The following is a 115,343-nucleotide window of genomic DNA, read 5'->3' on the forward strand; positions in this document are numbered from 1 at the left end:
GGAGACCGCCCAAGCGCTGCTGTTTCGCTCAATCTTGGTCTCGCCATGGATGCTGGGGATCGTCGCCGGTCTGCTGCCGGGTATCGCGTTCCTCCGTGGGGGATGGGCTTTGCTGTGGGCCGGGCTCGCAGCACTGGTGCTGGCCGCCCTCTGGCAGATCGTCTCCCACAGCATCCGCGGTCAGTCGCCTTGGGCGGCTGTCGGATGGTCGACTGCGCTGATCGTCTATATCGCGATGAGTCTTTCGACCGTCGCACTCCTGATCACTCATCAAGGCGGCGTGGAGTGGCTGATCTGCGCCCTCATCGTGGTCGTATGCAATGACACCGGCGCCTATGCGAGCGGCGTGCTTTTCGGACGTCACCCCATGGCACCGCGGATCAGTCCCAAGAAGACTTGGGAGGGGCAGGCCGGTGCGTTGGTGAGTTCAACCGTGGCCGGCATGCTCTCAGTCTGGGCGATCGCGGGTATGCCGTGGTGGGTGGGACTGATCGTCGGACCGCTGCTGATGGTCACCGCGACGGTCGGCGACCTCCTCGAATCGTCGCTGAAACGCTGGCTGGGCATCAAAGACATGAGTCGGTGGATCCCCGGTCACGGCGGGTTCATGGACCGCCTGGACGCCATCATTCCGTCTATGCCGATGGCCTTTCTGCTCTTTCTGCTCTTCGCCACGCTTGCCGCCTGAACGCACTTTTGCGTGGTCTTTGGCAGAATGGGGCTGTGACGACTGTTTTCGAGCGAGTACCCAAAGGCAAGCGCGGCTATGACATCGACCAGGTTGACGATCTGCTCGAACGGGCCCGAGCGGCATACGATTCAGGCACCGCAGATGTGACCTCTGACACGGTTCGAGCCACCGCCTTCGACGTGGTCAAAGATGGCTATGAGCCGGCTCAGGTCGACGCGGCTCTCGACAGACTCGAAGACGCGTTCGCTCAGCGAGAGCGCGACGAGGCACACGCTGCGATGGGCGACGAGGCATGGCAGGAGCAGGCGCGGGAGCAGGCCCGAGTCGTCGTAGACAGGATGCTGCGGCCCGAAGGCCATCGGTTCCGTCGCGTCGGTGTTTTCGGCGTCGGATACTCGCGCAAGCAGGTTGATCAGCTCGCCGACCGCATCGTGGCCTATTTTCGGATCGGCACACCTCTCGAGGTCTCGGAGGTGAGAGACGCGGTCTTCGCGCGACAGGGCAACGGCTATGACGAACGCCAAGTCGATGCCGTGCTCGATCGCACGGTCGAGATCATGCTGGCCATTCTCTGAGCTGCCGCTGAGACAGAGCTGTGGGCAGAACGCTGACGTTGGACGGCACGGAACAGACACGCTAGGGTGGAAATGTATGGTTTCTTTGAAGACTTCCTCAACGCTCATCGCCGGTGCCGTGGCTTTCGCCTTAGTGAGCTCCGGCGCACACAGCGCAGTCACCGATTCCGCGTATGCCTCGACCGCTAACGTCGAGGCGCACAGCGTGGCAGGTCAGCAGAGTGTCGTCCAGGCGAATCTGCCGCAGATCGCCGGTAACCTGCAGCGCCAGGCGTTCGCCGATTCCGTTCCTGCAGCGCAGGTGACAACGGTGAGCATCGATACGCCCCAGCAGGTCGTTACGGCCGAGACCCGTGTGGTCACACCGCCCCCTGCCGCACAGCCTGAGGGCGACACCGCTGATAACAGCTCGGACGCAAACGCTGCGAAGAAGCAGCGTGACGCGCAGCCGAAGAGCACACCCGCAGCGGCGACACCGAGCGACGGCAGCGTCTGGGATCGCATGGCACAGTGCGAGTCAGGCGGTCGCTGGAACATCAACACCGGCAACGGCTACTACGGCGGTTTGCAGTTCTCCAAGCAGACGTGGCAGGCCTCGGGAGGCACAAAGTACGCACCGACGGCAGATGGCGCCACTCGAGAGCAGCAGATCGAGATCGCTTCCGGCCTACAGGCGCGCGCTGGTTGGGGCCAGTGGGGCTGCAGCTCGAAGATTGGGGCACGCTGATGGCGGCCGTGAGCGCATTCATCCGCACCGCATCCGTCGGGGCAGCGGGAGCACTGATGTTCGTCGCAGCGGGTGGAGTCAACACTGCATATGCCGATGAGGTGTCCTCGATCACTGAGACCGCATCGCAGGAGTCCAACACTGCCATCGACACCCAGAGCGTCCAGGCTGCGGTTGCGGTCATCTCGATGCAGTCTGACTTGGTGAAGGCCGAGACACCAGCACCGCCGCCGGCACCAGTAGCAGAACCCGCTGACGACGCTGCTGCCGCGGCAGGCAGTGCTCCGGCAGCTGCAGCAGTCCCGAATCCCACTGGCGCCCAGGCTGAGGCTTGGGCTCAGGTTCAGGCGCGTGGCTGGGGAGCCGACCAGTTCGTCTGCCTCGTGAGCCTCTGGCAGAAAGAGTCGGGATGGCGTGTCAACGCCACGAACAGCAGTTCGGGAGCCTACGGCATCCCCCAGTCGCTGCCGGGCAGCAAGATGGCGTCCGCCGGGGCCGACTGGCAGACCAACCCTGCCACACAGATCAAGTGGGGCCTGGGCTACATCGCTGGTCGCTACAGCACGCCGTGCGGTGCTTGGGGTCATTCGCAGTCGGTCGGCTGGTACTGATACCCGATTCGCCGTTTGTCGGTCGGCTGGCTGATCAGAACGAGGTGCGCCCATGAGCGACATGCAGAAGATCCGTGCGAATACCGAGCTGCCGCGACGCGCCGAAGAGATCACGCTGCAGACAGACGATGGTCTCACCCTGGTCGGTGAGCTCTCACTCCCGGCCCATCGGGAGCCAGCTGCGACGCTGGTGACATTTCACCCTCTGCCCACCCAGGGTGGGTTCATGGACTCGCACATCCTGCGCAAGGCCGCTTGGCGACTGCCTGCAATGGCTGACATCGCCGTGCTGCGATTCAACACCCGCGGAACGTCGAGCCCTCGTGGAACCAGCGAGGGCACGTTCGGCGATGGAATCACCGAGCGGTTCGACGTCGAAGCCGCCATGCGATTCGCCGAGCAGCGAGGGCTCCCGCACATCTGGCAGCTGGGGTGGTCGTTCGGCACCGAACTGCTGCTCAAGTACGGTTTGGACTATCCCGCAGACGGCACCATCCTGCTCTCGCCGCCGCTGCACCGCACGACTGCACCCGAACTCGCTCGCTGGCACGGCGCCGGCCGACGGCTCATCGCGGTCATCCCAGAGAACGACGACTTCCTGCGCCCGCCCGAGGCGCGAGAGCGGTTCAGCGTCGTGCCCGAGGCCGAACTCATCGTGATCCCGGACGGCCGTCATCTCTGGATCGGTGAGAAACAGACCCGTGAGGTGCTGACCGTGATCGTGCGTGCGATGCGCCCGAGCGCGCTCCCGCTGCCGACCGAATGGCCGACGCCCAGCGAGTGAGCGACGCGGTCAGCGTTTGTTCTGCCGCGGCACCCAGAGCTCCTGCACCAGCAGGATGACCGATGCAGCCACCGGAATCGACAGCAGCGCTCCGAACACGCCGAGCAGCGTGCCGCCGAGCAGCGCGGCGATCACCACGATCACCCCCGGAATCGGTACGGCTCGATTCACGATGTGCGGTGTGAGCACATATGCCTCGAACTGCATGTAGATCAGGTAGTAGATCATGATGAAGAGCGCCGGCCAGAGGTTCACGTTCTCCGGATTCGCCAATACCTGAGTCACGACCGTCATCAGCGTGGTCAGCGTCGCCGCAGTCAGCGAGCCCACCAGCGGCAGCAGTGCGAACAGGAAGATCACGACGGCGAGCACCTCGCGGAAGCGCACCTGCAGTATCGACATCGCGATGTACGCGCAGACCGCGTTGATCAGCGCGATGATCGTCTGCGACATCACATACTTACCGACGTTGTCGAAGATGCGGTCGCTGAGACGAGTGAAGCGGCTGCGACGAGAAGCCGGCAGCAGTGAGATGAGCCCCCGTTTGAGACCCTGCAGAGACACCATGAAATAGAGCGTGAGCACGACGATGATGACCGTCGCCGCGATGAAGTTGGCCAAGCCGGTTCCCACCGTCACGAGACCACCGGCCACCTGCAGCATGTTCTGCGGGTCTGAGGCGAAGCGCTGCGCGGCGTCGAGCCATCCCGCGGCAGCACCGTCGACCTGTTGGTTGATGCTCTGAAACCACTCCTGCTGAGTGAGCACGTGCACGAGCACCGGCGTGTTCTGGATCGCCTCGTCGACCTGTGTGTTGATCGCAGGGATCAGCAGCAGCACGACACCGACCACGGCCAGCACGAAGAACAGAAAGACGACCAATACTGCGACGCCTCGTGGCATCCCGGTGCGACACAGCAGCCGAACGACAGGGTCGAGCCCGAGCGCGAGAAACAGTGCGGCGCCGATGTAGGTGATGACCATGCCGCTGGTCGCGACCATGCCCCCCAGCACCAGGGCGACGAGCACGCCGAGGGTGCCGAGAAAGGCGATGCCGAACACGTTGTCGGTGCTGAGACGCATGGTGCGGATGCGATGGTGGCTCGAGCCGATGACGTCTGTCTCGTGCGTGGTCGGCGGAGTCGTCGGCTCCGGCTTCGGTGCCTCAGTGGTCTGCGCGGCGTCCTCTGGTGTCGAAGCGCTCATCAGCCGTTCCTCTGTTCCTCGTGTTCGTGTGCCGACGCACGTCTGTGCTGAAGGTCGCACAGCTCTCTGCCAAGGGTACCCGCGGTTCTCGACCGTGCGTGATCGCTGGCGAAACCCGACCTGCGACGAGGGAACTTCGCTCTCAGCGCAGGCATAGATGATTTTCAAAGAGGAACGCTATGATCTAGGGTCTTATGGGAAGAACTGGAAGGGTCTGAACTTTGCGCTTTTATACCGCCGTCGTGCTTTTCGCCATCGCGGCCCTGGCACTGATCGTCGGCTTCGGCCAGCAGACCATCTGGCGCCCGCCGGCTGAGATCGTCGAATCAGTAGACACCGCCACACAGGGCACCGCGTCTGCACCGGTCGCCGTCATCGACGGCTCCGCCCTCGCACAGCACGACGGCAAGGCCACTGTGGTCGTCACCGGCCCGCAGCGAGTCTTCGCAGCAGCCGGACCCTCCTCCGACGTGGATGCGTGGGTCGCCGACGCATCGGTCAACCGCATCACTGCAGCGGATCGCGACCTCGGCGTGACCACTGGGGGAACAGAGCAGACTGTGCCGAACCCGGCAGGCTCCGATCTCTGGACGACCGAGCAGAGCGCAGACGGCCAGCTTCGCCTCGAGGTCGACTCGGTGCAGACGTCCTCGCTGCTGATCGCCTCAGACGGCGAGCATCCGGCACCGACCGAGATCAGCATCAGCTGGCCGAACGTGAACCCGACGCCATGGGTGCGGCCACTGCAGATCATAGGCTATGTGCTGCTGCTCGGCGGGTTCGTGCTGCTGCTGATCGATCGCATCGCGAACCGCCGGGGCCCTCGTCGCCGCACGCACCGCGGCAAACGTCTCGCTTCGGAAGACACGAAGTCGTTGAAGAGCGGCGTCGTGCCGGGCGATGACTATGAGACCGAGGCGGGCAAGGCTCCCGTGGTGCCGGCCAAGCCGTCGAGCGACGAGCCTTCCGCCACGAAACCCGCAGACGGGAGCCGACCTGACGCTGAGGCGTCCAAACCGGGATCCGCCTCCGGAGCTGCGAAAGACGCCACGACGAAAGAGACCGACACGGCAGAGAAAGGCGCCAACAGCCGATCCAGCTTGGGACGTTCCAGCCTGGGCAAGAGGCCGCTGCGTGGACTCTTCGTCTTCGGCGTCGCCGGGGTGCTGGCGCTGACCGGCTGTACCCAGCCAGATCAGGCATCGCCGAGCTCCGCGAGCTCCGAAGCACCAGCAGACAGCGACCAGTCCGCGACTCCCGTGCTCAAGGCGCACTTCCAGACCATCCTCGACCAGGTTGCGACGACCGCCAGCCAGGCCGATGCCGCCCTCGACCCGAACATGCTGAACGGCAGGTTCACGGGTGAGGCTCTCGCCGCACGACAGGGGTATTACGCGATCAAGTCGAAGTTCGCCGACGAACCGGCGATCGATCCGATCGTCTCGTCGCCCATGAACGTGTTCCTGCCGCAGTCTGGCAAAGACTTCCCTCGCACGGTGCTGGTCGGTGTTCAGGACGATCAGGCAGAGGGGCAGCCCAAGCGGCTGCTGCTGCTGCAGCAGGAGACGGCCCGAGACAACTACAAGCTGAAGACGGTGATCAACAATCCGATCCCGCCGATTCCTGACCTGCCCAGCGAGTTGGTCGGTTCGCAGGTGATTCCGAACGACAGCAGCGACCTCGCGATCGCCCCCGGAGTCGTCGGCGAGCACTATGCAGATCTGCTGGCCAATGGCGACTCCAGCCAGTTCGCAGCACAGTTCGACATCGCCAACGATCAGTATCTGCAGCGTCGTCGTGAGAAAGTCACGCAGCAGCGCGAGAACCTCGGCCAGGACGGTCAGCTGAACGTGACCTACCCGCCGGGTGCTTCGGCCCCCGTGGCGCTGACCACCGCCGACGGCGACGGTCTCGTGTTCGTCAGCGTCAATGAGACGTGGGAGGTCAAGCCCGCCAAAGAGAACGGCGTGATCAAAGACCTCACGGCAGCAGACAGCGCCGTGATCGGCTCGAACGAGACGAGCAAAGGCCTCCAGCGCGTGTACAGCACGATGCTGGTCTTCCGAGTGCCGAAAGACGCCACGCAGAAGGCGACACTGGTCGGCTACACGTGGCAGCAGGAATCAATCAAGGAGCTGTGACATGAGCGCACATGATGTGCCGAACGCTTCAACGGGTGTGACGGGAGTTCCCGACGTACACGGAGCCATCGATCTGGGGGCGGCATCGGCCCTGAACGCGACGAATGGTCCCGCTTCGAGCAGCACAGCCGGATCAGCACGTGCTGTGCTGGTGACCAGGCTCGACGAGCAGACCTTCGGCGAGAGCGTTCAGCGTTCGACGCGCACACCGCTGCTGCTCGCACTTGTCTCCGGAACGCCGCAGGACCAGCCGCTGGTCGATACGCTCACCGACCTGGTCGTCGCCCAGCAGGGGCGGCTGCTGCTCGGCATCGTCGACGCACAGCAGCATCCGCAGATCGCTCAGGCTCTGCGCGTGCGCACCCTGCCGACCACACTCGCTCTGATCGCCGGCCAGCCGGTGCCGCTCTTCGAAGGTCTTGCCGATCGCGCCCAGATCGAGCCCGTCATCTCGCAGGTGCTGCAGGTTGCCGAGCAGCAGGGTGTGACCGAGGTCGTCGAAGTTCCGAGCGACGACGACGCAGAGCCTGAGGAGCCGAAGCTGACCCCGCAGCAGGTCGCCGCCCAGCAGGCACTCGACGAGGGCCGCCTTGCCGATGCCTCGCATGCGTTCCAGCGCATTCTCGACGAGTCGCCGAAAGACGAGTTCGCTCGCCATGGCCTGCTGCTGTCTCACCTTCGCACACGTCTCGAACAGGTCGATCAGGGCACCCCTGAAGCGCAGAGCGTCGACGATGCCGAGCTCAGCAGCGCACTTGAGCAGGCAGACCGAGCCTGGCTGGCCGGAGATCCCGAGAAGGCCTTCGACGTGCTGCTGCAGCCAGCCCTCTGGGCGAACCCCGACGATCGCACGCCGCTGCAGCAACGGCTGATCGGGCTGTTCGAGCTGACCGGCAACACCGATCCTCGGGTCAACGCCGCACGCACCAGGCTCGCCAGCCTGCTGTTCTGAACGTGACCGACTCGCACGCCTCGTACCTCGACAACGCAGCAACCGCCCCGATGCTGCCCGCGGCACTCGACGCCTACGTGCATGCGGCGCAGGTGGTGGGCAACGCCTCTGCTGTGCACACCGCCGGCCAGCATTCGCGCGCTCTCGTCGAACAGGGGCGTGCTCGGGTCGCGGCGTCGCTCGGCGCCGACCCCGCCGAGATCGTCTTCACCGCCGGCGGCACCGAGTCGATCAACCAGGCGGTGAAAGGCATCTACTGGTGGCGTGTGGCAGACGGGCGCCGTCCGCTCGTGGTCATCGCCGAGGCCGAACACCATGCGACTGAGGCCTCTGCACGCTGGCTTGAGCAGACGCAGGGCGCGCAGGTCAGACGCATCCCGGTCGACCGAGAGGCACGTATCGACCTGACCGTTCTGCGAGAGCTGGTCGACGCTGAGGGTGCACGCGTCGCTCTGATCAGCGTCATCGCCGCGAACAACGAGGTCGGCACGCTGCAGCCGCTGGGTGAGATCGCTGAGATCGCCCGTGCACACGACATTCCGGTGCACGTCGATGCGGTGGCCGCCTACGGGCAGGTGCCTCTCGACTTCCACGAACTCGGCATCGCGGCCATGAGCGTTTCGGCGCACAAGATCGGCGGGCCCCTAGGCACTGGAGCGCTCGTGCTGCGTCGCGATGTGACGCCGGTGCCGCTGCTGCACGGGGGCGGTCAGGAACGCCGTCTGCGCAGCGGAACACTGGACACCCCGTCGATCGCCGCCTTCGGAGTCGCCGCCGAGCACGTCGTCGGCCGGCTCTCCGCCCATGCCAGCCGGCTCGCCGAGCTGCGCGACCGACTGATCCTCGGCATCCGCCGCGCAGTGCCCGAGGCGATCGTGACCGGCGCCCGTGGCGATCAGCGGCTGCCCGGCAACGTGCATGCGGTGTTTCCCGGCTGCGAAGGAGACTCGCTGCTGTTTCTGCTCGATGCGGCCGGAGTGCGCGCGTCGACGGGATCGGCGTGCACCGCGGGCATTCCGCAGCCGAGCCACGTGCTCGAGGCTATGGGGTTCGACGAGCAGGACTCCCGCTCGGCCCTGCGGTTCACCTTGGGCGAAGACACCGGCGAAGATGATGTGGACGCCGTGCTCGAGGTGCTGCCCGAGGTCTATCGACGAGCGCGTCAGGCCGGCATGAGTGCGCACGCGCCCACAATCTACTGACCTCGCGAAGGCCGAGAGTGCGCGTCTCCAGGCGGATGCGATGTCGGCGCTCGCGGCTACACTGGAACGACGTCAGAGGCCTGCCGACGACACGGAACGATGTCGATTGCACGAGACCCGTGCCGGCAGGCGAATCCCAGACAACGAAGGAGCGAACATGCGGGTACTAGCGGCGATGAGCGGTGGGGTAGATTCCTCGGTCGCGGCCGCGCGCATGGTCGAAGCCGGCCACGACGTGGTCGGCGTGCATCTGGCTCTCTCACGCATGCCGGGCACGCTGCGCACCGGCTCTCGGGGGTGCTGCACCGTCGAAGACGCCACCGATGCGCAGCGGGTGTGCGCACGGCTGGGCATCCCGTTCTACGTGTGGGATTTCTCCGAGAGGTTCAAAGAAGACGTCGTCGACGACTTCATCAGCGAGTACTCGGCAGGGCGCACCCCCAACCCCTGCCTGCGCTGCAACGAGCGCATCAAGTTCGCGGCGCTGCTCGAGAAGGCGCTCGCCCTCGGCTTCGATGCGGTGTGCACGGGGCACTATGCCAAGATCGTGACAGCGGCCGACGGCCACCGAGAGCTGCACCGTGCGGCCGCCTGGGCCAAAGACCAGTCGTATGTGCTCGGCGTGCTGACCGGAGCCCAGCTCGAGCACGCGCTGTTCCCACTCGGCGACACCCCGTCCAAAGACCTGGTGCGTGCCGAGGCGGCCCGTCGCGGGCTCGAGACGGCGAGCAAACCCGACAGCTATGACATCTGCTTCATCTCAGACGGTGACACCGCCGGCTGGCTCGAAGACAAGGTCGGAACCGCCCCCGGCGACATCGTCGACCGCTCTGGTGAGGTGCTGGGACATCACGAAGGTGCGCACACCTTCACGGTGGGGCAGCGTCGCGGTCTGCACATCGGCCGTCCGGCTCCCGACGGTCGCCCACGGTATGTGCTCGAGGTGCGCCCCGTCACACATGAGGTCGTCGTGGGGCCGCATGAGGCGCTCGCCGTCTGCGAGATCGCCGGACGCCGTCAGTCGTGGGCCGGGGAGCCTCCGGCCGAGGTGCACTCTGGTCTTGACATCATGGTGCAGGTTCGTGCGCACGGCGACCCAGTTCCGGCGCGAGTGCGCATCGTCGACGGCGAGACCGTCGTCACGCTGCGCGACCCGCTGATGGGTGTCGCCCCCGGACAGTCGGCGGTGCTGTATCTGGGCGAGCGCGTGCTGGGTCAGTTCACCATCGACCGCTCCGTCGCGGCCGACACCCTCTCGTCTGACGGCGCTCAGCTCTCCGACCAGGCACTTGCCTCATGAGCGCTCCGCTCGACGACGCGCAGATCGCCCGGCTGACTCACGAAGACGCAGCACAGCTGGTGCGCGAGCTCACTGATCGCATCCTCGAACTGCGCGACGCCTACTACGAACGCAACACCTCGCTGGTCAGCGACGAAGAGTACGACCAGCTGCAGATCGAGCTGGCGGCTGTCGAACAGCAGTTTCCCGATCTGCAGAGTCAGGATTCCCCGACGCTGACTGTGGGCGGTCGCCCCGACGGGTCGAGCTTCGCCCCGGTCACGCACGCCGAACGCATGCTGAGTCTCGACGACGTGTTCAGCATCGGCGAGCTCGACGAATGGATCATGCGCACCGAGAGGCGTCTGGCCGGGCGCGCCTTTCACTACCTGACCGAGCTGAAGATCGACGGTCTCGCCATCAATCTGCGTTACGAGCACGGTCGACTGGTCAGCGCTGCCACGCGCGGCGACGGTGTCGTCGGCGAAGACGTCACCGAGAACGTACGCACGATTGATGCGGTGCCGTTCCAGCTCGCAGGCACCGGGCATCCGCCGCTGGTCGAGGTGCGCGGCGAGGTGTTCTTCCGCGTCGCCGACTTCCATGCGCTCAACGCCAGCCTGGCCGATGCAGGTAAGAAGACTTTCGCGAACCCGCGCAATGCAGCGAGCGGCTCGTTGCGGCAGAAAGACCCACGAGTCACGGCGGCCCGCCCGCTGACCGTGCTCGTGCACGGCCTCGGCGCCTGGCCCGACCCGCCTGTGGCCAGCCAGTCCGAGATCTACGACCTGTTTCGCTCGTGGGGTCTGCCAGTCTCGACGCACAACCGACTGCTCACCTCGATCGACCAGGTGCACGAGTTCATCGCGTTCAATGGGCAGCACCGTGCCGAGATCGAGCACGAGATCGACGGCGTCGTGGTCAAGGTCGACGAGCTCGCGCTGCACGACGAACTCGGAGCGACCAGTCGGGCACCGCGCTGGGCGATCGCCTACAAGTATCCACCCGAGCAGGTGAACACGAAGCTTGTCGACATTCGTGTGGGCGTCGGACGCACCGGCCGGGTGACGCCCTATGCGGTGGTCGAAGCCGTCCACGTCGCGGGTTCGACGGTGCGTCAGGCGACGCTGCACAACCAAGAGATCGTCAAGGCCAAGGGTGTGCTGATCGGTGACACCGTGGTGCTGCGCAAGGCCGGCGATGTGATTCCCGAGATTCTCGGGCCGGTGGTGGAGCTGCGCACCGGAGACGAACGGGCCTTTGTGATGCCTGAGCACTGTCCGGAGTGCGGTGCGGTGCTGGCCCCGTCGAAGCCGGGCGAGATCGACGTACGCTGCCCGAACACGCAGTCGTGCCCGGCGCAGGTGGCGGGTCGCCTCGAGTATCTCGCATCGCGTGCCGCACTCGACATCGAAGGCCTCGGCGAGGTCGCCTCAATCGCTCTGACGCATCCGCTGGCGCCCACTGCGCCGCCGCTGACGACCGAGGCGAGACTGTTCGATCTGACGCTGGCCGATATCTTTCCGGTGCGTGTCGAGGTGACCGACCCCGAGACGGGACTGCCGAAGCAGACCGACGAAGGCGAGCCCGACATCCGAGCGCCGTTCAGACGTCAGCGTCGCAAGAGCGACGGCGAATGGGCGGGGCCCGACGAGGCGGCGTTCAGCGGCGACGAGCATTCGGTGCCCAGCGAACTCGCGCACAAGATGCTCGCGAACATCGAAGAGGCCAAGACCCGGCCACTGTGGAGACTTCTCGTGGCCCTGAACATCCGCCACGTCGGGCCCGTCGCTGCCCGTGCGGTCGCGGGGCACTTCGGGTCGCTTGACGCGATCTGCGCCGCCGAGACCGACGAGCTGGCCGCAGTCGACGGCGTGGGTCCGATCATCGCCGAGGCGATTCGCGACTGGTTCACGATCGACTGGCACATCGACATCGTCGAGCGGTGGCGGGCGGCTGGCGTGCAGTGGGCGACCCCCGGGCATCCTGGGCCGCATGGGGATGCCGACGTCGACTCCGAGACGCCGCTGGCCGGTCGCAGCGTGGTCGTCACCGGAACCGTCCCGGGATACACCCGCGAAGAGGCCGAAGAAGCCGTGATCGCGCTCGGCGCCCGCGCGGCATCCAGCGTGTCGAAGAAGACCTACGCAGTCGTGTTCGGCAGCGGCGCGGGCAGCAAGCTCGCCAAGGCCGAGAAGCTGGGCATCCCGATGATTCCGGCTGAACGGTTCGGTGACTTTCTGCATGATCCTGCGACGGTGGTCGGCGAGATCGAGTCGGGCGGCGACACTCTGGCCACTGACACCAGCGCGCAGCAAGGGGCTGATGGGCAGGGAACCCATCGCTCCGGTGAGCGTGAGCTGACGATCCCCGCTGACAATGAGAAGAGCTGACAATGAGCGATCAAGACTCCGCACGAACCGCGTTCGCTGACGGGTTTCGCACCTTTCTGGCGCACAGCCCGACCTCGTATCACGCGGCTGAGACCGTCGCCGCACGGCTGACGGCTGCAGGATTCACCCGACTCGACGAGCGCGACCAGTGGCCGAGCGAAGCCGGACGCTACGTGGTGGTGCGCGACGGTGCGGTGATCGCGTGGGTCGTGCCCGAAGGAGCTACCGCGACGACGCCGCTGCGTGTGATCGGCGCGCATACCGACTCACCGGGGTTCCGGCTGAAGCCGACGCCAGACTTCGTCACGCACGGGTGGCAGCAGGCAGGCGTCGAGATCTACGGTGGGCCGCTGCTCAGCACCTGGTTCGACCGTGATCTGGCGGTCGCAGGCAGGGTCTTCGACCGATCGGGGAGAGCCCATCTGGTGCGCACCGGGGCCATTGCGCGCATCCCCAATCTGGCGATTCACCTCGACCGAGGCGCGAACAGCGATCATACGATCGGGCGACAGCGAGAGACCGCGCCGGTGATCGGGGCCGTTGATGCCGTCGACGGCAGCGATGGCAGCGACACTAATCTGATCGGGTACGTCGCGGCTCGTGCGGGCTTGGAACCAGCCGACGTCACGGGCGCCGATCTGTTCCTCACCGACACGCAGCCTGCAGCGCTGCTCGGCAGGCATGAAGAGTTCCTCGCCGCCGGTCGGCTCGACAACCTGACGTCGGTCTACGCGGCTCTGGCAGCGCTTGCCGCTGTGGCCGGAGGCAGCAGGGGCGAGCGTCTGGTTGCGACCAGTGAACACATCAGCGTCTTCGCCGCGTTCGATCATGAAGAGGTCGGATCGGCCACGCGCTCTGGTGCCGCGGGGCCGTTTCTCGAAGAAGTGCTGCTGCGCATCGCCGAAGGCCGCGGAGCGAGCACCGGTCAGCGGCTGCAGTCTTGGGCCGACTCCTGGATGCTGTCGAGCGATGCCGGGCACCTCGTGCACCCGAACCATGTGGGCAAGCACGATCCAGAGCACCTGCCGAGGCCCGGCCGGGGCCCGCTGCTCAAAGTCAACGCTCAGCAGCGGTATGCCACTGACGGCGCCGGCGAGGCGTTGTGGCACGGCCTGGCCGAGGCCGCCGGAGTCGCGGTGCAGACCTTCGTCTCGAACAACGACGTGCCATGCGGCAGCACGATCGGGCCCATCACGGCGACGCGTCTGGGCCTGCGCACGGTCGACGTCGGTGTGGGGCTGCTCTCGATGCACTCTGTACGCGAGCAGGTGCATCTCGGCGACCTCCGGGCGCTGTCGCAGCTGATCGCGACCTTCATGCTGGCGGCTGAGGAGCGAAACGCATGAGCGACAAGACCATTCCCGCCACCGACCCTGCGCGCGCTCTGACCAGACCGCGTCTCTGGACGGCCGTCGACACCGCCGTGACCTATCGCTGGCCGCATGCGAACGATCACAAGTACTCTCGTGGCGTGCTCGGGCTGATGACCGGTTCGCCGCAGTTTCCGGGCGCGGCCGTGCTGAGCACCGCCGGCGCGCTGCACACCGGTTTGGGGATGCTCCGCTGGCTGGGCGATGACAGCGTGCGCGACCGAGTGCTCGACTTCGCGCCTGAGGTGGTGACGACGGAGGGGCGGACCGATGCCTTCGCCGTCGGCAGCGGTCTGCCCGAGGTGAGCGCCGAGGCTGGCGACCCGGAGCTCTTTCGTCGAGTGCACGATCTGCTGATCAGCGGTGTGCCGACCGTGGTCGATGCGGGTGCGCTCGCCGCTATCGACGAGGCGGCCCTCGACCATGAGCACCGGTGGATTCTGACGCCGCATCTGGGGGAGTTCCGTCGTCTGGCGAAGCGTCTCGGTGTCGACGTCGCGCTCGACGAGCTTGCTGATGCGGAGCAGTCTGACAGCGGGATGAGTCAGCGTGATGCCTCTTTGGATCGTTCCGGCTCTGCCTTGGACCATTCTCAGGATGTCGCCTCGGGTGGCTCAGCGGATGCAGTGGAGCGTCACGCCGAAGCGGCTGCCGCGCTGGCCGAGCGGACGGGTTCAGTCGTCCTGCTCAAAGGCGCGCACACTGTGGTCTCCGACGGCACTCAGACTGCGCTGGTGACGACCGGCACGCCGTGGCACGCGACCGCAGGCACCGGCGACGTTCTGACCGGTGTCGTGGGAGCGCTGCTGGCTGCCCGCGCCGAGGCTCCGACATTGGACGCTCTCGTCAGCGTTGCAGCCTCCGGTGCGTGGCTGCACGGCCGTGCAGGTCAGCTGGCGCAGGGGCCGTTCACAGCTCTGCAGCTTGCGGCAGCACTGCCCGATGCCGTGCGGTCGATCACACCGAATCCCGTTGTGTCGCACTGACCTGTCTGGCCAGGGTCTGTCAGACCACGGCCTTGTCTGACCCATAGGTCATCGCGACATGGCCTGCCTGGCCAAGCCCTGTCTCAGTGCAGCCTGCCTGAGCCTCTGCCTCGTGTGCCACACCCTTCCCAGGGGCAGCCTCCTCTTCTTTCTGATCGAGGTATCGCAAATGATGCTCTCGACCATCGAGACATGGAACTTGGCATGTCTCGATGAAGGAGAGGGACATTTCCCATGTCTCGATGGTGGGGAAGGACATTTCCCATGTCTCGATGGTGGATCTCGATGGGGCAGCGTCAGATCTCCGCGGGTCGGTGGGGAAGGCCGTGTGGCAGCTGAGGTATGCCGGGTGATGTGACGGTGGCGCGGTGCCAACGGTGTGTGGGCGGATACTGCTGGGGCAAGCTGAGCGAAGCCGGTCCGGGCTGGACCAAGCAGGAGCAGGTCGGGCCAATGGGTGGGCCAGGCATGGCGGTAGGCCCGGCGAGAGCTGCGCCCTTACACGGCTGACTCTGCAGTCGAGTTCTGCTCAACGAGCCAGGTCGGCGCGCCGAATCCGCAGCAGAGGTCGGCGAAGACACCGGCCAAGCCATGGTCAGGGTCATGGTCGAGCACTTGCACGAGCAGCCGCTCGGCCACACTGCCGATGCCGATCGCCCACCAGAGCCATGCAATCATTGCAGCGAGATCTGCACGCACTTCGGGATCGGCCGCTGCGCAGCACCGCTGCAGCACATGCACAGCAGACCGCATTCGCTCGCGGTCGGGTGGGGCCGCAGGGACACCGCGCAGCACGAGTTCGGTCAGGGTGTTCTTCAGCCGATACGCGACGGAGGCCAGGTTCGTGTGACGAACACGCGTGTGCTGTGATTCCTGAGCGGCCAGCCTCAGCGCCTCGGGGCCGAACGCCAGGCCCACCAAGAAGATCTCACGCACGATGTCGAGGCGGGCGACGGTGCAGAAATCGAGCAGTCGGTCGACCGGTTCGGTGCGATCAGAACCTGGTGGCGGGACGCCGAGCGAGGCGTGCCGAATGAGAGCTTCGAGATCGAGGTCGAGGGTCTGAATCGTCTCGTGCAGCCGGAAGCTCTCGGGCAGCCTGTCGAGGCGTTCGGCGAGTGCGCTCGACGTCTCTGCAACGAGTGCTGCGTCACAGGGAGGCAGTTCGGACATCGCTTCGAGATCGACGATCTCGCGGTCGACAGCCATCATGGCGTCGAGGCGCATCGGGTTCTGCTCGATCTCAGCGAGGTCTCTGCCACCGACCGGCAGATCGGCATCGAGATAGCTGCCCCAACCGTCGCTAGCGACACAGCAGGCGTCAAGCACGTCGAGCTCGGAATCAGACAGACACTCTTCAAGCAGCGACCACAGCAGCGAATAGGGCAGCTTGGCGCTGTCGCCGACGGCGCTGTCGCAGTAGATCACGGGAACCGCCCCGGTGCAGCCGGGTACCCGGCAGAGGGTGTCGACCACCAGATCGGCGAACTCCCGAGCTCTGAGCAGATCTCCGTCGTCGGGCAGGTCGAGGCGAAACGAGCCGATGCTGCGTTTGCCAGAGAAGAACACGGCGACGAGACTCTCATGGGCGATGAAGCCGGTGAGCGCCGGAAGCGTGGCGAGAAACTGTGCGGAACCCTGCGGTTTGAGTGTGACGTTCATGCCCTCAGCGTCGCCGCAGACGCATACACAGGCGACCCGATCCTGACAGATGTGAGCAGGCATCGAGGTGCCTGGCATCTGTGCAGAGAAGGCATCGGCGCGTCTGCACCAGGCAGCCAGGCAGGGGCGGGGGCAGGGGGGCAGCTCAGATCAGCGCGGGTTCAGCACACTCAGAGCCTCGTCATGCACACGACCGTTGGTGGCGAGCGCAGCTCCCTCCCAAATGCCAGGAACGCCCGCGGTCGAGGTGAACCGCCCCCCGGCCTCGGTGATGATCGGAACCAGCGCCGCCATGTCGTACGGCTTCAGATCGGGCTCGGCCACGACATCCACCGAACCGTCTGCGACCAGCATGTACGGCAGAAAGTCGCCGAACATCCGATGCCGGTGCGACGCGTCGAGCAGAGCGATCGCCTCGGCGCGCTGGTCGACCAGATCCCACTGATCGAGGCTGCCGATGTTCACGAAGCCGTCGCTCAGCCGATCGACCGCAGACACCTGCAGCCGCTCGGTCTCGCCGTCTGCGAAGACGCCGAACGCTCCAGAACCCTGCGCCGCCCACCAACGCCGCGCCAGCAGCGGAGCGCTCACCACGCCCACGACCGGCTCGCCGTCGACGACCAGGGCGATCAGCGTCGCCCACACCGGCACACCGCGAAAGTAGTTGCCAGTGCCGTCGATCGGGTCGATGATCCACTGACGGCCGGGTTGGCGCTCGCCGCCGTACTCCTCGCCGTAGACGGTGTCATCGGGGCGTTCCTCGGCGACCAGCTCGCGCAGCCGGCGCTCGGTCGCCAGATCGGCATCGGTGACCTCTGAGTCGTCGGCCTTGGTCTGCACGTCGAGATCGGTGACGCGAAAACGGGAGGTGGTCACCTGATCGGCGGCATCAGCCAGAGTGAGAGCGAACGAGAGATCCTGCGCGAGCGTGAACGACATGCCTCAAGGGTACCTGCGCCCACTCAGTCGCACTGCGGTCGGCACGCCGACAGCTCTCGACTGCCCGTCGAAGGGCTCGCGGTCAGTACTTCGGGCGGTCGTGCAGATTGCGCAGCACCCGCACCAGCGAATGCACGCGCTGATGCAGCTCTGGGGGCAGCCCCGCTGCGAGTTCGTCTGCGTCGAGCTGCTCGATGGGAGTCTGTGCGACGACCGGCACCAGCGACTCGAGATCTGGGAATGCCTGGAACACTCGATCGGCCTGCACATGGCCGAGCCCGAATGATCGCACTCCCGGTGTGTCGATGAGCCACCCGTGGCGCGCGTCGACCGCGACGTGATCGTCGTCGTGGGATGCCATGGCGACCGCCGAGTCGCGCTCGCCAGCCGAGTCGCTCGAGCCGCCGCGATTCGAGCGGCCTGGGGCAGCGGCTTCACCGGCTCCGGCATCCGCGGCATCCGCGGCATCTGGGGCGACCGCCTCGACTCGGCAGGCCAGCGCAGACGACGACGTGTGCCGGCCGCGACCGGTCACCGCGTTGACGTGCCCGGTCGCGCGATCGGCCTCGGGCACCACCGCGTTCAGCAGCGTGGACTTGCCAACGCCCGAGTGCCCGATCAGCACCGCGATGTGCCCGAGGGCGACGTCGATCACAGCATCGCTCGCGAAGCGGTCGGCACGGCTCTCAAGCACTTCGATGTCGAGACCCGCGAGATGCTCGTGCACCGGTGCGGCGCTCGCCAGGTCGGTCTTCGTGACGGCCACGATGGGAACGATGCCGGCGTCGAGCGCGGCGACGATGCACCGATCGATGAATCCGAGGCTTGGATCCGGCTGTGCGGCGGCCACCACGATGATCAGCCGGTCTGCGTTGGCCACCACCACACGTTCGACTGAGTCGATGTCGTCGGCGCTGCGCCGCAGCACCGTCGTGCGCGGCTCGACACGCACGATGCGGGCGAGCGTGCCGTCGTCTCCGCTGAGGTCGCCGACCACGGCCACACGATCGCCGACCACGATCTGTTTGCGGCGCAGCTCGCGTGCCCGGGCGGCAGTGACCGGCTGGCCGGTGGATGCCACCTCGAGCTGGTAGCGACCGCGATCGACCGCGATGACGAAGGCCTGCTGTGCGTCGTCGTGCGCAGGCCGTCTCTTGCTGCGCGGCCGGTTGGCCTTGGGGTTCGGCCGCACCCGCACGTCCGACTCGTCATAGTCGTCCCAAAGCCCGCGCTCTTCTGCGCCGCCCTCTGTCCAGGTCATCTCAGATGCCCAGACTCAGCAGGTCGGTCTTCGGCGGTTCGACCAGTGCTGACCACATGCCTGCGAAGTCTGGCAGGGTCTTGCCGGTCGAGTTGATGTCGTCGACTTCGACGTCGGTCACCAGCAGCCCGATCACTGCGCCGGCCGTGGCCATGCGATGATCGGCATAGGCCTGCCACGACCCCCCGTGCAGCTCGGCAGGCTCGATGATCAGCCCGTCGTCGGTCTGTCTCGCCCGGCCGCCCAGTCCGTTGATGTCGTTCTCGAGTGCCGCGAGACGATCGGTCTCGTGCCCGCGCAGATGCGCGATGCCGCGCAGCCGACTCGGAGTGTCGGCCAGTGCCGCGACCGCGGCGATGGTCGGAGCCAGCTCGCCGGCTGCTGAGAGATCGAGATCGGCGCCATGCAGTTCGCCGCTGCCGCTGAGCGTCAGAACACCCTCTGCGAGTTCGGAACGACCGCCGAACGCGGCGAAGAGCTCGGGCAGCAGCGCCCCGACCTGTGTGGTGCGGGCGGGCCAGCCGTCGACCGAGACCTGACCGCCGGTCACCAGGGCCGCGGCCAGGAAAGGAGCGGCGTTCGAGAGATCCGGTTCGAGTCGCACATCGGCTCCGGCGATCGGCTGCTCGGCCACCCGCCAACAGGTGGGCCCCAGCCGCTCGACCGTGACCCCGTGCTCGGCGAGCGTCGCGATCGTCATCTCGATGTGCGGCAGGCTGGGCACGCGATCACCCACATGCTCGATCGTCGTGACACCCTGATACCGGGGCGCCGCAAGCAGCAGAGCCGAGACGAACTGACTCGAAGCAGAGGCGTCGATGCGAATGTGCGAACCGCTCACCGATCCGGTGCCGTGCACGGTGAACGGCATGCCGCCGCGACCGTCGTCGGCCACGTCGACGCCGAGCTGTCGCAGCGCCTCGATGATCGCCCGCATGGGCCGCTGCCGGGCGTGCGGGTCACCGTCGAAGCCGACCGGCCCCATCGCCATCGCTGCGATCGGCGGCACGAAGCGCATGACCGTGCCCGCCAGGCCGCAGTCGATCGAGACGCTGCCGTGCACGTCGGCGATCGGGGTGACGCGCAGGTCGCCGCTGCGATCCGCCGAGGCGGCAGCGGATGCCGTGGTCGGCAGACCAGTGAGGAAGGCGGACGCAGCGGGGGAGGCGGGGTCGCGCGGGGCATCCGCCACCGGCTCGATGCGGGCGCCGAGCTGTCGCAGCGCCTCGATCATCAGGGCGCTGTCGCGGGAGTGCAACGGCGCTCGCAGCACGGAGGGGGCGTCGGCCAGAGCGGCCAGCACCAGCTCGCGGTTCGTCAGCGACTTCGAACCGGGAATGCGCACCGTTCCGGTCACAGGGCCAGCCGGGGTGGGGGCCACCCACGGTCGTGTGGGAGGGACATCGGTCGCGGCGCGCTCGCCGTCTCTGGAATAGCCACGTATCTGCATCGTTGTTAAGTGTATCGGCAGCAGTGACTGCACAGGCGAGGCGAGAGGACGCATCCGTTGACAGCGACATGTCTCGCAGAGAGACCGGTAGACTTGGGCAGGATGACATCCCCGACCACCGATCACGAAAGTTCGCAGAGCTCAACTCCTGAGCCGCTGCCCGAGGAGTCGACGCAGGCTCCGCTCGACGTCACACGGCTGTCGGCCGACGAACGTCGCGAGCTGTTCCAGCAGCAGGCCATGCCGTTCATCGACCAGCTCTACGGTGTGGCGATGCGCATGACTCGAAACCCGTCTGACGCCCAAGACCTCGTGCAAGAGACATATGCCAAGGCGTTCCAGGCGTTCGGATCGTTTCGGCAGGGCACCAATCTCAAAGCGTGGCTCTACCGCATTCTGACCAACACGTACATCAACACGTATCGCAAGAAGCAGCGCACCAAAGGCACCGAGAGCATCGACGCTCTGGAAGAGTGGCAGATGGGCGGAGCCGAGTCGGCGACTGCGACGTCTTCGCGGTCGGCCGAGATCGAGGCCCTCGACCGTATGCCGGAGTCGCAGGTGAAAGAGGCGCTGCAGAACCTTCCCGAAGACTTTCGGCTGGCAGTGCTGCTGGCCGACGTCGAAGGCTTCTCATACCAGGAGATCGCAGACGTGATGAAGACGCCGATCGGCACCGTGATGTCGCGGCTGCATCGTGGTCGAAAGCTGCTGCGCACTGAGCTTGCCGACTATGCGAAGCAGCTCGGGCTCAGCGACAAGTCGGCGGCGAACAAACGGTCGACACGTGCGAAGAGCACGACGGCGAAGAAGAAGGCGGTGAACGACAAATGATTCGCAAAAGCGAGAACGATGCGGCGGTCACCGAATGCGAGCATGTGCGTGAACAGCTCGAAGAGTACGTGCATGCCGAACTCACGACCGATGAGGCGAGGGTCTTCGACGAACATATGCGCACCTGCCCGGAGTGCACCAGTGAGCACCAGGTGAGCATGGTGCTCACCGAGGTGATCCTACGAGGGTGTCGTGAAGAGGCTCCCGAGGCGTTGAAGCGCCGGGTGGTCGCACGTCTGCGCACCCTGCACGCCGAACACTGATCCTGTACGCCGAGCACTGACTCTCTGCGTCGCTCAGATCATCGACGACTGCGTCGACTGCATTGATGGCTCGCCGCGCCGATCGAAGAATGTGAAGAAGCTCGGCCGGAGAATCTCCGGCCGAGCTTCTTCACGTCTGCGGCGACGATCAGCCGAAGGCGCGCGCGATCAGGTCTGCTTCCTGCTGCTTGTGCCTGAACTGCGAGCCGGTCGCAGGCGAAGCCGCAGCCTCACGCGAGACGACGTGCACCTCTCGGTCGCCCACGGCTTTCGGCATGTGCAGTGCGAGGAACGGCCAGGCACCCTGGTTTTCGGGCTCGTCCTGCGCGAAGACCAGTTCGGCGTTCGGATACTGTGCGAGCACCCGCCGCAGCTCCGCCTCAGGCAGCGGGTAGTACTGCTCAAGACGAACCAGTGCGACCGTGGTGTCACCTGACTTCTGCAGCGCGGCCAGCATCTCCCAGTAGAGACGGCCGCTGACCACGACGACTCGACGAACCGCATTCTTGTCGATTGAACGGGTCTCGTCGAGCACCGGCTCGAACTGGCCGTGCGTGAAGTCTTCGACTGGGCTCACCGCCGTCTTCAGACGCAGCATCGACTTCGGGGTGATCACGATCAGCGGATGCTGTGGCCGGCTGAACGCCTGACGGCGCAGCAGATGGAAGTGCGAGGCCGGCGTCGAAGGCTGGGCCACGATCAAGTTCTCCTGCGCGGCAAGCGACAGGTACCGTTCGATACGTGCCGACGAATGATCAGGGCCCTGACCCTCGTAACCGTGCGGCAGCAGCAGTACGAGCCCTGAACGCTGACCCCACTTCTGCTCGGCCGAGCTGATGAACTCGTCGATGACGGTCTGAGCGCCGTTGGCGAAGTCGCCGAACTGGCCCTCCCACAGCGTCAGCGCCTTGGTGTTCTCGACCGAGTAGCCGTACTCGAACGCCATGACTGCGAACTCGCTGAGCAGTGAGTCGTAGATCCAGAAGCCGGCCTGCTCGTTGGCGAGATTCAGCAGAGGGAACCACTCCTGGCCGTTCTTCTGATCGTGCAGCACCGCGTGGCGCTGCACGAACGTGCCGCGACGGGAGTCCTGACCGGTGAAGCGCACCGGCACACCCTGTACGAGCAGCGAACCGAAGGCGAGCAGCTCGCCGAACGCCCAGTCGATATGGCCATGGCGCGACATCTCGAAGCGCTTCTCGAGCACCTTCTTGAGCTTGCGATGCACGGTGAAACCCTCAGGCACCGCCACGTGGGCGTCACCGATGCGCTCGACGAGGGCCTGCGGAATGCTGGTGGCCCGTTCGAAGGTGCCGCCTGCCGCTGCAGCCTCGTGCTGCTGTGCCTCGGGCAGCTGGATGTCGTTGATCGCACGGGCAGTGTGGCCGCCGGCGCCGAGCGACTCCTCGTACGACTCCTTCTGGGCGGCGTGCGTCTCGTTGAACGCGCGCTCGAGCTCCGCGTGGAAGTCGGCGTCGGCCTTGTCGTACTCCTCTTGCGTGATGTCGCCACGACCGATCAGCGCCGAGGTGTAGAGCGCACGCACCGAGCGCTTCGACTCGATGATGCCGTACATCAGAGGCTGGGTCATCGACGGATCGTCGCCCTCGTTGTGGCCGCGACGACGGTAGCTGACCATGTCGATGAGCACGTCGCCGTGGAAGCGCTGCCGGTACTGGAAGGCCAGTTCGGCCACGCGCACGACGGACTCCGGGTCATCGCCGTTCACATGGAAGATCGGCGCCTGGATCGTACGGCCGACATCGGTCGGGTAGACCGACGAACGACCGTCGTACGGCTTGGTCGTGAAACCGATCTGGTTGTTGACGATCACGTGGATGGTGCCGCCGGTGCGGTATCCGCGCAGCTGCGACATCTGCAGCGCCTCGTAGACCGAGCCCTGGCCGGCGAAGGCCGCGTCGCCGTGCACCAGAATCGGCAGCACATTGAACGTCTTGTGCGGCTGTGCGTCCTGCTTGGCGCGCACGATGCCTTCGAGCACCGTGTTGACCACCTCGAGGTGCGAGGGGTTCGCGGCCAAGTACACCTTGACCTGACGCTCCTGCTCACTCGTGAACACGCCTTCGGTGCCGAGGTGGTACTTCACATCGCCCGAACCGGTCTGCTGCGGCTGGGTGCCTTCGAACTCGCGGAACACCTGCGCATAGGTCTTGCCGGCGATGTTCGTCAGCACGTTCAGACGGCCGCGGTGGGCCATGCCGATGCCGACCTCGTCGAGCTCTTCGTCGGCCGCGCGCTGCAGCACCTCGTCGAGCAGGGCGATGAGCGATTCGCTGCCTTCGAGCGAGAAGCGCTTCTGCCCGACGAACTTCGTCTGCAGGAAGGTCTCGAAAGCCTCGGCCTCGTTGAGCTTCTTCAGGATGTGCAGCTGTGTGTCGTGCCCGGGCTTGGAGTACGGGCGTTCGAGCTGATCCTGCAGCCACTCACGCTGCTCGGGGTCTTGAATATGCATGTACTCGACGCCCACATTGCGGCAGTAGCTGTCTCGCAGCTGACCCAAGATCTCGCGCAGCTTGGCCGTGGGAGCGCCGGTGATGCCTCCGGTCACGAACGACCGGTCGAGATCCCAGTGCGTCAGTCCGTGCGTCAGGATGTCCAGGTCGGGGTGGCGGCGCTGGTGGTACTCCAGCGGGTCGATGTTGGCGATCAGGTGACCTCGCACCCGGTACGCGTGGATCAGCTGCTGCACGCGGGCGGCACGGCCGACCTCGTCAGACGAGTTGATGGCCACATCGGGCACCCACCGCACCGGCTCGTAGGGCAGACGCAGCGACTCGAAGATGTCGTCATAGAAGCCGTGGTCGCCGAGCAGCAGCTCGTGCACGATCTTGAGGAACTGGCCGGAGCCGGCACCCTGGATGACACGGTGGTCGTAGGTCGAGGTCAGCGTGACGACCTTCGAGATGCCCAGCTTGGCGATCGTCTCGGCGCTCACGCCGGAGTACTCAGCGGGGTAGTTGAGCGCGCCGGCGCCGATGATCGTGCCCTGCCCCTTCATCAGGCGCGGCACGGAGTGCACCGTTCCGATGCCTCCGGGGTTGGTGAGCGAGATGGTGACGCCGCTGAAGTCGTCGGCGGTCAGCTTGTTGTGACGGGCTTTGTCGACCACTTGGTCGTAGGCGGTGATGAACTGCTCGAAGTCCATCTCTTCGGTCTGCTTGATGCCGGGCACCAGCAGCGCTCGAGTGCCGTCTTTCTTCGGCACATCGACGGCGATGCCGAGGTTGATGTGCGCGGGCTGCACGACCGACGGCTTGCCGTCGACCACGTCGTAGTAGACGTTCTGGCTGGGGAAGCTCTTCAGCGCCTGGACGAGCGCCCAGCCGATGATCTGTGTGAACGACACCTTGCCGCCGAGCGAACGCTTGAGATGGTTGTTGATCACGATGCGGTTGTCGATGAGGATCTTCGCCGGGATCGTGCGCACGCTGGTCGCGGTGGGAACGGTCAGCGACTCGTCCATGTTGCGGGCAAGCGCCTTGGGCATGCCACGCAGCGGGGTGACCACGGGTTCGCGAGCGTCGGGCTCTGCGGGAGTCTCACCGACGGGCTTGGCCAGCTGCGTGTTGCGATCAGCGGGAATCGGCTTCGGCGCGGGGGCGAAGTTCGTGGTGCGAGCCACCGGCAGGTCGCCGACGATCGGAATCGAGGCGGTCGGGAACGGAGACGCCGTCGGCAGCGTCGATCGCACCGGGGGCACAGGCCCGGGGTGCGGCGTGCTGTGCAGGTCTTCTTCGGCCTGCTGAGCCAGCTGCGCCTGCCGATCGAGGCGTGCGTCGGTCGTGCCGTCGGAGAGACGCGCACCGCCGGATGGCGCGTGCTCGACTCCGGTGCTGGCGGGCGCCGGCTGGTCTGCGGCGGGTTTCACCGCGCTGTCGGGGCGATAGTTCTGCAGAATGGGCAACCATTCCTTATCGACGCTAGCCGGGTCTTTCTGAAACTGCTCGTAGACCTGCTCGACGAGCCATTGGTTGGCCCCGAATTCCTGGGGGTCGAAGCTGCCTGATCCGCTGGTGGCCAAGACAATCGCCTCTCTTCATCGAAATGCTGACGAGACAACCCTACCGGCATTCCCTGAACGGCCGAATTCGACGTCGATGATTCTCCGACAGATGTTGGAACCGATCGGCGGGTCGCGGAACCAGCGCCCGCAGGTCGCCAGCAACAGAAAGCGATGCACTAGCGTTGACTGCATGCGCTTCTATGATTCGCGGCCCCAATACGATCTGACCTATTCAGATGTCTTCCTGATTCCCTCGCGCAGCGAGGTCGGGTCACGTCTGCGCGTCGATCTGGCCAGCGACGACGTCACCGGAATGACCACGCCGATCGTCGCCGCGAACATGAACGCCGTCACCGGTCCGCGGCTTGCCGCCTCCCTGGCGCGCCGCGGCGGTCTCGGCGTGCTGCCCCAAGACATGGACGAACAGTCTCTGCTCGATGCGGTCGCCTGGGTCAAAGAGCGCTCGTCTCGGTTCGCCTCGCCTTTCCTGGTCGACGCCGACCTGCAGGTCGCCCAGGCGAAGCGGATGCTCCCTCCGGCAGAGGGACACGGCTTCGTCGTGCAGGATGCTCAAGGCGGGTTCGTCGGCGTTCTGTCTGCCACGGTGCTCTCTCGTGCGCTCGACGACGCTCGGCTCGGCGACCTCGTCCATGGCGACCAGCCGGTGCTGCAGCAGAGCGAAGTGCCCGACGCCGAAACGCTTTTCAACACCCTGCACGATCGCGGTCACCAGCTCGCGGCCGTCTTCGACGGTGACCGTCTGCTCGGCACGGTCAACCAGAAACAGGCGATGCGCTCGACGGTGTACCGCCCCAACGTCGATGCGCAGGGCCGCCTTCGGGTGGCCGCGGCGATCGGCATCAACGGCGACGTCGCGGGTCGGGCCGAGGCGTTCATCGCCGCCGGTGTCGACGTGCTCGTGGTCGACACCGCACACGGCCATCAGAAGCAGATGCTCAACGCGCTCGAAGCGGTGCGCAGCGTCTCGAAGACCCACGCCGTGGTCGCCGGCAACGTGGTCACCGCGCAGGGGGTCGAAGACCTCGTCGCCGCCGGTGCCGACATCGTCAAAGTCGGGGTCGGGCCGGGGGCCATGTGCACCACCCGTATGATGACCTCGGTCGGTCGGCCACAGTTCTCAGCCGTGCTCGAGGCCGCCACGACCGCTCGCTCGATCGGTGCCGGAGTCTGGGCCGACGGGGGAGTGCGGTACCCGCGCGACGTCGCGCTGGCGCTCGCCGCCGGAGCCAACGCCGTGATGATCGGCTCCTGGCTGGCCGGCACCATCGAGTCTCCGGGCGTCGTCGAGCGTGACGAGGCCGGGCGCCTCTTCAAACGCAACTACGGCATGGCCTCTTCGAAGGCGGTCGCGGGACGATTCGCGAAGCTCACTCCGCTGGAGCAGGCTCGCAAGTCGATCTTCTCTGAGGGCATCAGCGACTCGAAGCTCTACATCGATCCGCTCACTCCGTCGACCGAAGACATCCTCGACCAGATCACCGCAGGCGTTCGCTCAGCGGCGACGTATGCCGGTGCCGCCGATCTCGCCCAGTTCCGCGAGCGCGCGACCATCGGCATCCAGTCGGCTGCCGGATACGAAGAGGGCCGTGCCCTCCCCGAGAGCTGGTGAGCGATCCGTTGAACGACCTCATCCTGTTCCTGATCGGCATTCTGCTGACCTTGGGAACCGGCATGTTCGTGGCCGCCGAGTTCACCCTGGTGAACATCGACCGTGCTGACCTCGAGGCACGTCGCGATCGCGGTGAAAAGGGACTCGAGCGCATCATCGGTGCGCTGCGCCAGACTGCCACGCATCTCTCCAGCGCGCAGCTGGGAATCACCCTGACCACGCTGCTCGCCGGCTATACGCTCGAACCGGCGCTGTCATCCTTCATGGCGCCGCTCTTCGACCTGATGCGTCTGCCCGAGCCCTGGGCGGGCACGATCAGCTCGATTCTCGCGGTCATCGTGGCGACCGTGCTCTCCATGCTCTTCGGCGAACTGGTGCCCAAGAACTTCGCACTGGCCCGACCGATGGTGGTGGCCAGGATCGTGGTGCCCTTTCAGCTGGTGTTCACCACCATCTTCAAACCGGCGGTCATCCTGCTCAACGACACCAGCAACCTGGTGCTGCACGGCTTCGGCATCGAGCCGCAGGAGGAGCTCTCGTCGGCACGCAGCGCCGAGGAGCTCTCGTCACTGGTCAAACGCGCCGCGCTTGCCGGCAGCCTCGACTCGCAGACGGCGACGCTGCTGACCAAGACGCTCGACTTCTCAGAGCTGACGGCCGGTGACGTGATGACCCCGCGGCCGAGCGTGCAGCACGTGGAGGCCGTCGACACCGCGCAGGACGTCATCGACCTGACCCGCAGAACGGGCTTCTCACGGTTTCCTGTGATCGGTCGCGACGGCGATGACGTGCTCGGCCTCGTGCATGTGAAACAGGCCGTGGGCATCGAACGCGACCAGCGCAGTCAGGTGAAGGTCAAAGCGCTCATGGTGCCGATCGCCCGTGTGCCAGAGACGATGTCGCTCGACACGCTGTTGGGCGAACTGCGCGGCCGCAGTCTGCAGATGGCCGTCGTGGTCGACGAATACGGCGGCACCGCCGGAGTCGTGACACTCGAAGACCTGGTCGAAGAGCTGGTGGGCGAGGTGGCGGACGAACACGACCGGCTGAGTCTGGGAGCGGTGCGCACTCGCAGCGGCAACTGGCTGCTGCCCGGCCTGCTGCGCGCAGACGAGATGGCCGAACAGGTGCAGGTGAGCTTTCCCGAAGGCAGTGCATATGACACGTTGGGCGGATTCGTGATGGAACGCCTGGGGCGCATCCCACAACCGGGCGACGCCGTCGAAGAGCCCGGAGTCGGCACGTTCGTCGTCACGGTGATGGACGGCCGCCGCGTCGACCGGGTGCGTTTCGCGCCGGCGCCGCTGGTCGAGATCGCCGCTGCGCACGAGCGCGCGCAGGAAGGCGGTGACGCACGATGAATGACTGGGCAGGAATTCTCTGGTTGGTCGTGCTGCTCTTCGGCAATGCCTTCTTCGTCGGCGCAGAGTTCGCCGTCGTGACCGCTCGCCGTTCGCAGATCGAACCGCTGGCCGAGGCAGGCAACCGCCGAGCCAAGACCGCGTTGTGGGCCATGGAGCACGCCACCCTCATGCTGGCGGCGACTCAGCTCGGCATCACCATCTGCTCGCTGCTGATTCTGAACGTCTCAGAGCCGGCCATTCACCACCTGCTCGAGGTGCCGCTCGGCTGGCTCGGGCTCAACGATGCGGTCACGGGCACCGTGGCCTTCGTGATCACACTGGTGCTGGTGTCGTTCCTGCACGTGGTCTTCGGCGAAATGGTGCCGAAGAACATCGCGTTCTCGGTTCCGGATCGCGCGGTGCTGCTGCTGGCGACGCCGCTGGTCGGCTTCGACAAGATCTTCAAACCGGTGATCTGGGCGCTCAACAAGGGCGCCGACCTGGTGTTGATCGTGTTCGGGGTCAAACCACAGCACGCCGCGAGCACCGCATTCACCCTCGACCAAGTCGCCACGATCGTCGCCGAGTCGACGAAGGAGGGCACGCTCGACGACCGTGCGGGCACGCTCGGCAACACCTTCGAGTTCACCGAGAAGCGTGCGGTGGATGTCGCGGTGCCGACCGCCCAGCTGCGCACCCTGTCGCAGAGCGCGACGCCCGACGACGTCGAGGACGCCGTCGCGGAGGACGGCTTCTCCCGCTTTCTCATTCGCGGGCCGCAGGGTGCGCTCGTCGGCTACGTGCATCTGAAAGACGTGCTCGACCTGCCGGCCGACCGCTACCGTTCGCCGATTCCGGTCGATCGCATCCGGCCGCTGATCACGATCAGCGCTGGCACCGAACTCGAAGACGCACTGACGATCATGCAGCGGCAGGGCGCGCACGTCGCCCGGGTCTCCGACGGCAGCGGCCATGTGACCGGGGTGCTGTTCTTCGAAGACATCATCGAAGTGCTCGTCGGCGAGGTGCACGACGGCACCCAGCATGAAACGGCCGAATGACGCCGCAGCGCATCACTCGGTGCGCTGTAGATCCTGTTCGATCTGCTCGAGCGAGCGGCCGTAGGTCTCGGGCACGACGGTCAGCACGAAGATCAGGCTGAGTACGTTGACGGCGGCGAAGATGAAGAACGTCGTGCCACCGATCGCGTCGAGCAGACTCGGAAAGAGCAGCGCGACGGCACCGTTGAACACCCACTGCATGCAGATGGCGATGCCGGCGGCGAAGCCGCGGATGCGCAGGGGGAACAGTTCGCTCATCATCAGCCAGTAGACCACGGCGACCATCGACTGGATGAAGAAGAGGAACACCATCATCAGGGCCAGGATCAGCATGCTGCGGGCGAAGCTCGTGGGCAGCAGGAAGGCCAGCCCCAGCAGCACATGTGCTGAGACGATGCCGCTCAGACCGATGACGAGCATGCGTCGGCGAGGCAGCTTTGCGAGCGACTTGATGCCGACCAGCGTGGCGAGCACGGCGATGACTCCGTTGCCGATGGTGGCGACCAGCGAGGCCTGCGTGCCCAGCCCGCTCTCACGCAGAATCGTGGGAGCGAAGTACATCACCGAGTTCACTCCGGAGAGCTGCAGCACGGCGCCGAGGCCGACGCCGATCAGCACGACCCGGCGAATCCATCGAACTCTCAGATCGCGCCATGATGCCTTCGGCTCGTCTTTGACGATCTCGATCGAGGCGGTGATGGCCTTCACCTCTTTGGCCGCCTGCGGCCGCGGGCGCAGCAGCCGGAGCACACGCCAGGCGCGCTTCTGCTGCCCGTTGGCAGCGAGCCAGCGCGGCGACTCGGGCGCGAAGAGCATGCCGGCGAAGAGCAGCACAGGAGGGATCGCGCAGATCATCAGCATGATGCGCCAGGTGCCGTGCGAGTCGCTGACCGCGGCGATGATCGCGTTGAACGTGTAGGCCAGCAGCTGACCGGTCACGATCATCAGCTCGTTCTGCGAGACGAGACGGTCGCGTTTGTCCGGAGGCGCGACCTCGCCGATGAAGATGGGCACGACCGTGGAGGCGCCGCCGACGGCGAGACCCAGCACGATGCGGAATATCACCATGACCGTCACTGTGGGCGCCAGAGCGGTGCCCACGGACCCGATCACGAAGATCGCTGCGAGCAGCAGCAGCGAGCGGCGTCGGCCGATGCCGTCGGCGAGTCTGCCGCCGACGACGGCGCCGAGAGCGGCGCCGAACACCAGTGACGAGGTGACGATGCCTTCGAGCAGAGGTGTGAGCGCGAGGCCGCCCTCGCTCTGCGGCAGCGTGAGGAACGGCAGCGCACCGCTGATGACGCCGGTGTCGTAGCCGAAGCCGATCGCACCCATCGTGGCGATGAAGACGATCAGGCGCACCCTCTTCTCGGGCGAGCCGCCGGGCATCGCGGCGGCTCTGTCGGAGTCTGCCGGCTGAGAGGCGGGCGTTCGCACCGTGGAAGCCGACGAGGGCTCCGAGGGCGAGACATGGTGATCGGATGCGGGAGGAAGATTATCGGGGGACATTGGTGCGTCATTGTACGATCGCCCCCGCTGTGAGGCAATTCGACGGAGCGCTCCGTCGAGCTGCCGGCACATCTTCCTGCGGCGCGCTGATCGCAGGCGGGCGAACTGGCTACACTGGTATGCATGGCTGAAATCTCCCGCGACGAAGTCGCTCATCTCGCGAGCCTCTCTCGCATCGCACTCTCTGAAGCAGAACTCGACGAACTGACGCCGCAGCTCGAGCAGATTCTCGAGGCCGTCGCGTCGGTCAACGAGGTCGCCACTCCCGACGTGCCGGCGACGAGTCACCCGATTCCGCTGACCAACGTCTTTCGCCCCGATGTGGTCGGCGAGACGCTCAGCCCTGACGAAGCCTTGTCCGATGCCCCCGATCGCGACGGCAACTCTTTCCGCGTGCCGTCGATCCTCGGCGCCTGACCCATTCCGGACGAGGCCGCGTCGCGACCCGGCCGACCCCAGCTCTTCGCCGCACGGACGAGACGTCAGAACGCATCGTCGCATGTGCGCGCATCACCAGCCCGCAGAGAAACGGATGAAATGACCGACCTGACCAGACTTCCAGCCTCAGAGCTCGCCGCGCAGCTTGCTGCCGGCGAGATCTCTTCCGTCGAGGCGACACAGGCGCACCTGGACCGCATCCAGGGCGTCGACGCAGACGTGCACGCCTTCCTTCACGTCAACACCGAAGAGGCGCTTGCCACCGCAGCCGACGTCGATCGGCGACGAGCAGCCGGCGAGCAGCTGGGCCAGCTCGCGGGCGTGCCGGTGGCCGTCAAAGACGTGCTCACCACGAAGGGGCAGCCCACCACATCGGGCTCACGCATTCTCGAGGGCTGGAACCCGCCATACGACGCCACGGCCGTCGAACACCTTCGTCAGCATGACACCGTGATCATCGGCAAGACCAACATGGACGAGTTCGCCATGGGGTCGACCACAGAGCACTCCGCATACGGGCCGACGCGCAACCCGTGGTCGCTCGATCGCATCCCCGGCGGGTCGGGCGGCGGCTCGGCTGCGGCCGTGGCCGCGTTCGAGGCTCCGCTGGCGCTCGGCAGCGACACCGGCGGCTCGATCCGCCAGCCTGCCGCACTCACCGGCACCGTGGGTGTGAAGCCCACCTACGGCGGCGTCTCGCGATGGGGAGCGATCGCTCTGGCATCCTCGCTCGACCAGATCGGCCCGGTCGCGCGCAACGTGCTCGACACCGCTCTCATCCACGACGTCATCAAGGGGCACGACCCCAAAGACTCCACCAGCCTGACCACCGAATGGCCTTCGTTCGCCGCAGCCGCACGTCGCGGGCAGACCGGCGAATCGCTCAAGGGCCTGCGGGTGGGCATCATCCGCGAGCTGAATCAGCCCGGCTTCCAGACCGGCGTGCGCAGCCGCTTCGACGAGACCGTCGCCCTGCTCACCGCACAGGGTGCCGAGGTCGTCGAGGTCTCGGCACCGCACTTCGAGTACGCAGTCTCGGCCTATTACCTCGTGCTGCCGGCCGAGGCCTCGAGCAACCTCGCCAAGTTCGACGGCGTGCGCTACGGTCTGCGTGTGCTGCCCGAGGGCGTCAAGCCCACTGTTGAGAACATGATGGCCGCCACTCGTGAGGCCGGCTTCGGCCCCGAGGTCAAGCGCCGCATCGTGCTCGGCACCTACGCGCTGAGCGCCGGGTACTACGACCAGTTCTACGGCAAGGCGCAGAAGGTGCGCACGCTGATCCAGCGTGACTTCGAAGCGGCCTTCAACGAGGCAGACGTGCTCATCTCGCCGACCTCGCCGACGACCGCCTACCCGCTGGGCGACAAGCTGTCGGATCCACTCGCGATGTACCTCGCCGACATCACCACGATCCCCGCGAACCTCGCAGGCATCCCGGCGATCAGCCAGCCCATCGGGCTCGCCGCCGAAGACGGTCTGCCGGTCGGTCTGCAGACCTTCGCTCCGGCGTTCGAAGACGCTCGTCTCTACGAGTTCGCCGGTGCGGTCGAGACGCTGCTCGAGCAGCGGTGGGGCGGCCCGATCATCGATCAGGCTCCGCAGCTGGCAGTGCGTTCAGGAGCCCAAGGCGGCGCCGCGACGGATGCCACGGCTCACGATTCAGAAGGAGCGGCACGATGAGCGACGAACTGCTCGACTACGACGAGGCCATCAAACTCTACGAGCCCGTGCTCGGCTTCGAGGTGCACGTCGAACTCAACACAAAGACCAAGATGTTCAGCTGGGCTCCCAACGAGTTCGGCGACGGCCCCAACACCAACGTCACGCCCCTGTGCCTTGGCCTGCCCGGCACGCTGCCGACGGTCAACGAGCAGGCCATCACCGACAGCATCCGTCTGGGGCTCGCGCTGGGCTGCAGCATCGCCGAGGTCTGCCGCTTCTCGCGCAAGCAGTATTTCTACCCCGACCTGCCCAAGGCCTATCAGATCTCGCAGTTCGACGAACCCATCGCCTACGAGGGGTCGGTCGAGGTCGAGCTCGAAGACGGCACTGTGGTGCACATTCCGATCGAGCGTGCGCACATGGAAGAAGACGCCGGCAAGCTGACCCATCAGGGCGGCTCGGGGCGCATCCAGGGCGCGACCTCGTCGCTGGTCGACTACAACCGCGCGGGCGTGCCGCTGGTCGAGATCGTGACGATGCCGATCATGGGCACCGAAGAGCGCGCCCCTGAGATCGGCCGTGACTACGTCGCCGCCATCCGGGACATGGTCAAGGCGCTCGGAATCTCTGACGCACGCATGGACCAAGGCTCGATCCGCTGTGACGCGAACGTCAGCATCCGGCCCCGTGGGCAGGAGAAGCTGGGCACTCGCACCGAGACGAAGAACATCAACTCGCTGCGCTCGGTCGAGCGGGCGGTGCGCTATGAGATTCAGCGTCAGGCCGCCGTGCTCAGCGCCGGAGGCACCATCACGCAGGAGACCCGACACTGGCAGGAGGCCAGCGGCATCACGATCTCGGGTCGAATCAAGAGCGACGCCGACGACTACCGCTACATGCCCGAGCCCGACCTGCTGCCGGTGGTGACGCCTGCCGAACGGGTCGAAGAGCTGCGCGCCACGCTGCCCGAGCAGCCGGTGATCCGTCGTCGTCGCCTCAAAGAGCAGTGGGGCCTCGGAGCTCGCGAGTTCCAGGACATCATCAACGCCGGTCTGCTCGACCAGGTCGAGGCGACGGTCGAGGCGGGCGCCACTGCGGCATCCGCACGCAAATGGTGGACGGGCGAGATCAGCCGCATCGCCAACGCACTCGAGCAGCAGGTGGCCGACCTGAGCGTCACGCCTGAGGACGTCGCCGAGATCGACGCCCTGATCAACGAGGGAACCCTGACCGACCGCTTGGCGCGCCAGGTGCTGGAGGGCGTGCTGGCCGGCGAGGGCACCCCCCGCGAGGTCGTGGACAAGCGCGGCCTGGCGGTCGTCTCAGACGACTCGGCGCTCACCACTGCGATCGACGAAGCTCTCGCGGCTCAGCCCGATGTGCTCGCCAAGATCAAAGACGGCAAGGTGCAGGCAGCCGGTGCGATCATCGGGGCGGTCATGAAGGCCATGCACGGCCAGGCAGACGCCAAGCGTGTGCGCGAGCTGATCCTGGAGCGTGCACAGCAGTGACCGAACGCTGGCTGCCGCAGAGCGCCCACCTGATTCCGCAGCAGGCCGAGCTCGTCTTTCGCGGAGTGATCTTCGACACCTATCAGTGGCCGCAGACGCTCTTCGACGGGTCGACGGCCACTTTCGAGATGCTGCGCCGCGCTGACACCGTCGTGGTCATCGGCATCGACGATGACGACAACGTGATCACCGAGAACGAGCACCAGCCCAACGGCGTGGTGCGCATGGGCGGCGTCGCGGCCGGCGGCGTCGAGCCCGAGGATGCCTCGGTGCTGGATGCGGCCAAGCGGGAGATGCGAGAAGAGACCGGATACGCGTTTCGCAACTGGCGTCTGCTCGAGGTGCGGCAGCCCGAGATGAAGATCGAGTGGTTCGTGCACGTCTTCGTGGCGACCGGCGTGATCGACGTCGTCGAGCAGAACCTCGATGCGGGGGAGCAGATCGAGGTGCAGCTCGAACCGTACGCCGACTACTTCGCACACACGCCGTATGGGCACCGGAAAGCGCTGTCGCGCTTCGACGGCGTCGACGAACTGCGTGCCTGGGTCGGCGAGGGCGAGCACGTCACCGGCGAGTGAGCGCGGCAGATGCCGCGGTAAGATGAGTGGCCGTGCACAGCACGGATCCCGAGAGCAGGAATGAAGGCGAGATGAGCAACGAGACCAAGACCATCCACTGGAACGGCGGCGTGCAGCAGGAGGGGCTTGACATCCTTCTCGGCGACGGCGGCATGATCGTGAGCCCGACCAAGGTCGGCTACATCATCATGACCTCTGACGGCAAAGGGCTCGAGCGCAAGTTCGAGGCCAAGCAGCGCAACCGCAACAAGCCGGGTGTCGTGCTCTGCGGGTCGATGGAGCAGCTGAAGCGTCTCGCACAGCTCACCCCTGAGATCGAGGCCTACTACCAGCAGCACTGGGACGAAGACATCCTGATGGGCTGCATCCTGCCGTGGCGCGAAGACGCTCTCGAGTTCATCCCCGACGAGCACGCTCGTGAGCTGGCACGCGACGTGCGCGGCACCAGCTGCTTCGTCATCCGCTTCGGCACGCCGGGCGAGAACCTCGCGGCCGCGCTGTGGGAGCAGGGCAAGCTCGCCTTCGCCAGCTCGGCGAACCCGTCTGGCAAGGGCAACCGCGGCAAGGTCGACGGCATCGGCGATCGCATTCACGACAGCGCCGACCTCATCATCGAGGCCAACGACTACGTGAAGTCGATTCAGCCGAACGAGACCGAAGAGACCCGCTACGAACAGGGCGTCATGGTGTCGATGGTCGACGCAGACGGCAAAATCGTGCCCGAGCAGCACGGCGACCGCTCGATCACCCCCTGCCCGACGCTGATTCGCAAGGGCCTCTATCTCGACCGCATTCTGTCGATTCTGTCGAAGCACTTCAACAGCTGGAACTTCCGTCAGGGCGAGTACTACTGATTCGCTGACGCCCAGCCGCCGAAGGCCCGCCGATCAACGTGTCGGCGGGCCTTCTTCGTCCCTGTGGCGAGACCCATCCGTCACGCAGCTGCTGCCCGACCGAGGCGTGCGTGCGGTTTACACGATCGGGCAGCGGCTGGCCGCTGTCAGCGGGCGCGTGACTCGGTGACGGTGAACTTGCGGTTGCGGTCGAGCTGCCGCGTGGGCCCGACGATGCGCTGCAGGTCGGATGCGTAGTGCAGGTGCGAGTTGAACACGGTCAGCAGTCGGCCGCCTGGTCGCAGCACTCGTGCGGCCTCTTCGAACATTTCGAGCGCCACGCCGGTATGGACGGCCGCCCCGACGTGGAACGGCGGGTTGCAGGCGACGAGATCGACGCTGTCGTCTTCCGCCTCGCACAGCAGCACGTCACGGCGAACCTCGATGCGATCTGCGAGACCGTTCGCAGCGGCGGTGATCCGTGCGGATGCGACGGCACTGCTCAGCTGGTCGGTCGCGATCACACGGAGCCGGGCATCGGCCCGGGCGAGAACGGTGGCGATGATGCCGGTTCCGCACCCGAGGTCGACGGCCACCGGTCTCTGGTCGCTCGAGCCGCTCTCGGCTTGCTGCTGCTCGAAGAACCGGACCACTGCATCCTGCGCTGCCTGTGACAGATAGGGCAGCAGCGCGCGTGTGCCGATGTCGAGCGAAGCTCCGGCGAAGGCCCCGGGCACTGCACATACAGTGATCGGTGCGATGCCGTGGCTCGGATCGACCTCGGCTTCCGAGAAGGGCAGTGGGGCGGCGCTCGCCGTGTTGGCACTGTGAGCGCTGCGGGCAGTGTCTGCCGTGCTGTCTTCGGCGAGGGGCTCGCTGGCGAGCAGCAGACGCGACTTCTGGTGCGCGAGCGAGGCGCGCACCTGCCCGAAACGCGACTTGAGCACGTCGCTCATGCTCAGCGACATGTGCTTGACTCGCCCGCCGCAGTAGACCTGTACGTCTTCGGCCGGGTGTGCTGCGACGAGGTCGACCAGCAGCCGCAGCTGATCGAGGCTGCGCGGCAGCTGTGCCAGCACGATGCGAGCACCGCCGAACTCCTCGGGATCGAGTGCGATCGTGCGCCATCCCTCTGTGAGGCCCAGCCGCATGGCATTAGCCTGGATGGCCTGCTCGGCGACCAGCGCGTCAGTCCACACGCGCACGTCGACTGCACCGAGCATCCGCGCACCCAGCGTCAGAGCGCCGTGCGTGTCACCGAGCACGACCACCTCGCCCGGTGCGCTCGCGGCGATCTGCTCAGCGGCTTCGGCGAGCAGCAGCCGGTCGGTCGCGTCCGAGGCCTGCAGATTGTCGGCTTCGACATCGGGCCAGCGGCGCAGCTGGTCGAACCATTCGGCGGGCAGGGCAGAGGGAGTGGAAGACATGTCTCAAGGGTAGTCGCCGGGGTTGAGCGGTATCGAGGCATGGCAAATGTCGTCTCAGCCCTTCGAGACATGCCAAGTTCCATGTCTGGATGCTGTGGGCGCGCATTTGCCATGTCCCGATGAGGGGCCGGATGAGGGGCCGGGGGCCGGGTGATGAGCCGGGGCATATGGAGTAGGTATGAGGTCGTGGAATCAGGAGAGATGTCACGGAGGCCCCGTCGGCTGGCTGGACAGATCAGGCTGCTCACAGCTGGCTGGTAACCTGAGAGGCATCATGCCCACTTCGTCGCACACCACTCAGCCAGCATCCCGCCCCAACTCGAAAGGTGGGCGAAAGCCCGCCGAGCTGCTGATCGACGACTTGAACCGCCGCCTGCGCCGAGCGCACATCGCCAATGCGATTCTGGCCATCGTGCTCGCGATCGCGCTGGTAGCCGTCGTCGCCCTCGCCTTCAAGCAGTCGAACGGGCAGTCTGAGCCGACCGCGACCCAGACGACGCAGGCAGATCGCGCAGCCCGTCACCAGCAGAACGATTCCATGGCAGTCGGAGACATCGACGCACCTGTGACCATCGTCGAGTGGATCGACCTGCGCTGCCCCTTCTGCGCGGCTTACGCGAACCAGACGCTGCCGACGATTCTGCAGAACTATGTCGACACCGGCAAGGTGCGCTATGAGTTTCACGATGTGGCCTTCTTCGGGGATCAGTCGGTCGACGCCGCGGTCGCCGCACGGGCCGCCGGCGAGCAGGGCCGCTACGTCGAGTACCTCGAAGCCCTGTACGCAGCGGCTCCGGAGAGCGGGCACCCCGACATGCCCCGCGACCACCTGATCGCCTTCGCTCAGACGGCCAAGGTGCCAGACATGGATCGATTCACGGCAGACCTCGATCGCACCGACCTGCGCCAGGCCGTGCAGCAGAGCACCACCGACGCGCAGCAGCAGGGCATCGACGGTGTCCCGGGATTCCTGATCGGAGACAAGAGCGTCTCAGGCGCCCAGCCAGTCGCGGCGTTCAGCAAGATCATCGACCAGCAGCTGCAGGCCGCCGGGCACTGAGGCTTCCCTGCAGTGGGACGTCAGGCGTGACGCCGCTGCCGGTTGACCCTGCAGTGACGAGTGATGTCAGAGGGTCGCTCTAAGCTCATGACGACGCAGCCTCGCCTGCGCCATGGCCGTCAAGAGTGAGGAAGCGACAAGAATGAACGTGCTGATGCTGGCTCTGCTGGTACTGATCGCCGTGCTGTGCCTGATCGTCATCGTCCTGCTGTTGCGCGGGGGTCGTGGGGATGCTTCGGCGGTCGACTCGCGTGCGCTCGGCCGCGAGGTGCGTGCGGCCGTGGGCGAACTCAAACCTGATCTCTACGCCCAGCAGCACGCGCTCGGGCAGCAGCTCGTGCAGAACTCGCAGGTGGTCGAACAGCGTCTGCAGGCCTTTGAGCATGCTCAGTCGCAGGCAGCTGCTCTGCAGCGTGAGGACGCCGCCCGCGCACGACACGAGATGGGGGCGGCGGTCGATACGCGGCTGGCTTCCTTCGCCGAGCGCATGCAGACGCTGAATGAGACGCTGGCGACAGAGCTCGCGCGTCTGCGGGCCGACAACGAACGCAAGCTCGAACAGATGCGCGCCACCGTCGACGAGAAGCTGCAGGGCACGCTCGAACGGCGCCTGGGCGAGTCATTCCGACTGGTCAGCGATCGGCTCGAACAGGTGCAGAAAGGCCTCGGCGAGATGCAGACGCTCGCCTCTGACGTCGGCGGTCTGAAGCGTGTGCTGACCAACGTGAAGAATCGCGGCAGTTGGGGAGAGGTACAGCTCGGACGTCAGCTCGAAGACCTGCTGGCGCCCGATCAGTACGAGAGCAACGTGATCATTCGCCCCGGCAGCACCGAGAACGTCGAATACGCCGTGCGGCTGCCAGGGCGTGATGAGACGTCGGTGGTCTACCTGCCGATCGACTCGAAGTTTCCACAAGAAGACTACGAGCGTCTGCTGCAGGCGCAGGAGGCCGCCGACACCAGCGGCATCGAGGCTGCCGGCCGCAGCCTCGAGAAGGCAGTTCGCCTGCAGGCGAAGACCATTGCGAGCAAGTACATCGATCCGCCGCACAGCACCGACTTCGCAATCATGTACCTGCCCACCGAAGGTCTCTTCGCCGAAGTGATTCGCCGCCCGGGGCTGGCCAGCGACCTGCAGACGCAGTTCCACGTCATGGTGACCGGGCCGACGACGCTGATGTCGCTGCTCAACAGTCTGCAGCTGGGCTTCAAGACTCTGGCCATCGAACAGCGCACGTCAGAGGTGTGGAAGATCCTGAGTGCTGCGAAAACCGAGTTCGGCAAGTACGGGCAGGTGTGGGAGAAGCTCAGCAAGCAGCTGCAGACGGCCCAGCGCACTGTCGACGAGGCCGGTCGGCGCACGCGCGCGGTCGAGCGCAGGCTGCGCGACGTCGAATCGCTCGATGCCGGCGCACCCGAATCGGCTCAGCTGATGACCGACCTGTTCGAGGCAGACGCGAACCAGGACTGATGCTCGAAGGCCGCGCCCGATCGTGAGAGAGCGCAGCCTTGGGCGGTTCGATACATCTGCGGCCTGCGCGTCGTCTCCCGTGGTCTACGCTTCGTCGCCTGAGATCTGTGCGGCCTGCGCGCTCGGCGCGCCCTGAGAATCTTCTTCCGCCGCCTGCTGTGACGCCTGCTGCTGTGCGATCTCGGCACGAACCTCGTTCATGTCGAGCTGGCCGACCTTCTCGATGATCTCGGTGAGCTGAGCGATGTTCATCGCACCGGGCTGAGCAAAGATCGGAATCTGCTCGCGGAAGATCACGAGCGTCGGAATCGAGCTGATCTGGAAGGCCTGCGCCAGCTCCTGCTGGGCGTCGGTGTCGACCTTGCCGAACACGATCTCGGGGTTCTTCTCTGAGACGTTCTCGAAGACGGGCGCGAATGCTCGGCACGGGCCGCACCACGACGCCCAGAAGTCGAGCAGCACGATGTCATTGCCGGTGATTGTCTCGTTGATGTTCTCGACTGTGATCTCTTGAGTAGCCATCGTCTATGTATATCCGTTCAGTGTGAGTGGGTCAACGGCGAAGCGGGCCAGCGTGCGAGGCGGCACGACTCGATCGCCGGGCAAGACATGGCGACTCCGGCAGCCGTATGCGCCCGCAGAGGGCCTGCTCACCGAAAGATCTTGGCGAACCAGCCTGCGTGCCGCTGCTCTTGCTCATGCCCGGGGCAGCGCTGGTCTTTCGGCACGCCGTGCATGACTTGGTCGACATGCTGGCCGCAGCCGCGCCAGGTGATCTTGCCGCAGGTCTTGCATCGAGTCTGTTGGCACATCGTGGTCTCCTTTGTATGTGGTCGTCGTCGTGGATGCTCAGGCGAGCATCAGGAAGAGCTTCTCGAGCTCCGCGGTGGTCAGCTTGGCATCGCCGGTTCGTGTGAGGCTCTCTTGGGCAGAGGAAGCGTCACTCGAGGCCTCGGCGACCTCGGCACCAGACGACTCTTCATCCGACGGCTTTGCGTCTTCGGACAGACACTCGCGCATCGCGGTCGAGATGATTGCGAAGCCCGCCCGGTCCAGGGCGCTGGTCACAGCCGAGAGCTGCGTCACCACGTCACGGCAGGGAGCCTCGTTCTCGATGGCGTTGATGACACCGTCGAGCTGGCCACGTGCACGGCGCAGCCGGTTGACGATGCGGCGAACAGCCTGAGGGTCGTCACTGATCATGACTGGGTTCCTTTCGATGCGAACTCCGGAGTCGGTGCGGCGAACGCACTCGAAGTGGTGATGAGCTCTTCGCGGCCCTCGGCGCGCAAGGCCGCGCGCAGCGTCTGCATGCCGCCCGAGAGCATCGCCGCATCGAGCCCATGCTGCAGCAGCACGCGCGTCGCGATGTGCGAGCGCACGCCGGCCGCGCAGAGCGTGCGCACCGTCCGACCTCCGGCAGCGAGCTCGATGTCGGCCAGATGCTCGCGCACCACTGTGTGCGGAACGTTGATCGAGCCGGCAAGGTGTCCGTCGGCGAACTCCTGCGGCGAACGGGTGTCGACGACGAGCGACTCGCGCATCACCGAATCGAGATCAGCTGCGTGCCACAGCCGCTGCTGCCCGTTCAGCACGTTCTCGCCGACCATGCCTGCCAGGTTGACAGCGTCTTTCGCCTGCCCGAACGGGGGAGCGTAGGCCAGATCGAGATCGATCAGGTCGACCATGCGCATCTGCGCGCGAATCGCGGTGGCGAGCACGTCGATGCGACGGTCGACCCCGTCGGCGCCCACGATCTGCGCACCGAGCACGAGCCCGTCGGGTCGCCTGAAGTGCACGATCATGTGCATCGCCTGCGCGCCGGGAAAGTAGCCTGCGTGCTGCAGCGGATGCAGATGCACGGTCTCGAAGTCGATCTCGGCATCGCGCAGCGCGTCGGCATTGGCCCCGGTGAACGCGGCCGTGAGCCCGCCGATGCGCAGCACCGCGGTGCCGACCGGCTTCGGCAGCGGATGCGGGTCGCCATCGCGCAGGATGCTGTCGGCCACGAGCCGCCCGGCCCGGTTCGCAGGCCCAGCCAGCGCGACGGGTCGGCGCACGCCAGTCACCGCATCCACGCTGGCGGTCGCGTCACCCACCGCCCAGACCGAGGGCGCGCTGGTTCGGCCGGCGGCGTCCACCAGAATCGCGCCGCGTTCGCAGGTGATGCCCGCCTGCTCGAACACCTCGGTGTCGGGTCGCACGCCTGCCGACAGCACGATCAGATCGGCGGGCACCTCGGTGCCGTCGCTGAGTGAGACGACGTCGTGATCGACGCCCGTCTGGATGCTCACGGCTGTGGTGCGCTCGCGAACGTCGACGCCGATGAACTCGAGCTCGTCGCGCACGAGCACCGCAAGCTCGGGCTCGAGTGGCGTGAGCACGTGCGACGCCGCCTGCACGAGGGTGGTCTCGAGGCCGGCGCTGGCGAGGTTCTCGGCAGCTTCGATGCCGATGAAGCCGCCGCCGAGCACGACGGCGCGGCGGGCTCCCGAGGTGACCTGCTCGCGCAGCGCGAGGGCGTCATGCACCGAACGCAGCGTGTGCAGTCGCGGCGAGTCGATGCCTTCGATCTGCGGATGCCGTGCGCGCCCGCCGGGAGAGAGGATCAGCGCGTCGTACGACAGCGTCTCGTCACCGTCATCGTTGCGCACGGTCACCTCGCAAGCGTCGATGTCGACGGCCGTCACCTCGTTGCGCACGCGCACGTCGAGGTTCAGCGCAGCGCGCAGCGATTCTGGGGTCTGGACGAGCAGCTTCGACTCGTCTGCGATCTCGCCGCCGACATAGTAGGGCAGCCCGCAGTTGGCGAACGAGACGTGCTCGCCGCGCTCGAGCACGATGATCTCGGCCGATTCGTCGAGTCGTCGGGCGCGTGCGGCGGCGCTCATGCCACCTGCGACGCCTCCCACGATGATGATGCGCATGGTGTTCCCCTCGTTTCGTGCGATCTGTCACAGATACCGTGTCGACGGCTCAGCCGTGAGACGTCCAGGTCATTCTGCGGTCAGGTGATCTGAATACCCTGGTGGGTATACGTAAGAGTGTAGCACAACATACCCCTGGGGGTACTTTTGTCGCTCAGTGCGTGGGCGAGGTGATTACCGAGTTCTCTCCGGCGAAGTGGCGCACCAACTCGAGCACGAAGGTCAGCTTGTCAGCGACCTGATCGGTGATCGTGAACGGGTAGAGGTCGTGCTTGCCCATCGAGCGGTTCACCCGGTTGAGCGCGGTCGCCAGCGGATTCCAGATCGACAAGAGGTCTGCTGCGTCTGCCGTCGGTGCACCGGCGAGCGTGGGAATCGACGTCTGCTCGACCCTCACTTTGTCTGGCCAGGAATCAGGAAAACGCAGCTGCAAGCCGTGTGCTGCAGCGGTCTGCAGTGTGTCGGCGATGTGCAGAAAATGCGCGAACGTCTCGGCGAAGTCCTCCCAAGGATGCGTCATCGCGTACTGCGAGATGTAATTCTCGCTGCGTGTGGCGCGATCCTGCCGCCGCTCGTCGTCGTCATCACCGTAGTGGGCGTTGAGCGCTGCGCCGTAATCCTGCCGCTCGTCGCCGAAGAGATCGCGAAAGCGCTTCAGCCAGTCATCGTGCTGAGCAACCAGTGCCTGCCAGTAGTAGTGACCGATCTCGTGTCGAAAGTGCCCGAGCATGGTTCGGTACGGCTCGTCGAGCAGCGCGCGCAGCGCCTCACGGTGCGAATCCTGCGCCTCGGTGATGTCGATGGTGATGACGCCGTTCATGTGGCCGATCATCACCTTCTTGTCATCGGTCGAAGCATCGAGGTCGAATGCGAGCCCGCCGTCAGGCTGCTGGCAGTGGCTGACGATGGGCAGATCCAGGTCGTCGAGCTGAAAGACCAGCCGCCGCTTCGCGTCGGCGGTCTCGGCGAGCAGCCGGATCACTCGTTCGTCGAGGTCGTCGGGAACGCTGCGCGTGAGCGCACATGAGAAGCACAGAGTGTCGGCTGATGCGGCCAGCCAGTTGCAGCCGATGCGCTCGTTCTCGCAGTGATGCCAGCGGTCTCCGCTGTCGTCGATCCATGCCCCGTCCGTCAGCGGCACCATGGTGCGGTCTGCCCTTGAGAAACCCACCTCCGTTCCGCACTCCGTGCAGGCGCGCTGCTCGAAATAGACGATTGAACCGCAGGCCGGGCAGGGGAAGATGCGCATGTGGGCTAAGACTCCTTTGAGATTGTGGCAGCCTGATCTGACAGACTGCAGCTCGGGCCGCGCCCGTCGGCGACTCGACGATAGAGGCGCTCCTGCAGACGGGCGACACCGGGCAGATGATAGATCGTGCGAAGCACACGCCCGCCCAACGCGATGTCCAATGCGCTGTCGACGGCCGCGGCGCCTGAGCATCGCATCCATCGGCCAGAGGGCAGCCTCACGTACAGCCAGACCGATTCGGCGGCCTCGTCGGCCGAGAGACGCAGCGCCTCGCGCACCGGCAGGTTCTGCGAGGGCACGGAGTAAACGCGATCATGTCGATCGAGGCTCTGCAAGATGTCGACGCAGCGCCGGCAGAACTCGCACTCGCCGTCGAACACGAGAATCGTGTCGGCGTGGGCGAGCGGCTCCAGCGCGGGAATCGAAGCCAGGTCGGGGAGTGCGGCAGGGGCGACGTTCATAGCCTCAGGCTACGCCTGTGCAGGACGTGCGAGACCGACGAACTCTCTGATCGCGTCGACTTCGCTGCGAAACTGTGCCGCACCCTCGGCATACGACTGCGCGAGCTTCGCCACGTCGCGCTCCTGGTTGCTGACGGTGAGCCCGGTCGGTGCGAACACGTAGGCCCTGCCGGCCCTTTCGAGTTCGAACAGCTCGGCGCGGGTGCGGTTGTAGTGCTCGGGTCGGGCAGCCAGCGCAGCCGGCACCGCGGGAAAGCGCCGGAACGCCAGCCGGGCCGCAGCGCCCGCCCGAAACCGCGGTTTCACATAGTCGCGCGGACGACTCAGCACCACGATGAACTTGTCGAACCCGGCTGCTCGGGCAGCATCCAACGCGATGCCGCCGGTCGGGCCGAGAGCCCCGTCAACGTAGGTGCGCCCGTCGTGGTGCACGGGAGGCATGAAGATCGGCATCGTCGACGAGGCCTGCACACGGTCGAGCAGACCGTCGAAGCTCGCGATGTCGTCGCGGCCCCAGTAGACGGTGTCGCCGGTGTCGGCGCAGAAGGCGCCGATCGCGAACTGCGCAGGGTTGCGTCGGTACATCTGCCAGTCGAGCGGCAGCGCCTCGCCGGGGTTCGAAGTGTGGTGATAGATGTAGTCGGAGTTGAAGGCTCCCTTGCCGCGCAGCCAGGTGCCGAGGCTGCCGAGGTTCGGGTCGGCGCCGAAGTCGACGAACGACTTGCGTGCCCGCAGCGGGTCGCGACTCAGGTAGTTCACGGTGTGCGATGAGCCTGCCGAGACCCCGCCGACCCAGCCGAAGTTGATGTTCTCGCGCACGAGGCCGGCCACCACTGGTGCGGTGCATGCGGCGCGCATGCCTCCTCCCTCGAAGATGAGGGCGGTGTCGGTGACGTTGATCTCGGGTGCTGAGATGGCGGGGCTCGAATCTGTTGCGACGCGTGGTTCTGACGCGGTGCTGGTGAGGTTTTGGCCTGGTGCGGTCTGTGCGGGGGTTGGCCTAGGTGTGGCCTGAACGGCGGATGCCATGGTGCGGTCTGTCTCGGTGCTCACCATCCCATTGTCTCGCGTTCGGTACGGCGCGTGCGACGGAACTGGCAGGGCGGTGTGCTTCTCTGCCGACACGGATCGCTCCGCACCTGCGCCGATTGCGCGGAAACCTGCCAATCTGGAGCGATCGGTGGCAGTGCCGGCCAATCGGCGCAGGTTCGGAGCGATTTCACTGGGCAGAACCGGTTGCATGGGGCTGTTGTGCGGCCGTCAAATGTGCAAAACCTGCGGTTTTGGTCTGCCTCGGGTTCTCGAGTGTGCAGAACCGTTGCGCTTTCGGCACGTCGAGTGTTCAGAACCTGTTTGATTTCGTCGAGAGCTTAGAAGTCGTGACCTTCACACGGTTTTGTTAGCGTCTTCTGTGCTTTCGTGCTCGACTTCGCAGGAAGTACGCACTCGGTACGTTGCCGCTCGCGTCGCTGCGCAAAACGTGTGGGAAAGAGTTGGTTTCGCCACAAATTCTGTCTATCAGAGAGTGAGGCCTTTCGCGAAGCGTATGGCACATCCTGACCCACATGGCGACGCCAACACGGATCGCTCCGCACCTGCGCCGATTGCGCGGAAACCTGCCAGTCTGGAGCGATCGGTGGCGGTGCCGGCCAATCGGTGCAGGCCGAACCCTTGTCACATCCGCAGGCCGGCGCAGGGGCAGCTTGGCACCACCTGTCAACCTGTCACGACTGCAGCAACGTCACAGCTGCAGCAACCCGTCACAGCCGCAGACCGGCCCCGTTCGGCAGCAACCGTCGCAGCACATCAGACATCGTCACCACACCGACGAACGCACCATCTCTCGTGGCGACGGCGAACTGGCGGCCCGTCTTTCGCATCCGCGCGAGCGCCGCATGCGCAGGCAGGTCGACGGCGAACTCCAACGGCTCTCGCACCAGATCGTCGATGCGATCGTCGTCATCGTGCAGCAGCAGGTCACGCACATGCACCACACCGGGAGTGCCTGGGCGTTCGACGAGCACCCGCAGGTGACCCGAGGCGGCGGCGACGTCGCGCACGTCTGCCGCGGTCGCATCCTGCGTGACGGCGGCAGGATGCGATGGTGCGGCAGGCAGCAGATCGGCGACCGTCAGCCGCTCGAGATCGAGCACCTGCGCCAGCTGGGCACGGAACGCGTCGTCGAGGGTGCCCACGGCGGCCGAATGCTCGACCAGATGGCGAATCGCCTCGACGTTCTGACCCCCGGTGCTGCGCGACTCGGCGGGGGAGTAGCCGCTGGCGGCGACGAGACGGTTGGCGATGCGGTTGATCCAGACGAGCAGCGGGCGCAGCAGCCAGGCCAGACCGCGGGCAGGCAGACTGACGGCGCTCGCAGCTGCCTCGGGGTGTGCGATCGCCCACGACTTCGGAGCCATCTCGCCGATCACCAGATGCAGGAAGGTGACGAACAGCAGGGCGAGCACGAAGGCTCCGCTGTCTGCCAGCCAGTCTGGCGCGCCCCAAGCGGCAAGGACCGGACTGAGCCACGCGTCGACCGCGGGCTTGGTGATCGCACCCAGCGCGAACGTGCAGATCGTGATGCCGAACTGGGCCACGGCGAGCATGATCGTCAGCTCGTTCATGCCGCGCAGCGCGGCTCGTGCGCGCAGGCTCGTCGCTGCGTCTGCCTCCAGCCTGGGGCGGCGAGCGGCCAGCAGCGCGAACTCGATGATGACGAAGAATGCGCTGAGCACGATGAGCACGGTGGTCGCGATCACGACGAAGAGCGGTGACTGTGTCATCGGTGGCCTCCCTCGGTGTCTGGGGTGGCCGGGTGCGTGTCCATCGCATCCGCATCTCGCTCGATCAGATGCAGCCGCAGCCGGCTCGGCACGAGCCGCTCGACCTCAAGCGCCGTGATCTCGAGCTCTCGCTGCACCGGTTCGCCCTCGGCGAGGTCTGCCGGGTCGGCGGGCAGCGCGACGGTCACAGTGTCACCAGGTTCGAGGAACGCGCCGCTCGCGCTGATCGCAAGGCCGGCGACGGTCTCGACGTCGTCTTCGGGCAGCTGTCTGCCGATGATGCGGGACGCCTCGTCGATATGGGTGTCGCCGCCGACCTCCCAGCTCTGCGAGGGCTGATCGACGTGGATGCGGTGGAGCGCGTTCTCGCGGCCTCCGTCGTGTTCGTCGGTGATCTCGCCGACGAGCTCTTCGGCGACGTCTTCGGTGGTGATGATGCCGGCGAAGCCTCCGTATTCGTCGATGGCGCAGGCCAGCTGTGCACCGGCTTCGCGCATCTCGTCGAGCGCGGCGGGCAGCGGCATGAGGGTGGGCACGAGCACCGGGGTGCGCATGATCACCGAGACGGGGTCTGTCTCGGCACCGGTGTGTCGCAGCAGATCAATCAGCTGCACCACGCCGCAGGGGTCGGCACGGTCGTCGAGCACCGGAAAACGACTGTGCCCGTGGGCCATCTCGCGCCGCAGGTCTGCGATAGTGGTCTCTGATGTCACGGTCGCAACCCGTGATGCCGGGATCATCGCGTGTTCGACGTCGTCGTTGGGAAAGTCGAGCACACGATCGATGAGCACGGCCAGATCAGCCGGCAGGTGCCCGCTCTCGCGAGAGTCGGCGACAGCCCGCCGCAGCTCTTGCGGCGAGGCGCTGGAGTCGACATCGTGCACCGGTGTGACGCCGATGAGGCGCACGAAGAGATTGGCCGCGACGTCGAAGACGGCGATCAGCCAGCCGAAGACGGCCAGGTAGATCTGGGTCGAGCGGGCCAGCCGCAGGGCCAGTGGCTCAGGCGCCGAGATCGCCAGATTCTTGGGGTAGAGCTCGCCGAAGATCATCTGCACGATCGTCGCGATGACGAGCACGCCGATGGTGCTCACCGGAATCGTGACGGCGGCGGGTACCCCGAGGCCTCCGAAGACCTGGGCGAGGGAATCGCCGATCAGTGGCTCGGCGATGTATCCGACGAGCAGGCCGGTGACGGTGATGCCCAACTGCGCGCCGGAGAGCATGAACGAGGTGCGCTTGGTGACGGAGAGTGCTCGCTGGGCGCGCCTGTCACCGGTCTCGGCTCGGGCGGCCAGGCCGGCTCGGTCGACCGACATGTAGGCGAACTCCTGCGCCACGAAGTAGCCGTTGACGACGATGATGACCAGAATCAGCACCACGCCGAGCAGTAGAGAGAGCAGCAGCCCGGTCATGAGGTGCTCGTCTCAGTGGCGATCAAACCGGCCAGCGGTGTGGCGGGCTGATCGGCGATCGGCCTGTGGCGGCGAGGTGCGGCCCCGCCAGGGTCGTCAGCGCGCGGATGCGAGCGCGCGTGACGGCGGATCGAACGGTGTCGTGGTGCTCGGCGTGCGGTAGGCGTTGAACCCAATTGGCGAGTCGCTCCTTCATTCGCGGCTGGTCGCATGAGTGTAGCAGGAGTGGTGGGTGTGGGCACCGCGAGCAAGGCCAGTAGGCTCGCTGCAAGACCCACTGACGGGAACAACGAAGGGTGTCTCATGGACGAGAAGCTGACCGCAATGCTCCAGAAGCTTCATTCGCAAGGTGTCGCTTACGACGCTGGCCAGCCGGACCGGCTGGATCGGTTGCGCAATCTGGAACCAGAGTCAGCAGCGCTGTTATCCCTGCTCGTTCGCGCGACGGGCGCGCGCAACGTGTTGGAGCTCGGCACGTCGAACGGGTACTCGACGCTCTGGTTGGCCGACGCCGTCCGTCTGGCGAACGGGCGGCTGGTCAGTGTGGAACTCGATGCGGACCGAAGCGCGCAGGCTGCACAGAACCTTGACCGGGCGGGTCTGCGTGACCGAGTCGAGCTGCGCAATGAGGATGCCAGACAAGCTCTGCGTGAATCTCGCGATGCCGAATGGGATCTGATCTTCCTTGATGCCGAACGGCCGGAGTACCCCGCATATTGGCCAGATCTTGTGCGCACGCTTCGTCCGCAGGGCCTGCTCGTGGTCGATAATGTGCTTTCGCATGCGGATCAGGTCGTCGAGTTTCGGGAACTGATTCAGGCAGACGACAGAGCGACTGAAGCTCTTGTGCCGATTGGAGCCGGGCTTCTCCTGGTCGTCGTCGGCGGTGCTGACATCCAGTAAGAGCAGGGGCTTCGACCGGAGAGAACGCACAGAACCCAAGCTGAGGCTCGAGCCCTGTGCAGTGAAGCAGATTACGCTGCGAATCAGTCGTAGAAGTGCGCGGTGGCTCTCAGCTGGTCGGCGAACTTATAGATCTCGTCAAGGGTGTCGATCGTTTCACGAGTCTCGTTCTTCTCGGTGTCGAAGAGTCCGATGTACTTCTGCCCGGTGTTGAAATGGAGACGTGCGATCGGCTTGCGATTGTTGTCGTCGAGCAGAATTCCGAAGTAAGACTTGGTGTCGCGCTGGGCGATGCGTGCTGGTGAGACTTCGCTGCAGACGATGGCTCGCACGATCTGATAGGCCTCGATCTCTTCCAAAGTGGTCTCGATGCCTTTGTCCGACTTCTCGTCAGGATGATCCACGCTGGCCTGTGCCACGTTGGCGCTGGCCGCGGGGCCGGAGACCGATGCGTCATCGGATTCGGTCTGGTAGGCCTGGCTGCCCAAGGCCGCCTTGAGCCGGTCGTTGACTTGGTCTGCCAAGAACTGTTTCATGGCTTTCGGTACCAGACTTGAGAACAGGTCGCGAACCTTCTGCGTGAAGGATCCGTCGTACACGCGCGAAGCGACCATCTTGATCCAATCGTCATCAGGTGCTTTGAACTGAGTGGCCAGGGCACGTTTGAGCTCACCGACGTACTTGAGCTCCTCAGCGGCGTTCAAGACGGAGTCGAGGTCGAAGACCTCTTTTGTGAGCTTGTTGAGCTCGGGGATGACGACGGGATCCAGATCAGACACCTGGAATCGGAGGAACGGCTTCTCGTCCATTCGATTGGGCTTCTCAAGATCGGTGAAGAACTTGTACTCATCACCGTTAGTCAGGATGGCGATGCGTGCATTCGTGACGGCGAAGTATCGAAACAGCTGTGAGGCATGGTTGATATTGAGATCTTCGCCGATCTTCTTGCACTCGACGAGAATCTGCACGACATCGTCTTTGATGATCGCGTAGTCGATCTTCTCGCCCTTCTTCGTGCCGATGTCTGCGGTGTACTCGGGCACCACTTCGTTCGGGTTGAAGACGTCGTACCCTAACACGAGCGAGATGAAGGGCATCACAAATGCGTTTTTTGTGGCTTCTTCGGTTTCGATCGCGTCGCGCTGCTTATCGATCTTTGTGGCCAGGCTGTTCAGACGCTCGGTGATCTCGGGCACGTTTCCCCCTTATTGGATTGTGGCAAGCTCGTTTAGCCTATGAGGCAGGACCAAGACCCAACGGTACTGACGCGCAGTCGCAGGGGAGTTCCTCAGAACTTTCCCTTGTCTGCATTCTGAGGTGATCCAGCGCGTACCCGAGGGTCGCATATGAGCAGAGACGAGTGAGGTCAGAGTGACTGAGTCGCGTGTTGGGGCGGGGCAGCAGCATCTGCGCATCGCACCGAGCGATGCCGAAGTGCCAATTCGAAAAGACGAATCGGCTGCGTCGCATTGCAGCCGCAGATGTAGCCGTGCGACAACCAAAGAGGTGAAGAACCTACTGCATATATGGGGTGGCTAACGGGACTTGAACCCGCGACATCCGGCACCACAAGCCGGCGCTCTACCAACTGAGCTATAGCCACCATGTGCACTCGATCGCTCGAACGCAGCGCGTTTTATCTTACTGGTTTTGCAGCAGCGACGCGAATCGGGTTTCCGAGGCTTCGCATGCGGCCGTCGCCTCGGTGCTCGTCGGGCCGGGCTCGGCCACGATGAAGGTGCGCCGGTAGTAGTCGAGCTCGCGAATCGACTCGATGATGTCGGCCATCGCGCGGTGCCCGCCATGCTTTTCAGGGGAGTGGTAGTACGCTCGCGGAAACCACCGTCGAGCGAGCTCTTTGAGGCTCGATACGTCGATGTTGCGATAGCTGAGGTGCTCGTCGAGCTCGGGCAGGTCACGGGCGAGAAAGCCGCGGTCGGTGCCGATCGAGTTGCCGGCCAGTGGGTTCGCCTGTGGCCGCGGTGCGTGCTTCTTCACGTACGCCATCACCTGATCGTTGGCCTCGGCCAGCGAGATCCCGTCATCGAGTTCGTCGAGCAGGCCCGACTCGGTGTGCATGTTCCGCACGAAGTCATTCATGCCGGCCAGAGCATCCGCCGACGGTTTGATGATCAGATCGATGCCCGCGTCGCACACGTTGAGATTCTCGTCAGTCGCGATCACTGCGATCTCGATCAGGGCGTCTCGATGCAGGTCGAGCCCGGTCATCTCGCAGTCGATCCAGATGATGTTCTTGCCGTGTGGCACGAGGCCTCCAAGTGATTCTGAGTCTCCCCGGCAGGATTTGAACCCGCGACACAAGGGGTAGAAACCCTCTGCTCTGTCCACTGAGCTACGGGGAGAGGCGCCGCACTCGGCACCCAACGATGATACACCGAGCGCGGCGGCGGTGCACGGTGGTCGCCGCTGCCCTCGAGTCGCGACTCGAGCTGCGACGCGGCTCGAGAACCGAGACGCTGACGCAGTTCGTCAGAGACCGCTGCTCGCCAGCACTGACGCCATAGAATGCAAGGCATGTCGAGAATCTTCCATGACCTGACCGAGACGGTCGGTCGCAGTCCGCTCGTGCAGCTGAACCGACTGACAGCCGCCGCGCAGCCGGGCGCGCGCGTGCTGGTCAAGCTTGAGTCGTTCAACCCCGGGTCGAGCATCAAAGACCGCACGGCTCTCTCGATCGTGCGCGCCGCCGAAGCCGACGGCAGCCTCGGCCGGGGCAGGGGCATTCTCGAGGCGACGAGCGGCAACACCGGCATCGCCCTGGCCTGGATCGGTGCTGTGCGCGGCTACCGCGTGGTCATCGTCATGCCCGACGACGTCTCACTCGAGCGTCGCACATTGATCAGGGCGCTCGGTGCCGAGCTGGTGCTCACGCCGGGTGACGAGGGTATGGCCGGCGCGAATCAGCGTGCGGGAGAGATACTCGAAGGCGACCCGAGCCTAGTGCTCACGGGGCAGGGCGGCAACGAGGCCAATCCGAGAGCGCACTTCGGCAGCACAGGTCCCGAAATCTGGGATGACACCGATGGTGAGGTGGATGTTCTGGTTGCGACGACCGGAACCGGCGGAACGATCAGCGGTACCGGGCGGTTTCTGAAACAGGTGAAGGCCGATATCGAGGTGATCGGGGTCGAGCCAGCCGAGGCGCCGGTGCTGAGCGGCGGTGAGTGGCGACCGCACAAGGTTCAGGGCATCACGGGCGGCGACGGCACCCCGCCGGTGACCGACGTCGAGGTGATCGACCGCATGGTGACCGTTGAGCAGGATCAGGCCATCGAAGCCTCGCGGCAGGCCGCACGTCTGGAAGGGCTGATCGTCGGCATCTCGTCGGGCGCAGCACTGCTGGCCGCGACTCGACTTGCGAGCGAGCCAGAATACGCGGGCAAGACGATTGTCGCGGTGCTGCCTGATACGGGGGAGCGGTACATCACGAGTGAGCTGTACGATCACGTGCGGTGAGCAGAACGGCGGCCATCCGACCCTCCGGAGAGAGCAGATGACCGCCGTTGACGACTCTGGTCGGGTCAGCCCATGATGCGCAGGCGAATGGTCTCATCCATGTCGCGCAGCACATCGAGCACCGATTCCTCAACCCAGGCGTTCACGTCGGTCACCGCATAGCCGATCTGGCCGCGGGTGGCCAGCACCTGGCTGTCGATGTTCACGCCGAGATCGCTGAGCGTGTTGTTCACCTTCGCGAGCACGCCCGGAATGTTGCGGTGAATGTGGGCGATGCGGTGGATGCCGTCGGTCCAGGGCAGCGTCAGCACCGGCAGGTTGACGCTCAGGCTGGTGTCGCCGTGCTTGATGTAGTCGATGAGCTTGCCCGAGACGAAGCGGCCGATGTTGCGCTGGGCCTCTTCGGTCGAACCGCCGATGTGTGGAGTGAGGATGACGTTGTCGAACTCGGCGAGCTTGGTCTCGAAGGCGTCGCCGCGCTTCTTGGGCTCGGCGGGGTAGACGTCGATCGCCGCGCCGCCGACGTGACCGCTCTTGACCGCGTCGTAGAGGGCCTCGATGTCGACGACGTGGCCGCGTGAGTTGTTGATGAACATCGCGCCGTCTTTCAAGGCGGCGAACTGTTCGGTGCCGAAGAAGTTGGTGTTCGACTTGCGGCCGTCAACGTGCAGGGTCACGACGTCGCTCTCTTCGAGCAGCTCGTTGAGCGTATGCCGGCGTTCGGCGTTGCCCATCGCGAGCTTCTCTTCGAGGTCGTAGAAGACGACCTTCATGCCGAGGGCCTCGGCGACGACCGAGAGCTGGGCGCCGATGTTTCCGTAGCCGATGATGCCGAGCGTGCGGTGACGCACCTCGTGCGAGCCGGTCGCAGCTTTGTCCCAGATGCCGCGGTGAGCCATCCGGTCTTTCTCGGGAATGTGACGCACGAGCATGATCAGCTCGCCGATGACCAGCTCGACGACCGAGCGGGTGTTCGAGTATGGCGCGTTGAAGACTGCGATGCCACGCTCTGCGGCTGCAGGCAGGTCGATCTGGTTGGTGCCGATGCTGAACGCGCCGACTGCCTCGAGCTGCGGGGCGTTGGCGAGCACGCGATCGGTGACGTGAGTCTTCGATCGAATGCCGAGCACCGAGACGTCGGCGAGCTTCGAGATGAGCTCGTCTTCGTCGAGCGCACCACCGACGGTGGCGACCTCGAAACCTCGGGCCTTCAGATTTGAGATGGCAAGCGGATGGATGTTCTCGAGAAGTAGGGCTTTGTGCACCTCTTAATGCTAACCCCGGTGGAGTCTCAGCGAAACCGCGGGTTCGCCACGCCGTGTCATGCGGCCCGGGTGACGAACGTTGCGCCATGTGTCAGCCGAGAGGCTGTGGGCGGGTGAAGCGACATAGGCTGCCACCACAATGTCACCACTCACCGCCGTCTTCGTTCTGTCGGGCCTCTGCCTCATCGCGACAGCGCTCGGTCTGTTCTGGCGCTTGCGGCAGGGGCGACTCGTGCGCAACCGATCTCAGCAGACGCCACCATGGCATCCTGCGACGACCACTGCCGACCCGGTGCTGGGGCGGCTCGGCCGGCGAGCGACGATCGTGCAGATGTCGACCGAAGTCTGCGCCCACTGCCCATCAGTGCGCCGGTCGCTCACCGCGATCAGCGCGGCCGACCCAGACATCGCCTTCGTCGAGATCGACGTCGGCAGTGATCTCGACACCGCTCGACGTTATGGCATTCGACGCACACCCACGGTGTTGTTCTTCGATGCACACGGTTCTCAGGCCGGCCGGGTCGAGGGGCCGGCGACGCACAGCCGCTACCGCGAGCTGATCGACGACCTGCTGCACACGGCAGGCATCGAGGTATCCAGAGGAGGCTCACATGAGTGATAAGACGTATACGCTGCAGGCCCAGCCAAACGGGCCGGGCATCGACCCCAGGGCACCGCGCTTTGGGGCGAACACCACTTGGGTGCTGCTGCTCGTCGTGTTGTTTCTCAACCTGGTCGAAGGCCCCGGGGTCCGAACTGGTGAGCCGGGCGGGCCGCAGACTCGCGCCAGCTTCTGGCTCTTGCTGGTGGTGACGCTGCTCTTCGCCTGGGGTGCGTTTCTGGGGTCGAAGACGCATCCGTACTCCGTACTGTTTCGCACTGTGGTTCGCCCGAGACTGGCACCACCAGAACAGCTCGAAAACCCGAGGCCGCCGCGATTCGCCCAGCTCGTGGGGTTCGTCTTCACTGCCGTCGCCCTGGTGCTGGCGCTGCTGGGCGTGCCGTGGGGACTCTTCGTGCCCACCGCCGTCGCGTTCGTCGCGGCCTTTCTCAACGGAGTCTTCGGCTACTGCCTCGGCTGCGAGGTCTATCTGCTGCTGGCGCGCGCTAAACTGGTGAAGCTCTGACGCACGATAGTCGAAGCAGATCCCCGTTCGCTCTCGCAGCAGACACGTGATCCTTCGGCGTTCGCTCAGAGCGAGCAGCGTGACACCAGACGCCACGTCAAGATCTCATGAGCGAGAGAGGAAGCCCTTGTCCGGCTCCACAGACATGACCGACCAGTCGCACACGACTCCGCAGTCGACGCAACCCAGCCATCCTGCGTGGATCGAACGCGTCTTTCACGTCGCCAAGCGCGGCTCGACCGTCGGCACCGAGGTGCGCGGCGGGCTGGTCAGCTTCGTGGCGATGGCCTACATCGTCATTCTGAACCCCTTGATCATCGGCGGGTTCTCGCCCGACCAGGCGGCGGTGGATGTCGCAGGCGGCTTCCTGCCCAACAACCAGGTCGCAGCGGTGACGGCACTGACCGCCGGCGTGATGACCATCCTTTTCGGCTTCGTCGCGAACCTGCCGTTCGGGCTCGCCGCAGGTCTCGGCGTGAACTCGTTCCTGGCCGTGAGCGTGGTCGGCGAGGTCACCTGGCCTGAGGCGATGGGCCTGGTCGTGATCAACGGCATCGTCATCACGATTCTGTCGCTCACCGGTCTGCGCACGATGATCTTCGAGTCGATTCCGCAGCAGCTGAAGACGGCCATCACGGTCGGCATCGGTCTGTTCATCGCATTCATCGGCTTCGTCGACTCGGGGCTGGTGCGGTCGACGGGCTTCAACTCGCCTCCGGTGCAGCTCGGCGAGGGCGGCTCGGTGCACACCTGGCCGGTCGTCATGTTCGTGGTGTCGCTGATCATCATCGCCGTGCTCATGGCGCGAAAGATCAAGGGCGCACTGCTGATCGGCATCGTCGCATCGACCATCGTGGCAATGATCCTCGAGGCGGTGCTGCACCTCGGCAGCTCGGTCGACAACCCCGGTGGCTGGGGCCTCAGCGTGCCGCAGCTGCCCAGCAGCCTGTTCTCGCTGCCCGATCTCAGCCTGGTCGGCAACTTCGACTTCGGCGCCTTCGGTCGCATCGGCTACCTGTCGTCGATCATGCTGATCTTCACCCTGTTCTTCACCAGCTTCTTCGACGCGATGGGCACGATGACCGGCCTTGCGAAGGCGGGCGGCCTGGCCGACGAGAAGGGCAACTTTCCTCGACTCAAGTCGGCGATGGTCATGGAGGGCGTCGCCGTCGCAGCCGGCGGTGCGACTTCGGGTTCGGCCAATACGGTGTTCGTCGATTCGGCGGCCGGCGTCGGCGAGGGCGCGCGAACCGGTCTGGCCTCGGTGGTCACCGGCGCGCTGTTCCTGCTGGCGATGTTCTTCAGCCCGCTGACCACGATCGTGCCGGCTGAGGTCGCCTCGGCCGCCCTGGTCGCCGTCGGTTCGCTGATGGTGTCGCAGATCAAAGACATCGACTGGAGCGAATACTCGGCCGCGCTGCCGGTCTTCCTGACGATCACAGTGATGCCGCTGACCTACTCGATCGCCAACGGCATCGGCGTCGGGTTCATCAGCTGGGTGCTGGTGCGGTCGATCTCGGGCAAGGCACGTCACATCTCGCCGCTGCTCTGGATCGTCTCGATCGGTTTCGCGGTGTACTTCGCACGCGGTCCGCTGCAGGCACTGATCGGAGGCTGATCGCATGGATGAGATCGTCGTCGCCGGCGGATGCTTCTGGTGTCTCGACTCCGTCTTTCGTCACCTGCGTGGTGTCGAAGAGGTCATCAGCGGATACGTCGGAGGCAGCGTCGAGCATCCGACCTATGAACAGGTGTGCACTGGGACGACCGGGCACGCCGAGGCGGTCAAAGTGGTGTTCGACGAGCAGCAGCTGCCCGTCGACACGCTGCTCGACGTGTTCTTCACGCTGCACGACCCGACGACGCTGAACCGGCAGGGCAACGACGTGGGCACGCAGTACCGCTCGGCGATGTTCCCGACGGATGCCGCCCAGCGTGAGACCTTCGAGCGTGCGATTCAGCGTGCCCAGGAATGGTGGGACGCGCCGATCGTGACGACGATCGAGCCGCTCGGTGCGTTCTGGCCGGCGGAGGACTATCACCAGGACTTCTTCGCCAAGAACCCGGGGCAGGGGTACTGCCAGGCGGTGATACCTGCGAAGGTGGCCAAGGTGCGGCGGCGTTTCGCCGACCTCTTCGTCGACTGACTGATTGCTGAGCGGTGCTAGACCTCGGCCGCAGCATCTCTTGCATCCGTGTGAGCGGCTCTGCATCGACCTCAGCTTGGAACCTGCCAGAGGTTGAGGCCTTGCACCCATGTGAGCGGGTCTGCATCTGTGAGGCGATCGCAGGTGCGTGGGGGCAGATGACTGGCAGATGCAGTCCGCACAGCCGGATGCAGTGGTCGAAGTTGTGCACACTGGCGTGCGCAGAGCTGCGATGGTGATGACGACTGGCGATGCTGGCAACAGGAACTCGGCCACCGGGTCGGGTCGCATCCTGAAGGAGCCCGCCATGAGCATCGACACCATCGCAGTCAACGGCCTGGTCGCCACTGAGCCGCAGACGAACTTCACTCGAGACGGCAAGCCCATCACTTCGTTTCGGCTCGCATCGAACCAGCGACGCTTCGACCAGAAAGAGGGGCGATGGGTCGACGGCGATACGAATTGGTTCACAGTGACCGCATTTCGGCAGCTGGCCACGCATGCTCAGCAGAGCCTCTTCAAAGGTCAGCGGGTCTTGGTGCAGGGCAGGCTTCGCGTCAAGCAGTGGCAGAACGAAGAACGCTCGGGCACCACTGTTGAGATCGTCGCAGACAATATGGGGCACGATCTGGTCTGGGGCATCAGTGCGCTGACCAAACCCGAACGTCAGCCTCCAGCTCACCTGCAGCCGGAGGGCGCGCCTGGCGAGGTCTCTGGTCCAGAAGACTCCTTTCACTCGGCGGATGCAGATGCATCCACTGGTGCGCCTGAGGATGGCGCAGGTGCGTCTGGGTTTGGCACAGGTGCGTCTGACGCTGGCACAGCGTCTGCGACCGGTCGGGTGCACGTCGATGCCGCAGCGTTGACGTCCGAATCTGATGTGCAGACAGTGGAAGGCAACGGTTCCACGACGGGTGCGCTCGATGACGCTGCGTCACACGGCGGGCTCGAAGATCACGGCGACAACTGGACCGACGCATCCGTACAGCCCCGAGGCTGGAATGAGCCCGGCATGCAAAGCGGCCGGGCGGCGGCTACGCTAGGCGGGTGACCATTCGAACCGCCAGCTCTCGTCGTCAGCCGTCTTCTCGCCGAGAATCGGTCGGTATCTTCCGCGTGCGTTCGACCGTTGCAGGAGCTTTCGCGGGCGTGCTGACGGTCGTCGCACTTGCTGGCTGTGCTCAGACGAACAATGCCTCAGCGCCGTCGACTCCGGCACCCGCTCCGAGCGCTGCGGTTTGGGCGCCCGGCGGCACCGCGAAGCAGAACCTGCCGGCGTTTCAGTCACTGCTGCAGCCGCTGACCAATGACGACAAAGTGCCGACGACACAGTCTGTCGTCGACGCCGTGCACTCGGTCGGGGTCACCAACGACCAGATACAGGTCACCCCTGACCGCACACCGAAAGACCTGGATGCCGACAACCTGTCGGTCTCGGTCAAGATCGACGATCAGTGCCTGGTGGGGCAGTACCATCGCGGGCGATTCGATGCTGTGGTGGCTGCGCCGATCAATGGGGCCTGCCTCGTCGGCAACACTGTGCCGCTGCAGTAGCGTCGCTGGGGTGCCCCTACAGTAGCGGTGTTGGGGTGGTCTGCGGCAGTGTCACTGTGTATGAGTGCAGCTGGAGTGCCCCTGCGCGAGTGTCTCTGCATGAGTCCTCGGCAGTGCTGACTGTGCCCCTGCACGAGTGCCGCTTCACAAGCCCCGGCAGTGTCGCTGAATGTGCCCTTGCGCCAGTGTCGCCACACGAGCCGTCCAACAAAGATGCGGTCGCGACGAAGCGGCGCGCGGGGCGGCTTCGCCCGCAGCGGAACCTCTTGTCGGGTCGCGCGGCAGCTCCATGAACGGGCTCCCAACCCATAGAATGGTGCGCATGGCTGAATACATTTACCAGATGGTGCGCGCCCGAAAGGCGCATGGCGACAAGGTCATCCTCGACGACGTCACCCTGGCATTCCTGCCGGGCGCGAAGATCGGCGTGGTCGGACCGAACGGCGCCGGCAAGTCGAGCGTGCTCAAGATCATGGCCGGGCTCGACACGCCGAGCAACGGTGAGGCGCGGCTCACGCCAGGCTTCTCTGTCGGCATCCTGCAGCAGGAGCCCGAACTTGATGACGAGCTCACCGTGCTCGAGAACGTGCAGCAGGGAGTCGGCGAGCTCAAAGGCAAGGTCGATCGGTTCAACCAGATCAGCGAAGAGCTGGCCAACCCTGATGCTGACTACGACGCGCTGCTCGAAGAGATGGGCAAGCTGCAGGAAGACATCGATGCGGCCGACGCCTGGGATCTGGACTCACAGCTGGAGCAGGCGATGGATGCGCTGCGACTGCCCCCGTCTGATGCCATTGTGAAGAACCTCTCGGGCGGTGAGCGTCGTCGCGTGGCGCTCTGCCAGCTGCTGTTGAAGAAACCTGATCTGCTGCTGCTCGACGAGCCCACGAACCACCTCGATGCCGAGAGCGTGCTCTGGCTTGAGCAGCACCTGCATTCGTACCCGGGGGCCGTGCTCGCGGTCACCCACGACAGGTACTTCCTCGATCACGTCGCCGAGTGGATTCTCGAACTCGACCGCGGTCGCGCCTACCCGTATGAGGGCAACTACTCGACCTATCTTGAGAAGAAGAAAGATCGTCTCGAGGTGCAGGGCCGCAAGGATGCCAAGCTGGCGAAACGTCTCGAAGACGAGCTTGACTGGGTGCGAACGAACCCCAAGGGGCGGCAAGCCAAGAGCAAGGCTCGTCTGGCTCGCTATGAAGAGATGGCCAACGAGGCCGAGAAGACCAAGAAGCTCGACTTCGAAGAGATCCAGATTCCGCCGGGCCCGCGCCTTGGCGACATCGTGCTCGAGGCAGAGCACCTGCACAAGGGCTTCGGCGATCGCGTTCTGATCGACGACCTCTCGTTCACGCTGCCGCGCAACGGCATCGTCGGCATCATCGGTCCGAACGGTGTCGGCAAGTCCACGCTGTTCAAGACGATCGTGGGGCAGGAGAAGCTCGACGGCGGCAACCTCAAAGTCGGTGAGACGGTCAAGATCTCGTATGTCGACCAGGGGCGAGAGGGAATCGATCCCAAGAAGAACGTCTGGGAGGTCGTCTCTGACGGGCTCGATTACATTCACGTGGGCCAGGTCGAGATGCCCAGCCGCGCATATGTGTCGGCGTTTGGGTTCAAAGGCCCCGATCAGCAGAAGCCTGCGGGAGTACTCTCGGGCGGTGAGCGCAACCGGTTGAACCTTGCGCTGACCCTGAAGCAGGGCGGCAACCTGTTGCTGCTCGATGAGCCGACCAACGACCTGGACGTGGAGACGCTGTCCAGCCTCGAGAACGCACTGCTCGACTTTCCCGGCTGTGCCGTGGTCATCACCCACGACCGGTGGTTCCTCGACCGAATCGCTACGCACATTCTCGCGTACGAGGGTGACGATGAGAACCCGGCCAAATGGTACTGGTTCGAGGGCAACTTCGACGCGTACGAGAAGAACAAGGTCGAGCGCCTCGGCGAGGATGCCGCTCGCCCGCACCGCGTGACCTACCGCAAGCTCACGCGCGACTGATTCGTTCAGTTTCCTGCGCACTGACATAGCCGCGCGTTCGGTCGGCCCGAACCCAAGCAGAGCCGGGCATTGGCCTTCTTGCACGCCAGCTGAGCTGTGCGTTCGGTCAACCCGTATACAGCCGCTGAGCTGGGTGCTCGAAAGGGTCCTGTTCCAGATCTTATGAGATCTCGGAACAGGGCCCTTTCTTCTTGCCGTCAGGCGTGGCACGTTCTGTACTCTCGGGGACGGTGTGAGAGGCCCGTGTGCTCTCGGCGCCGGTACGACAGGTTCTGTACTCTCGGTGACGGGCAGGGCGGTCCTGGTTGTCGAGTGCGTAGAAAGTGTGGGTATCAGTTGCGCGAGGTCGCAGGTTCTGCACTCTCGGGGACGGCGTGAGAGGCCCGTGTGCTCTCGGCGCCGGTACGACAAGTTCTGTGCTCTCGGTGACGGGCAGGGCGGTCCTAGTTGTCGAGTGTGTAGAAGGTGTGCGTATCAGCTGCGCGAGGTCGCGGGTTCTGTACTCTCGGTGGAAGGTGTGGCGGGTTCTGTACTCTCGGTGAGGGTGCGGCAGGTTCAGCACTCTGGGTGACGGGCGAGGTGGCCTTGGTTGTCGAGAGTGGGACAAGTTCTGCACACTCAGCGGGAGCAGAAGTCGGTTGGTTAGTGAGAGCAGAAGTCGGTTGGTCGTCTAGCGCAGACCTGGGTCGGTGAACGAGTGTCAGAACCCCGCCTACTCGGCGCTCGTCGGCGCCACTCCGCGCTACTCGGCCTTCTTGAGGTTCTCGGGCTTGAACTGCGGCAGCCGCACCAGGCCTTCCTGAGCCACAGTTGCGATCAGATCGCCGCCCTGCGTGAACATGCGCCCCTCAGTGAGACCGCGGCCGCCCTGGGCGGTCGGCGACTCCTGCACGTAGAGCACCCATTCGTCTGCTCGTGCCTGCCGGTGAAACCACATCGCGTGGTCGAGGCTCGCCGTGTTCAGCCCCGGGTACGCCCACGGAATCCCATGTCGCCGCAGAATCGGCTCAAAGGTCGTGTAGTCGCTCGCATATGCCAGAGCCGCAGCGTGCAGCGCAGGGTCGTCGCCCAATGCCTCCCGCGTCTTGATCCAGACCGCCTGGAAGGGAATGTCCTCATCCTCTTTCGGCACGCTCACATAGATCGGCGACGGGTAGTGGCGCATCTTGAACGCACGATAGTCGGTGAAGTAGCGTCGAAACGCCTCGGGAGCACCGCGCAGCGTCTCTTCGGTGGTGGGCAGCTCGTCCGGGCCGGGAATGCCGGCCGGCGGCCGAATCTCATGCTGCAGCCCCGCATCCACCGTCTGGAACGACGTGATCAGCGACAGAATCGGCTCCCCATGCTGATACGCCTGCACGCGTCGCTGACTGAACGAGCGCCCGTCGCGCAGTGTCTCGACCGAGAAGTCGACCGGAAGCTCGATGTCGCCGCCGCGCAGAAAATAGGCGTGCAGCGAGTGCACGAACCGGCCGTCGGGCACCGTGCGACTCGCGGCGGTGAGCGCCTGCGACAGAATCTGCCCGCCGAACACGCGTCCAGTCGGCATCCAGTGCGAGGGGCCGCGAAAGCCCTGCTCACCAGGATGCGCGGCAGCCACCTCTTCGAGGCGCAGCACGTCTTCGATGTGCCGAACAGGCGCGATGTTGTCGAGTGCGTAAGACCGGTCAGCGGCCATTGGTGACTCCTTTGTGACAGCGGACGAAGGGCAGAGCCCGCAGGACTGGGCAAAGCATGCAGCGCGTTCAGCCATGATCTGACGGCGGATGCGTCAGCACGGCCCGTCGTGCAGGGCACCGACGCGAGCTGGCTCGCGACGAACATCGCACCCTCGGATTATAGGCACGGCCGAACAGCCGCTCTGACCACGGCCGCCGTCGCTGGTATATGTTGTCGGCATGGCAATCGGCGACAGTGACTCATCACCAGGCTCAGCTCCTGACTCAGCTCCTGATTCAGACCCGATGGGCGGCACAGACGTAAACGAGGCCTTCGACATCTCGAGCCTGCTCTCGCGCCCCGGCGCCGCGCCCGCGGCAGACCGCCTCCATCTGCTGGACGCGCATGTCGTAGCCGATCTCGAGCAGTTCGTGGCGCGGGCGCGTCGCCTCGACGACGGGGCCGCAGTCTGGCTCTCGGCGCATGATCGCGCCTTGGTCGCCACCGCGTCACCACTGTTCGCCGCGGGCCTGAGCGACGCCGCACCGACCCTGCTCGGGGTCAAGGTGCTGCCGCTGGCGAAGCCTGCCCGGCTGCAGTACGTGGTGCACGCGCAGGCGCTGAGCGACCGTCTCGTGCGCATGCATCGCGAGGGTGACACGACGCTGCGTACGCCGCCCGTCGAAGTGCACGAGGTGTGGACTGCGGTGACTCCGCCGCGATCTGGCTGGCAGCGCGTCGCCGAGGTGTCGGTCGAGCAAGTGCGTGAGGTGGCTCGCGCAGGCATCGACGAGATCGCGCAGGGCGTGCCCGAGCTGGCCGGCGAGCTGGCCGTGCACGAGCTGCGTGGGCGCGTCTGGGGCCGTTCTGCGGATGCGCTGGCCGGGCTGACCTCGGGCCTCGCGTTCACGCTCGACGCGTTCGGCTTTCTGCCGTCGCAGCATGAGCAGACTGACATCGTGCGCCTCTTCCACAACGGCATGTGGCAGCGAGCCGCGGCGCCGTTCGGCGACGCGATCGTGCGCCTGCCCAGTCGGCTCTGACTGACGAGGCAGGCACCTCGGCCGGGCGGGGTCACTCTTCGAAGGTGTTCACCATCGCCTGCGCCGCGCGGTCGAAGTAGTCCCACAGCATCGTGCGTGCGGCGGGGGAGGGCGCAACCTCGTCCAGCGCGGCCGCCATGCAGCGCTTCCAGCGATCTCGAGCATCCGGATTCACTTTGAACGGCATATGCCGCATGCGCAGGCGGGGGTGACCACGCTCTTGGCTGTAGGTCGTGGGACCGCCCCAGTACTGCACCAGAAAGAGGGCCAATCGGCGCTCAGCCCCAGCAAAGTCATCGGCCGGATACATCGGCGCGAGCACTTCGTCTTCGCGAATGTGCACATAGAAGGCGTGAGCGAGGCGCTCGAAGAACTCCTGCCCGCCCACTTCGTCGAAGACCGTCTCAGCCACGTTCGGGGCCTTTCTCGTCGGAGGGATGCTCACGGCGAGGCGCCTGCCAGTCGTTGTCCGGGTGCTGCCGCGCCTCAGGGCGCACCTCGTGCTGCTGCGGATGCTGCGGTCGCGCCGGCTGCTCGTGCTCTGCGCGCTGTGCCGCCGCCTTGCGGTGTTTTCGCAGACGCGCCTTCGCCTTGCGCCGCTCGGCCGGAGTGTCGGGCACACCGCGCGTCGCCGCGTCGATCTCGGCAGTGGTCGCGTGCACCGGGGCCTCCTGCTCGCCACGCCCGGTGAGCAGCGGGTCGGCGATCGTACGCCCCTTGACGCGGGGGTTGTCCGACTCGATGGTGGCCCGCAGTGTCGATGTGGTGGCGGTGTGCACGTCGTACTGATTGAACAGCCGCAGGATGCGCAGGCGCAGTTCGCGAGCGACGTCGTCCTGCTGACTGGGGCGCGTCTTGATCGCCAGTTTCACGACCATGGTGTCGCCGGCAAGCGCGGTGATGCCCCAAAGCTCTGGCTTGCCCTCGATCTTGCGCAGCCAGTAGCGCTCTTTGATCATCTCGCGGCTGGCGGTGAGCATGAGCTCCTGCACGGCCTCGAAATCAGAGTCGGTAGGCAGATCGACCTGCACGATGGCGCGACCCCAGCCCTGCGACTGGTTGCCGACTTTGAGAATCTCACCATTGCGCACGTACCAGAGCGTGCCGTCGGCGGCGCGCACGCTCGTGACGCGCAGCCCGACCGCCTCGACCGTGCCGCTCACCGTGCCGAGGTCGACGACGTCGCCGACGCCCAGCTGGTCTTCGAACACCATGAAGATGCCGGTCAGAAAGTCTTTGACCAGACTCTGCGCGCCGAATGAGACGGCGACGCCGAGAATGCCGGCGCTGGTGACCAGTGCACCGGTGTTGAACCCAAGCTCGCCGAGCACCGAGATCAGGGCGATCACGACGAGCGTCCAGGTGATGACGTTCGAGGTGACCGATCCGATGGTTCGCGTGCGCTGCACGACGCGAGCCTTCGACAGCGGCGAGACGAGCAGGTCGGTCGTCTTGGTGATGTCCTCTTTGCCCTTCACCCCGCTCACGATGCCGCGAACGATGCGTCTCGTGATCAGCAGCAGCACCCAGCGCAGCACCAAGGTGACCACGATGATCATCAGGATGTTGCCGACTTTGCTCCACTCGTTGAAGAACTTGCCGAAGAAGGCGAACATCGACGCGAGCCACGCCGGGGTGTCGATCTGGGCCAGGATCATGCCGCGCCCTCTGCACCCGCCTCGGCGTCACGGCGCTGCACTTTCAGAGCGCGCTCGACTCCGTCCAGGTTCTCGATCACGATTCGACGCAACGCCTGCGGCGCATCCTCATGATCGCCCAGCCAGGTCACGGCCGCCTGCCGCAGACGCTCGTCGGCCAGAGCGCCGGGGAACGTCGCCTCGAAGATCTGGTCGGCCATGTGATACGACCGCTCGTTCCAGACACTGAGCAGATGGGCGAAGTGCTCGTCGACCAGGCCGTCGAGCAGACGGGTGTCGAGTGCGCGCTGCAGTCCGTAACCCATGTTGCGCACGGTCAGGTTGGTGAGCGACTCGTCGGTGTGAATGCGGTGCGCGGTCTGCAGCTTGTGATCGGCGTCGGGGATGGCCGCCCGAGCCCGCGCGGCAGAGAGCAGGCCGGTCGCGGTGTGATCCTTTTCGAGTGCGACGTCGATCTCAGGGTCACCAGCACGACCTGCGGCGACGAGAGCGATGAGCAGCTCCCAGTCGAGGTCGGTGTCGATCGTCAGCCCGGGCAGCACGAGGTTGCCGCCACGCAGTGCCTCGAGCACGTCGAAGTGCTCGGCGTCGACCGCGAGTGCGGCAAAGCTGCGCACGAACTGGAACTGCTGGTCGCTGCCGGCCTCGGCGTTCTGCGCGAGCTGCCAGACGGCGTTCGCGGCGGCCTCACGAGCCTCGGCACGGCTGTCGGGAGCGGCGTACGATCCGGTCACGGTGACCAGCTGACCGAGCACGGTGCGCAGCGTCGTCGACTGGTCTTCGGCGCTGACGTTGCCCAGCACGGTCTGAGCGAACTCGCGTGCGGCGAACTCGGTGTCGCGGGTGGCGTCCCAGAGTGCGCTCCAGACGATCGCGCGGGCGGTTGGGTCGTGCAGATCTTTGAGGTGCTCGAGTGCGGTGTGCTGCGAGCGATCGTCGAGGCGCACCTTGGCATAGGTGAGGTCGTCGTCGTTGAGCAGCAGCAGGTCGGGCATGCGCTTGCCGACCAGAGCCGCCACCTCTGTGCTGGCACCGTCGATGTCGGTCTCGATGCGATCGACCCGGGTGAGTCCTGAGCCGGTGAGCTCGTACAGCCCGATGCCGAGACGATGCGGGCGCAGTGTGGGATGCGACTCCGGCGCGGTCTGCTCGATGCGGTACGCGGTGATGATGCCCGTCGCATCGGTCTCGACGACGCTGCGCAGCGTGTTCACGCCGGCGGTCTCGAGCCACTTCTTCGACCAGTTGTGCAGATCGCGGCCGCTGGTGGCCTCGAGCTCGACGAAGAGATCCTGCAGCTCGGTGTTGCTGTGCGCGTGCTTCGTCAGGTACTGATGAATGCCGGTGAAGAACTCACGGCGGCCCACATAGGCGACCAGCTGCTTCAGCACGGACGCGCCCTTGGCATAGGTGATGCCGTCGAAGTTGACCTGCACGTCTTCGATGTCGCGAATCGCGGCGAGAATCGGGTGCGTCGAGGGCAGCTGGTCCTGGCGGTAGGCCCACGCCTTCTCGGTCGAGGCGAAGGTCGCCCAGGCGTCGTGCCACTCCGTCGCCTCGGCGACCGCCAGCGTCGAGGTGTACTCGGCGAACGACTCATTGAGCCACAGGTCGTTCCACCAGCGCATCGTCACCAGATCACCGAACCACATGTGCGCCAGCTCGTGAATGATCGTCACGACGCGGCGCTCACGCATGGCGTCGGGCACGTTGGAGCGGAATACATACGCCTCGGTGAAGGTGACCGCGCCCGCGTTCTCCATGGCGCCGGCGTTGAACTCGGGCACGAAGAGCTGATCGTACTTCTCGAAGGGGTACGGCACGTTCCAGAGATGCTCGAAGAAGTCGAAGCCCTCGCGGGTCTTCTCGAAGATGTAGTCGGCGTCGAGGTGCTCGGCCAGCGAGGTTCGCGTGTAGACGCCGAGCGGAATCGTGCGACCGTCCGAGCTGATCAGCGACGAGTGCTCGTGATGGTACGGCCCGGCGATGATCGCAGTGATATAGCTCGAAATGCGCTGGGTGGGGTCGAACCGCCACGTCTTCGCCGGGCCCGAAGCAGCATCCGCCGCATCGACGCAGGATGCGACCGGCGTGTTCGACACGACCGTCCAGTGCGCCGGAGCCGTCACGGTGAACGTGAACGACGCTTTCAGATCGGGCTGCTCGAACACCGGGAACATGCGGCGTGCGTCGGGCACCTCGAACTGGGTATAGAGGTAGACCTCTTGATCGACCGGGTCGACGAACCGGTGCAGGCCCTCGCCGGTGATCGAGTACCTCATGTCGGCGTCGATGACGAGTTCGTTGTGCTCGTTCAGGTCGGGCAGCTCGATGCGCAGGCCGTCGCTCACGACCTCTGGTGCGAGGTCGGCGCCGTTCAGGGTGATCGAGTGCACCTGGTCGGTGACCGCGTCGATGAATGTGGATGCTCCCGCCGCGGCGTCGAAGACGACTCGCGTCGTGCTGCGGAACGTGGTCTCGGACGCTCCGGAGAGGTCGAGCGTCACCTCATAGCTGCCGACCTCGAGCAGTGCGGCACGTTCCTGGGCTTCGACGCGGGTGAGATTCAATCCGGGCATTTTCTCTCCATCCTGAGAATCGACATCTGCCATCAGTCTAGGCGCAGGGGATGAGCGAACTCTGTGTGTCACGGCGCTGTTCGCCACGGGCGAGTGCGTGTGCGTGTGCGCCTGAGCGGTCGACGCACTCACTACGATTGTGGGTATGACACAGCTGCCGATTCTGCACATCGCCACCGACCACGCCGGGCTCGATCTGAGCCACCACTTCATCGAGCACTTCAGCGGGCTCGGGTACGAAGTGCACGACCACGGGCCGCAGAGCTATGACCCGGTCGACGACTACCCGGCGTTCTGCATCGCGGCGGCTGAAGCGGTTGCAGCCGACACCGCAGAGGGGCGGTTCGCGCTGGGCATCGTGATCGGCGGTTCAGGCAACGGCGAGCAGATCGCCGCCAACAAAGTGACCGGCATTCGCGCAGCGCTGGCCTGGAGCGAGGCGACGGCCAAGCTCGCACGGCAGCACAATGACGCGAATGTCGTGGCGGTCGGAGCTCGGCAGCACACCGTCGACGAGGCGACGCAGCTGGTCGAATGGTTCGTGCAGGAGCCGTTCAGCGGTGACGAACGTCATGTGCGGCGCATCCGCCAGATCGCGGACTACGAGGCGCAGCGCGGCTAAGTCTCATCCGCCGGCCATGCCGATTGCCTCTGCACTGTAACTCTGCACGGCATCCAGACATGGTATTTGTCGTCGAACTACTTCCAGACATGGAACTTTCCATGTCTCGATGTGCTGAGGCGTCATTTGCCATGTCTCGATCTGAGGGGCGGGTCCGTTCCACAGCCTGAAGCGGGGGGAGAGAGACCGACGGCCCGATGACCCGGGATGACCCGAGGCCCCGGGGCCCCGAGACAACCTGACGGGTCGATGACACCCAACCTCGAGCAGGTACGAAAGAAGGGGCAGAACCCGAAGGCTCTGCCCCTTTCCGTTCGTGGGGTAACTCAGAAGACCGGACTACGCCTCAGCGATGTGCGCGAAGAAGAACCAGCGATCCTTGTCGAGCCCGCGCTCGATCTCGATCGCGACGTCCTGGCTCGACAGATCGATGCCGTCAAGCTCGACGACTGCAGTGTGAACGACCTTGAGAGCCGCATCGATGTTGGCGATCGCGGCGGCAATGGTGTCGGGCGACTGCTGGAAGCCGTCGGCGAGCACCGGCGACGTGGTCTGCTCCGAGACGGTCTGCAGACGGCCGTCGACCGGAAGGCCGAGAGCGACGACGCGCTCGGCGGCAAGATCAGCCCAGTCGCGAGCATGAGCGACGAGGTCGTCGAGCAGCTCGTGGATCGGACCGAAGTTTGCGCCACGCACATGCCAGTGCAGCTGCTTCGCATTGACGCTGAGCGCGGTCAGCTCGACGACGACCGGCTGAAGGAACTGGGCGACGCCGGAAACGGTGTCGGGGGTTACTGAGGTCTGAACGGGTGCAACGGTTGATGTAGTCATATCTGAGGGCTCCTTTCGAACTCTTGAACATCACACTAGGCACCTCAATCGGCAGCGTCAATGCAGTTGAGCCTTGGCTAAGGGACTCATGGGAATAGGGCGTTCGCCCATGAAGAAATACGACGTTTTCGCTATCTTTCCCAGTAAGAGATGAGTATCGTGAGGTGCGTCAGAAGCTGTATCTCAGGACGCAGAGGAGAGACTCATGGGAGTGTTCGAAGACGCCAAAGAGACGCTGAAGGCCGGCGCCGAGAAGGTCGGAGACGCCGTGCACGAGGGCGTCGATCGCATCAAGGACAAGGCCGACGAAGTCAAGGCCGAGGCCAACGTCAAGAAGGCAGAGGCTGAGAAAGAGTCGGTCGAGGCGCGCAATGACGCGAAAGAAGAGCTGCGCGACTGACAGCTAGTCGACTTCAGAGAGCAGGGGCTCGGTCAGTGTTTCGACCGAGCCCCTGCTCTTTTTCTGTCTGCTCGGTCTTCTGCGTACTCGTCTTGTGACCGCTCAGCTGCTTCGCGGGGGGGGGGGGGGCGCCGCCCGCGTCTGCGGCGTCGGTCGTCCGACGCGTCTATCAGCGTGTCGTCTGACCCCTCAGTACTATCAGTGCGCTGCCTCTGAGCCGTCCATCCGACGCTGGCGCTCGATCTCACGCCCGAGGTCGACACGGGCGCGCGCCTTTCCCGCAGACTGCAGCAGATCGTGTGACGCCTCGACGCGTGCGATCGCGCGGGTGAGGCGGGCTGCTGACTGCTGCTGCTCGGAGAGCACAGCCATCTGAGCTGCCAGCTTCGCGTGCTCGGCCTGGTCGTGACGGTCAGCTGGGCGAATCCCGCGCACGAGCAGGGCACACGCCAGGCAGAGCAGCACGAGGCTCATGAAACCCATGGCGACGATCAGCACCACAGAAGAAAGCATCGCTTCCGATCGCATCGCGAGCAGCATCCCTGCGACTGCAACGGTGATCGCGGTCCATGCGACGGTGATGCGGGTGAGATCCATGTGCGGCCTCTCTGTCGTTCCGGTGTCTGGTGTGCGGTGTCCAGCTTTCGGTTTCCAGTGTCTGGTGTCCGTGGTCTCCAGTGTCTGGTTTCCAGGGGCCGGGGCCAAGGCATCCCTGCGCACCGGCGCTCCGAACTCTGCGGCGGCTGCTGCGCCTCGAACGAACCATACTGTCATGTCGGGCTGCCTGACGCACTTCGGCCAGCGTGAACGAAGGCAGCTCTGCGCGCAGCGAGCTGCCTCAGCGGGCGAAGGACAACCTCATCTTCACCATCTGGAGTCGGCGACCTGATATTCGTACACTGCGGTCATGGCAATCTCCTCTGACGTGACATCCCCGGCGACCGAGCCAGCCTGGACGACCTCTCGGATAGACCGGCTGCTGAGCTCGCGGCTGATCGGCGGGTCGAACGCGGCCCTGCGGCTGGCAGCTCCGCCCCAGGGTGCGCAGCGCGTCTGGCGGTCGATCGCTCTGCTGCTGTCTCTCGAGGTCGTCGTGGGCATCGCGACGCTTGTTGTGGCTTTCGCATTTCGTCATGTGGATGGTCTGGTGACGCCCGCCTCATGGTTCCGCGGCACCGTGGTGCTGTTGATGACGTTCACGCTCTTCGGTTTCGCTTGGGCGGCACGCCGTGGCTACTGGTGGGCTTACTGGCGTCTGCGCCTCTTCAGCCAGATCTTTCCTGTGGTCACTCTGGTCATCGCAGCGGTGCCCGGCCTGTATCCGCTCTGGATGACGATTGAGCAGATCGTCTTCAGCGTGCTGCTCATCGGAGTCGGCGACTTCTTGACAGGGGAGCGGATGCGGGAGTGGTACCCGAACCCAAGACGTCAGCCAGACGCCTACATGGCAGTGCACGTCTAATTGGTGCGCTCGCTGACAGCCGGGCAGTCAGCTGCGCCTTCTTGCAATAGCCAAAGGTGCGCTTGCTGGCAGCAGGATGGTGCATTTGCCGCTGACAGTGTCGCCAACACATTTGCCGACACTGAATCGCCGTAGGTTTGGTGCCGCTGTTATGCGGGTATCGGTTCTAGTTTCTGGGCCGTGTAGTAGTCGTCCTCGAACATCGCCGGGGAGACCATCCCGAGACTACCGTGAAGCCTGCGATAGTTGTACCAATCCACCCACGCCGCAGTCGCGTACTCCACGTCTGTGACCGTGCGATAGGGCCCTTCGTGGAAGATCGTCGTGCGAACACACTCAGTCTTGTAGAGCCCGTTGATCGTCTCCATCAGTGCGTTGTCGAACGCGTCTCCGACTGACCCGATCGACGGCGTGATCCCATCGAGTGCGAGCTTCTCCGTCCACGCCAGCGACGTGTATTGAGACCCCGCATCGCTATGCGCCCTCAGTTGCTCCGGTTCGACCGGGTGTCCCTGCCGGGCCCGCTCCCAGAGCGCCATCCGCAGTGGGATCATCACGAGATCGACGTGCTTGGTGGTCTGTGCATGCCATGCCACGATCCGCTGCGAGTAGACGTCGACAATGAACGCGACGTACACCCATCCTGCCCAGCTCCTCACGTAGGTGAAATCCATCACCCAGGTGTGATCTGGCCTGGGCGCGGTGAAGTCACGATCCAGAAGATCAACGGCCCGAAGGCCGTCCTTCGATTGGATCGTGGTGCGCACACCTTTCGCGCGGCGTACCCCCTCGAGGCCGAGAAGCCGCATCGCCCGGTCAACAGCACCCCATGATGCGTCAGAGAACTTGACTCGACGAATCAGCGTTGTCATCTTACGGCGGCCGTAGAGACCTTCCGGGGTCATCTTCCGTCTGCTTGTGCCATCAGGCAGCGTGACTTCCGTCCAGACGATGTCACGAACCGCGTCAACGACCCTCGCATCGCTGATGGTGCGGGCCGAGACCCGGCCTTTCTTCCAAGCCCGGTAGGTGCGCGCGGCGACCTTCACGCCCTGCTCACGCAGGACGCGCAGAATCGACTCGACCGTGTGCCCCTCGGCCCGAAGTGTGTCGATGAACGCGAGCATTAACGGTTGCGGGGGTCGAGTTCCCCCGCGAAGAAAGTCGTCGCTGCTTTCAAGATCGCGACGTCCTCACGCAGGCGCTTGTTTTCAGTTTTCAGTCGTTTGATCTCGGCGAGTTCGTCACTGGTCTGCCCTGCAGTATCACCTGCGTCGATATCGGCCTGGTACACCCACCGGCGTAAGGTTTCTCGCCCGATGTTTTCTTGTCGCGCGACCGCAGCAATCGCTTGCGCGTTAGACGGGTAATCGCTGCGGTGTTCACGCACGAGCCTGATCGCTCGCTCCCTGAGCGCGGGGTCTGTCTTCTTTGGCATGATGCCATCCTCTCAACTCGAAAAGATGCGGCACCAAACCTACGGCGATTCAGGGATACTGGCTACGAAACCAGACCACGGGTGCAACCTTCCTGATCCAATCAGTGGCAGGCACGAAACTGTACCTCGCAAGAGACCAGACCACACAAGTCACCGCCGGAACCTACGACATCACCGCGGGCAACACCGACCTCACACTCAACTACCGCGACTAAGAAACACAATCCCGCCCCACTCGGCCATTACGGCCGGGTGGGGCGGGTCTCTGCGTCTACCCGGCGGCCCCACAATGCGAGGGTGGGGGCCACCTCGCTGAGACTGTATTAGCCGATATATGGCACAGATGAGAGTCGTAGATCCACGTGACTCCATTCACCACGCATGCCGTCTGAGAAATATGCTTCCAAGGAACGGCGAGAACGCTCAGCATAGGGTCCAGGACCGACCATGATGGACTTGATTGCAGCGTGAGGGAATTCCAGTGGAATGTATGGAACCAAATTGGTCGGGCTGGTGCGCAGAGAAATACGCGGGGACAGATCGCCTGTCGGATTCACGATAAGTCTCACTTCTTGCTCTGATTTGAAAGCTGGATCTTTTATCGCAGCAAGTGATGTGGACAGTCGGGGTATGTATGCAGGTTTGATTTGAGAACAGACTCTCTGTATCTCATCCATGAACTCGCTCTCGGCGTAGCTCACGCGAACTATCGAATGGTCCAACCCAATGTGTGATTGCCAGAGGCTTAAGCTCTCTCGAGGGGCGAGATGAAATGTCTCGAACGCTTCTTCGTCTGACTGAACATTGCATGCTTGTAGAAGGGTGCCCTCGTCGAAGCCAATACAAAAACCACGGCCCGGAGCGTAGCCTCTCCACATGTCCAGGCTGTCCTGTACCTCTGTGAAAGATACGAGGTATATCTCATCCTCGTGGAACGTCTGAACCTCCCCAGAGGTGGGGTATCTCGTGTCGATCTCTGATCGTAACCTCTTGAGTGCCTCAATGGGGGTCGAGGCAAGAGCCCCTTTCGATCGATCGGACGGCGCGCCATCCGGGTCAATGAGCGAGCGAATGAGATTAGCGCCATGTATGAGTTCTTGGGCGTCATTCAGGTACAGCGGGTCGGAAGCCCAAAGCGCGCAGCTTGAGAGGATGCCAAGTAGACCTTCTATGGAGGTGTAGTGGTAGATCATCAGTTGATCGTATCTATTCCGTTGCAGACTGACGCCTAGGGGTAACGGGGCATTGTCGTCGCAGCTGCTGGGCGATTCACATTCGCGCTGAAGTACGTTGTGATTCGCGGAGTTGATGCCATGAGCCTCTGGCTCGTGCCACCGAGACGGAGCAGAGGTGCCTCCACAATTGCCTCCAGAACCATGTTTCGGCTGGGGTGACGCAACTGAGTGATGGCATCGATCCGCGTGTTTGTGCGGATCTTCGGTGGAGCGGGCGACGGGAATCGAACCCGCGTAGCCAGTTTGGAAGACTGGGGCTCTACCATTGAGCTACGCCCGCATGTCTCAACGACAACTTGAGCACGAGGTACGAGCATACCTGTTTTGCGCTAGACTTGCACGGGCCGTTCGACGAGGCCACGTGTGAAGTGCGGTCTTCTGGGGTCGCACAGGCATGAAAACGGGATGTAGCTCAGCTTGGTAGAGCACTCGCTTTGGGAGCGAGGGGTCGCAGGTTCAAATCCTGTCATCCCGACGGACAGGCCGGTCGTGCCGGCGAACCGTCCTTCAGAGTCGCAAGACTCGAAGACGCCATCCGGCGGAACGCGAAGAAAGAGGAGACCAATAAGTGTCCAGCACCATTGAGCAGCTGAGCCCGACTCGAGTCAAGATTCACATCGATGTGACTCCCGAAGAGTTCAAGCCTGCACTGGAGAAGGCCTACAAAGAGATCTCGAAGAACATCCAGATCCCTGGTTTCCGCAAGGGACATGTTCCTGCTCCGATCATCGACCAGCGTGTCGGCCGCGGCGCCGTCATCGAGCAGGCGATCAACGACAACCTCGACACCTACTACCAGAGTGCGGTGCGTGAACACGATGTGAAGACGCTGGGTCGCCCCAACGCCGACATCGTCGAGCTGCCGAACGTCGAGACGCTGCAGGGCGATCTGAAGATCGCGGTCGAGGTCGACGTGCGCCCGGAGTTCGAACTGCCTGACGTCGCCGATGTGACCGTCGAGGTCGAGCCTGCGGCTGTGACCGACGCCGACGTCGACGAAGAGCTGGAGCACCTGCGCGAGCGGTTCGCGACGCTGACCAAGGTCGAGCGTCCCGCTGCCAAGGGCGACTTCACGACGATCGACCTGCAGGCCAAGATCGACGACGAGGTCATCGACGACGCATCGAACATCTCGTATGAGATCGGTTCGGGCCAGCTGCTCGACGGCATCGATGAGGCGCTCGAGACGCTGACCGCAGGCGAGACCACCACATTCGAGTCGAAGCTCGTGGGCGGTGATCACGAGGGCGAGACCGCTCTGATCGAGGTCACGCTGAACGCCGTCAAGGAGCGCGAGCTGCCTGAGGCCGACGACGACTTCGCTCAGCTGGCGAGCGAGTACGACACCATCGCCGAGCTGCGCGACAGCCTGAAAGACGAGGCTGCGAAGCGCAAGAGCACCGAGCAGGTCGGTCAGGCCCGTGGCAAGCTCGTCGAGGCGCTGCTCGAAAAGGTCGAGCTTCCGCTTCCCGAAGATCTCGTCGACGCCGAGGTCAAGGCTCATCTCGAGCAGGAGGGCAAGAGCGAAGACGATCCGCACGCAGCGGAGGTTCGCCCTGATGTCGAGCGCGGCATCCGCACTCAGCTGCTGCTCGACAAGGTCGTCGACGACCTGCAGGTGCAGCTGGGGCAGGACGAGCTCTCGCAGTACCTCGTGCAGCAGTCGATGCAGTACGGCATCGAGCCCAACGAGTTCTTCAAGATCATCAGCGAGCAGGGTCAGCTTCCGGCCCTGTTCGGCGAGATCTCGCGCAGCAAGGCGATTTCGACTCTGCTCGGCAAGGTGAAGGTCGTCGACACCGACGGCAACGCCGTCGACCTGAGCGAGTACCTGCCGAAGGATGCCGAGGCTGAGACCGCTGAGACGGCAGCGCCCGCCTCTGACGAGTCTGCCGAGGACGCCCTCGATCAGGTCAAGGCTCCTGCGAAGAAGGCACCGGCGAAGAAAGCCGCAGCGAAGAAGGCTCCGGCCAAGAAGGCGGCGGCCAAGACCGCTGCTGAGGCAGAAGAGACCGACGCCGAGTAGTTTGCCGTCGACTCGCAGCAAAAGCGGGGTGCGCCCAATGCGGCGCACCCCGCTTTTGCGTTGTCACGGCGAGCTTTTGCCGACGGCGAACAGCGCGAACGAAGGCGGGGGATTCCAGTAGATTCATACATGTCGGCCTCTCTCGGGGCCGACGAAGCTTCGAGTGTCGTCATGACACCTGCGCCGTCGAGGCGCGCTGAGGAATGGAGAGTGGAGATGGCAGAACCCCAAGGGCAGGCATCGGTCTACGAACGCCTGCTGAAAGAGCGGATCATCTGGCTCGGCAGCGAGGTTCGCGATGAGAACGCGAACGAGATCTGCGCGAAGATCCTGCTGCTGTCCGCCGAGAACCCAGACGCTGACATCTATCTGTACATCAACTCGCCCGGCGGCTCGATCACCGCTGGTATGGCCATCTACGACGCGATGCAGTTCGTGCCGAACGACATCGTCACCGTCGGCATCGGCATGGCCGCTTCGATGGGGCAGTTCCTGCTCTCCAGCGGCACGAAGGGCAAGCGCTACGCCACCCCGAACACGCGCGTGCTGCTGCATCAGCCGCATGGCGGCTTCGGCGGCACGGCGTCAGATATCGCCATTCAGGCACAGCTGATCAGCGACATGAAGCGTCGCCTCTTCGAGCTCACCGCCGAGCAGACCGGCAAGACCGTCGAGCAGATCGCCATCGACGGCGACCGCGACCACTGGTTCAGCGCCGAAGAGGCCAAGGAATACGGCTTCGTCGATCACATCCAGGCGGCGGCTCTCAATGTCTCCGGTGGCGGCGGCACGGCGCACAAGTCGGAGGAGAAGTGAGCATGGCAGACCAGTTCGGCGACCAGCACCAGTCACACAGCGGGCAGCACCGCAGAGAGATGGGCATGCAGATGAGATTCCCCAACCTTTCCCAGGCCCCTGCCGGCATGCCGTTCGGCGGCGTGCCCAGCGGCGTCGAGATGCCCTCGTCTCGGTACATCCTGCCCGAGTTCGAAGAGCGCACCGCCTACGGCTACAAGCGTCAGAACCCGTACACGAAGCTCTTCGAAGATCGCATCATCTTTCTCGGCGTGCAGGTCGACGACGCCTCTGCTGACGATGTCATGGCGCAGCTGCTCGTGCTCGAAAGCCTCGATCCCGAGCGAGACATCCAGATGTACATCAACTCGCCCGGCGGCTCGCTGACTGCTCTCACCGCCATCTACGACACCATGCAGTACATCCGCCCCGAAGTGCAGACCATCTGCCTCGGTCAGGCGGCCTCGGCAGCCGCAGTGCTGCTGGCCGCAGGCGCACCCGGCAAGCGTCTCGCACTGCCCAACGCCCGCATCCTCATTCATCAGCCGGCAGTCGGCGGCGAGGGCGGCCACGGACAGGCCTCAGACATCGAGATTCAGGCCGCTGAGATCATGCGCATGCGCGACTGGGTCGAAGACACGCTGTCGCTGCACTCCAACCGCACCAAAGAGCAGGTGCACAAAGACATCGATCGTGACAAGATCCTCACGGCCGAGCAGGCGCTGGAGTACGGCCTCATCGACCAGGTGCTGACGACGCGAAAGACGCAGCGCCCCGCCTGACACACAGTGTCGGCGGCAGCGACTAGGCTCGTGTGATGACATCGGGAAGGAACGGCGAGTATGGCGCGCATCGGTGAGACGTCTGATCTGTTGAAGTGCTCTTTCTGCGGCAAAAGCCAGAAACAGGTGCGCAAGCTGATCGCCGGGCCCTCCGGGGTCTACATCTGTGACGAGTGCATCGAGCTCTGCAACGAGATCATCGACGAAGAGCTCACCGAGCAGCCTGCCGTCGAGCAGACCGAACTGCCCACGCCGAAAGAGATCTTCGCGTTCTTGGGCGAGTTCGTGGTGGGGCAGCAGACGGCCAAACGCGATTTGGCAGTCGCTGTCTACAACCACTACAAGCGCATTCGTGCGGCGGGCGCGAGCACAGACGAGAGCGAACCCGTCGAGATTCAGAAGTCGAACATCCTGATGGTCGGCCCCACCGGCTGCGGCAAGACATATCTGGCTCAGACGCTGGCTCGGCGACTCAACGTGCCGTTCGCCGTGGCCGACGCCACGTCGCTGACCGAGGCCGGCTATGTGGGCGAAGACGTCGAGAACATTCTGCTCAAACTCCTGCAGGCCGCTGACTTCGACGTCGAGCGCGCGCAGCACGGCATCATCTACATCGATGAGATCGACAAGATCGCACGCAAAGCCGAGAATCCCTCGATCACGCGAGACGTCTCGGGCGAGGGCGTGCAGCAGGCTCTGCTGAAGATCATCGAGGGCACTGTCGCGTCGGTGCCGCCCCAGGGCGGCCGCAAGCACCCGAACCAGGAGTTCATCCAGATCGACACGACGAACGTGCTGTTCATCGTGGCCGGCGCGTTCGCCGGGCTCGAAGAGATCATTGCCGATCGCTCCGGCGCTCACGGCGTCGGCTTCGGCGCTCCGCTGTCGACCGAGGCCGATCGAGTGAACATCCTCTCTGAGGTCGAGCCAGAAGACCTGCGCAAGTTCGGCATGATCCCAGAGTTCATCGGTCGTCTGCCCGTGCTCACCACTGTCGACGCGCTGGATCGCGCCGCGCTGATCGACATCCTGGTCGGCCCCCGTAACGCTCTGGTCAAACAGTACGAGCGCATGTTCGCGCTTGACGGCGTCGATCTCGCCTTCACCGACGACGCACTGACGGCGATCGCCGATCAGGCGGTCGAGCGCAAGACCGGTGCCCGCGGGCTTCGTGCGATTCTCGAGACCGTGCTCGGCCCGGCGATGTACGAAGTGCCCGGCAACGACGAGATCGCCAAGTGCCTCGTCACGGCCGCGGCCGTCGAAGGCACCGACTCGGTGCAGGTCTTCACACACGAAGAGGTCGAGCGCGCCGCTGAGAAGACGGCCTGACCGGTCAGCCCTGCGACTCCGTGAGCACGTGCTCGTCGAGAAATGCTGAGACGTCTGACAGCTCCTGCGCACTCACCGCGTGGCCGATGCCGGCATAGACCCGCTCATCCAGCGCGCTGTGCGCGGGCAGCCACTGCTCTGTGAACTGCGTCAGGTGCGGCGGAATGACCGGGTCTCGGTCAGCGCGACCCCAGAACACCGGTGGGCGTTCGACGCGCAGGAGCTCATCCAGCTCACGCGGCTGCTGAGCGACGTACCCGGACAGATTCACCGTGGCACGCAGCAGGTGCGCGTGCGTGCGCAGCAGCTCGGTCGTCATCAGCCCGCCCTGTGAGAAACCCAGCACGCTGATCTGCGCGCTGCGGGAGCCGACCGGCGCGACCTCGTCGAGCCACCGCACCAGTGCATCCGCCGCCGGGCGCGCATCGGTCTGGTCGCCGCCCGAGGCAGGCTCACGCAGAGCCGCGATCGGGTACCAGGCGAAGCCATAGTCGTTGCCCGCGTCGAGCGGCGCACGCGGCGCGGCGACGACGAACTCGGGCGGCAGGCTGCTGGCCAACGGCAGGATGTCGGACTCACGCGCGCCCCAGCCGTGCAGCATCAGCAGCAGGGGGCGGGTTGCCAGCGCCTCTGCCCGGTCTTCGAGCGAGACATTCCAGAGCGTGTGGCGGTCGTCGATGCTCAGCACAGCGGTTCGACGCGAGTCGGCTGTCTGGGGCGCAGTCGGCTGCGATGCGCCCGACTGGTCGAGCGGATGCTGTGGCCGTGCATTCGGGTGTGCTGACGATTCAGGCATATGGGCCTCCGTTGACGTCGTCGTCTTCGTCGAGTCGGTCGACGGTCACCTCACCGATGTCAGGCAGCCAGCTGATGGTCGTGCCGTCGTCGAGCTCTGCCACAGGGTGGCGTTCCAGCCACGTCAAGGTCCACGACCAGCGTTCGCGCTGTGTCGGTTCGAGACCCGCCTCGACCTCGCTGATCGCGGCCAGCATCGGGTCGGGCAGGGCGAGCGGGGGAGTCACTCCGACGTTCCATCTGGTGCCGATCTGCATGAGATCCTTCCGTCATCAGCGGTCTTCTCTGCGTCGTAGGGTACCCTGTTTCACGGCCGACGGTGACCTGTGGAGGTCGCCGGCAGCGGTCGCAACCCAATTCAGGAGTCACAGATATGAGCACGACGACGTCGCCGGCACCCGGCACGCAGACCACAGGCAACTCACGCGCACGCGTGCTGGTCGCCAGCCTGATCGGCACCACGATCGAGTTCTATGACTTCTATGCCTATGCGACTGCCGCGGTGCTGGTCTTTCCGGTGCTCTTCTTTCCGAATGATCCGAACAACCCCGATCACACCGTGCAGCTGCTCTCGTCGTTCGCGATCTTCGGCGTCGCGTTTCTGGCGCGCCCGCTCGGCTCGCTGCTCTTCGGCCACTTCGGCGACCGCATCGGCCGCAAGGGCACGCTCGTCGCCTCGCTCATGTTCATGGGGATCGCGACGTTCCTCATTGGCTGCCTGCCGACCTACGCCCAGATCGGCTACTGGGCGCCGGCGCTGCTCGCGCTGATGCGCTTCTGCCAGGGCATCGGTCTCGGCGGCGAATGGTCGGGCGCGGCCCTGGTGGCGACTGAGAACGCGCCGAAGGCCAAGCGTGCGCTCTGGGGAACCTTCCCACAGCTGGGAGCCCCGCTCGGCTTCATCCTGGCGAACCTGGTGTTTCTGTGGCTGGCGCTCGGGCTTGACGAAGAGGGCTTTCTCAGCTGGGGCTGGCGAGTGCCGTTCCTGGTGAGCATCGCTCTGGTGGCGATCGGCCTGTGGGTGCGGCTGCGTCTGGTCGAGGCTCCGGCCTTCCAACAGGTGGTCGACCGCGGCGAGATTGAGAAGCAGCCCATCGTGACGTCGTTCACGGGCTACTGGCGCGAGATCGTGATCGGCACCTTCCTGATGGCGGCGACCTACACGGTGTTCTATCTGGTGAACACCTTCGCACTGACCTTCGGGACGACCCCGGCCACCAAGACGCCCGGCGGCCTCGGTTACGATCGCAGCACGTTCATTCTGCTGTTGATCTTCGGCTGCGTCTTCTTCACGATCACGACGCTGCTCAGCGGCATCGTCGCCGATCGCATCGGTCGTCGCCGGCTGAACACCATCGTGAACGTGGCGATGGCGGTCTTCGGCATCGTGTTCGGCCCGCTGCTCGGCGGCGGCTTCGCCGGGCTGATCGTCTTTCTCGTGGTCGGCTTCTCGCTCACCGGCTTCGCGTTCGGGCCGATGGCTTCGACGCTGCCCGAGCTGTTTCCGACGCGTGTGCGCTACACCGGGTCGGCCATCGCCTACAACCTCTCGGCGATCGTCGGTGCCGCAGTGGCTCCGTTCATCGCGGTCTGGCTGTGGAGCCTCGGTGGTGGCAGCGCATTCTGGGTCGGCATTTACCTGACTGTGATGTGCCTGATCTCGCTGGTCGCGATTCGTCTCGCACCCGAGACGAAAGACGTCGAGTATCACTGACCCGTTGCTCGACGTCGAGGCGTGGCTGAGCGTTGCACAGTAGTGTGCAGTTCAGCTGGGCTGACTCCGGTGAGCTGTTTCAGAACAGCGTGGGCACCGCGGATGCGTCAGTCGCCAGCGGGGATCGGCTGCGCGTCTTCGCTGCGCCCCGGTGCTGCGGCCGAGGTGCTCGGGGAGTGGGAGCAGCCTGTGCCCCAGGCTGAGAGCCGTCGAGCCGATACAACGAGATCAGCGGCTTGATCAACCCTGCGAGGTGGCGCCGGTAGTCGCTGGTCGCTCGGTCTCCTTTCGGGTACAGCTCGGTGTACCTGTCGACAAGGTCGGGATGATACTCCCGCAGCCAGCGCATGAACCATGGGCGCACGTGGGGGCGCAGGTGCAGCACTTGATAGAGCACGCGGTGGGCACCGGCTTCTCCGACAGCCTGAAGAGTGTGCATGAGGCTTGACCGGCTGTCGGTGAGCAGCGGCAGAATCGGCATCAGGAACACTCCGACGTCGAGGCCGAGATCACGCGCACGGGATACTGTGCGCAGTCGAGCCTGAGCGCTCGGCGTGCCCGGCTCGAACTGCTGGCGCAGTTGGTCGTCGACGATGGGAATCGACATCGACACGCTCACCGGCACCTGTGTCGCAAGTTCGGAGAGCAGCGGCAGATCGCGTCTGATCAGCGTTCCCTTCGTCAGCACTGAGAAGCCGATGCCTGCCTGCGCGAGCTCGCGGTAGATACCGGGCATCAGTGCGTAGCGACCCTCGCAGCGCTGATATGGGTCGGTGTTCGAACCGAGCATCACGAACGGCACGCGGCCGACATGCGAGGTGCGCAGCTCCTGATGCAGGCGTTCGACGATGTTCGTCTTGACCACGATCTGCGTGTCGAAGTCGTGACCTGTGTCGAAGTCGAGGTACCGGTGGCTGCCCCGAGCGAAGCAGTAGGTGCACGCGTGCGAACAGCCACGATAGGGATTGATCGTGTAGGCCCCGGGAAACTCGCTGCTCGCGTCTGGCACACGGTTCAGCGCGGAACGCGCGAGCACCTCGTGGTAGACGAGGTCTGCGAACCCTGGGGTGTGGACTTCGTGGGTGACCTCGCTGAGGCTTTCGATGCGGTCGAGTCCGCTCAGAGCATCGAGGTCGGTGTGTGCAGTCTCTTGTGCATGCCAGCGCATGATGTGATTCGAACATATATTCGAATGATCGTCAAGCTGGTCGTCGCTCGTCGCTACGAAGACCGAGACGAGCCCAACGTGTGCCTGCGGTCAGCTGCCCGGAAGCTCGGTTCTGCTAGTGTGCGTAATGCGGGTGTCGCAGGCAGGTTAAAGGGGCGGGGAATATGAGAAGAGTGTCTGTCATTCTGGGGGCTCTCGGGTTCCTCGCTGTGGTCATCGGAGTCGCCGTGTTCCTGCTGAGTTCGCATTCGGCTGCGCCAGAGCAAGCAGCACAAGAGCAAGCAGCACAAGAGCAAGAGGCACAAGAGCAAGAAGTGCCCTCCAGCTCCGGGCCGTTATCCTCAGTCGAGGACGAATACACACAGGCGATCCAAGGCAGCCTTGCGAATGACCTGCAGCTGCCAGACGGCGTTTCATGGCCCTCACTGTCCGAGATGGTGGTCAGAAGTGATTTCGCCACAGACCCATCGTCTGCAGGGTTCGGGGCCGGTGAGGTCGAGCTGACGTACGAGGCCGGAACGGGAGTCGGGCAGGCGCTTTCCTTCTATGCCTGGGCGTGGGAAGCAGAATCCGTCAGAGCGCAGAGAGAAGGCGACTCTGACGCTCTGCGAAAGGCGTTGGACAAGTTGAAAGAGTGGACTTCGCTCCCTCAGACCACTCAGTATCATGCGAACCCGGACGGTTGGTATCACGCAGTCGTTGAGCCCGCGCGCAGGGGTGACTTCGCCGCCATGGAGGAAGAGGTCAGCGCCGGGCCGCCAAAGCTGCCCGCGACTGCCGAACAAGCAGGACTCTAGTCAGCCTGCGTGCAGGATCGAGGCGATGCCGTCTGCGTTCGTCATTCGTGCAGCCGGCGACTGATCGCCTGAACTCTGTACCCCGACACCTGAGCAAAGGGTGATGAATATGTCGTGTCGTCGTTGGTGCGGTGGTGTTGCGCGGCTGTGTGCTGTCTTCGTGTCTGTTCTCGCTGCGACGCTCTGTTTGAGTGGTTGTTCTGATGACGATCCGCCTGCTCCAAGCCCGAACGAGCTACGGTTCATCAACATCTACTCCGAAGGCGTGGTTCGAGAGATGAACCGAGCGATTGACACCGGAAAGCTTGGCTCTGGTGTGCCATTGAGCACAACGGAATCTGATGTCCTGAACTGGCTGAGAACTCCAGAAGTAGCCACTGTGAGATCACTGTCCTTTGGTGTGCTGTCCGTCGAATCATTGGACGACCAGCATTCCATATTCCACCTCGTGGTCTTTATTTATATTGGTTCCGCTGACCCCTGGCACATACCCCAACGAGACCCTGACGCACCCCTTGAGGCACGGACATGTATCAATATTCCCGTCACCCTCGGGACCCAAGCACACGCCGACGCCTTCACCCGCGTCGCCTGCCCACCAGGCACCCCGACATATTCCCAGCAGGAACTGCCAGACGGTTCACGGATACCCAGCCTCACTGGACAATGAACAGATCCATGGACAGCATTCTGCCCACCCAAGGATCTGACATGAACATCAGATCATCGCTGAAGTGACAGTCCGGCCGGAATCACAGCGACAGATGGGCGAAGAGGCGGATGCCACTGAGCACCCGCCTCTCAATTCGGCCTGCCACAGACCGCCTACTGGTCGAGCGAGCCGAACTCCACATCGCTGACGGTGAACTGCTCGCTGTCTTCGGCCAGCACGATCTGCTCTGCCTTGGCGACCGAACGCAGATCGTCGAGCGCGAGAGCGACCTGCTGGATGCGGTCTGCCGGCCCGTGCAGCGTGGCCGTCACGATCGGGGTGCGCATCTTGACCTTCGCCTCGGTCTTCGCCCGGCGGAAGGTGATCAGCGCATCGCTGACCGCCGCGAACACGTCGTCGTCGATATCGTCGCCAGCAGCATCGGCTGACTCGGCGGGGCGAGCCGCAGGAGCCAGCACCTCGGCAGCAGTCGGCCAGGGCTGACGGTGGATCGACTCGTCGTGCGTCCAGCTGTAGACCTCTTCGGTTGCGTACACGATGAACGGCGCGAAGAGCCGCAGCAGCACCTCGAGTGCCGTCTGCAGGGTGACCAGAGCCGAGTCTCGCTCGGCGTCGCCGGCCGCGCCGTAGGCACGCTCTTTGACGATCTCGATGTAGTCGTCGCAGAACGTCCAGAAGAACGACTCGGTCACTTCGAGCGCACGAGCATGGTCGTACGCGTCGAAAGCCTTGGTCGACTGCTCGACGACCTCTGCCAGCGTCGCCAGCAGGCTGATGTCGAGCGGGTTCGTCGCCTGCGCGCCTTGGGGAGCCTGACCGAAGGCGAGCACGAACTTGGCCGCGTTCAGAATCTTGATCGCCAGACGGCGGCCGACCTTGATCTGCTTCGGGTTCTGCGGGTCGAACGCGGCATCGGTGCCCAGCTTGTAGGCAGCCGCCCAGTAACGCACGGCGTCCGAGCTGAACTGCTCGAGCAGGCTCAGCGGGGTGACGACGTTGCCCTTCGACTTCGACATCTTCTTGCGGTCGGGGTCGACGATGAAGCCCGAGATCGTGGTGTGCGACCACGGCAGGCGGTGATCTTCGAGCTCGCTGCGCAGCAGGGTCGAGAACAGCCAGGTGCGGATGATGTCCTGCGCCTGAGGGCGCAGATCATAGGGTGCGACGAGATCCCAGAGCTCAGGATCGCGCTCCCAGCCGCCGGCCAGCTGCGGAGTGAGCGAGGAGGTCGCCCAGGTGTCGAGCACGTCTACCTCGCCGACGAAGCCGCCGGCCTGCCCTCGCTGCGACTCGTCGAAGCCGGCGGGCGCCTGGGATGAGGGGTCGACCGGAAGCTGCGACTCATCGGGCACGATGGGGTGCTCATAGTCGGTGACGCCCTCGGCATCGATCGGGTACCAGACCGGAATCGGCACGCCGAAGTAGCGCTGACGACTCACCAGCCAGTCTCCGTTGAGGCCGTCGACCCAGTTGTCGTAGCGCACGTGCATGAACGCCGGGTGCCACTCCAGCTCGTTTCCGCGCTCTTTCAGCGTGGCACGCAGCTTCTCGTCGCCCGCGCCGTTCGAGATGTACCACTGGCGCGTGCTGACGATCTCGAGCGGGCGATCGCCCTTCTCGAAGAACTTGACCGGATGCTTGATCGGCTTGGGGTCGCCCAGCATCTCGCCCGATTCCTGCAGCGCCGCGACGACGGCCTTCTGGGCTGAGAACACCGTCTTGCCCACGAGCTGAGCGAAGGCCTCGCGACCCTGCTCGTCGGTGATCCACTCCGGGCTCAGATCGATGACGCGACCGTCCTGGCCGATGATGGTGCGGTTCGGCAGGTGCAGCTCGCGCCACCACACCACGTCGGTGACATCACCGAAGGTGCAGATCATCGCGATGCCCGACCCCTTGTCGGGCTGGGCGAGACGGTGGGCGAGCACCGGCACCTCGACACCGAAGAGGGGTGTGCGCACCGTGGTGCCGAAGAGCTTCTGGTACCGCTCGTCGTCGGGATGCGCCACGAGCGCGACGCAGGCAGGCAGCAGCTCTGGGCGAGTCGTCTCGATGATGACGTCTTCGCCGTCATGTGCGCCCGTGCCGTGGAAGGCCAGAGAATGATAGGCGCCGTCGCGCTCGCGGTCTTCGAGCTCGGCCTGTGCCACCGCGGTGCGGAAGGTGACGTCCCAAAGCGTGGGAGCATCCGCCTGATACGCCTCACCGCGCGCCACATTGCGCAGAAATGCCCGCTGACTGGCCGTGATCGACTCGTCGCCGATGGTGCGGTAGGTCTGGTTCCAGTCGACCGAGAGCCCCACTGAGCGCCAGAGCTGCTCGAACTGCTTCTCGTCTTCTTTGGTCAGGCGTTCGCAGAGCTCGATGAAGTTGCGACGCGAGATGGGCTGCTGATCGGCGGCCTTCACGCTCTTGCCGTCGCCGCCTTCGAACGGGGGAACGAAGTCTGGAGTGTAAGGGAGTGAGGGATCGCAGCGCACGCCGTAGTAGTTCTGCACGCGTCGTTCCGTCGGCAGGCCGTTGTCATCCCAGCCCATCGGGTAGAAGACCTCTTTGCCCTGCGCGCGCTGGTACCGTGCGATCACGTCGGTGTGCGTGTAGCTGAAGACGTGGCCGATGTGCAGTGAGCCGGATGCGGTGGGCGGGGGCGTGTCGATCGAATAGACGCCCTTGGCCTTGGCGGCATCGCGATCGAAGTGGAAGGTGCCCTGCTGATCCCACTTGGCGTTCCACTTCTGCTCGAGGCCTTCGAGTGCGGGTTTGTCGGGGATGCCGTTGGCAGCGGAATCGGTCACCAGAGGTGCTCCTTCAGTATGTGCGGCACCGCGTCATGAGCCGAAAAGGGCTGCTGTGTGCCTGAATGTCGGATAGGGGTCGACGAAAGGTCGATCGAATTCAGCATACACATGGGCGTTTCGTCCCCTGGCGAGCTTGGTTGTCTGTACTAATATGAGTCGACAGACATCAGTGCCCGTCTCGCTTACGAGGCTGCACGGCGAGAGGAAGCATGCCCATGGGGGACAACGTCACTTTGGATCGGGGCACCGGCACGGGGACGACTCCGGGTGCCAAGCCCACGACCCAACTGATCGATGTCGCGGCCGCAGGCGGCATGCCTCCCGCAGGAGGGTCCGACCGGGGTTCTGACACGACTGGGCCTGCTCGCAAGCGCCGCCGCAAGGCACCATTCATCTTGGGTGGGGTAGGTGTGCTCGTGCTCGCCGCCATCGGCTTCGGGGCCTGGTACTCAGCTGACCACGTCGCTCCCGGCGTCACGTATGCCGGCGCAGACCTCGGTGGTCAGAGCGGCGAACAGGCGGCACAGATCATTCAGCGTCAGTTCGATCAGCACTCGGTGCCGTTCAGCTTCGACGGCACGCAGCAGCAGGTCAGCGCCGCCGACTTGGGGCTGCAGATCGATGCGCAGCAGACGGCGCATGACGTGATCGCAGGTCAGCCGGCCTGGCAGTTCTGGCGGTGGAACAGCTCCTCGACCGTCTCTCCGCAGGTCTCAGCCGATGCTGCGGCAGAGGGCACGTTCTTCTCTGAGGCATGGCCAGCGGCCTATACGGTCACCGAGCCGAGCCTGGAGTATCAGGCTGCGAAGGCCTCGTTCACCGTCGTTCCCGGGCAAGCTGGGCAGGGAGTCGACGCGGCCGCCGTGCAGACGGCGTTCCTCGACTCCTTCGTCCATGGCGACTCCACGGCTCAGCGCGTGAGCCAGAGTGAGGTGCAGCCCACGATCACCGACGAACAGGCTCATGCCGCTCTGCCTACGGCGCAGCAGCTCGTGCGCAAGATGACTTTTCAGGCCGGGGGCAAGCCGCTGATCACGGCCGATGCGGCCACGGTCGGGTCGTGGGTCAAAATCTCTGATCGCGACGGCCAGTTCAGCGCGGTCTACGACGCCAAGGCCATCAGCGACTTCGTCAAGCAGAATGCACCTGCGAAGCTCGACCCGACGCCCAAGACGCAGACGGTGCTTGCCTCTGACGCCAACGTCGTGCTCGTGCCCGGCAGCACCGGCAAGACGCTGGGCGATGTGACGTCCTTCGCCGAAGACGTCGCCACGAAGGCCGCCGCAGGCGACAGCTCGTTCGATCTGCCGGTCACCGAAGTGCCGTTCGAGACCAAGACCCTTGACCGCAAGATCGACATCAACCTCGCGTCACGCTCGGCCTCGCTGATCGAGAACGGTCAGGTCGTCACGACCTTCCCGATGTCTCCCGGCCTGCAGACGAACTCCGGGGCGATGCAGGCGGCGAAGACCTCGACCAAGGTCGGCAACTACAAGGTCTGGTACAAGACGACGGTGCAGAACATGGGCTGCACGCCCCAGTACGACTACTGCACCAAAGACGTCAAATGGTCCACGTTCTTCAACGGCGACCAGGCGCTGCACGGCACCTATTGGCACAACCAGTTCGGCATCTCGGACATGAGCCATGGTTGCGTGAACCTGCGTGAGACCGATGCGAAGACGGTCTATGACTTCGCCCCGATCGGCACTCCGGTCTCAGTGCACTACTGATTCGAAGCACCGGCTTCGAACGCTCAGCTCTCAGGTCTGGGGGGGGGCGTGCGCTCGCCGATCACATCGTTGCATGCATTGTAAGATTCGACCTGTGCGCACATGGGCGCAAAACTCATTCCATGACGCACGGGGGAGTCTCGAAAGGAAGATCGCATGTCGACATTGGCCGGCACCCCGGTGCTTCGACCGCCGGCGGATGCTGCAGCGCTGGACGCTGACATCGTCGCCGAGATCGCGGGTGCGCTGAGCGGTGGTGCGGCCGATGTGGATTCGGGCACGCGCCGCAGGGCCGAGTACTCGTCAGATGCCTCTGTGTATCGCGTCGCTCCACGTGCCGTTGTCTTTCCTCGCACGGCCGAAGACATCGTCGCAGTCATGCGCATCGCCCGATCGCACCAGCTGCCGGTCACCATGCGCGGTGCCGGCACGTCGATCGCTGGCAACGCCATCGGCCCGGGCATCGTGCTCGACACCTCTCGGCATTACAACCGCATCCTCTCGCTCGATCCCGAAGCCCGCACCGCCGTCGTGCAGCCCGGTGTGCTGCTCGCAGCGATTCAGAAAGCCGGCGCCCCGCACGGGCTGCGCTTCGGACCCGATCCCTCCACGTGGACGCGCTGCACCATCGGCGGCTCCATCGGCAACAACGCCTGCGGCCCCCATGCGCTCGCCTGGGGGCGCAGCGCCGACCAGGTGATCGATCTCGATGTGGTCGACGGCACCGGTCGTCGGTTCACGGCCTCGACCGGCCTTGACGAGTTTCCCGAGCTGCGTGACATCGTTCACGGCGGTCTCGCCACGATCCGTCGAGAGTTCGGCACGTTCGGCCGCCAGGTGTCAGGCTATTCGCTCGAGCATCTGCTGCCCGAGCGCAAAGAGAATCTGGCACGCATGCTCGCGGGCACGGAGGGCACGCTGTGCGTGATCCTGCAGGCCACCATTCGGCTGGTGCCGGTGCCGACCGCCCCGCACCTCGTCGTCTTGGGCTACCCCGACATGTTCGAGGCGGCCGACGACGTGGTCAATCTTCTGCCGCTGAAGCCGCTGGCCATCGAGGGAATGGACTCCAGGCTGGTCGATGTGGTGCGTCAGCACAAAGGCGATGGTGCGGTGCCTGAACTGCCCACGGGTGCCGGCTGGATGATGGTCGAGGTCGGCGGCGTCGACGAGGCCGATGCCCGCGAGCGAGCCCACCAGCTCGCCGAGGCATCCGCAAGCGACGAGGTCGCGGTCTTCCCACCAGGGCCCGATGCAACCGCGATGTGGCGCATCAGAGCAGATGGAGCGGGTCTCGGCGGTCGCACGCCGGCAGGGGAGCAGGCCTGGCCCAACTGGGAGGACGCCGCCGTGCCGCCCGCCCGCCTCGGCGAGTATCTGCGTCGATTCGACGCGCTGATGAAGGAGTACCGACTCGACGGTCTGATGTACGGCCACTTCGGCGACGGCTGCACGCACATCCGCATCGACTTCCCGCTTGATCGCGACCCGCAGGTGATGCGCGACTTCATGGAGCGCGCCGCCGATCTCGTGGCGACCTACGGCGGCTCGCTCTCGGGAGAGCACGGTGATGGTCGGGCGCGATCCGAGCTGCTTCCGCGCATGTACTCTGCTGACGCGATCGATCTCTTTCGCCGGGTCAAAGGCGTGTTCGATCCGGACTCTCTGCTCAACCCGGGCGTGCTGGTCGATCCTGATCCCATCGACGAGCACGTGCGACGCCCGAACGCCGGGCCGGTGCCGGCATCCGGCGGCTTCTCGTTCGAGAGCGATCACGGCGACTTCTCGAAGGCGGTGCACCGCTGCATGGGGGTCGGCAAGTGCCGCGCCGACATGCGTGCCGCCGGCGGGTTCATGTGCCCTTCGTATCAGGCGAGCAAAGACGAGAAAGACTCGACGCGCGCACGCGCCCGTGTGCTGGAAGAGATGATCCGTGGAACGCTGGTCGACGGCGGGTGGGATGCCCCCGAGGTGGCCGACGCGCTCGACCTGTGCCTCTCGTGCAAGGCCTGTTCGAGCGACTGCCCGGCCGGCATCGACATGGCTCAGTACAAGTCTGAGGTGCTGTACCACAAGCACAAGGGACGGGTGCGGCCCATATCGCACTACTCGCTGGGCTGGCTGCCGCGCTGGCTGCGCCTGGTGGGCATCGCTCCGGCAGCGGTCAACGCGATCATGAAAGTGCCCGGCGTGCAGCAGGCGATCATCCGAGGCGGCGGCATGGATCGTCGTCGGCGCATGCCCGGCTTCGCCCCTCAGCAGTTCGGGCGCTGGCTCAAACGCGACGGTCGACGACGCTCGCATGACTTCTTCACCGATGTCGACTGGGTCGCGTCGGTGGGCGGGCGAGCAGGGGCGGCGACGGGCATGCTTCCTGTGGATGCTGCAGGAAGTGACGCGCGGCGGGGCGCGGTGGCGGCGCGGCGGGCGGGAGTTCGCACCCCGGTCGTACTGTGGACCGACTCGTTCAGCAACGGCATCGCGCCGGAGATTCCACGGGCGGCCGTCGCCGTGCTGGAAGATGCCGGCTATGAGGTGGTGCTGCCGCCGGACAACGCCTGCTGCGGGCTGACCTGGATCACGACCGGACAGTTGGACGGCGCGAAGTCCCGGCTCGAGGATCTGCTGGGCAAGCTGGGACCGTTCGCGGCTCGCGGCATTCCGATCCTGGGGCTTGAACCTTCGTGTACGGCGGTGCTGCGCAGTGACCTGCTGCACCTCTTGCCGAACGATCCGCGTTCGCAGGTCGTCGCTGACCATGTGTTCACCCTCTCTGAGCTGCTCAGCGCACCCGCGCCTCTCGGGCCGAGGCCCGACTGGCAGCTGCCCGATCTGCACGGCACCACGGCAGTGGTGCAGCCGCACTGCCACCAGTACTCGGTGATCGGGTTCGCCCCCGATCGTGCGCTGCTCAAACGTGCCGGCGTCGAGTTCACCGAGCTGGCCGGCTGTTGCGGGCTCGCCGGAAACTTCGGTATGGAGAAGGGGCACTACGAGACCTCGGTCGCCGTCGCCGAGAACGCTCTGCTGCCGGCGCTGCGCGAGGCCGACCAGAGCTGCGGCGGTGACTACGTCTACCTGGCCGACGGGTTCTCGTGTCGCACTCAGGCAGACAACCTCGCCGGCAAAGACGGGCGGGCGCTCGCCCAGCTTTTGGCCGACGGGCTGCACCTGAGGTACTGACAGGGGCGGGAGCCTCTCTGCGGCTGCCAGCTCTGGCTTCGCGGGCGCAGATGCGAACACGGCATGGGTTGACTAGGGTCGAGAGTGTCGTCGTGACGAGTTGGGGGCGGTTCTCGCCTCACTCGGTTTGACGACGCATTGCTGCAGGAGAGTGAGAGACCGGATGACCTCGAGACGACGACCGCTGCGCTGGGCGGCAGGGTCTGCGGCTGCGTGCACGCTGGCGACCGCTCTCGCGGTCACCCCTTCGTCGCTCGCCCCCGGGCGGGTCGACCTGCCTCTCGCCCGTGCCGATGCCGCCGGTGACACCCAGTCGCAGATCGACGCGATCAACGGGCAGCTCGATGATCTCGAGCAACGTTCCGACGAAGCCGGTGACGCCGCGGTACGAGCACAGGGCGATGCGAGCGACGCCCAACAGGCCCTCACCACGGCCACAGAGCAGGTGGCGGCGCTGCAGGGACAGATCGACACCGCTCGCGCCGCCGCCGACGAAGCTCGTCGAAACAGCACCTCCGCAGTGCAGCAGCTCGCGCGAGGCACCGGGATGGAGGCAGACCCGGCGGGGCAGCTCGTGACCAGTCGCGATCCCTCTGCCGCGCTCTGGCGGCTGACCACACTCGGGCAGGTCTCGCAGCAGACCGATCAGCGCATGACCGAGGCAGGGCAGCGAGCCAGCGAGCTCCAGGCGCTCACCGACCAGCAGCAGCAGGTGGAATCCGAACGCGAGCGTCTCGCCCGCGAAGCCGAGAGTGACGCTCAGGCCGCGAGTGCGGCATCCGCTTCGGCTGACGCGGCTGTCAGCGCTCTGCAGACCCAGCAGCAGGGGCTGCTGCAGCAGCTTGCCGACATCAAGCGCACGACTGCGGCGCAGGAGGCCGAGGAGCGGCGACAGCGTGAGCTGGCGGCCTCGATCGCCGCATCGAATCAGCCGCAGGCCTCAGCCTCCGACAGTGCGCCAGCCCGCAGCAGCGCGCCGGCTCAGCCGCAGACGCCAGCTGCACCGAACCGTCCTGCTCCCGCTCCGACGCCGACGCCTGCTCCTGCGCCTGCACCGGCACCAGCTCCGGCCCCAGCGCCGAGCGGCGGTTCGTCTCCTGCGGCGGCGAAGGCGTACGCTCAGTCGCGCATCGCCCAGATGGGCTGGGGCAACGACCAGTTCGTCTGTCTGGTCAATCTCTGGCAGAAAGAGTCTGGGTGGCAGGTCAACGCTGAGAACCGCAGCAGCGGTGCCTATGGCATTCCGCAGTCTCTGCCGGGCAGCAAGATGGGCTCAGTCGGAGCTGACTGGAGAACCAACGCTCAGACGCAGATCGAGTGGGGGCTGGGCTACATTCGCGGTCGCTACGGCACGCCCTGTGGCGCTTGGGGTCACTCGCAGTCGACCGGCTGGTACTGACGCTCACCGAGGCTCGCGAGGCCTCTGCCACTCGACGTCCAGAGTGGACTCTTCTCACCACAGGGTGTACATCTGATGTATGGAAGACAACACAGTGATCACTCGAGTCGGCGAAGACGAGGCATGGCAGCTGTTCACCACGAACACCCTCGGCCATCTCGGTTTCATCGTCAACGATGCCCCTGAGGTGCTGCCCGTGAACTACGCTGTTCGCGACCGCAGCATCCTGCTGCGCACCGCTCCCGGCACGAAACTCTTCGGTGTGACGGCGAACCCGAAGGTCGCCTTCCAGACCGAGCAGTACACCGAGACGGGCGGTTGGAGTGTCGTGGCCAAAGGAACTGCCGAGGTGCTGACCTCTGAGAGCGCACTCGAAGCGGCCGAACAAGCCGGGCTCAGGCCGTGGGTGCCGACCGTCAAAGAGAACGTAGTGCGCATCGTGGTCAGCGAGATCACGGGTCGTCGATTCGCCTTCGGTCCAGAGCCGGAGGCGGAACCGGAGGGCGCAGCCTGATTGCGGGGGGCACCCCGTGGCCTCTGCGGGGTCGGGCCGATCGCGCTACACTGAGATACTGCACTGATCCGGCCATCACCGGGGAGCATCTGGAAGAACCGCTGGTCGCCGCGAACGACAGGCGCAGTAGACCCAGACGGGTCCGGCCCGAGACAGCCGAAGAGAAGCGGTTCGTCGGTGTCGTCATCAGATGAGACAGGCGAGCAAGCGAGGTGGTACCGCGCACGTCTTTCGCAGAAGGGCGGCGTCCTCGTGCAGGTGAACGAGCACGAGAGTGACACGCGCAATGGTCTATCCGCTTCCCAGCCCCGGCAGCGAGCATCCCGAATCAGTCCAGCCTTCGCCGAGCTTCCCCGCAGTCGAGCAGGGCATCCTGGCCTTCTGGAAGGGTGATGACACCTTTCAGAAGTCGATCGACCAGCGACGCGACCAGCACGCCCCCGAATGGGTCTTCTACGACGGCCCTCCGTTCGCCAACGGTCTGCCGCACTACGGGCACCTGCTGACCGGCTATGCCAAAGACGTCTTTCCCCGCTTTCACACCATGCGCGGCCAGCGCGTCGAGCGCCGCTTCGGCTGGGACACCCACGGGCTGCCCGCTGAGCTGCAGGCCGAGAAAGAACTCGGCATCACCGACAAGCGCGAGATCGAAGAGACCTTCGGCATCGCGAAGTTCAACGAGGCGACTCGCGCCAGCGTGCTGCGCTTCACCAACGAGTGGCGCGAGTACGTCACTCGCTCGGCCCGCTGGGTCGACTTCGACAACGACTACAAGACGCTCGACCTCACCTACATGGAGAGCGTCATCTGGGCGTTCAAGACCCTCTATGACAAGGGCCTGATCTACGACGGCTATCGTGTGCTGCCCTACAGCTGGTACGAGCAGACGCCGCTGTCGAACCAGGAGACGAAGCTCGACGACGCTTACAGGATGCGTCAGGATCCCACCGTCACGGTCACCTTCCCGCTGACCGGCGACAAAGCAGCCGCGCTCGGGCTCGAGGGTGCCAAGGCGATCGCCTGGACGACGACCCCGTGGACGCTGCCGACGAACCTCGCGCTCGCGGTCGGCCCCGAGATCGTCTATGCGGTCGTGCCTGCCGGTGAGGCCGGTGCAGGCGACGGCTCGCCTGCGGGCACACGGTTCGTGCTGGCCCGCGATCTGGTCGGCTCGCATGCGAAGGCACTGGGGTATGACTCTGCCGAGGCCGCGCAGGATGCCGTGGAGCGTACGCTGCTGGGAGCCGAACTCGAACACGTGCGTTACGAGCGGCTGTTCGACTACTTCGCCGATGCAGAGCAGTACGGCACGCAGAACGCCTGGCAGATCCTGGTGGCTGACTACGTGTCGACCACAGACGGCACCGGCATCGTCCATCAGGCTCCGGCCTATGGCGAAGACGACCAGCTGACCTGCCAGAAGTACGACATCCCCGTCGTGCTCTCGGTCAACCAGGCGGGTGAGTTTCTGCCCAGCGTGCCCGAGGTCGCCGGAGTGAACGTGTTCGAGGCGAACAAGACGCTGATCAAGCTGGTCAAGTCGCACGGCCGTCTGCTCGAACAGGCGACCATCGAGCACTCCTACCCGCACTCCTGGCGCAGCGGCAAGCCGCTCATCTACATGGCGCTGCCTGCCTGGTTCGTGAACGTGACCAAGGTCAAAGACCGCATGATCGCGCTCAACCAGCAGATCAACTGGGTGCCCGACAACGTCAAAGACGGTCAGTTCGGCAAGTGGCTCGAGAACGCCCGCGACTGGAACATCTCGCGCAACCGCTACTGGGGCGCACCGATCCCGGTGTGGAAGAGCGACGATCCAGAGTACCCGCGCGTCGACGTCTACGGCTCGATCGAGCAGCTCGAAGAGGACTTCGGTGTGAAGGTCGACAATCTGCACCGGCCCTACATCGACGAGCTCACCCGCCCGAACCCCGACGACCCGACCGGCAAGTCGACCATGCGCCGCGTGCCCGAGGTGCTCGACTGCTGGTTCGAGTCGGGCTCGATGCCCTTCGCGCAGGTGCACTACCCGTTCGAGAACAAAGAGTGGTTCGACACCCACAACCCCTCTGACTTCATCGTCGAGTACATCGGGCAGACCCGCGGCTGGTTCTACAACATGCATGTGCTCGCCACCGCGCTCTTCGACCGTCCGGCGTTCACCAACGTGATCAGCCACGGCATCGTGCTCGGCAACGACGGGCAGAAGATGTCGAAGTCCCTGCGCAACTATCCCGACGTCAACGAGGTCTTCGATCGCGACGGCTCGGACGCCATGCGCTGGTTCCTGATGTCGAGCCCGGTGCTGCGCGGCGGCAACCTGATCGTCACCGAAGAGGGCATCCGCGAAGGTGTGCGCCAGGTCATCCTGCCGCTCTGGAGCACCTGGTACTTCTTCCAGATGTACGCGAACACGGCACGGCCCGCCGGTTCGTCGGCGTCCGGCTACGAGGCGAAGTGGCGAACCGACTCGACCGACGTGCTCGACCAGTACCTGCTGGCCAAGACCGGTGACCTGGTGCGCACGGTCGAGGTCGCGCTCGAAGGCCTCAACGGCGTCGACGCGACCGACGCGCTGAGGCAGTTCGCAGACGTGCTGACCAACTGGTACGTGCGACGCAGTCGCGACCGTTTCTGGGTGGGCGAAGACACCGACGCATTCGACACGCTCTACACAGTGCTCGAGACGGTCACGCGTGTGGCCGCTCCGCTGCTGCCGCTGGTCACCGAGCGCATCTGGAAGGATCTCACCGGGGGCGAGAGCGTGCATCTGCAGGACTGGCCCGACGCCGGTGCGTTCCCGAAAGACGACGACCTGGTCGCCGCGATGGACCAAGTGCGCGACGTCTCGAGCGCCGCCCTCGCGCTGCGCAAGGCCGAGCACCTGCGGGTGCGTCTGCCGCTGTCGAAGCTCACCGTCGTCGAGGCGGGCGCGGATGCGCTGGCTCCGTTCGCCGACATCCTGCGTGACGAGCTCAACGTGAAGTCGGTCGACCTCGTCGAGCTCAGCGAGCAGACCGCAGAGCGCTTCGGTGTGTCAAAGCGACTGACCGTGCATGCTCGGGTGTGCGGCCCACGTCTCGGGCGCGAGGTGCAGACCGCCATCAAGGGCTCCAAGACCGGCGACTGGAGTGCAGAGGGCGACCAAGTCGTCTCGGGCGGCATCGCCCTGCAGCCGGGGGAGTACTCGATCGATCTGGTCGCCGACGCGAGCTCTGACAGAGGCACCGATCACGCGGTCGGGCTGCTTTCCGGCGGCGGTTTCGTCCTGCTCGAAACCGCGGTGACCCCTGAGCTCGCCGCCGAAGGGCTTGCGCGTGACACGGTGCGCCAGGTGCAGCAGGCACGACGCGCAGCCGGACTCGAGATCAGCGATCGCATCCACCTCACCTTGGGCGGCGACGAGGCTGTGCGTGCGGCGCTCGAGGCCAATCGTGATCTGATCGCCGCCGAGACACTTGCGACCGACCTCCATGTCGTCACCGTCGAAGCGCTCGGCGACGAGGCAGACCAGCCCGTCGGCGACGGCGAGCGGGTCGGCATCCTGATCGAGAAGGCCTGAACCTGTGACTGACGCACGCAACGCCACGACGGCTGCCCCCGCCCCGAACAGCGTCGAGCAGCTCACCGAGCAGCTCTATGGGCGGGCTCCTGAGAACCGCATCGAGCCACGGCTTGACGCGGTCGCTCGGGTGCTCGATCTGTTGGGCGACCCGCAGAAGTCGTACCGCATCATCCATATCACCGGCACCAACGGCAAGTCGTCGACGGCACGCATCGCCGCCTCGATGCTGGCGTCGGCCGGCCTGCGAGTGGGGGTGTTCACCAGCCCCCATCTGGTGCGCTTCAACGAGCGCATCGTGATCGACGGATCGCCGATCACCGACGAGCGGCTGCTGGGCACGTGGGAGGACGTACAGCCCTTCGTCGAAATGGTCGACGAGCAGCTGCGCGGCGAAGGCCGGGCGGCGCTGACGTTCTTCGAAGCGCTGACCGTGCTCGCCTTCGCGGCCTTCGCCGACGCACCTGTCGATGTGATCTGCCTCGAGGTGGGCGTGGGTGGGGAGTGGGATTCGACGAACACCGCCGACGGCGACGTCGCGGTGTTCGCACCGATCGCGCTCGACCACACCAAGGTGCTGGGCAGCACGATCGCCGAGATCGCGCATACGAAGGCCGGCATCATGAAGCCGGGCGCCATCGCGGTGACCGCCGCGCAGGCACCGGAGGCGATGCGCGAGCTGCAGGCCAAAGCCGACGCTTTGGGCATCACGCTGAAGCGTGCGGGCACCGACTTCGAGGTGTTGGACGCGCAGCCGGCTGTTGGCGGGCAGGTGATCGACGTGCGCGGCCTGGCCGGCACCTATCGCGATCTCGCGCTGCCGCTCTACGGCGAGCATCAGGCGCAGAACGCCGCGCTGGCGATCGCCGCCGTCGAGGCCTTTCTCGGCGGGGGAGACGTGCCGCTGGGCGCCGATGTCGTCGAGCCCGGCATCGCCTCGGCCAAGTCGCCCGGTCGGCTGCAGGTGGTCGGCACCGACCCGACGATCATCATCGACGCCGCGCACAACCCACACGGAGCGCGCAGCCTGGCCCGTGCGCTGGTCGAGAACTTTCACTTCGATCGCACCGTCGCCGTGATCGGCGTGTTGTCTGACAAAGACGCGAAGGGCTTTCTGCAGGCGCTCGACGGCGCCGTCGACGAGGTGGTGGTGACCGCCTCGCACTCGCCGCGGGCGATCCCCGCAGACGACCTGGCCGCACTGGCCGTCGAGGTGTTCGGTATGGAGCGGGTCAGGGTGGTCGACGATGTCGAAGAGGCCTTGGACGAGGCTCGCTACCTGGCACGCGAGGTCGAGCACTCCGGCATCATCGTCACCGGGTCGATCACGGTCATCGGCGAGGTGGCCGCGCTGACGGACGCCGACACCTCTGCGGTGGCAGCGGATGCGACGTCGGATGCCGACGTCGAGGCGGCGAAGGACGCCCTTGAGGCGTCGGCTGCCGAAGACGACGACGCGAACGAGATGTGGCCAGACAGTATGGAGCCAGGAGACCGGTTCTGACCATCGGGCCGCAGCACGTAGAATGAAGGCGATGAAACCTCCGAACAGCGCAGACGGTGCGGTTCCGAGCAGCGGTGTGAGACTTCGTCAGAAGCTCTGCAGCGTGATGCTCGGTTTCGAGTCGTTCGTGATCATCTTCTATACCCTGGTGCTCTTCGGGCTGCGGCTGATCTCGTCGCCGCTGGTCTGGTGGCTCGGTGCCGGCTCGATGCTGCTGCTCGTGCTCGCTCTCGCCTGTATGCGTCGTGGCCCCATCGGGCTCTGGCTCGGGTGGGCGGTGCAGGTCGTGCTGCTGCTCGCCGGTCTCTTCAGCGGGTTCATCTTCTTCGTGTCGCTGATCTGCCTGGCCCTGTGGATTTACATCATGGTCGCGGCAGCACGCGCAGACCGGGAAGCTGCAGCCCTGCAGCACGAACAACCGACCCAACACTGACGAAACACCCGAAAGGAATCGACAGATGACCACTGCAGAGCAGAAGCAGATCACCCCAGACCACACCCTCGTGCTGGTGAAACCGGATGGCGTCGAACGCGGACTGACCGGCGAGGTGCTCGCCCGCATCGAGCGCAAAGGCTACCGTCTGGCAGACATCCGATGGGTGAAGCCGACCCGGGAGCTGCTTGAACGCCACTACGCCGAGCACAAAGGCAAGCCGTTCTTCGACTCTCTCGTGGACTTCATGATCAGCGGGCCGATCGTGGCCGTGATCTTCGAGGGCGACAACGTCGTTCCCGGCGTGCGCACGCTGCTCGGCGCAAGCGACCCGACCGTCGCAGCGCCCGGCACCATTCGCGGCGACTTCGGCCGTGACTGGGGCGTCTCGGTGCAGCGCAACGTCGTACACGCCTCTGACTCGACGCAGTCTGCAGCGCGTGAGATCGGCATCTGGTTCGCCTGATCCTGTCCGTGCGCGGTTGACCTGCAGACGACAGAAGGGGCCGCGCTCTGCAGAGCGCGGCCCCTTCTGTCGTCTGCAGGGCTCGGCGGCGCGCAAGGCGCCTTGAGGCATGAGCTGAGCAGGTCGGCGCAGCGCCTGAGCGCCGCGCACCACGGTCAGAGCAGGAACTCGATCCAGCCGAGACGGATCTCGGCGAGCACGGCGATCAGCACGAGGTTGAGCAGACTGACGACCCATGCCCAGTGGAAGAGCCAGACCCCGAAGCGCTTGAGCCCGCTTCCGAAGTGACCTTCACGCAGATTCCAGGCGGTGATGTACCAGAAGCCGAAGATCATGAAGAACCAGACCTCCATGCACCACGGGCACAGCGTGCCGATGACGAAGATGCTCTGCGAGTAGAGCCACGTGATGAACACATAGCCGCCGAGCATGCCGATGTTGAAGAGCTGCCAGTACCAGCGGGCCATGCGCGCACCGGCCAGGGTGCTCATCCCCACGGCGATCGGGAAGATGAAGCACATCAGACCGAGCAGCGCGTTGGGGAACCCGAAGAGGCTGCCCTGCCAAGACTGCATGTTCGGCCCGCAGGTCACCAGGATGTTCAACGAGCAGTTCGGCGTATACGCAGGGTTCTGCAGCGTCTTGACATACTCAGTGGCCAGTTCGAAGGCTCCGAGCAGGCCGCCCAGGCCGATGACGACCATGGTGACGGCAAGCGGCTTGGAAAGGGCTGTGCCCGGACGGTTTGCAGACATGCCGCCATTATGGCACGCAGCGGCGAACACCGGATTCCATGCGATAATGGGCTGGGTCGCGTGAGTCGCCCTCACGCGCAGACGCGCATCACAGGCGTCGTCAACACGACGCAGATGCTGTTCAGGGCCAGGACGCCCTGCGATAGAGCTGAATTTGGCGCATCGACCTCAGCGGTCGTGCGAACAGTTTGAGGAGCCGGCTCGGGGCGACCGGGACTGCGGCTGGATACAGGAGTGCACCAGCGATGGTGGGTAATGAAGAACATGGGAAGGGCGGTCTGTTCGGACAGCTCTTCGGTACGAAGCGCACCCGACGGGCGAAGTCTGCCTTCGGCGACCACGAGTCAGCTGACGAGACGTCAGGCGACGCCGCGCCGCGCCACGGTGCCGACGGCGAAGCAGTGAACGAGCACGCCGCCGCCGATGTCGCGTCGGCCGCGTCGTCTGATGCTGATCGTGGCGACCTGGCGAACGCGGCTGAGGCTCCGGCCACTGCGGTGGCCGAGGAATCGCTCGCACCGGCAGAAGAGACAGCCGATGCACAGGCGCGTTCCAACGGACCGGCGACAGCAGACGAGCGCCCGTCAGACCAGGCGGCCCCAGCGGCTGCTGCGCCGAGTGAGACCGCGCCTGCAGAAGCAGGGCTGACGAGCGTCGAGGCAGCTGCCGGTGTGGTGGCTCACGGCACCGATGAGTTGGCTGCGGCCAAGACCGAGTCTGGTGCCGAGGCGACCGCTGAAGCCACGCCGGCGCAGGCACCTGAACCAGAGCCGGCGCCTGATCCCCTTGCAGAGATCACGCCGTTCTCGCCGTTCAGCGTTCGAGAGGCGGGCTCGACCTCAGCTCCGGCAGCGCCGGTCGCTGAGACGGTCGCCCCGATCGAGCTGACCTTCAAAGAGCCCGAGCTGCCTGAGCGCGACGATGACGAAGAGCCAGAGCTGCCCGAGCACGTCGAGAGTGTGCGTCGTCGCACCCGCAAGCGTGACGGCAGTCGTCGGTCTCGCACGAGCGACGAAGCCGCCGACGAACAGAGCCAGGAGAGCGGGCAGCGCAGTCACCGTGAGACGCCGACCAAGGTCAAGGGCTCGACACGACTCGAGGCGAAGAAGCAGCGTCGCAACGCCAGTCGGGATGCCGGGCGTCGTCGCCAGAGCGTCACCGAGGTCGAGTTCCAGGCACGCCGCGAGGCCGTCGACCGGCAGATGATCGTGCGCTCGACTGACGACCGCATCCAGATCGGCGTGCTCGAAGACGACATTCTGGTCGAGCACTATGCAGCGCACTCACGAGACCTCTCGCTGATCGGCAACGTCTATCTGGGGCGCATCCAGAACGTGCTGCCCAGCATGGAGGCCGCATTCGTCGACATCGGACGCGGCCGCAACGCCGTGCTCTACTCAGGCGAAGTCGACTGGGAGGCTGCCGAGGTCACCGACAAGCAGCGGCGCATCGAGATGGCGCTCAAAGCGGGCGATACCGTGCTGGTGCAGGTCACGAAAGACCCCGTCGGTCACAAAGGCGCCCGTCTGACCAGTCAGATCTCTCTGCCAGGTCGCTACTTGGTGTACGTGCCAGGCGGTTCGATGAGCGGCATCAGTCGCAAACTGCCCGACAGCGAGCGTTCGCGTCTGAAGAAGACGCTGAAAGAGATTCTGCCTGAGAACGTGGGCGTCATCGTGCGCACCGCTGCTGAGGGTGCGACGAAGGAACAGCTTGAACGGGACGTCACCCGTCTTCAGCAGCAGTGGGAAGAGATCCAGCGTCTGCGTGAGACACAGCAGGCTCCGGCGCTGCTGCACACCGAGCCGAATCTGCTCATCAAAGTCGTGCGCGACGTCTTCAACGAAGACATCACGAAGATGGTCATCAGCGGCAAAGACGCAGAAGAGACCATTGAGAAGTACCTGCACACGATCGCGCCGGATCTGGTCGATCGCGTCGAGCACTACAGCGGCGACAAAGACATCTTCGACGCCTACCGCATCAACGAGCAGCTGGCGAAGGCGAGCGAGCGCAAAGTCTTCCTGCCGTCGGGCGGCTCGCTGGTGATCGACCGCACCGAGGCCATGACGGTCATCGATGTGAACACCGGCAAGTTCGTCGGCTCCGGAGGCAACCTCGAAGAGACCGTCACGAAGAACAACCTCGAGGCTGCCGAAGAGATCGTGCGGCAGCTGCGTCTGCGCGACCTGGGCGGCATCGTGGTGGTCGACTTCATCGACATGGTGCTGGAGTCGAACCGCGACCTGGTGCTGCAGCGTCTGATCGAATGCCTTGGTCGTGATCGCACCAAGCATCAGGTGGCCGAGGTGACCTCGCTGGGCCTGATCCAGATGACGCGAAAGAAGATCGGCATCGGACTGGCCGAGACGTTCACGCAGCTCGGCGAGAGCTCCGACTCCGGTCAGAGCACGCACAGCTCGCAGAACGGCAAATCCGGATCGGCTCGCAAGCCTCGCAGCAAGAAGACCCAGGCTGTCAAGCCGGTGAAGAACACACTGAACGCGAACGTCAAGAACGCCGTCGCACAGGTCGCCGCCAGCACGATCGCACAGATCGCGTCTGCCCCGACCGCCGAGGCGCCGGCACCTGTGGCAGCTGTGGGTGATGCTGCAGCGCATCCGCCTGTGGAAGAGCATCGTTCTGGCGAGTCTGTCGCCCGTACGTCGCACGCAGAGTCCGGCCTCAGCGCAGCGGAGGGTGCCGCTGCCGCGACCGCAGCAGATCGAATGCAGCCTGCGGCGACGGCACACGCATCCGCAGAGCGTCATGAGCCCGTCGAGTCGCACGTGCAGACGAAGTCGTCGCAGTCGGCAGAGTCGGCGGAGTCGAGCGAGCATCCGCAGCGACGTTCGGAGCCCGCGTCGGCTCGCCGGTCGCGTCGTGCATCAGCTCCGGCAGGGCCGGCGCGCACCGATATCGACCTCGATCTGGATCTGCCGAAGCCGAAGACCCAACCAGCGGCCGAGGCCTCGCCCAAACAGCCGGTCGACCGTGACGCCCTTCTGGCAGACGTGCTCGCGCACCTGCCAGAAGGGGCCCGCACGCCGAACACCGCCAAAGAGACGCGGGGTCAGAGTTTTCGGCAGCGCTCGGGCGGTGAGCGTCAGGACTGAGACACGCGGTCGCGGGTGTTTGACCTGCACACAAACAATTGAGTAATATTGAGTGTTGGCTCGGGCTGGTTCTGCCGGCGAGTGAACACAGACTTCAAGACAAAGGATGACACGTGGTTTATGCAATCGTGCGCGCCGGCGGGCGTCAGGAGAAGGTCGAGGTCGGCACTGTCGTGACGGTCGACCGTGTTCAGGCAGATGAGCAGGGCGCTGTGGAGCTTCCCGCTCTGCTGCTGGTCGACGGTGACAAGGTCACTTCGAAGACCGAAGATCTCGCCAAGGTCAAGGTGACCGCCGAGGTGGTCGAAGACCTGCGCGGCCCCAAGATCAACATTCAGCACTTCAAGAACAAGACCGGTTACCGTCGGCGCCTCGGGCACCGCTCTGAGCTGACCAAGCTCAAGATCACCGGCATCAAGTAACAGCGAAAGGCGTCCTCTCATGGCACATAAGAAGGGTGCGAGCTCAACTCGCAACGGTCGCGACTCAAACGCGCAGCGTCTCGGCGTGAAGCGCTTCGGCGGGCAGGAGGTCAACGCCGGCGAGATCATCATTCGTCAGCGTGGCACGCACTTCCACCCCGGCGCCAACGTGGGCCGCGGCAAAGACGACACGCTCTTCGCGCTCGAGACCGGCTCAGTCCAGTTCAGCAGCAAGGGCCGTCGCCGCGTGGTGAGCATTCTCACCGCTGCGGAGTGACATTCCGTTTTTCAGCATGATCGAGGCGGGCTCGCATAGCGAGCTCGCCTCTTTCGCACCTTAAGGAGCACATCCCATGGCACTCAGCTTCGTCGACGACGTCGTGCTGCACGTCACAGCAGGTGACGGCGGCGACGGCTGTGCGTCAATTCGCCGCGAGAAGTTCAAACCGCTCGCCGGCCCCGACGGCGGCAACGGGGGTGACGGCGGCAACGTCATCGTCGAATCCGACCCGCAGATCACCACACTGTTGGCCTACCACCGTCGACCGCATCAGCGGGCCGAGAGCGGCGGCTTCGGCATGGGCGACTACCGCGACGGCTATGCGGGGCAGGATCTGATCCTGCCCGTTCCCGTCGGCACGGTCGTTCGCGACGCAGATGGCGAGATGCTCATCGACCTCGACCAGCCGGGCATGCGCTACACGGTGGCGCAGGGCGGCATCGGCGGTCTCGGCAACAACTCGCTCGCCTCGACGAAACGCAAGGCCCCCGGCTTCGCACTGCTCGGCACACCGGGCTGGAGCGGCGACGTGCGCCTCGAGCTCAAGACCATGGCCGATGTGGCTCTCGTCGGATACCCGTCAGCAGGCAAGTCGAGCCTGATCGCAGCCATGAGCGCGGCCAAGCCGAAGATCGCCGACTACCCGTTCACGACGCTCGCTCCGAATCTGGGCGTCGTCGAGGCCGGAGATGTGCGGTTCACTGTGGCAGACGTGCCCGGGCTCATCGAAGGGGCCAGCGAAGGCAAGGGGCTGGGCCTCGACTTTCTGCGGCATGTGGAGCGGTGCGAGGCTCTGGTGCATGTGCTCGACTGCGCCACGATCGAGCCGAATCGGGATCCGATCAGCGACCTCGAAACGATTCTGGCCGAACTCGCGAAGTATCCGGTCGCCGAGGGCAAAACGCCGCTCATCGAGCGTCCGCAGCTTGTCGCGCTCAACAAAGTCGACGTACCTGAGGCCGAGGAGCTCGCCGAGTTCGTCACAGATGATCTTGAGCAGCAGGGATTCCGCGTGTTCCAGGTCTCGGCGGCCACACGCCGCGGCCTGCGCGAGCTCACCTTCGCGATGGCCGGACTGGTCGCCGAGGGTCGGGCCGCGCAGCGTGCCGAGGCCGAAGCCGAGGCTGAGCAGCCGGAGCGCATCGTGATTCGTCCGCGATCACGTCGTCGTGAGGCCGAGTTCACCATCTCTCGTGAGACCGGCCCGGACGGCGAGTACTTCCGTATTCTCGGCGAGAAGCCGGAGCGCTGGATCGCCCAGACGATGTTCGACAACGACGAAGCGGTGGGCTACCTCGCCGACCGGCTGAATCGGTTGGGCATCGAGCAGGAGCTGTTCCGTGCCGGTGCGCGCGCCGGATCGGCCGTGGTCATCGGCCCGGGCAGCAACGAGCGAATCTTCGACTGGGAGCCGTCGATCACCTCCGGCGCCGAGATCGCTGCGCCGCGTGGCGAGGATCTGCGCCTGAGCGATCACTCGCGCCCGACCCGTGCCGAGAAGCGCGTCGAGTACTACGAGCGCATGGATGCCAAGGCCGCTGCCCGAGCCGAACTGCAGGCCGAACGCGAAGCCGGCCTGTGGACGGAGGATCGAGAGCGGACGAGGGCGACCAGTGCATCCGCCGCAGGCTCGACAAACACGACGGATGCCGCAGGCTCGGCCGCTGAGGACACCTCGGACGAAGGAGAGCAGCGGTGAGCACCGTCATCTCGCAGGCTGGGATTCCCGGCGCCGGGCGCATCGTCGTCAAAGTCGGCTCGTCGTCGATCACTGGTGAGAACGAGCACCAGCTCGGCCATCTGGTGTCGGCGCTGGCGCAGCTGCATGAAGGGGGCGTCGAGGTCGTCCTGGTGTCGTCCGGAGCGATCGCGACCGGGCTGCCGCTGCTGAACCTGAACGGTCGGCCCGCCGACCTGGCGACTTCACAGGCAGCGGCTGCCGTGGGCCAGGCACGACTCATGTACCGCTACGAGTCGGTGTTCGATGCCTTCAGCGTGACGACCGCACAGGTGCTGCTCACCGCGAGCGACATCGACGACCGCAGACATCGCCGTCAGGCGCAGCAGACCATCGATCGACTGCTCGATCTGCGTGTGCTGCCCATCATCAACGAGAACGACACCGTCGCGACGCATGAGATTCGCTTCGGAGACAACGATCGGCTGGCGGCGCTCACCGCGGTGCTGGTGCGGGCCGATGCGCTGGTGCTGCTCTCAGACGTCGATGCGCTCTATGACCGACCGCCGCAGCGCGAGGGCTCGAAGCCCCTGCACTTCGTCGCGCACGACGACGATCTTGAACACATCGAGGTCTCGCCGGTGACGGTCAACGGCGTCGGCACCGGGGGAGCGGTCACGAAGATCGCCTCGGCTCGGGTCGCGACCGAGGCGGGCATCCCGGTGCTGCTCACCTCGACCGAGCACGTCTCGAACGCGCTTTCGGGTCAGTCGATCGGCACCTGGTTCGAGGCGCGCCCGGTGCTCGGCCACGAGCTCACCGACACCGGAGCACTGCAGACCATCGAGTCGGTCACCCACGAACACTGAGGGGCGTATGTGCTGAGTGTCTGAGAATCTGGACACCTCACACACATGACGCTCACAGAATTCGCTCAGTATGCTCGAAGCAGTTCTTCGCGAGAACGCCCGGACGACGCATCGCCGACACTCGCGCGAAGATCCCGGGTTCAGGCCCGGATGAGAGAGATCGGAGAGCCTGTGAACGAGTCAGCTGCCAGAAGTGAGAAGCACGATGTGACGGTGCTCGTCGTCGACGACGAGCCGAACCTGCTTGAGCTCGTCGCTTCAGCCGTGCGCTACGAAGGCCTGAACGTGATGACCTCGCTCAACGGCCGAGGAGCGGTCGAGGCCGCCCGCACCACTCGACCCGACGTGGTGATCCTCGATGTGATGCTGCCCGACCTCAGCGGATTCGAGGTGCTGCGCAAGCTGCATGAGATCGACGAGAGCATCCCAGTGATCTTTCTCACCGCCCGTGATGCGGTCGAAGACCGCATCGCCGGCATCACCGTGGGCGCCGATGACTATCTGACCAAACCGTTCAACATCGAAGAGCTCATGGCGCGCGTGCGCGGGCTGCTGCGACGCTCACGGCACTGGGTCGAAGAGGAGCACGACCCCACTGTCGTCGTCGGCGATCTCATGCTGAACGAAGACTCATACGAAGTGACCCGCGGCGGCGACGAGATCAAGCTCACAGCGACCGAGTTCGAACTGCTGCGCTTCTTGATGCGCAATGCCAAGAAGGTCATGTCCAAAACGCAGATACTCGATCACGTCTGGCACTATGACTTCGGCGGAGAGGTCAATGTCGTCGAGCTGTACATCTCGTATCTGCGCAAGAAGATCGACCACGGGCGCGAGCCGATGATCCACACCGTTCGAGGCGTCGGATACGTGCTGAAGCCTGCGGTATGACCGATCGCGAGGGGCCGCGCACCTCGCACCAGCCCGCTGCGAGGCCCGGCGTCGACCGTCGCAAGAGGCGAGGCCTGCTGCGGCACTGGCGGCTGCTGCCGCTGAGCAAGACACTGCCGATCATGCTCGCTGCGCTGCTGTTCTCGAGCGTGGCCCTGATCGCGACCGTCACCACGTCTGCGCTGAACACCTCGCTGTACGGGCAGCTCAACACCGAGCTGAGTCTCGCGACCGAGCGTGCCCGAGCCACTGATGTGGCGAAGGGGGATGCCGCGGTGCGGCCCGATGACCCGGTTCCGCCCGGCTTGGACGTGCGCACGCAGCGGGCGCACACCATCATCGTCGACCTGCGGCAGGGATCTCTCAGAGCCGGGTACATCGACGACGGCGAGACTCCGACCTTCCACCAGCTCGACTCCGATCAGGTCGCGATGCTGCTGAAGGTGCCGGTCGACGGCGGCTTCTACGACGTGCCGCTGCCCGATCTCGGCACCTACCGTGCCGTCGCGATCAACGACCGAACCGGTGCTCGACAGGTCGTCGCCATCTCACAGGAGGCCGTGGCCAATACGATCACGCAGTACATGGTCGTGCAGATGATCGTGATCGCGCTGGCCGGCATCGGCGCGCTGCTGCTCGGCTGGATGCTCATGCGCCGGGCGCTGCATCCTCTCGAGGTCGTCGCACGAACCGCGCAGAGCGTGGCCGGGCGCGAACTCGCCACCGGAGACGCGGCGCTGACCGAACGCATTCCCGAGGTCTTCGTCGACGACGTGACCGAGGTGGGGCGCGTGGCGGGCAGCTTCAACCGCATGCTCACACACATCGACGACGCCTTCCGCGTGCGACGGGCCAGCGAGACGAAGCTGCGCCGCTTCGTCGCAGACGCCAGCCATGAGCTGCGCACGCCGCTCGCATCGATTCGCGGCTACACGCAGCTCGTGCTGCGCGATGCCGACACGCTGCCGCCGCATGCGGCCGAGCAGCTGGGTCGCGTGCGCAGCGAGTCCGAGCGCATGTCTGACCTGGTCGAAGACCTGCTGCTGCTCGCACGTTTGGACAACGAGCCGGTGATCGAGCGTGAAGAGGTCGACCTGCGAGGGCTGCTGATCGACGCCGTCGCAGACGCGCACGCCGCGGGCCCGAACCACCACTGGCAGCTCGACCTCGACGCCAGCCAGCCGCTCGAGGTGCTGGGAGACGAGAACAGCCTGCGTCAGGTGCTGGTCAACCTGCTCGCGAACTCCCGCACACACACGCCGGCCGGAACGAACGTGGTGCTCGGCGCTGCGATCGTCGGCGACGACGTGCGCATCCAAGTGCGCGACGACGGCCAGGGCATTCCGGAACAGATGGTCGACACGATCTTCGATCGTTTCGTCAAGGCTGACGACTCCCGCACCCCGGGGCAGGGGTCGACCGGGCTCGGACTGTCGATCGTGCAGGCGCTGGTTCATGCGCACGGCGGCAGCGTCTCGGTCGCGTCGACTCCGCAGCGCTTCGATGACGACGGCAGGCCGCTGGAAGGCGTCCACGGAACGACGTTCACCGTGCTGCTGTCGAGACTGCAGCATCCACAGCAGGACGACGAGACCGGTGCCCAGAACGACGCTGACGATGCGAGCGCGAATCGCGCCTGATCGTGTCGGCGCCGTGTCATAGACTGTGAGGCATGTCAGCAGACCAGTCACGCGACGATCGTTCACCGCTCACCGGCGAGGCGGCTCTTGCCGCTCTGCGGCCGCGTCTGCAGGCAGCGAAGCAGGCCGGGCGCTCGCTCGCCACCCGCACCTCGGGTGTCAAAGACGCAGCGCTTGAGGCGATCGCCCAGGCGCTCGTCGACAATGAGCCGCGCATTCTCGAGGCCAACGCGCGCGATCTCGACCGCGCGGTCGAGACGGAGCTGCCGTTGCCCATGCACGACCGACTGCGCCTCGATCATGACCGCATTGCAGCGCTCGCCGACGCCGTGCGCGTCGTGGTGGGGCTGACCGACCCGATCGGTACGCTCGTGCGCGGTCATCGGCTGCCGAACGGTGTGCGCATCGAGCAGGTTCGTGTGCCTTTCGGCGTGCTGGGCGTGATCTACGAGGCACGTCCGAACGTCACGGTCGACATCGCCGCCCTCGCGATCAAGAGCGGCAACGCCGTGGCGCTGCGCGGCGGCTCGGCTGCGCATGACACCAATGACGTGCTGGTGCAGGTGCTGCGTGAGGCGATCGCCTCGGTCGGGCTGCCGGCGGATGCCGTGGTGAGTGTCGACGACCACGGTCGGGCGGGCGCTGACGCACTGATGCATGCGCGTGGGCTGATCGACGTGCTGATTCCGCGCGGCGGCAAGGCGCTGATCCAGCGGGTGGTGCAGACTTCGACCGTGCCGGTGATCGAGACCGGTGACGGCAACGTGCACGTCTACCTCGATGCGAGTGCCGATCTGCAGCATGCGGTCGACATCGTGGTGAATGCGAAGACCCAACGCGTGAGTGTGTGCAACGCCGCCGAGACGGTGCTCGTGCATCGTGACGCGGCTGAACGGGTGCTTCCCGCTGTGCTGACCGCACTGCATGACAGAGACGTGACGATTCACGGAGACGAGGCAGTACAGGCGATCGACTCCTCGGTCGTTCCCGCGACCGAAGACGATTGGCAGACGGAGTATCTCGCACTCGAGCTGGCAGTGCATGTCGTCGATTCGATCGACGAGGCGATCGAGCACATCAATCACTTCTCGACGCACCACACCGAGTCGATCATCACCGAAGACTATGCGAACGCCGAGCGCTTTCTCGCCGAGGTGGACTCGGCTGTGGTCATGGTCAACACCTCGACCCGTTTCACCGACGGCGGCCAGTTCGGGTTCGGCGCTGAGGTCGGCATCTCGACGCAGAAGCTCCATGCGCGCGGGCCGATGGGGCTGCCCGAGCTCACCACCACGAAGTGGCTGGTGCGCGGCGAGGGTCAGATCAGACACTGACCGCTGGCTGGCGCGTGGCGGGCACGCTGGCGCGTGTGTACTGAAGTGGTCGCGTCATCCTCTATCATGGGGTGAGTAGTCAGAAGATGAGGACACAATGCTTGCAACTGCCGTGAACGTACTTGCCGCTGAATCAGTGGAGCACTCGATGCCGATGCCTCCGTGGGGCTTCGCACTGGTCGCCGCTGTGGTCTTCATCCTGCTCGGGCTCATCGTGTTCAGCTACCGTGACGTCAACAACCGGCATCACGATGAGGTCGTTCCGCCGCTTCCCGAGCTGGCCGCCGGTTCAGAGGCGCACAAGGGGCACTGAGCTCCGCCAGTCGCGTGCACACACAGATCACCCCGCATCGGCGTCGACGTATCGGCGTCATGGGCGGTACCTTCGATCCGATTCACCACGGCCACTTAGTGGCTGCCAGCGAGGTGGCGAACGCGTTCGACCTCGACGAAGTGGTGTTCGTACCCACCGGCCAGCCATGGATGAAAGCTGATCGCCGGGTCACCGATGCCGACCAGCGTTACCTGATGACGGTGATCGCCACAGCATCCAACCCGAGGTTCACCGTGAGTCGGGTCGACATCGATCGAGCGGGCCCCACCTACACGATCGACACCCTTCGCGACCTGCATCGCCTGCGCCCCGAGGCCGAGCTCTTCTTCATCTCTGGGGCCGATGCCATCGCCCAGATTCTGACGTGGAAAGACAGCGAAGAGCTCTGGAAGCTCGCGCATTTCGTCGCCGTCAGCAGGCCCGGGCATCCGCTCTCACTTTCGAGCCTGCCGCATGACGACGTAAGCTTGCTAGAGATACCTGCGCTTGCGATATCGTCGACAGACTGTCGACGGCGTGCGCGCCGTGGTCAGCCCGTGTGGTACTTGGTGCCAGACGGCGTTGTCCAGTACATCAGTAAATACGGACTGTATCGGGATGAGGACTAAGTGGCCGAAGAACATCAGCTGACGCGGCGAGAGCTGCGTGCACGAGAGCGCGCGGCTCAGCTGGCTGCCTCCGAGGCCGCAGCGGCAAAGACTCCGAGCGACGCATCGAAGACTTCCGGCGATGCAGAGAAGAAGCAGACAGCAGCCGGTTCAGGGCAGGGTGCTGCCTCGAAGGCGCAGCAGTCGGCACAGAGCACTGCTGCCGACGGGCAGTCGAAACGAGCGCATCATCGGCACGGCGCCCCGGCAGCGGCGGCACAGTCGACTCCTGCTCAGCGCCCGGCATCGGCTCAGCGTCCGGCTCCGGCGAAGAAGCCGGCTCCGCAGCCCGCTCCCGCCACATCGGCAGGTTCGGCCTTCGTGAAGTCGACGTCGCCCGCACAGGCGAAGCCCACCCCGAAGCCGGCTGAGAAGCAGCCTGCGGCAGAACGGCCTGCCGCAAAATCGGTTGGCGGCCCCTCGTCGACGCCTGGCGGCTCGCAGGCGACGCCTGCAGCGAAACCGGCTGCGGCATCCCCGACGCCGTCGACAGCGGAACCTCGTCGCCGCCGGCCGCTGCTGGCCGACGCGCCGGTTGGCTCATCGAAGCCTCGCGCAGCGGCTCCGACCCCGTCGGCGTCGAAGCCCGCAGCTCAGCCCAGCCAACCGGCGAAGGCTGAGAGCACTCCGGTGATCATCACTCCGGCGACGTCTGACAGCGACGTCGACGCCAGGATCGCCCCCAACAAGCCGACCATCACGACCGGCCCAGCAACGGCCAGCGTGCTGGTGCTGCCGAGCACACCCGAGCAGAACAGCCTCGCGCTGCCGCTCGACTCGACCGGTGATGTGCTGATCACGACCGGTTCGATCACGCTGCCGCAGCTGACCACCGACACCGGTGTCATCCCGGCGGCGTACGAGAAAGATCGCGGCGACCCGCTGGCCGACACCAGCGACTCGGTGCCGGTGACCGACGAGACACGTCCCGTGTCTGCCGTCGAGACGGTGCGTCGCTACGAGACCGACCGCATTCTGCCCGAGAACTCACAGCACGATCGCATGAACAAGCTGTCGATCGGTCTGCTGATCGGCGCCGGCGTGCTGCTCATCGCCGCCACCGTGTTCGTGCTGCTGCGGATCTTCGGCGCATGACGGCCAGCGCAGAGGCGAAACGCCTGGCACAGATCGCCGCCCAGGCCGCGCTCGACTTGAACGGGCACGACATCGTCGCGCTCGACGTCTCGGGCACGAACCCGTTCGCAGACATCTTCGTGGTCGTCACCGGCTCGAGCGACCGCAATGTGGTCGCCATCGCCGACGCTGTGCAGGATGCCATGGTCGAGAACGGCGTGAAGATGCGAGGCCGCGAGGGGCGCGAGCTGGGGGAGTGGGTGCTGCAGAACTTCGGCGATGTGGTCGTGCACACCTTCCAGGCAGAGTCGCGCGACTTCTATGCCCTGGAACGCATCTGGAACACGGCGCCGGTGGTCGAGCTTGACCTGCACGATGGTGCGGAGAGCACCTCTGCGCGCTGAATCGGGTGCGAATCCCGTGACCCCGGCTGACGACGCTGATGCGCCAGAGCGGGGCGCCTTTCGTCGCTGGCTGGGGCGTCATCCTCGGATGCTGCGCGTCTGGCGGGCAGGTGTCGCCTGCGTCGGCGGGTGCGTGCTGGCCCTCGGCATCGTGCTGCTGCCGCTGCCCGGCCCCGGCTGGGTCGTGATCTTCTTCGGCCTCGGCATTCTCGCGACGGAGTTCGCCTGGGCTGCGAAGGCGCTGAAACCACTGAAGAGGTTCTGGGCGTGGCTCAGCGCACGGATGGAACGTCGGCGTGAGCGGCGTCGCGGATAGTTTGACAGCGCTGTGGTGAACAGTGCCGCAGCGGGGAGCTGTCTGCTCGGGCTGGGCTCGTGCCTCAGCCTGAACGGGCTTGTCGATCTCGGGTTGCAATCTTCAAGCAGTTCGGTCTAAGATTATCGAGTTGGCTGAAACGCCGTGAGGTGTTTTGAAGCTCCGAAAGGGGCCTGTGGCGCAGCTGGTAGCGCACCTGCATGGCATGCAGGGGGTCAGGGGTTCGAGTCCCCTCAGGTCCACACGAGATGGTTGAGACATCGCTCGTAACATCAGAAATCCCGCCAGGTGCAACTGGCGGGATTTCTGCGTTGAGGGGCTGATCTGCGCGCAGTGTTTTGCGGGCACCGTGCTCTGCAGGCAATGTGGTGCTGTGTACTGTGGCGACTTTCAGCATGAGGGCACATCCGGTTTGACTCTGTGCTGATGAGTCATTGTGCCGATAAGCCTTTGCGCCGGTGCACGGATCCGCTCGGATGTACATGGTTTTGTCGAGATCAGCTGAGTTTGAGCGGAACGGTGCTGTGCTCAACAAATCCGTGTTGCACTGAAGCAAGTAGGGCGGCGCCGCGTTCGACCAGTTGGAGGTGGGGCGGTGATGTAAGGCAGCAGCTTGAGTGCTGTACTCGGCCACCAGCACCGGGTATGTGTGTTGCAGAGCTTCCTGCGCCAGTGCTCCTGCGCCAGCGGACCGACACGCTCACTCCGGCGCCGAGTACCGTGCGATCTTGAAATCGGTCGCCTCGCGGGCGAGCTCCAGCTCGGCGATCTGGCGTTCGATGCGGTCTCGCTGATCGAGCATGATCTGTCTGCGCTCAGGAATCGTCGCGTCGCCCTGCTCGACCAGCGCGATGTAACGGCGCAGCTCGCTCATCCCCATGCCCGACACTCGCATCCTCGTCACGAAGACGAGACGTCTCAGCGCGAAGGCGTCGTAGCGGCGCCGTCCCTGAGCATTACGGGTCGGGCGCACGAGTTTCTGCTGCTCGTAGTACCGCAGTGTGTGCGCCGAGAGACCGACCAGCTGCGCAGCCTCGGCGATGCCGATCTCGTTCGACGAGTCTTCGATCGTGGCGTCATCCAGCAGCTCGTGCAGCAGATCGACGGCTCCCGCATCGGGTGTCGCATCGATCTGCTGCATGAGCGTGCGAATGAGGTCGTCTGTAGCCATGTCGTCGAGCCTAGTGGTGGTCTCTCATCGTGCCTGTGCGAAAGCCGGAATGCGCTGACAAGTCTTCGAAATGGGATCCGTCCGTGATCAGATCGGCCGTGCCTGGGTGTGCGTCTGGCCAGGGAAATCTGCCGATTCAGAGACTTTCGCCCACGCTTCGACGTCGTCGAGAGCGGTGCGATAAGCCGTGCTCAGGGTGCGCACCGCCTCGGCTCCAAGCGGCAGGCGCAGCGGCGGATGTCGTACTGCGATGACCTGTCGAATCACGGCGGCAGCCCGCGTGGGGTCTCCCTCCTGCAGACCGTCCGACCCGCGCATGTCGGCGCGCACCGCGCCAGCGACGTCGTCGTACTCCGTGCGCTCGGTCGCCTGTAGCAGCACCCCTGCTCGGTTGAACTCAGTGCGAAGTCGGCTGGGCTCGACGATGAGCACGTCGATGCCGAACGGCTGCACCTCGAGCGCCAGTGCTTCGGACCACCCCTCGAGCGCGAACTTGCCGGCGGAGTAGCTGCCGACGGCGGGGAACGACCTACGGCCTCCCTGGCTGCTGATCTGCACGATGGTGCCCGAACGGGCGGCGCGCAGATGCGGCAGCACGGCGCGCACATAGGCTGCCGGGCCGAAC

Annotated in this window: 99 protein-coding genes and 5 tRNA genes (2 of these 104 only partly in view); 66 read left to right on the forward strand and 38 right to left on the reverse strand. The window is 65.1% G+C overall.

Annotated features, from left to right (window positions below; all coding sequences use genetic code 11):
- The 5 genes from F8O07_RS05090 to F8O07_RS05110 all read left to right on the forward strand — a co-directional run.
- Positions 1-688: the 3' portion of a phosphatidate cytidylyltransferase gene (locus F8O07_RS05090; RefSeq protein WP_192496646.1), read on the forward strand. 215 nt of this gene lie to the left of the window's left edge; only the last 688 of its 903 coding nucleotides appear in the window; its start codon lies beyond the left edge, outside the window; the stop codon is at positions 686-688.
- 35 nt (positions 689-723) lie between these two features.
- Entirely contained in the window at positions 724-1,266 is a 543-nt protein-coding gene (locus F8O07_RS05095; protein WP_158031034.1) for a DivIVA domain-containing protein, read from the forward strand.
- A gap of 85 nt (positions 1,267-1,351) precedes the next feature.
- Positions 1,352-1,993, forward strand: a complete 642-nt coding sequence (locus tag F8O07_RS10800) for a transglycosylase family protein (protein WP_318655792.1) — start codon at positions 1,352-1,354, stop codon at positions 1,991-1,993.
- 8 nt (positions 1,994-2,001) lie between these two features.
- Positions 2,002-2,604 carry a lytic transglycosylase domain-containing protein gene (locus tag F8O07_RS10670; RefSeq protein ID WP_225732839.1) on the forward strand — a complete coding sequence of 201 codons (603 nt, stop codon included), beginning with the start codon at positions 2,002-2,004 and terminating at the stop codon, positions 2,602-2,604.
- Positions 2,605-2,656: 52 nt separating this feature from the next.
- Entirely contained in the window at positions 2,657-3,388 is a 732-nt protein-coding gene (locus F8O07_RS05110; protein ID WP_158031036.1) for an alpha/beta hydrolase, read from the forward strand.
- Between the two features lie 9 nt (positions 3,389-3,397).
- Here F8O07_RS05110 and F8O07_RS05115 read toward each other — a convergent pair whose 3' ends face one another.
- Positions 3,398-4,594 carry an AI-2E family transporter gene (locus tag F8O07_RS05115; protein WP_158031037.1) on the reverse strand — a complete coding sequence of 399 codons (1,197 nt, stop codon included), beginning with the start codon at positions 4,592-4,594 and terminating at the stop codon, positions 3,398-3,400.
- 242 nt (positions 4,595-4,836) lie between these two features.
- On the opposite strand from F8O07_RS05115, the gene F8O07_RS05120 reads away from it, so the two are divergent.
- The 7 genes from F8O07_RS05120 (at position 4,837) to F8O07_RS05150 (ending at position 14,917) form a co-directional block, all read left to right on the forward strand.
- A complete protein-coding gene (locus F8O07_RS05120; RefSeq protein ID WP_158031038.1) occupies positions 4,837-6,735 on the forward strand; it encodes a hypothetical protein in 1,899 nt (632 codons plus the stop codon).
- A gap of 1 nt (position 6,736) precedes the next feature.
- Positions 6,737-7,687: a tetratricopeptide repeat protein gene (locus F8O07_RS05125; RefSeq protein WP_158031039.1), complete on the forward strand. Its 951-nt coding sequence runs from the start codon at positions 6,737-6,739 to the stop codon at positions 7,685-7,687.
- A 2-nt stretch (positions 7,688-7,689) separates the two neighbouring features.
- Positions 7,690-8,889, forward strand: coding sequence for a cysteine desulfurase family protein (locus F8O07_RS05130; protein ID WP_225733186.1), 1,200 nt, complete (start codon positions 7,690-7,692; stop codon positions 8,887-8,889).
- Positions 8,890-9,046: 157 nt separating this feature from the next.
- Positions 9,047-10,189: a tRNA 2-thiouridine(34) synthase MnmA gene (gene mnmA / locus F8O07_RS05135; RefSeq protein ID WP_158031040.1), complete on the forward strand. Its 1,143-nt coding sequence runs from the start codon at positions 9,047-9,049 to the stop codon at positions 10,187-10,189.
- Positions 10,186-12,561 carry an NAD-dependent DNA ligase LigA gene (gene ligA, locus F8O07_RS05140; RefSeq protein WP_158031041.1) on the forward strand — a complete coding sequence of 792 codons (2,376 nt, stop codon included), beginning with the start codon at positions 10,186-10,188 and terminating at the stop codon, positions 12,559-12,561. The genes mnmA and ligA overlap by 4 nt, the downstream gene beginning before the upstream one ends.
- Before the next feature lie 2 nt (positions 12,562-12,563).
- On the forward strand, positions 12,564-13,907 hold the full coding sequence (locus tag F8O07_RS05145; protein WP_158031042.1) for a M18 family aminopeptidase: 1,344 nt from the start codon (positions 12,564-12,566) through the stop codon (positions 13,905-13,907).
- Positions 13,904-14,917: an NAD(P)H-hydrate dehydratase gene (locus F8O07_RS05150; RefSeq protein WP_158031043.1), complete on the forward strand. Its 1,014-nt coding sequence runs from the start codon at positions 13,904-13,906 to the stop codon at positions 14,915-14,917. Before F8O07_RS05145 ends, F8O07_RS05150 begins: the two co-directional genes overlap by 4 nt.
- 498 nt (positions 14,918-15,415) lie before the next feature.
- Here F8O07_RS05150 and F8O07_RS05155 read toward each other — a convergent pair whose 3' ends face one another.
- The 4 genes from F8O07_RS05155 to aroA form a co-directional block, all read right to left on the reverse strand.
- Positions 15,416-16,579, reverse strand: coding sequence for a DUF4192 family protein (locus F8O07_RS05155; protein WP_192496648.1), 1,164 nt, complete (start codon positions 16,577-16,579; stop codon positions 15,416-15,418).
- A gap of 150 nt (positions 16,580-16,729) precedes the next feature.
- Complete coding sequence (locus tag F8O07_RS05160; RefSeq protein ID WP_158031045.1) at positions 16,730-17,518, reverse strand: inositol monophosphatase family protein; 789 nt, start codon at positions 17,516-17,518, stop codon at positions 16,730-16,732.
- Positions 17,519-17,600: 82 nt separating this feature from the next.
- Complete coding sequence (locus F8O07_RS05165) at positions 17,601-18,779, reverse strand: ribosome small subunit-dependent GTPase A (protein ID WP_158031046.1); 1,179 nt, start codon at positions 18,777-18,779, stop codon at positions 17,601-17,603.
- Between the two features lies 1 nt (position 18,780).
- Positions 18,781-20,229, reverse strand: coding sequence for a 3-phosphoshikimate 1-carboxyvinyltransferase (aroA, locus tag F8O07_RS05170; protein WP_158031047.1), 1,449 nt, complete (start codon positions 20,227-20,229; stop codon positions 18,781-18,783).
- Positions 20,230-20,331: 102 nt separating this feature from the next.
- Between aroA and F8O07_RS05175 the strand changes: the two genes are divergently transcribed.
- Both F8O07_RS05175 and F8O07_RS05180 read left to right on the forward strand, forming a co-directional pair.
- A complete protein-coding gene (locus F8O07_RS05175) occupies positions 20,332-21,063 on the forward strand; it encodes a sigma-70 family RNA polymerase sigma factor (protein ID WP_158031048.1) in 732 nt (243 codons plus the stop codon).
- Positions 21,060-21,326, forward strand: a complete 267-nt coding sequence (locus tag F8O07_RS05180; RefSeq protein ID WP_158031049.1) for an anti-sigma factor family protein — start codon at positions 21,060-21,062, stop codon at positions 21,324-21,326. The genes F8O07_RS05175 and F8O07_RS05180 overlap by 4 nt, the downstream gene beginning before the upstream one ends.
- Positions 21,327-21,474: 148 nt before the next feature.
- On the opposite strand, the gene F8O07_RS05185 is transcribed toward F8O07_RS05180, so the two are convergent.
- Complete coding sequence (locus F8O07_RS05185) at positions 21,475-25,368, reverse strand: multifunctional oxoglutarate decarboxylase/oxoglutarate dehydrogenase thiamine pyrophosphate-binding subunit/dihydrolipoyllysine-residue succinyltransferase subunit (RefSeq protein WP_158031050.1); 3,894 nt, start codon at positions 25,366-25,368, stop codon at positions 21,475-21,477.
- Between the two features lie 172 nt (positions 25,369-25,540).
- Between F8O07_RS05185 and F8O07_RS05190 the strand changes: the two genes are divergently transcribed.
- From F8O07_RS05190 to F8O07_RS05200, 3 genes are read left to right on the forward strand one after another with little or no spacing between them, the layout of a single operon-like run.
- Positions 25,541-26,980, forward strand: coding sequence for a GuaB1 family IMP dehydrogenase-related protein (locus F8O07_RS05190; RefSeq protein WP_158031051.1), 1,440 nt, complete (start codon positions 25,541-25,543; stop codon positions 26,978-26,980).
- Positions 26,977-28,341, forward strand: coding sequence for a hemolysin family protein (locus tag F8O07_RS05195; protein ID WP_263969993.1), 1,365 nt, complete (start codon positions 26,977-26,979; stop codon positions 28,339-28,341). The genes F8O07_RS05190 and F8O07_RS05195 overlap by 4 nt, the downstream gene beginning before the upstream one ends.
- Positions 28,338-29,384, forward strand: coding sequence for a hemolysin family protein (locus F8O07_RS05200; protein ID WP_158031052.1), 1,047 nt, complete (start codon positions 28,338-28,340; stop codon positions 29,382-29,384). The genes F8O07_RS05195 and F8O07_RS05200 overlap by 4 nt, the downstream gene beginning before the upstream one ends.
- A 12-nt stretch (positions 29,385-29,396) precedes the next feature.
- On the opposite strand, the gene F8O07_RS05205 is transcribed toward F8O07_RS05200, so the two are convergent.
- The gene (locus F8O07_RS05205) at positions 29,397-30,893 is read right to left on the reverse strand and encodes a sugar porter family MFS transporter (RefSeq protein WP_225732836.1); all 1,497 of its coding nucleotides are present in this window, start codon (positions 30,891-30,893) and stop codon (positions 29,397-29,399) included.
- 123 nt (positions 30,894-31,016) lie between these two features.
- Here F8O07_RS05205 and gatC point away from each other — a divergent pair, with 123 nt between their 5' ends.
- From gatC to F8O07_RS05230, 5 genes are all read left to right on the forward strand, one after another.
- Positions 31,017-31,310 (forward strand): Asp-tRNA(Asn)/Glu-tRNA(Gln) amidotransferase subunit GatC, encoded by a 294-nt coding sequence (gatC, locus tag F8O07_RS05210; RefSeq protein WP_158031053.1) that lies wholly within the window; start codon positions 31,017-31,019, stop codon positions 31,308-31,310.
- A 120-nt stretch (positions 31,311-31,430) separates the two neighbouring features.
- Entirely contained in the window at positions 31,431-33,011 is a 1,581-nt protein-coding gene (gene gatA, locus F8O07_RS05215; protein WP_158031054.1) for an Asp-tRNA(Asn)/Glu-tRNA(Gln) amidotransferase subunit GatA, read from the forward strand.
- Positions 33,008-34,504, forward strand: coding sequence for an Asp-tRNA(Asn)/Glu-tRNA(Gln) amidotransferase subunit GatB (gene gatB, locus F8O07_RS05220; RefSeq protein ID WP_158031055.1), 1,497 nt, complete (start codon positions 33,008-33,010; stop codon positions 34,502-34,504). Before gatA ends, gatB begins: the two co-directional genes overlap by 4 nt.
- Complete coding sequence (locus F8O07_RS05225; RefSeq protein ID WP_158031056.1) at positions 34,501-35,082, forward strand: NUDIX hydrolase; 582 nt, start codon at positions 34,501-34,503, stop codon at positions 35,080-35,082. Before gatB ends, F8O07_RS05225 begins: the two co-directional genes overlap by 4 nt.
- 71 nt (positions 35,083-35,153) lie before the next feature.
- Positions 35,154-35,936 carry an L-threonylcarbamoyladenylate synthase gene (locus tag F8O07_RS05230; protein WP_158031057.1) on the forward strand — a complete coding sequence of 261 codons (783 nt, stop codon included), beginning with the start codon at positions 35,154-35,156 and terminating at the stop codon, positions 35,934-35,936.
- Between the two features lie 146 nt (positions 35,937-36,082).
- On the opposite strand, the gene F8O07_RS05235 is transcribed toward F8O07_RS05230, so the two are convergent.
- Positions 36,083-37,342: a class I SAM-dependent methyltransferase gene (locus F8O07_RS05235; RefSeq protein WP_158031058.1), complete on the reverse strand. Its 1,260-nt coding sequence runs from the start codon at positions 37,340-37,342 to the stop codon at positions 36,083-36,085.
- 274 nt (positions 37,343-37,616) lie between these two features.
- Between F8O07_RS05235 and F8O07_RS05240 the strand changes: the two genes are divergently transcribed.
- Both F8O07_RS05240 and F8O07_RS05245 read left to right on the forward strand, forming a co-directional pair.
- Positions 37,617-38,402 (forward strand): DsbA family protein, encoded by a 786-nt coding sequence (locus F8O07_RS05240; protein WP_158031059.1) that lies wholly within the window; start codon positions 37,617-37,619, stop codon positions 38,400-38,402.
- 142 nt (positions 38,403-38,544) lie between these two features.
- Positions 38,545-39,873: a DNA recombination protein RmuC gene (locus F8O07_RS05245; RefSeq protein WP_158031060.1), complete on the forward strand. Its 1,329-nt coding sequence runs from the start codon at positions 38,545-38,547 to the stop codon at positions 39,871-39,873.
- A gap of 84 nt (positions 39,874-39,957) precedes the next feature.
- On the opposite strand, the gene trxA is transcribed toward F8O07_RS05245, so the two are convergent.
- From trxA to F8O07_RS05285, 9 genes are all read right to left on the reverse strand, one after another.
- Positions 39,958-40,395: a thioredoxin gene (trxA, locus tag F8O07_RS05250; RefSeq protein ID WP_158031061.1), complete on the reverse strand. Its 438-nt coding sequence runs from the start codon at positions 40,393-40,395 to the stop codon at positions 39,958-39,960.
- A gap of 128 nt (positions 40,396-40,523) precedes the next feature.
- Complete coding sequence (locus F8O07_RS10535) at positions 40,524-40,685, reverse strand: hypothetical protein (RefSeq protein WP_192496649.1); 162 nt, start codon at positions 40,683-40,685, stop codon at positions 40,524-40,526.
- A gap of 37 nt (positions 40,686-40,722) precedes the next feature.
- Positions 40,723-41,076, reverse strand: coding sequence for a metal-sensitive transcriptional regulator (locus tag F8O07_RS05255; protein ID WP_158031062.1), 354 nt, complete (start codon positions 41,074-41,076; stop codon positions 40,723-40,725).
- Positions 41,073-42,800, reverse strand: coding sequence for an FAD-dependent oxidoreductase (locus F8O07_RS05260; protein ID WP_158031063.1), 1,728 nt, complete (start codon positions 42,798-42,800; stop codon positions 41,073-41,075). The genes F8O07_RS05255 and F8O07_RS05260 overlap by 4 nt, the downstream gene beginning before the upstream one ends.
- 154 nt (positions 42,801-42,954) lie before the next feature.
- On the reverse strand, positions 42,955-44,049 hold the full coding sequence (locus F8O07_RS05265; RefSeq protein ID WP_158031064.1) for a putative zinc-binding metallopeptidase: 1,095 nt from the start codon (positions 44,047-44,049) through the stop codon (positions 42,955-42,957).
- A 5-nt stretch (positions 44,050-44,054) separates the two neighbouring features.
- Positions 44,055-44,510: a thiol-disulfide oxidoreductase DCC family protein gene (locus F8O07_RS05270; RefSeq protein ID WP_158031065.1), complete on the reverse strand. Its 456-nt coding sequence runs from the start codon at positions 44,508-44,510 to the stop codon at positions 44,055-44,057.
- Between the two features lie 9 nt (positions 44,511-44,519).
- The gene (locus tag F8O07_RS05275; RefSeq protein ID WP_225733187.1) at positions 44,520-45,563 is read right to left on the reverse strand and encodes a patatin family protein; all 1,044 of its coding nucleotides are present in this window, start codon (positions 45,561-45,563) and stop codon (positions 44,520-44,522) included.
- Positions 45,564-46,270: 707 nt separating this feature from the next.
- Positions 46,271-47,293 carry a CNNM domain-containing protein gene (locus F8O07_RS05280; RefSeq protein ID WP_158031066.1) on the reverse strand — a complete coding sequence of 341 codons (1,023 nt, stop codon included), beginning with the start codon at positions 47,291-47,293 and terminating at the stop codon, positions 46,271-46,273.
- A complete protein-coding gene (locus tag F8O07_RS05285) occupies positions 47,290-48,708 on the reverse strand; it encodes a hemolysin family protein (RefSeq protein WP_158031067.1) in 1,419 nt (472 codons plus the stop codon). The genes F8O07_RS05280 and F8O07_RS05285 overlap by 4 nt, the downstream gene beginning before the upstream one ends.
- 303 nt (positions 48,709-49,011) lie before the next feature.
- Between F8O07_RS05285 and F8O07_RS05290 the strand changes: the two genes are divergently transcribed.
- Positions 49,012-49,611 (forward strand): O-methyltransferase, encoded by a 600-nt coding sequence (locus F8O07_RS05290; RefSeq protein ID WP_158031068.1) that lies wholly within the window; start codon positions 49,012-49,014, stop codon positions 49,609-49,611.
- 83 nt (positions 49,612-49,694) lie between these two features.
- Here F8O07_RS05290 and F8O07_RS05295 read toward each other — a convergent pair whose 3' ends face one another.
- From F8O07_RS05295 to F8O07_RS05310, 4 genes are all read right to left on the reverse strand, one after another.
- Positions 49,695-50,807, reverse strand: a complete 1,113-nt coding sequence (locus F8O07_RS05295; protein WP_225733188.1) for a type I restriction endonuclease — start codon at positions 50,805-50,807, stop codon at positions 49,695-49,697.
- 331 nt (positions 50,808-51,138) lie between these two features.
- A tRNA-His gene (locus F8O07_RS05300) sits at positions 51,139-51,214 on the reverse strand.
- 38 nt (positions 51,215-51,252) lie between these two features.
- Positions 51,253-51,879 carry an oligoribonuclease gene (orn, locus tag F8O07_RS05305; RefSeq protein ID WP_225733189.1) on the reverse strand — a complete coding sequence of 209 codons (627 nt, stop codon included), beginning with the start codon at positions 51,877-51,879 and terminating at the stop codon, positions 51,253-51,255.
- 22 nt (positions 51,880-51,901) lie between these two features.
- Positions 51,902-51,974, reverse strand: a tRNA-Arg gene (locus F8O07_RS05310).
- Between the two features lie 172 nt (positions 51,975-52,146).
- On the opposite strand from F8O07_RS05310, the gene cysK reads away from it, so the two are divergent.
- Positions 52,147-53,088 carry a cysteine synthase A gene (gene cysK, locus F8O07_RS05315; protein WP_158031069.1) on the forward strand — a complete coding sequence of 314 codons (942 nt, stop codon included), beginning with the start codon at positions 52,147-52,149 and terminating at the stop codon, positions 53,086-53,088.
- A 65-nt stretch (positions 53,089-53,153) separates the two neighbouring features.
- Here the strand turns inward: cysK and serA are convergent, their stop codons facing one another.
- Positions 53,154-54,353 (reverse strand): phosphoglycerate dehydrogenase, encoded by a 1,200-nt coding sequence (gene serA, locus F8O07_RS05320; protein WP_158031070.1) that lies wholly within the window; start codon positions 54,351-54,353, stop codon positions 53,154-53,156.
- 139 nt (positions 54,354-54,492) lie between these two features.
- Between serA and F8O07_RS05325 the strand changes: the two genes are divergently transcribed.
- The 7 genes from F8O07_RS05325 to ettA all read left to right on the forward strand — a co-directional run bounded on the left by F8O07_RS05325 (position 54,493) and on the right by ettA (position 61,186).
- Entirely contained in the window at positions 54,493-54,972 is a 480-nt protein-coding gene (locus F8O07_RS05325; protein WP_158031071.1) for a thioredoxin family protein, read from the forward strand.
- Complete coding sequence (locus F8O07_RS05330; RefSeq protein WP_158031072.1) at positions 54,965-55,480, forward strand: DUF4395 domain-containing protein; 516 nt, start codon at positions 54,965-54,967, stop codon at positions 55,478-55,480. Before F8O07_RS05325 ends, F8O07_RS05330 begins: the two co-directional genes overlap by 8 nt.
- A 145-nt stretch (positions 55,481-55,625) precedes the next feature.
- Positions 55,626-57,098: an NCS2 family permease gene (locus tag F8O07_RS05335; RefSeq protein ID WP_158031809.1), complete on the forward strand. Its 1,473-nt coding sequence runs from the start codon at positions 55,626-55,628 to the stop codon at positions 57,096-57,098.
- Between the two features lie 4 nt (positions 57,099-57,102).
- On the forward strand, positions 57,103-57,627 hold the full coding sequence (gene msrA / locus F8O07_RS05340) for a peptide-methionine (S)-S-oxide reductase MsrA (RefSeq protein ID WP_158031073.1): 525 nt from the start codon (positions 57,103-57,105) through the stop codon (positions 57,625-57,627).
- A 307-nt stretch (positions 57,628-57,934) separates the two neighbouring features.
- Entirely contained in the window at positions 57,935-58,678 is a 744-nt protein-coding gene (locus F8O07_RS05345) for a single-stranded DNA-binding protein (protein WP_192496650.1), read from the forward strand.
- Positions 58,675-59,181: a DUF6993 domain-containing protein gene (locus F8O07_RS05350; RefSeq protein WP_158031075.1), complete on the forward strand. Its 507-nt coding sequence runs from the start codon at positions 58,675-58,677 to the stop codon at positions 59,179-59,181. The genes F8O07_RS05345 and F8O07_RS05350 overlap by 4 nt, the downstream gene beginning before the upstream one ends.
- Positions 59,182-59,503: 322 nt before the next feature.
- Entirely contained in the window at positions 59,504-61,186 is a 1,683-nt protein-coding gene (gene ettA, locus F8O07_RS05355) for an energy-dependent translational throttle protein EttA (RefSeq protein ID WP_158031076.1), read from the forward strand.
- A 742-nt stretch (positions 61,187-61,928) separates the two neighbouring features.
- Here ettA and F8O07_RS05360 read toward each other — a convergent pair.
- Positions 61,929-62,864 (reverse strand): acyl-CoA thioesterase, encoded by a 936-nt coding sequence (locus tag F8O07_RS05360; RefSeq protein ID WP_158031077.1) that lies wholly within the window; start codon positions 62,862-62,864, stop codon positions 61,929-61,931.
- Between the two features lie 220 nt (positions 62,865-63,084).
- Between F8O07_RS05360 and F8O07_RS05365 the strand changes: the two genes are divergently transcribed.
- On the forward strand, positions 63,085-63,888 hold the full coding sequence (locus F8O07_RS05365; protein ID WP_158031078.1) for a hypothetical protein: 804 nt from the start codon (positions 63,085-63,087) through the stop codon (positions 63,886-63,888).
- A 31-nt stretch (positions 63,889-63,919) separates the two neighbouring features.
- Here F8O07_RS05365 and F8O07_RS05370 read toward each other — a convergent pair whose 3' ends face one another.
- The 3 genes from F8O07_RS05370 to pepN are packed head-to-tail and all read right to left on the reverse strand — an operon-like array spanning position 63,920 to position 68,125.
- Complete coding sequence (locus F8O07_RS05370) at positions 63,920-64,300, reverse strand: globin (protein WP_158031810.1); 381 nt, start codon at positions 64,298-64,300, stop codon at positions 63,920-63,922.
- Positions 64,293-65,546 (reverse strand): mechanosensitive ion channel family protein, encoded by a 1,254-nt coding sequence (locus F8O07_RS05375; protein WP_158031079.1) that lies wholly within the window; start codon positions 65,544-65,546, stop codon positions 64,293-64,295. Before F8O07_RS05375 ends, F8O07_RS05370 begins: the two co-directional genes overlap by 8 nt.
- On the reverse strand, positions 65,543-68,125 hold the full coding sequence (gene pepN / locus F8O07_RS05380) for an aminopeptidase N (RefSeq protein WP_158031080.1): 2,583 nt from the start codon (positions 68,123-68,125) through the stop codon (positions 65,543-65,545). The genes F8O07_RS05375 and pepN overlap by 4 nt, the downstream gene beginning before the upstream one ends.
- Positions 68,126-68,270: 145 nt before the next feature.
- On the opposite strand from pepN, the gene F8O07_RS05385 reads away from it, so the two are divergent.
- Positions 68,271-68,747: a ribose-5-phosphate isomerase gene (locus tag F8O07_RS05385; protein ID WP_158031081.1), complete on the forward strand. Its 477-nt coding sequence runs from the start codon at positions 68,271-68,273 to the stop codon at positions 68,745-68,747.
- 339 nt (positions 68,748-69,086) lie between these two features.
- Here the strand turns inward: F8O07_RS05385 and F8O07_RS05390 are convergent, their stop codons facing one another.
- Positions 69,087-69,578 carry a Dps family protein gene (locus F8O07_RS05390; protein WP_158031082.1) on the reverse strand — a complete coding sequence of 164 codons (492 nt, stop codon included), beginning with the start codon at positions 69,576-69,578 and terminating at the stop codon, positions 69,087-69,089.
- Positions 69,579-69,783: 205 nt separating this feature from the next.
- On the opposite strand from F8O07_RS05390, the gene F8O07_RS05395 reads away from it, so the two are divergent.
- Positions 69,784-69,978: a hypothetical protein gene (locus F8O07_RS05395; protein WP_158031083.1), complete on the forward strand. Its 195-nt coding sequence runs from the start codon at positions 69,784-69,786 to the stop codon at positions 69,976-69,978.
- A gap of 198 nt (positions 69,979-70,176) precedes the next feature.
- Here F8O07_RS05395 and F8O07_RS05400 read toward each other — a convergent pair whose 3' ends face one another.
- Positions 70,177-70,575, reverse strand: a complete 399-nt coding sequence (locus tag F8O07_RS05400) for a hypothetical protein (protein WP_158031084.1) — start codon at positions 70,573-70,575, stop codon at positions 70,177-70,179.
- Between the two features lie 310 nt (positions 70,576-70,885).
- Here F8O07_RS05400 and F8O07_RS10540 point away from each other — a divergent pair, with 310 nt between their 5' ends.
- Complete coding sequence (locus F8O07_RS10540; RefSeq protein ID WP_192496651.1) at positions 70,886-71,440, forward strand: hypothetical protein; 555 nt, start codon at positions 70,886-70,888, stop codon at positions 71,438-71,440.
- A 149-nt stretch (positions 71,441-71,589) separates the two neighbouring features.
- Here the strand turns inward: F8O07_RS10540 and F8O07_RS05410 are convergent.
- The 3 genes from F8O07_RS05410 to F8O07_RS05420 form a co-directional block, all read right to left on the reverse strand.
- Positions 71,590-72,878 (reverse strand): IS3 family transposase gene (locus tag F8O07_RS05410; RefSeq protein WP_158031085.1). Its coding sequence is split into 2 segments (ribosomal slippage): positions 71,590-72,605 and positions 72,605-72,878, totalling 1,290 coding nucleotides; the frame shifts between segments, so codons are not numbered across the junction.
- A 323-nt stretch (positions 72,879-73,201) separates the two neighbouring features.
- Complete coding sequence (locus F8O07_RS05415) at positions 73,202-74,071, reverse strand: DUF2971 domain-containing protein (RefSeq protein ID WP_158031086.1); 870 nt, start codon at positions 74,069-74,071, stop codon at positions 73,202-73,204.
- Positions 74,072-74,319: 248 nt separating this feature from the next.
- A tRNA-Gly gene (locus F8O07_RS05420) sits at positions 74,320-74,393 on the reverse strand.
- A 121-nt stretch (positions 74,394-74,514) separates the two neighbouring features.
- Here F8O07_RS05420 and F8O07_RS05425 point away from each other — a divergent pair.
- The 5 genes from F8O07_RS05425 to clpX all read left to right on the forward strand — a co-directional run bounded on the left by F8O07_RS05425 (position 74,515) and on the right by clpX (position 79,048).
- Positions 74,515-74,588: transfer RNA gene (locus tag F8O07_RS05425), tRNA-Pro, on the forward strand.
- A 93-nt stretch (positions 74,589-74,681) separates the two neighbouring features.
- The gene (gene tig, locus F8O07_RS05430) at positions 74,682-76,139 is read left to right on the forward strand and encodes a trigger factor (RefSeq protein WP_158031087.1); all 1,458 of its coding nucleotides are present in this window, start codon (positions 74,682-74,684) and stop codon (positions 76,137-76,139) included.
- 216 nt (positions 76,140-76,355) lie between these two features.
- On the forward strand, positions 76,356-76,955 hold the full coding sequence (locus F8O07_RS05435; RefSeq protein WP_158031088.1) for an ATP-dependent Clp protease proteolytic subunit: 600 nt from the start codon (positions 76,356-76,358) through the stop codon (positions 76,953-76,955).
- 107 nt (positions 76,956-77,062) lie between these two features.
- Positions 77,063-77,716, forward strand: a complete 654-nt coding sequence (locus tag F8O07_RS05440) for an ATP-dependent Clp protease proteolytic subunit (protein WP_158031811.1) — start codon at positions 77,063-77,065, stop codon at positions 77,714-77,716.
- Between the two features lie 60 nt (positions 77,717-77,776).
- Entirely contained in the window at positions 77,777-79,048 is a 1,272-nt protein-coding gene (gene clpX, locus F8O07_RS05445; RefSeq protein ID WP_158031089.1) for an ATP-dependent Clp protease ATP-binding subunit ClpX, read from the forward strand.
- Between the two features lie 4 nt (positions 79,049-79,052).
- Here clpX and F8O07_RS05450 read toward each other — a convergent pair whose 3' ends face one another.
- Both F8O07_RS05450 and F8O07_RS05455 read right to left on the reverse strand, forming a co-directional pair.
- Positions 79,053-79,844, reverse strand: a complete 792-nt coding sequence (locus F8O07_RS05450) for an alpha/beta hydrolase (protein WP_158031090.1) — start codon at positions 79,842-79,844, stop codon at positions 79,053-79,055.
- A complete protein-coding gene (locus tag F8O07_RS05455; RefSeq protein WP_158031091.1) occupies positions 79,837-80,100 on the reverse strand; it encodes a hypothetical protein in 264 nt (87 codons plus the stop codon). Before F8O07_RS05455 ends, F8O07_RS05450 begins: the two co-directional genes overlap by 8 nt.
- Before the next feature lie 116 nt (positions 80,101-80,216).
- On the opposite strand from F8O07_RS05455, the gene F8O07_RS05460 reads away from it, so the two are divergent.
- Complete coding sequence (locus F8O07_RS05460) at positions 80,217-81,557, forward strand: MFS transporter (RefSeq protein WP_158031092.1); 1,341 nt, start codon at positions 80,217-80,219, stop codon at positions 81,555-81,557.
- A 79-nt stretch (positions 81,558-81,636) separates the two neighbouring features.
- Here F8O07_RS05460 and F8O07_RS05465 read toward each other — a convergent pair whose 3' ends face one another.
- Entirely contained in the window at positions 81,637-82,725 is a 1,089-nt protein-coding gene (locus tag F8O07_RS05465; RefSeq protein ID WP_158031093.1) for a radical SAM protein, read from the reverse strand.
- A gap of 173 nt (positions 82,726-82,898) precedes the next feature.
- Between F8O07_RS05465 and F8O07_RS05470 the strand changes: the two genes are divergently transcribed.
- Entirely contained in the window at positions 82,899-83,522 is a 624-nt protein-coding gene (locus tag F8O07_RS05470; RefSeq protein ID WP_158031094.1) for a hypothetical protein, read from the forward strand.
- Between the two features lie 825 nt (positions 83,523-84,347).
- On the opposite strand, the gene valS is transcribed toward F8O07_RS05470, so the two are convergent.
- Complete coding sequence (gene valS, locus F8O07_RS05475; protein ID WP_158031095.1) at positions 84,348-86,993, reverse strand: valine--tRNA ligase; 2,646 nt, start codon at positions 86,991-86,993, stop codon at positions 84,348-84,350.
- Between the two features lie 215 nt (positions 86,994-87,208).
- Here valS and F8O07_RS05480 point away from each other — a divergent pair, with 215 nt between their 5' ends.
- The 8 genes from F8O07_RS05480 to ndk all read left to right on the forward strand — a co-directional run bounded on the left by F8O07_RS05480 (position 87,209) and on the right by ndk (position 99,787).
- Complete coding sequence (locus F8O07_RS05480; protein WP_192496652.1) at positions 87,209-88,726, forward strand: L,D-transpeptidase family protein; 1,518 nt, start codon at positions 87,209-87,211, stop codon at positions 88,724-88,726.
- Positions 88,727-88,882: 156 nt separating this feature from the next.
- On the forward strand, positions 88,883-91,909 hold the full coding sequence (locus F8O07_RS05485; RefSeq protein ID WP_158031097.1) for an FAD-binding and (Fe-S)-binding domain-containing protein: 3,027 nt from the start codon (positions 88,883-88,885) through the stop codon (positions 91,907-91,909).
- Positions 91,910-92,072: 163 nt separating this feature from the next.
- Positions 92,073-93,308, forward strand: coding sequence for a lytic transglycosylase domain-containing protein (locus F8O07_RS10545; RefSeq protein WP_192496653.1), 1,236 nt, complete (start codon positions 92,073-92,075; stop codon positions 93,306-93,308).
- Positions 93,309-93,387: 79 nt separating this feature from the next.
- A complete protein-coding gene (locus tag F8O07_RS05495) occupies positions 93,388-93,822 on the forward strand; it encodes a pyridoxamine 5'-phosphate oxidase family protein (RefSeq protein ID WP_158031098.1) in 435 nt (144 codons plus the stop codon).
- A gap of 286 nt (positions 93,823-94,108) precedes the next feature.
- Complete coding sequence (gene ileS, locus F8O07_RS05500) at positions 94,109-97,384, forward strand: isoleucine--tRNA ligase (RefSeq protein ID WP_158031812.1); 3,276 nt, start codon at positions 94,109-94,111, stop codon at positions 97,382-97,384.
- A 4-nt stretch (positions 97,385-97,388) separates the two neighbouring features.
- On the forward strand, positions 97,389-98,888 hold the full coding sequence (locus F8O07_RS05505; RefSeq protein ID WP_225733190.1) for a bifunctional folylpolyglutamate synthase/dihydrofolate synthase: 1,500 nt from the start codon (positions 97,389-97,391) through the stop codon (positions 98,886-98,888).
- Between the two features lie 31 nt (positions 98,889-98,919).
- Complete coding sequence (locus F8O07_RS05510) at positions 98,920-99,321, forward strand: DUF4233 domain-containing protein (protein WP_192496654.1); 402 nt, start codon at positions 98,920-98,922, stop codon at positions 99,319-99,321.
- A 25-nt stretch (positions 99,322-99,346) separates the two neighbouring features.
- The gene (ndk, locus tag F8O07_RS05515; RefSeq protein WP_225732830.1) at positions 99,347-99,787 is read left to right on the forward strand and encodes a nucleoside-diphosphate kinase; all 441 of its coding nucleotides are present in this window, start codon (positions 99,347-99,349) and stop codon (positions 99,785-99,787) included.
- 155 nt (positions 99,788-99,942) lie between these two features.
- Here the strand turns inward: ndk and F8O07_RS05520 are convergent, their stop codons facing one another.
- Positions 99,943-100,542, reverse strand: a complete 600-nt coding sequence (locus F8O07_RS05520) for a vitamin K epoxide reductase family protein (RefSeq protein WP_158031100.1) — start codon at positions 100,540-100,542, stop codon at positions 99,943-99,945.
- Positions 100,543-100,787: 245 nt separating this feature from the next.
- Here F8O07_RS05520 and F8O07_RS05525 point away from each other — a divergent pair, with 245 nt between their 5' ends.
- The 14 genes from F8O07_RS05525 (at position 100,788) to F8O07_RS05590 (ending at position 113,789) form a co-directional block, all read left to right on the forward strand.
- Entirely contained in the window at positions 100,788-103,658 is a 2,871-nt protein-coding gene (locus tag F8O07_RS05525) for an Rne/Rng family ribonuclease (RefSeq protein ID WP_158031101.1), read from the forward strand.
- Between the two features lie 113 nt (positions 103,659-103,771).
- Positions 103,772-104,080 carry a 50S ribosomal protein L21 gene (gene rplU / locus F8O07_RS05530; RefSeq protein ID WP_158031102.1) on the forward strand — a complete coding sequence of 103 codons (309 nt, stop codon included), beginning with the start codon at positions 103,772-103,774 and terminating at the stop codon, positions 104,078-104,080.
- 19 nt (positions 104,081-104,099) lie between these two features.
- Entirely contained in the window at positions 104,100-104,357 is a 258-nt protein-coding gene (rpmA, locus tag F8O07_RS05535) for a 50S ribosomal protein L27 (RefSeq protein WP_158031103.1), read from the forward strand.
- A gap of 76 nt (positions 104,358-104,433) precedes the next feature.
- The gene (gene obgE, locus F8O07_RS05540; RefSeq protein WP_158031104.1) at positions 104,434-106,059 is read left to right on the forward strand and encodes a GTPase ObgE; all 1,626 of its coding nucleotides are present in this window, start codon (positions 104,434-104,436) and stop codon (positions 106,057-106,059) included.
- Positions 106,056-106,907 carry a glutamate 5-kinase gene (gene proB / locus F8O07_RS05545; RefSeq protein WP_158031105.1) on the forward strand — a complete coding sequence of 284 codons (852 nt, stop codon included), beginning with the start codon at positions 106,056-106,058 and terminating at the stop codon, positions 106,905-106,907. The genes obgE and proB overlap by 4 nt, the downstream gene beginning before the upstream one ends.
- A 171-nt stretch (positions 106,908-107,078) precedes the next feature.
- A complete protein-coding gene (locus F8O07_RS05550; protein WP_225732829.1) occupies positions 107,079-107,798 on the forward strand; it encodes a response regulator transcription factor in 720 nt (239 codons plus the stop codon).
- On the forward strand, positions 107,795-109,438 hold the full coding sequence (locus F8O07_RS05555) for a sensor histidine kinase (RefSeq protein WP_158031107.1): 1,644 nt from the start codon (positions 107,795-107,797) through the stop codon (positions 109,436-109,438). Before F8O07_RS05550 ends, F8O07_RS05555 begins: the two co-directional genes overlap by 4 nt.
- 32 nt (positions 109,439-109,470) lie before the next feature.
- On the forward strand, positions 109,471-110,772 hold the full coding sequence (locus F8O07_RS05560) for a glutamate-5-semialdehyde dehydrogenase (protein ID WP_158031108.1): 1,302 nt from the start codon (positions 109,471-109,473) through the stop codon (positions 110,770-110,772).
- A gap of 97 nt (positions 110,773-110,869) precedes the next feature.
- Positions 110,870-111,085 carry a hypothetical protein gene (locus tag F8O07_RS05565; protein WP_158031109.1) on the forward strand — a complete coding sequence of 72 codons (216 nt, stop codon included), beginning with the start codon at positions 110,870-110,872 and terminating at the stop codon, positions 111,083-111,085.
- Between the two features lie 26 nt (positions 111,086-111,111).
- Positions 111,112-111,714: a nicotinate-nucleotide adenylyltransferase gene (gene nadD, locus F8O07_RS05570; RefSeq protein WP_412973581.1), complete on the forward strand. Its 603-nt coding sequence runs from the start codon at positions 111,112-111,114 to the stop codon at positions 111,712-111,714.
- The gene (locus F8O07_RS05575) at positions 111,715-112,848 is read left to right on the forward strand and encodes a hypothetical protein (RefSeq protein WP_158031110.1); all 1,134 of its coding nucleotides are present in this window, start codon (positions 111,715-111,717) and stop codon (positions 112,846-112,848) included.
- Complete coding sequence (rsfS, locus tag F8O07_RS05580) at positions 112,845-113,231, forward strand: ribosome silencing factor (protein ID WP_158031111.1); 387 nt, start codon at positions 112,845-112,847, stop codon at positions 113,229-113,231. Before F8O07_RS05575 ends, rsfS begins: the two co-directional genes overlap by 4 nt.
- A 16-nt stretch (positions 113,232-113,247) precedes the next feature.
- Positions 113,248-113,547, forward strand: a complete 300-nt coding sequence (locus F8O07_RS05585) for a TIGR02611 family protein (protein ID WP_225733191.1) — start codon at positions 113,248-113,250, stop codon at positions 113,545-113,547.
- Positions 113,548-113,716: 169 nt separating this feature from the next.
- A tRNA-Ala gene (locus F8O07_RS05590) sits at positions 113,717-113,789 on the forward strand.
- A gap of 458 nt (positions 113,790-114,247) precedes the next feature.
- Here the strand turns inward: F8O07_RS05590 and F8O07_RS05595 are convergent.
- Positions 114,248-114,718, reverse strand: coding sequence for a MerR family transcriptional regulator (locus F8O07_RS05595; RefSeq protein ID WP_158031113.1), 471 nt, complete (start codon positions 114,716-114,718; stop codon positions 114,248-114,250).
- An 87-nt stretch (positions 114,719-114,805) separates the two neighbouring features.
- A protein-coding gene (locus F8O07_RS05600; protein ID WP_158031114.1) for an SDR family NAD(P)-dependent oxidoreductase crosses the window boundary here: on the reverse strand, positions 114,806-115,343 show its 3' portion. 434 nt of this gene lie beyond the right edge of the window; 538 of the gene's 972 nt are visible here — the last part of the coding sequence; its start codon lies beyond the right edge, outside the window — the gene reads right to left on this strand; its stop codon occupies positions 114,806-114,808.

Source organism: Pseudoclavibacter sp. CFCC 13796, from assembly GCF_008831185.1.
Taxonomy (GTDB): Bacteria; Actinomycetota; Actinomycetes; order Actinomycetales; family Microbacteriaceae; genus Pseudoclavibacter_A.

Coding starts and splice junctions, on each gene's coding strand:
- F8O07_RS05200 (WP_158031052.1), top strand. CDS start 28,338: ATGAATGACTGGGCAGGAATTCTCTGGTTGGTCGTGCTGCTCTTCGGC.
- F8O07_RS05240 (WP_158031059.1), top strand. CDS start 37,617: ATGCCCACTTCGTCGCACACCACTCAGCCAGCATCCCGCCCCAACTCG.
- F8O07_RS05230 (WP_158031057.1), top strand. CDS start 35,154: ATGAGCAACGAGACCAAGACCATCCACTGGAACGGCGGCGTGCAGCAG.
- F8O07_RS05520 (WP_158031100.1), bottom strand. CDS start 100,542: ATGTCTGCAAACCGTCCGGGCACAGCCCTTTCCAAGCCGCTTGCCGTC.
- gatA (WP_158031054.1), top strand. CDS start 31,431: ATGACCGACCTGACCAGACTTCCAGCCTCAGAGCTCGCCGCGCAGCTT.
- gatB (WP_158031055.1), top strand. CDS start 33,008: ATGAGCGACGAACTGCTCGACTACGACGAGGCCATCAAACTCTACGAG.
- F8O07_RS05595 (WP_158031113.1), bottom strand. CDS start 114,718: ATGGCTACAGACGACCTCATTCGCACGCTCATGCAGCAGATCGATGCG.
- rsfS (WP_158031111.1), top strand. CDS start 112,845: ATGACGGCCAGCGCAGAGGCGAAACGCCTGGCACAGATCGCCGCCCAG.
- F8O07_RS05325 (WP_158031071.1), top strand. CDS start 54,493: ATGTCACCACTCACCGCCGTCTTCGTTCTGTCGGGCCTCTGCCTCATC.
- F8O07_RS05345 (WP_192496650.1), top strand. CDS start 57,935: ATGAGCATCGACACCATCGCAGTCAACGGCCTGGTCGCCACTGAGCCG.
- F8O07_RS05290 (WP_158031068.1), top strand. CDS start 49,012: ATGGACGAGAAGCTGACCGCAATGCTCCAGAAGCTTCATTCGCAAGGT.
- F8O07_RS05415 (WP_158031086.1), bottom strand. CDS start 74,071: ATGATCTACCACTACACCTCCATAGAAGGTCTACTTGGCATCCTCTCA.
- F8O07_RS10545 (WP_192496653.1), top strand. CDS start 92,073: ATGACCTCGAGACGACGACCGCTGCGCTGGGCGGCAGGGTCTGCGGCT.
- msrA (WP_158031073.1), top strand. CDS start 57,103: ATGGATGAGATCGTCGTCGCCGGCGGATGCTTCTGGTGTCTCGACTCC.
- F8O07_RS05335 (WP_158031809.1), top strand. CDS start 55,626: ATGACCGACCAGTCGCACACGACTCCGCAGTCGACGCAACCCAGCCAT.
- F8O07_RS05330 (WP_158031072.1), top strand. CDS start 54,965: ATGAGTGATAAGACGTATACGCTGCAGGCCCAGCCAAACGGGCCGGGC.
- F8O07_RS05115 (WP_158031037.1), bottom strand. CDS start 4,594: ATGAGCGCTTCGACACCAGAGGACGCCGCGCAGACCACTGAGGCACCG.
- ileS (WP_158031812.1), top strand. CDS start 94,109: ATGGTCTATCCGCTTCCCAGCCCCGGCAGCGAGCATCCCGAATCAGTC.
- F8O07_RS05525 (WP_158031101.1), top strand. CDS start 100,788: ATGGTGGGTAATGAAGAACATGGGAAGGGCGGTCTGTTCGGACAGCTC.
- F8O07_RS05510 (WP_192496654.1), top strand. CDS start 98,920: ATGAAACCTCCGAACAGCGCAGACGGTGCGGTTCCGAGCAGCGGTGTG.
- F8O07_RS05160 (WP_158031045.1), bottom strand. CDS start 17,518: ATGTCGTTCACGCTCGCGCAGGATCTCTCGTTCGCTCTCACTCTGGCT.
- F8O07_RS05235 (WP_158031058.1), bottom strand. CDS start 37,342: ATGTCTTCCACTCCCTCTGCCCTGCCCGCCGAATGGTTCGACCAGCTG.
- F8O07_RS05180 (WP_158031049.1), top strand. CDS start 21,060: ATGATTCGCAAAAGCGAGAACGATGCGGCGGTCACCGAATGCGAGCAT.
- F8O07_RS05485 (WP_158031097.1), top strand. CDS start 88,883: ATGTCGACATTGGCCGGCACCCCGGTGCTTCGACCGCCGGCGGATGCT.
- F8O07_RS05280 (WP_158031066.1), bottom strand. CDS start 47,293: ATGACACAGTCACCGCTCTTCGTCGTGATCGCGACCACCGTGCTCATC.
- pepN (WP_158031080.1), bottom strand. CDS start 68,125: ATGCCCGGATTGAATCTCACCCGCGTCGAAGCCCAGGAACGTGCCGCA.
- obgE (WP_158031104.1), top strand. CDS start 104,434: ATGGCACTCAGCTTCGTCGACGACGTCGTGCTGCACGTCACAGCAGGT.
- F8O07_RS05175 (WP_158031048.1), top strand. CDS start 20,332: ATGACATCCCCGACCACCGATCACGAAAGTTCGCAGAGCTCAACTCCT.
- F8O07_RS05460 (WP_158031092.1), top strand. CDS start 80,217: ATGAGCACGACGACGTCGCCGGCACCCGGCACGCAGACCACAGGCAAC.
- F8O07_RS05560 (WP_158031108.1), top strand. CDS start 109,471: ATGTCAGCAGACCAGTCACGCGACGATCGTTCACCGCTCACCGGCGAG.
- F8O07_RS05455 (WP_158031091.1), bottom strand. CDS start 80,100: ATGCAGATCGGCACCAGATGGAACGTCGGAGTGACTCCCCCGCTCGCC.
- F8O07_RS05365 (WP_158031078.1), top strand. CDS start 63,085: ATGGCAATCGGCGACAGTGACTCATCACCAGGCTCAGCTCCTGACTCA.
- F8O07_RS05555 (WP_158031107.1), top strand. CDS start 107,795: ATGACCGATCGCGAGGGGCCGCGCACCTCGCACCAGCCCGCTGCGAGG.
- F8O07_RS10535 (WP_192496649.1), bottom strand. CDS start 40,685: ATGTGCCAACAGACTCGATGCAAGACCTGCGGCAAGATCACCTGGCGC.
- ettA (WP_158031076.1), top strand. CDS start 59,504: ATGGCTGAATACATTTACCAGATGGTGCGCGCCCGAAAGGCGCATGGC.
- F8O07_RS05190 (WP_158031051.1), top strand. CDS start 25,541: ATGCGCTTCTATGATTCGCGGCCCCAATACGATCTGACCTATTCAGAT.
- F8O07_RS05265 (WP_158031064.1), bottom strand. CDS start 44,049: ATGCGCATCTTCCCCTGCCCGGCCTGCGGTTCAATCGTCTATTTCGAG.
- F8O07_RS05385 (WP_158031081.1), top strand. CDS start 68,271: ATGACACAGCTGCCGATTCTGCACATCGCCACCGACCACGCCGGGCTC.
- F8O07_RS05245 (WP_158031060.1), top strand. CDS start 38,545: ATGAACGTGCTGATGCTGGCTCTGCTGGTACTGATCGCCGTGCTGTGC.
- ndk (WP_225732830.1), top strand. CDS start 99,347: ATGACCACTGCAGAGCAGAAGCAGATCACCCCAGACCACACCCTCGTG.
- F8O07_RS05395 (WP_158031083.1), top strand. CDS start 69,784: ATGGGAGTGTTCGAAGACGCCAAAGAGACGCTGAAGGCCGGCGCCGAG.
- F8O07_RS05390 (WP_158031082.1), bottom strand. CDS start 69,578: ATGACTACATCAACCGTTGCACCCGTTCAGACCTCAGTAACCCCCGAC.
- ligA (WP_158031041.1), top strand. CDS start 10,186: ATGAGCGCTCCGCTCGACGACGCGCAGATCGCCCGGCTGACTCACGAA.
- F8O07_RS05450 (WP_158031090.1), bottom strand. CDS start 79,844: ATGCCTGAATCGTCAGCACACCCGAATGCACGGCCACAGCATCCGCTC.
- F8O07_RS05440 (WP_158031811.1), top strand. CDS start 77,063: ATGCCGTTCGGCGGCGTGCCCAGCGGCGTCGAGATGCCCTCGTCTCGG.
- cysK (WP_158031069.1), top strand. CDS start 52,147: ATGTCGAGAATCTTCCATGACCTGACCGAGACGGTCGGTCGCAGTCCG.
- F8O07_RS05125 (WP_158031039.1), top strand. CDS start 6,737: ATGAGCGCACATGATGTGCCGAACGCTTCAACGGGTGTGACGGGAGTT.
- F8O07_RS05360 (WP_158031077.1), bottom strand. CDS start 62,864: ATGGCCGCTGACCGGTCTTACGCACTCGACAACATCGCGCCTGTTCGG.
- F8O07_RS05400 (WP_158031084.1), bottom strand. CDS start 70,575: ATGGATCTCACCCGCATCACCGTCGCATGGACCGCGATCACCGTTGCA.
- mnmA (WP_158031040.1), top strand. CDS start 9,047: ATGCGGGTACTAGCGGCGATGAGCGGTGGGGTAGATTCCTCGGTCGCG.
- F8O07_RS05480 (WP_192496652.1), top strand. CDS start 87,209: ATGGGGGACAACGTCACTTTGGATCGGGGCACCGGCACGGGGACGACT.
- F8O07_RS10540 (WP_192496651.1), top strand. CDS start 70,886: ATGGCAATCTCCTCTGACGTGACATCCCCGGCGACCGAGCCAGCCTGG.
- F8O07_RS05260 (WP_158031063.1), bottom strand. CDS start 42,800: ATGCGCATCATCATCGTGGGAGGCGTCGCAGGTGGCATGAGCGCCGCC.
- F8O07_RS05205 (WP_225732836.1), bottom strand. CDS start 30,893: ATGTCCCCCGATAATCTTCCTCCCGCATCCGATCACCATGTCTCGCCC.
- F8O07_RS05285 (WP_158031067.1), bottom strand. CDS start 48,708: ATGACCGGGCTGCTGCTCTCTCTACTGCTCGGCGTGGTGCTGATTCTG.
- F8O07_RS05110 (WP_158031036.1), top strand. CDS start 2,657: ATGAGCGACATGCAGAAGATCCGTGCGAATACCGAGCTGCCGCGACGC.
- F8O07_RS05145 (WP_158031042.1), top strand. CDS start 12,564: ATGAGCGATCAAGACTCCGCACGAACCGCGTTCGCTGACGGGTTTCGC.
- F8O07_RS05465 (WP_158031093.1), bottom strand. CDS start 82,725: ATGCGCTGGCATGCACAAGAGACTGCACACACCGACCTCGATGCTCTG.
- aroA (WP_158031047.1), bottom strand. CDS start 20,229: ATGCAGATACGTGGCTATTCCAGAGACGGCGAGCGCGCCGCGACCGAT.
- F8O07_RS05495 (WP_158031098.1), top strand. CDS start 93,388: ATGGAAGACAACACAGTGATCACTCGAGTCGGCGAAGACGAGGCATGG.
- F8O07_RS05255 (WP_158031062.1), bottom strand. CDS start 41,076: ATGATCAGTGACGACCCTCAGGCTGTTCGCCGCATCGTCAACCGGCTG.
- clpX (WP_158031089.1), top strand. CDS start 77,777: ATGGCGCGCATCGGTGAGACGTCTGATCTGTTGAAGTGCTCTTTCTGC.
- trxA (WP_158031061.1), bottom strand. CDS start 40,395: ATGGCTACTCAAGAGATCACAGTCGAGAACATCAACGAGACAATCACC.
- gatC (WP_158031053.1), top strand. CDS start 31,017: ATGGCTGAAATCTCCCGCGACGAAGTCGCTCATCTCGCGAGCCTCTCT.
- F8O07_RS05375 (WP_158031079.1), bottom strand. CDS start 65,546: ATGATCCTGGCCCAGATCGACACCCCGGCGTGGCTCGCGTCGATGTTC.
- F8O07_RS05270 (WP_158031065.1), bottom strand. CDS start 44,510: ATGAACGTCGCCCCTGCCGCACTCCCCGACCTGGCTTCGATTCCCGCG.
- rpmA (WP_158031103.1), top strand. CDS start 104,100: ATGGCACATAAGAAGGGTGCGAGCTCAACTCGCAACGGTCGCGACTCA.
- F8O07_RS05150 (WP_158031043.1), top strand. CDS start 13,904: ATGAGCGACAAGACCATTCCCGCCACCGACCCTGCGCGCGCTCTGACC.
- F8O07_RS05435 (WP_158031088.1), top strand. CDS start 76,356: ATGGCAGAACCCCAAGGGCAGGCATCGGTCTACGAACGCCTGCTGAAA.
- F8O07_RS05565 (WP_158031109.1), top strand. CDS start 110,870: ATGCTTGCAACTGCCGTGAACGTACTTGCCGCTGAATCAGTGGAGCAC.
- F8O07_RS05155 (WP_192496648.1), bottom strand. CDS start 16,579: ATGAACGTCACACTCAAACCGCAGGGTTCCGCACAGTTTCTCGCCACG.
- F8O07_RS05165 (WP_158031046.1), bottom strand. CDS start 18,779: ATGACCTGGACAGAGGGCGGCGCAGAAGAGCGCGGGCTTTGGGACGAC.